We start from the raw sequence: 114930 nt of genomic DNA, 5'->3' as shown, positions 1-114930 counted from the left end.
TCTGTGAAGTTATGCCTGCGACCAGCAGGATACCGCCGGGGATCAGGACACCGATACCTTTCCGACCCGTTACAGAAAAATACAGCCAGTGGAAAAATAACCCTAGTGGTATAACGAATAAGCTTGGCCAGAAATACCCAAATAGATTGCCTGGACCGAAGGTAGTTCCTTTATTCAACAGTAAGTATGCACCAAGTAGAATTAAAACAGGACCAAAAATGGACCTTTTATTCATTGCGCTCATCTCCTTTAGGTACAGCATATCATGGCAATTTTGAGAAGTCCTCATTCTATAGGTCACAACTGGAACCCGACTAAAGTCCAGTGTTGTAAAAAATAAGTCGGTTTAGTCATAATCTCTCTAATTCCGACATTTTACACCTCTTGTTTAGTTCTATGAAAGCGCTACAATTAAGGTATAAGTTAATAGGAGGTGAGCAAGATGAGCCAAGAAGAAGAAGTAGTTCAAGCTGCGGAAGAATCCGTAGAAGAAGTGGAAGCAGCAGAAGAAGCTGCTGAAGAAATTGCTGAAGAAGTTGTAGCAGCTGCTGAAGAAGAAGCAGTTGAGGCAGCTGAAGAAGAAGCAGCGGTAGCTGAGGAAGAAGCTGCTGTTTCCGAAGAAGCAGAGGTTGATGCTGAAGAAGCATCCGATGACGAAGCAGAAGAACAATGATTACGGTCATTTTACAAATAAACGTTTAACCCAATAATCCCCTTCGCATGCGAAGGGGATTATTTTATTTTTAAGGATTTATACGTTATAGCAGGAAGAGATAGTATTTGCATGTAAGCTTGTCGCTTTGGTATGCTCATTATTACAACCATAAGAGGGAGAAGCATACATGATTATAATTAAAACTGAGGCGGAAATTAACCGCATGCATGAAGCCGGCAAAATTTTAGCCGAAATCCATAGACAAATTGCCAAGCTGATTGCACCTGGCATTACGACCCATGAAATTGATCAATTTGCTGAGAAGCTTATGAAGCAATACGGGGCAACGCCTGAGCAAAAAGGCTATAAAGGTTATCAATTCGCAACCTGTGCATCGATAAACGATGTGATCTGTCACGGGTTTCCGAAGAAAGAGAAGCTGAAGGACGGCGACATCGTAACGATTGATATGGTCGTTAACTTGAACGGCTGGCTTGCGGATTCCGCATGGTCGTATGCCGTTGGTAATGTTTCGGAAGAAGCGGATCGTCTGCTGCGGGTAACCAAAGAATCCATGTACAAGGGTATCGAGCAAGCGGTTGTCGGCAACCGGATCGGCGATGTGTCCCATGCGATTCAGGCTTATGCCGAAGCCGAAGGCTTCTCGGTCGTCCGTGACTTTATTGGCCATGGCATTGGTCAGGAGATGCATGAGGATCCGCAGGTGCCGCATTACGGGCCGCCAAGCAAAGGCCCGCGTATCAAAGAAGGTATGGTCTTCACCATCGAGCCTATGCTTAATGTAGGCACCTACCAAATGAAGATCGATTCGGACGGCTGGACAGCACGCACGAGAGATGGCAAGCTGTCTGCGCAGTATGAGCATACTATTGCGATTACAGCGAATGGTCCAATCATCTTGACGGAACAATAAGAGAAAAATAAGGGGATATTCGTCTGGACAGTTCGCACCGTCTATGCGGAAATCCCCTTTTTTCATGTTTTATTTTACATCTGTTCAACACCCTCTCTGAACGAATGAAAACCTTACATAATCAGTAATAAATTTACAAAATAATTGCGTGACAATTCAGAATTCTTCCCCTAAAATGAGGAAAATGATGCCGCCTTCTACCAATCGTTACATAACTATGTAAGGTGAGTATCGACAAATAGGGATAGAGAGGGAGGATTTTGTTTGTTGAAATTAAGAAAGAAAACATGGAAACGAACCCTTGCAACAGCGGTAACGGCTGGCCTAACCGTTATGCCTTTTTCTGCGATGGCGTCTGCTGCAGGAGACGGGGCAACGGTACAGCTTCGGATATTGGAGACGACAGACCTGCACGTGAACATCGTCAACTATGATTATTTTGCGGACAAGCCTACGGATGAGTATGGTTTTGCCAAGACAGCAACGCTGATCAAGCAGGCGCGGGAAGATGCGGCGAACAGCCTCTTGTTCGACAATGGTGACTTGATTCAAGGCAATCCGCTGGGAGACTATGTTGCGACGGTAGATCCGCTGCAGCAAGGGGAGACTCATCCGGTCTACAAAGCGCTTAATTTGCTTGATTATGATGCGGGCAATATCGGGAACCATGAGTTTAACTATGGACTCGACTTTTTGAAAAACTCGCTCGCCGGAGCTGATTTCCCTTATGTAAATGCCAATGTGTATGTGGATGACGGCGATAAAGATGAATCCAACGATAAGAACTTATTTACTCCTTATCTTATTCTCGACAAAGAAGTGAAGGACGAGAGCGGCGCGGTCCATAAGCTGAAGGTGGGGGTAATCGGCTTCGTGCCGCCGCAAATCCTCCAGTGGGATAAAGCGAAGCTCGAAGGTAAGGTTATCACAAAAGATATCGTGAAGACGGCAGAGAAATACGTGCCAGAGATGAAAGCAAAAGGGGCCGACATTATTGTCGCCATCCCGCATTCCGGCTTTGAGGATATTGCTCAGACGGAGCTGATGGAGAACTCGGTGCTTTATTTGAGCAAAGTGAAAGATATTAATGCTATCCTGTTCGGGCATGCGCATAAGGTATTCCCAGACAAATCATTCGAGGGTAAGACAGGCATTGATCTGGAGAAGGGTACCATTAACGGGGTACCGGCGGTGGAGCCAGGCTTCTGGGGTAATAACCTCGGGGTTATTGATCTGACCCTGCAGCTGACGGATGGCAAATGGACCGTTGCCAATTCGAAGACGGCTGTGAAGCCGATCTACGATACAGTGAATAAGAAGCCGCTTGTGGATGCCGACCAAGAAGTGCTGGATGCGGTAGCAGAAGATCATCAGCATACACTTGATTATGTACGTGGTCCGGTAGGGACAACAACAGCACCAATCAACAGCTTCTTCGCACTGGTGCAGGATGACCCATCTATCCAGATTGTGACGAATGCGCAGAAATGGTATGTCGAGCAGCAGCTGCAAGGCACCGATTACGAAGGTATACCGGTCTTGTCGGCGGGTGCACCGTTCAAGGCAGGCGGACGTCAAGGTCCGGGCTACTACACCAACATTCCTACAGGCAGCATCGCCATTAAGAACGTAGCCGACCTTTACCTGTATTCAAATACGGTTAATGCTGTACTCGTAACGGGTGCAGAGCTGAAGGAGTGGCTGGAGTGGTCGGCAGGACAGTTTAATACGATTGACCCGGCAGCTACGGCGAAACAGGAACTGATCAACTATGACTTCCCAACGTATAACTTTGATGTTATCGATGGCGTAACGTACCAGATTGATGTATCGAAGCCGGCAAAATATACAGGTACCGGAGATGTGTTGAATGCGAGCTCCAGCCGGATCGTAAACTTGCAATTCAAAGGGAAACCAATTGATCCAGCTCAAAAGTTTGTTGTTGCATCGAACAACTATCGTGCATCATCAAGTAAATTCGCCAATCCGGACGGAAAACGAATCATACTGGCTTCGCCGGATGAGAACCGTCAGGTTATCATCGACTACATTCGTTCGTTCAAGACGATCGACCCTGCAGCCGACGGCAACTGGTCGCTTGCGCCGATCAACGATAAAGTGAATGTATCCTTTAAGACATCGCCAGATGCGAAGAGTGCTGCGGAGTCTATCAAGTCGCTTGCTTATGTAGGGGCTACGGAAGATGGTTATGCAGAGTTTAAGCTGAGCTTTGCCGCACCAGCGACAACCGTTCCACAGCCGCCAACAAAACCAGATCCGAAACCACCGGTGAAGCCAGATCCTAAGCCGGAACCAAAACCAGAGCCTAAGCCGGAGGCTCCAGCGGATATCGTCTATATCGTGAAGCAGGGCGACACGCTATGGGCAATCGCGAACAAATACGGCACGACATGGCAGAAGGTTGCGAAATATAACAAGCTGAAAAATCCGAATCGGATTTACGTCGGTCAAAAGATTCTAATTCCAGCAAGTAAATAGAAGTGTGGCAAAAGGATGATTCCTGACATGATCAGGAGTCATCCTTTTTTTGCTGGGGCAGTTTTTTTGTTAGGATTGACGCTTTCCCCAGCCGGGTTTACGCTAGTCGTAAGAACAGGCTGCCGGGCAGCGGCGGCAAGAATAGGAGAACCAGAACCGATGACGGGAAAGGGCGGCGCCAAACGGCGCAATGTAGGCATCTTCGCACATGTGGATGCGGGAAAAACAACAACAACGGAGCATATGCTGTTTGCGAGTGGACGAACACGTGCGCTGGGCAGTGTAGATGCAGGAACGACGCTTACGGATTGGCTGGATGTTGAGAGGGAGCGCGGCATTTCTGTACGTGCAGCAACGACCTCTTTTGTATGGCGGGATACGGATATTAATTTGGTGGATACGCCAGGGCATGTCGATTTTTTGTCAGAGGTAGAGCGTTCGTTGCGTGTTATGGATGGCGCCGTGCTTATTCTATCAGCGGTGGAAGGCGTGCAGGCACAGACAGAGATGATCTGGAGCGCGCTGCATAAGCTCCGTATTCCAACGATTATTTATATGAATAAAATGGACCGGATCGGGGCCGACCGTGAGCTGGTACTGCGTGATATTCGCAGCTATCTGTCGCCTGATCTTATAGAGGTACAACAGCCGCTTGGTAATGAGCAGCAATTCAAAGGCTCCGTAGACTTATGGGGGCAGGAAGCTGATGAGGCAGCCTCAACTGCTTTAGTGGAAGCGGTTGCGGAGCGTGAGGAAGAGCTGCTCCAGCGTTATATCAGCGGCGAAACGGAAGATTGGAAGAATCGTGCCGCGGAGATGACGAAGCGTGCGGAGCTTTTTCCTGTGTTATATGGCGCTTCGGGCAAGGGCATTGGAGTAACCGAGCTGATGGACGCCATCATCGATTACTTGCCTGAGCCTGGTGGTGAAGCGAGTGCACCGTTGTCAGGAATTGTATTCAAGATCGAGCGGGATAAGACGATGGGCAGGATGGCATATGTCCGACTGTATGAAGGGACGATGCGCAACCGTGACGTCATAAGGAACTATACGCAGAATATGGAGGAAAAGGTTACACAGATCCGCAAGGTCGAAGGCAGCCGCTCGGAGGATCTTGGCGTGCTGGAGGCGGGCGATATCGCGGCTGTATGCGGGATGTCGCATGTGCGGATCGGGGATATCATCGGTGTTCCTGATGCTGTGCCGGAGGAAGTACGGCTTGCTGTGCCGCTGCTCACGGTACAGGCCCATTGGACAGATCAGCAGCAATATCCAGCTATGGTACGAGCTCTTCAAGAGTTGTCCGACGAGGATCCGCTGCTGGATGTACAGTGGCTGCAGGAGGAGCGGGAGCTGCATGTGAAGGTGATGGGTCCGATTCAGCTTGAGATTCTGACGAGTGTGCTGGAGAATCGGTATGGTCTGCAGGTACAGTTCGGACAGCCGTCTGTTATTTATAAAGAGACGCCAAGTCAGGCTGGGGAAGGTTATGTTGCGTATTTAATGCCGAAGCCTTGCTGGGCGATATTGCGGTTCCGTATTGAGCCTGGAGAACGTGGAAGCGGCTTGCAATACGAAGCATTCGTTCGTTCGGAAGATCTGCTTCCGCAATATCAGAATGAGGTAGCTAGACGTGTGCCCGAAGCACTGCAGCAAGGGCTGAGGGGCTGGGAGGTCGTCGATCTGAAGGTAACGCTGATCGAAGGCCAGCATCATGTGTGGCATACGCATCCGCTTGATTTTGCGGTGGCCACGCCAATGGGGATTATGAACGGGCTTAATTCAGTTGGCACGAAGCTGCTGGAACCGGTGCTGCAGTTCCGGATTGTCGTACCGGAGGAGAATGGCGGGCGCGTCATGAATGATCTTGTTTTGATGCGCGGTTCATTTGATGCGCCAACGCTTCAGGGCGACCGGCTGATTATTGAAGGGCGTGTGCCTGCGGCTACTTCGCTTGAATACCCGATGGAGCTGAATTCGCTGACAAAGGGACGAGGAACGATCGCTACCTTTTTCGACGGTTATGAAGAATGTCCACCGGATGTAACGGCAGAGCGTACAAGGCGCGGTGTTAATCCACTCGACCAATCAAAGTATATATTAAGCGTACGCAAGGCGCTGCAAGGTTAATTTAGTAGACATACTGGATGAGGAGCAATGTTAGGGCAGATAGCAGAACCGTTGTGATGGCCATTGCCGCCAGGGGTCTCAGAGCCTTGGTGCACAAGGTGCGGAGGTCTACGTGAAGGCCAAGGCCAACCATCGCCATCGCAAGCAGGAAGGCCGGAGCCTGTTGTAGTATGGCCATCACATGGGCCGGTATCTCGAATGCTGTGCCGGGTGTCACACTTCCGAGCACACTCATCAGAACAAAGCCGATAAGGAACCAAGGGAAGGTAACGGTTGTTCCGGAGGTGATGTGGCCCCGGCGCTTCATGATCAAGAGCAGGATAAAGCTTACGGGTACTAATAACAGCACGCGGCTAAGCTTCGCCAAGAGACCTGTCTCTACGGCATCTGGACCGGCAGCACTTGCCGCAAGCGGAACATGTGCAATCTCATGCAGAGTGAGGCCGCTCCATACGCCATATTGGGCATCTGTCAGGGGCAGTACAGGAAGGAGAACGGTATATCCGATGGCCGCTAACGTGCCAATCAGGGCAATTAGCCCGGCACCAGCGGCTGTATCCTCCTCTTTTGCTTTCAAGATCGGCGAGACAGCGGCAATAGCAGCCGCCCCGCAAATGCCGGTGCCAATGCCCAGCAGGAGGGACAGCGAGTTATCTGCCTTTAGTCTGCGGGCAACCAGAAGTGTACATCCGATGGCGAACACCACCGTTACGGCTCCTTGCAGCAGAAGGATAGGTCCCTGATGGAGCAACGTGCCGAAATTGAGTTTAAGGCCACATAATATAATCGCAAGACGGAGCAGCTGTTTGGAAGCGAATTGTATACCCGCACGAAGCCGCTCCGGGTAACCGAAGAATTGGCGGGCAATGACCGTTCCTGTCAAAGCAATCGCCATCTGACCGATATGATCAAGGCCAGGTAGCCGGGCCAGCTCATAGGCTGCGAAAGCGATGGCAACGGTGAACATCAAGCCGCATAACCACTCGAGCAGCGGGATAAGGCGTTTATTTTTAGGTGTGAGAATATATTGGACTAGCGTGCTCATCTGTCATCACCTCGAAGATTATTATTTGCTGATGAGCTAAGTTTACTTGACGCCTTATAATAAGAAAAATAAATAGTTATAATAATCATGATAATCAGAAGCTTATGATTAAATTGAGGTGGATGGTATTGGATCAATCCTTGCTTGTCTTTATGACGGTAGCGGAGAAGCATAATTTCACTCGTGCCGCGGAGGCGCTTCATATGACCCAGCCAGCGGTAAGTCAGCACATTCAAGCACTTGAGAGCAGTATCGGCACGAAGCTGCTGGATCGCAGCAACAAATACGTCCGCTTGAATAAAGCGGGGGAGATCGTTTACAGGCATGGCAAGGAGATCGAGGGTCTGTATACGCGCATGCACCGGCTTGTTGATGATCTGATGCATACAGCAAGCGGCTCGCTGTCCATCGGCGCAAGCTATACGTTTGGCGAATATGTACTTCCGCATACGATTGCCTATTTACAGAAGCATTACCCGCTTATTAAGCCAACCATTACGATTGGCAATACAAAGGAAATCAGTACGCTGGTTTCCGAAGGAAGGCTGGATATTGGCATTGTTGAAGGGGAGCTTGAGCATGAGAAGCTGCATGCGGAGTCTTTTGCCAAGGATCAAATGTATGTCGTCGTAGCGGCCTCCTCGCATCCTTTTGGAGCGGCTTATGACATCGATTCCGCCAGTTTGCAGCAGGAGACATGGATTGTCCGGGAAGAGGGATCGGGCACACGTGAGGTGACGGAACGGATGTTTCTGGAGCAGGGCATTCAGCCGACTAACCGTATGGAATTTGGCAGTACGCAGATTATTAAAGAATCGGTAGAGGCTGGTCTTGGCATCTCGCTGCTCTCGCATTGGGCAGTGAGGAAAGAGATTGCGCTTGGCACTATATCCAAACTGACAGTTGGCGGCAGGCCGATTGAACGCGACTTCTCGCTGCTTACTGGGCTCCATCAGCAGCAGACGAAGGCGACGGAGCTGTTTATCGATATTTTACGAACGAAGAAGGGCCTGCCGGAGCAGGCGTAAATGCAATTAACACCAAAAACAGCGTGCCACTCAGGGTGGTACGCTGTTTTGATTATTTAATCCGTATTTTTGAAAGTGTGAGATTTACTCAGTGATTCGAGTGTAGGCTTCGCAACTCTGCCCGTCTCGGGATACGAGCCTTTCGTATCTTCTGCGTTAACGGTGGTTTCTCTCGAGGCTGCTGTATGAATGGCAATGGTCTCAAGAAGCTCGAGCGCTCTATCTATAGCTAGAAAAATGACACCTGCCAAAATTCCTGAAACCAGCCAAGTAATGGCAACATTCCATCGGAACGAGCCGTCATAGTAATTGTTGTTACGGAATGGTTATGACAGCCGGTACACGGCAAACGGTTCTCCGTTACGGAAGGACTGGCTTAATGCATCCAGTTCCTCTAATGCTGCGGCATCAAGTGGCAAGGTAACGCTGTCCAAATTATGCTCCAGCTGCTCTGTACTCGTAGCACCTACAATGACGGTGGAGACAGCAGGCTGCCTCATCAGCCAGGCAAGTGACAATACACTGGCGGAACAGCCAATCTTGTCTGCCAGTTCGCTGACCTGGCGGCCAAGTGCAAGGTTGTTTTCTGCAAAGAAGCGGGTGAACCCTGGATTTGTTTCCGCACGTGAGCCCGCAGGAGCTGCTTCACCAGCACGGTATTTGCCTGTCAGAATCCCGCCTGCAAGCGGGAAGTAGGGAATAATGCCAACTCCTTGGTCGAGACAGACGGGGACAAGCTCACGCTCCGGCGTCCGGTCTGCGAGCGAATAGCTTGTCTGCGTCGAGACAAACGGGCTGAGCCCAAGGCGGTCGCTGATGCCAAGAGCTTTCATGAGCTCCCATGCTGCATAATTGGATGCTCCAATGTAACGCACTTTGCCGGAGCGGACCATATCCTCAAGCGCACGCAGCGTTTCCTCGAGCGGCGTCTCAGAATCAAACGTATGAATCTGATATAGATCGACATAATCGGTCTTCAGCCGTGTCAGGCTTCCTTCCAGCTCCTGCATCAGGTGATAGCGGGAGGAGCCTTTTGCATTTGGACCATCACCTCTTACTAGGCCTGCTTTGGTTGCGAGCACAACTTCATGCCGTCTGCCTTCCAGTGCAGTACCGATAATGGATTCCGATGCAGTTGCGGAATAAATATTGGCAGTATCAATAAAGTTAATCCCGCGGTCGATCGCATGGTGGAGAATGCGGGCTGAGGTTGTTTCGTCAGCACGTGAGCCAAAAGAATTCGTGCCGAGTCCAAGTGCAGACACTTTAAGTCCACTTCCTCCAAGCCGGTTGTATAACATCGCTATCCCTCCGTTTAGGTTCAAGGTAAAATTCGTTGCAGTTAGTATAGCAAAACGAGCTTATGAGATGCTATATTTTTAGTAAGCTTGTCTTCTATATTTGGCATAAAAGTAAAGCGTTTACTTATACTAAATTAAGGGAGATTTAAGCTGTATAGATTATATTACTAGTAGGGTGCAATACTTTGTATCGGAGGGGATGGGGAAAATGACGCGTCTGCCGGTTGCCTATTCGATTATCGTTCCGGTCTGTAATGACGAGGAAGCGCTATTCGGCGCTTATAAGCGCCTCAAGCAAATCATGAAGCCTACCGCCGCTAGTTATGAATTTATATTTGTTGATAATCAAAGTACGGATCGTTCAGCCGAAATGCTGCGTGTATTTTGCGCGGCGGATGTTCGGGTAAGAGTCATCTATTTGTCCGATCGCTGCGGCCATGCAGCTGCTATTTCAGCTGGTGTTGACCATGCAGTGGGAACGAGAATTGCTATCATGGAAGTGAAGCCGATAGACCGGGGAGCTAGCCTAGTCTATCGGGCCAATCATCCTGACTATACAATCCGCGCGATGGAGGGTTTCACACATTCTCCGTTATGGGATGCGATACCTGCAGGACTATAGCTATAGCCAGGAAGCAAGGTGCTGCTGTAATTTTTCCGAGATGGAAGTAAGCGGCAGCCGGACTACGTCTGTGGCAATGATGCCTTGCTCCGCCAGCAGCCATTTCAGGGGAGCGGGATTTGGTTCTTCGAACAAGAGCCGGATTAGCGGCAGGAGTGTGAGAAAAGATTGCCTGCTTGCTTCCAGCTGGCCTTGGCGGAGCTGCTCATACACTTGTGCGAATGACGATGTACGGACATTCGCGGAAGCCAGTATGCCGCCAGCTGCTCCGCAACATAGCATGGTATGAAAATAAGCGTCTTCGCCGCATAAGACCGGCTTATGGCTGCCGCTGCGGGAAAGCTCAAGCATAAGCTCGACACCGCCGGAGCTGTCTTTGATTCCGATGACACCGTCAAGTTCAAGAATAGACCGGACTGTGTCTGGTGTAAGCCGAACACCGGTGCGGGACGGAATCTCATACGCGATGATGGGGACGCCGGTGCTTGCAGCCTGCCGATAGTGCTCGATTATGCCTTCCTGTGAAGGCTTGCTGTAATAAGGGACAACAACAAGCGCCGCATCGGCGCCAAGCTCCCCGGCGAGCGCTGTCCGCCGTACCGATGAGGCGGTATCGTTCGTACCTGTTCCAACGATTACCGGGCTGTTCTTGGTTTTACCGAGATCAATTGCGGATGTTACTAAGGAAATCCATTCTTCGACCGTTATGGTGGGTGCTTCACCCGTCGTTCCATTGACCACAATGCCATTCACTCTATCCCCAAGCAATTTCCCCACATAAAGCTCGAATGAAGCCAGATCCAATTCTCCATTTGCCAGAAACGGCGTCACAACAGGTACATAAATGCCTTGCAAATCTTGTTCCTTTAACATAAACAGCGCCTCCTTGTATGGAACTTCTGTCTTTACTGTAGCATGTCAGAAGTATTACAGTTATCTATAATGTTTCATGAGGTTCATCAATAATATGAATAATTGACAGCGATAGAGGTGTTGGTATGGAGCTGGCTTATTTGCAGACCTTTTGCGAGGTGGCGAGAAGGCGGAGTATTACACGGGCTGCAGAGGAGCTTGGGTATGCGCAGTCTAGTGTTACGATTCAAATTCAGAAGCTGGAAAAAGAGTACGGCGCACCGCTGCTGGAGCGGCATGGCAGGCAGATGCGCCTTACACCGCCTGGTGAGAAGCTGTTTGCGCTGGCGATTCAGATGCTAGAGTTATATGACCAATCTAAAGAGACGGTAGCTGGTTATGCAGGAGGCACGCTCGTTATTGGTGCGATTGACTCCCTCTCAGCCTATTTTCTACCGCCTTACTTGCAGCAGCTTCGTCAGCTTTTCCCGGAGTTGACCATCCAATTGCATCCGGATCAGGAGTCCAATATCGTGAGTAAAGTAAAAGATGGAGAGTATGATATTGGACTGCTGCTTGATGCTAAAAAAGCCGATTCGGTACTTCGCTGCGAGCCAATCCGGGAAGAGCCGCTTGTCTTGGTTGCGCTGAATAGTCATTCACTCGCCAATATGACCCATATGGAGCTTGATGATTTGAACGGCGCGGAATTGATTATGTCAGAGGAAAGCTGCATGTACCGCGGGATGTTCGAGAAGGTGCTGAAGGAAGGCGGCATTACTTTCACAGCTTTGTTCGAGCTTGGCAATCCGGAGGCCGTGAAGCAGTGTGTGATGAACGGTCTTGGTCTTGCGCTGCTCCCGCAAATGGTCGTTGCTGATGAACTTAGTCAAGGCAGACTCGTTGCGCTGCCGTTTAAACACCCGGACATCCGTTTTGATCTGCAATACATGATTCATCCCCGCAAATGGATGTCCCAGCCACTGGAGTCCTTTATTCAGCTTCTCGGCGGCAGATAATCAAAATATAAAGACGCTTAGATTCTCTAATCAGAGAGTCCAAGCGTTTTTTTTGTTTTTCGAATCCTGATGGGATTGGTACCAGAACGAGCCGGCCAGCTCGGCAACAAATCGATAGGTGTAAGTTTCTCCTGGCATCACCGCGGAAAATAGTACATCTGATTCCAAGAAGCTAACTTGTCTCGAATGTGATAATATAGTCATAGTTCAATGTAGCCCGGGTGGTCATCCGCCTTAGCTGTCTCAGGAAGGGACTCGAACTAGACTTTGGGCCGGCCGGGGGAAGAAACGTTTGCCGGCTGTCAGCCGTATAACATTAGCAAATTAATGACAAGGAGGTGAATGCATTGTTAGAGCTGCATGAGCTGCATGATTTAATCCCGTATATATTCTCGATTAGTATATTGTGCTCGATTGCCTACGCGGCGTATTTCGCTCATCATTCGATGGATACAGAATTCAGCACCATTCAGAAGCGCATCATATGGGAACCGATCGTTCCGATTGTGGTAGTGATCAACCGCTTGGGACGAATTCAGCATTGGCTTACGCGGCGAATTAAGAGAAAAGAAGCGCCGGATGGTGATTCAGCGGATTGTAACTCCTCGTTTGAGAATGCCGCACAGCATGTACACAAACGAGGAGGATTTTTATGGGAAAGAACAATGCATTCACCGCTTTTTCTAAAAAATATAGAATTCTAGCAGCAATCGCACTACTGGTTATCGTCAGCGGCTGCGGGGCAAAAGGAACGATTGATTCCGATACGCCGGGCTTTTTCAATCACTATGTCGTATTTCCGTTCTCGTATTTGATTCAGCATATCGCTTCGTTTTTCGGCGACAGTTACGGCATTGCGATCATTATTATGACGCTGCTCGTGCGAATTGTGCTGCTGCCGCTCATGCTCCGCCAATACAAAGGTCAGCAGACGATGAAGCAGAAGATGAGTGTTATGCAGCCAGAGCTTAACAAGCTGAAGGAGAAATACAAAGAGAAGACGCCGGAAAATCAAGCAAAGCTTCAAAAAGAAACGATGGCGCTGTACAGCCAGCATCAATTTAATCCGATGTCGATCGGCTGCTTGCCGATGCTTATCCAAATGCCGATTCTGACAGGCTTGTATTATGCGATCAAAATGACACCGGAGCTTGCGCAGCATACATTCCTGTGGTTCCAGCTTGGTACTGCGGATCATGTTCTGCCGTTCCTTGCCGGAGCTATCTATTATGTGCAGTTCCGTGTGTCGCAGATTGGCGCAGACCCTGCACAGCAAAAGCAAATGGCGATGCTTGGCCTTCTCTCGCCGGTTATGATGATGGTCTTCTCGTTCAGCGCTCCGGCAGCTGTGCCGTTGTACTGGGTAGTGGGGGGGACGTTCATGATTATTCAGACCCTGGTATCGAAGCGGATGTACCCTACATTAACGACAACCACGGATACAAAAATCGCTCAAGCGAAATAATAGGAGGACGCATTCCTTGTTATGTACAGGGGATGCGTCCTTTTTTTCTCAAAAACCCACGTTTATGGCGATATTCGTTATTGGGGGGCTGTTTCCCGCACTTTGTAGATGCTATACTTGAATTAGCTCCTTACCGCGAGCCGTCAGCTGGTCCGCTGGGAGGCGGAGCTGCTTTGCCCTTTTTCGGATATCTATCGATCAGCTTGCTTGTTGCGTCCGGCAAGACCATTTGTGGCATCTCCTCTGTAAACAAGCCGAATTTCGGATCGATATCTCTCTCCGTTACGAGATCATCCTTGTTGTCCATCGTCCATTCACACTCCTTCCAAGTCTGTCGTTAGGTTGCCCTTTACCTTTTCTCTCGAATACATAAGCAAGCCTTGGCATAGTATGCCTGTCCATCAACGGTTACAATAGAATAAGGGATATAGATCGGCACAATCGAATAAAAGGAGGAACTTTTTCGATGATGAAACTTTTTCCGGCCAGCGCTCGCCATGCCGTTGATTTGGGGTGGCTGCGCAGCGCGCAAAGCTTCTCGTTTGGGGAATATTTCGATCCTGACAACTCGAGCTTTGGTGTTATGCGTGTACTGAATGATGACCAGATTGCGCCAGGGCGCGGTTTTGGCGCTCACCCGCACAGCGAGATGGAGATCGTAACGATTCCTTTGACAGGAAGACTGAAACATGAAGATAACCTTGGCAATATTGAAGTGACGTCTGCTGGCGAAGTGCAGCGTATGTCTGCCGGTACTGGGATTATCCATGCTGAATATAACGATTCCGATACGGAGGAAGGCAGTTTTCTGCAGCTTTGGTTTATGCCAAAGGAGCGGGGGATTGCACCTTCATACGAGATGGCCAGTTATGATGAAGAGAAGCTTCAGAATGCTCTGGTGCCGGTTGTAACACCGGATGGAGCTGCAGGGACAGCGAGTATTAATCAGGATATGACGATATATTTGGGACGTCTTCAGCCGGGAAGAAGGATCTTTTTCCACCAGAAGACGGGTCGCCGTGCATTCGTGATGGTGCTGGAAGGAAAGCTCAATCTGAATGATATTGCGATGGGGCCTAAGGATTCGATCCGTGCAGAGTTTGAACCGGATTTTGTGCTGTCAGCCGAAGAGCCCGCTTTTGTTATGCTGATTGATCTGCCATAAGAACATGAAGTGAATAATGCTTACGAAGTAAGAATTATCACACATGGCCCTGATAGGCCATAATGGGTGGTAATTCTTTTCAGGAGGAACCCAAAATGAACGAAACACTACTGATTAAACACGCCGTTGGCGGAAGAACTTTTGTGGATTCGGCGAAGCAATCGGTCTCTTATGAGGTAGAGCATGCAGCTGATCAATGGCAGTTTACAGTACACACACCAAAGCATCCTGCGATCGAAGAAATCCTGAAATGGAAGCAAGAGCTGAACGTGTTTATTTTCCGGACATATGATGACGGCCGCCCAACGTTAAAGATCTGGTATTCGGTCGCGGCAGATACGGTTAGATATGATGCAGTCGGGCAAAAACTGATATTTTCAGCCGTTTCCTGCATTGAATATATACCAAATGAATTCGGATACAAAATGTAATGATTTAAAATAGTATTAAAATGAAAAATACTGATTTACTACTACTACTTTAGTCCCTAGTTCAAGCCAAATTTTAATTCTTGTACATATAAAGCTCCTTCGCTTCATACATGAAGTGGAGGGGCTTTTTTCGTCATTAGTTCGATATCGCATGTATGAAATCCGCGGTATAAGACACGATAAAGTGACGGGGTTTATGAAGACCGTACCATATTTCACATATGAAGGAGGCGTACCCATATGTACAATCGAAAAAAAATTCAAGAAGAAATTCCAGAGGCTGTCACCAAAATTTGGTCATGCACAAGTGATGACTGTAATGGCTGGATGCGCGACAACTTCTCATTCGATCAGACCCCAACCTGCTTGTTGTGCCATTCACCTATGATAAGTGGGGAAAAGATGCTTCCACTGATCGTTAATATGACGGATCAATGGAAGCTAAGCGCTGCCGTAACGACGGCAACGGCGGAATAGAATAGGTAATGGGGGATGCCTCTTAAGGAGGCGTCCTCTTTTTGTTGTCTTGACAGGGGGCGCGATCGTCATTAGAATTGTGGCGATAAAACGGTCGTTAGTTTGGAGTGTTGATTTTGATAAAAGGTACGGATTCTACACCCGCTGCAGCACCAAAAGCGGTACTATGGATGGCGCTATTGCTTGGCTCGCTGTCTGCATTTGCTCCACTCTCCATTGATATGTATTTGCCGGCGCTGCCGGAGCTGGCAGGTGATTTTCATGCAGGGACGTCGATGTCCCAACTCAGCTTAACGGCATGTCTGCTCGGTATTTCCCTTGGTCAGCTGTTTATTGGACCAATTAGTGATGTTCGGGGACGACGGAAGCCTTTGCTTATTGGACTTGTTGTATATATTGCAGCATCTATTCTTTGTGTAACAGCTCCGTCAATTGAGACCTTTGTGCTGCTGCGCTTTGTACAAGGATTTGGCGGCGCTGCGGGGATTGTTATCTCCCGTGCGGTTGTACGGGATTTGTTCGAAGGAGCAGGAATGACGAAGTTTTTCTCCATGCTTATGCTGGTGAACGGGGTCGCGCCAATTGCTGCTCCAATTGCCGGAGGACAAATCTTGAAGTGGACGGAATGGCGCGGTGTATTTATCGTGCTGACGGTGATTGGCATGGTCATGTTCATTGCTGTATGGTTCGGAATGAAAGAGTCCTTGCAGGAGAAGAACCGCTCGGAAGGCGGGATCGGCAATATGCTGCTGAAATTCCGAGGACTGCTGACAGACCGTATCTTTATGGGATATGCACTCACGCAGGGCTTTGTTGTAGCAGCGATGTTCGCTTATATCTCTGGTTCACCGTTCGTCATTCAGAATCTGTTTGGCGTATCGCCGCAGGGATACAGCATATGCTTTGCGATTAACGGTCTGGGTATTATCGCTGCAAGCCAAATTGCAGGGAGACTTGCCGGCAAGGTAAGTGCAACGGCACTGCTAAGGACAGGTCTTGGCCTCGCGTTTGCAGGTGGTCTTGTACTGCTGTTCTCGGTGATCGCCAGCTGGGGATTATTTGCGGTACTGGTGCCTTTATTCTTCGTAGTCTCGAGTGTCGGGATTGTGCAGACGGCCAGCTTCTCGCTCGCGATGCAGAACCAGCAGCAATCTGCCGGCAGCGCTTCGGCGCTGCTTGGTCTGTTGTCCTTTGTGTTCGGCGCCTGTATGGCGCCGCTTGTTGGGCTTGGCGGCAGCGAAGCCGCACAGCCGATGGGGATTGTTATTGCTGCAGCTGAAGCGGCGGCTGTGCTCAGCTACGTCTTTCTTGTTCGGCGGGGGCGTTAGAAACTCTCGTGGACGTACAACATGTATTTTACACTGTAAAAAAAAGAGCTTCTGACCGGCTTGATCAGCCGTCAGAAGCTCTTTTTCTTGTACAAAGTACATCGTAGGGGAGGGGGATGCGTCTCAAATTGGTGAATCAGGCACGAAGTAAACGTGCTTCATGTCACTTTACTTAACGCCGCCGATAGGGGCAGGCGCTTCTTCGCTAAGCAGGCTGCTGCGCCACTGTGTGTAACGCTCCCAAGCTGCTCCGCTGTCGAGCAAATCTTTGCATTGGTATATCGCTTCCTCAACCGAATCCGTGCGATCTGCAAGACGCAGCCGGACGGCCGCATTCAGCAGCACCTGGTTCACGTAACCGATATGGGCTTTCCCTTGCAGAACAGCTTCGACGGTCTCGATCTGCTCCGCAGCGGTCCATTCTACATGCTCTGGAAGTGTCGTTTCCAGACCATAGGTTTCCGGATCGATAACATGCAGCCTTGCTTCGCCGTTCTCGACGATATAGGTACGGGTTGGGCGCTCGATGAACAGATCTTCAGAGCCTTCTGCTCCCTGCACGATCAGGGCCCGGCGGTATTGCAGATCGGTGAGCAGCTTGCTCATGCGATCAAATACGGTATTGTGATAAACGCCAAATACCAAGTATGGCGAATGGGAGAAATCAATCAGCTTTTCTGCAGTGTTAAGTACCGTACGCATGCCAAGCTCCTCGCGGATGTCTCGCAGCTCCTTCAGCGGCGGGCACCATTCCTCGGTATCAACAAACAACACGCCAGTAGCTGCAGCGGTTGGTACAACGCGGTCACGCTTTAGCTGCTCCTTGCCAATCCCGAGCTCAGCGAGCATATCAAGCAGCGTTACGCCCCATTTCGGCGGCAGCGATTTCGCGCCATGAAGCGTAACGGGTAAGCCCGCTGAAGCAAGAAGGAAGGCTGTTGCAAACGAAGCGAAGAAGGTTTTGGTCCGCCCGTCATATGGCCCTGCACAATCCAATCCTTCTTGGATAGGAGCGCGGTAAGCAGCATCACGGCAAACGTTCACGAAAGCCTCGAGCTCCTCAACACTTTCCATCTTAATACGCTCGGCTATAAAGAAGGCGCCCATCTGGGCAGGAGTTGCTTTCTGGTTCATGATCCAGTCGGCCGCTTCCAGCGCTTCTTCATAAGTAAGATCTCGTGCGCCTCTTTTTCCGCGGGCGACTTCCTTTAAAAGTTTTGTAAACATAGTCAGCACCCCTCTATTTTTGCTCTTGCAGCAGTTGGTAGACTTTTACGATTGATGTGGCTACGTCAACAATTCGCTTCCGCTCGTTCATTGCCTGTTTACGCAGCAGGTCGTAAGCTTCCGCTTCGGACACCTGTTTTATTTTACATAAGATACCCTTTGCCATGTCAATCCATTTCCGCTCTTCTAACCGTGCCTCCAGCTGCTTGCGCTCATTCAGCCATTGCTGTCTTTCGAAGCAGGTTTTCGAGCCGAAATGAAGCGCCCAATGCATCTCCTGTTCACTCATCGATGGTGTCAGAACACCATCAATAGGCAGGTCATCCTCGCAAAAGGCTGCTGACGAGGCTGCTGTATCCGCACTGCACCACCATAGCATAGGTACTCTTTTGCGCTGAAGAAGCCGGCTTCCCCAAACCTTCACTTCCCCTAGCGCTAGGTGCAGAATAACGGCATCTGCTTTTGGCAGATGAGATTTGGCCATCTCATCGTTGCTTGCAAACAGAACCGAATAACCGTATTCCTCAAGTGTTTGTTCTATAGATAGCACATTTTCCCTGGGATTGTCGATTACTAACAGAGAACGCATGTAACCCTCCTCTTCCCCTACGCACAATTTATCTTTTGTCATTATATATAACATAGAAAACGTAAAACTGTCGATACGCACATTTATTCATTTTATATGTTAAGTATGTTGACATGAGTGAATATGCCGTTGTATAGTAACGGTACGACCACCGAGAAAGGTAAGGACGTCAGAGTCAAAGTATCTTATGTTGAACTCTTACCTTTAAGGTTTAAAATTTAAACTTTCATGAATACAATGGCGTATTCATCTGAAGCGGCAATGAAGCCTGACTTCGTCTTTTGCAAAGAACGCACTTTTGCGTCCACCTGCGAAATTCGAGGCCAGGCTTTTTCTATTTATAAATAGGCGGAGAGTTAGAGAGATGGAGAGGAGAATGACAATGGGGAATCGGAAAAAATTGGTGCTGGTTGGTAACGGAATGGCGGGGGTACGGGCAATTGAACATCTGATCAAGCTTGCTCCGGATGCTTATAGCATTACAATATTTGGCGCAGAGCCGCACCCGAACTATAACCGGATTATGTTGTCCTCGGTGCTTGCAGGCGGAACGGACATGAAGGATATCGTTATTAACGACTGGGACTGGTACGCGGACAATCATATTCAGCTGCATGCTGGACATACGGTAACGAAGATTGATACAAAGCGGAAAAAAGTGTACTCCCAGCAAGGGATTGAAGCGGATTACGATGTACTGATTATGGCGACAGGCTCGAATCCATTCATGCTGCCCCTGCCAGGCGCGAACAAAGAGGGAGTTATCGGCTTCCGTGATATCCGTGACACCGAGATCATGCAGGAAACTTCCCAGAAGTATAAGAAGGCAGCTGTAATCGGCGGTGGCCTGCTTGGACTCGAGGCAGCAAGAGGCCTACTTAATTTGGGGATGGACGTATCCGTTGTTCATATTAATGGAATTCTGATGAATCGCGAGCTGGATGAGCCGGCTGCACGGATGCTGCAACGTGAGCTTGAAGCGCAAGGAATGAAGTTCCTCCTCAGTAAGCAATCCGTAGCGATTACCGGCAGACGCCGCGCGAAAGCTTTACAGTTCGCGGACGGCAGCGAGGTAGAGGCTGATCTGATTGTGATGGCGGTTGGTATCCGCCCGAATGTTGAATTGGCGAAGCTAACAGGCATCGATGTTAATCGGGGAATCGTCGTAGATGACTTCATGCGGACGAATATCCCAGATGTATACGCGGTAGGCGAATGCGCTGAGCACCGGGGTATCGCCTATGGCCTGGTTGCTCCGCTGTATGAGCAAGGCGCGGTGCTGGCTAAGCTGCTGGCTGGTGTTGAGACGACAGGTTATGAGGGTTCGGTTACTTCTACCAAGCTGAAAGTATCAGGTGTTGATGTATTCTCGGCAGGTCAGTTTGGTGAAGGGCCGGGCACAAGAGCATTGCGTATTCAGGATGATCTAGCTGGTACGTATAAGAAAATTGTGATCAAGAACGGTAAATTGGTGGGTGCCGTGTTATTCGGTGATACATCAGACGGATCCGAGCTGTTCGCCATCATGAAAAAAGGCGAGTCGGTTGAGGGTAAGGAGAAGGAGCTGCTGCTTGGTTTCTCGCCTGCGGCAGGAGGAGCGTCATCCCCGGCAAGCCGTCTGGAAGCGATGGCGGATGATGAAATTGTATGCGGCTGTAACGGAGTATCAAAAGGGGATATCGCGGATGCGGTATTGAATAAAGGCTGCAACACCTTGGCCAGCATTAAAGGCTGCACGAAAGCTTCCGCATCCTGCGGCGGCTGTAAGCCTCAAGTAGAAGGGCTGCTGAAGCTGTACGCCGGCGATGCTGCAGGTGTGCCGGCGAAAGAAGGCATTTGCGGCTGCACCGAGCATTCCCGTGATGAGATTGTTGCAGCCATTAAAGAAATGCGCCTCATGACGGTTAAGGAAGTCATGAACGTGATGCAGTGGAAGAACGAAGAAGGCTGCACGAAATGCCGTCCGTCTCTGAACTACTACCTCGGCATGTTGTGGCCGGCAGAATACAAGGATCAGAAGGAATCACGCTTCACGAATGAGCGCTACCACGCGAACATCCAGAAGGATGGTACGTATTCGGTTGTTCCTCGTGTCTACGGCGGCGTGACCACGCCAGCAGATTTGATCAAGATTGCTACCGTTGCAGAGAAATTTGATGTTCCAATGGTGAAATTCACCGGCGGTCAACGGCTTGACCTCTTGGGCGTGAAGAAAGAAGATCTGCCGAAAATCTGGGAAGAGCTTGATATGCCTTCCGGTCATGCTTACGGTAAAACGCTCCGTACCGTCAAAACCTGTGTAGGCAACACCTTCTGCCGATTTGGCACGCAGGACTCAATTGCCATGGGAATTCGGATGGAAAAAGCATACGAGCGTATGACAGCTCCGGCGAAAGTGAAGCTTGCTGTATCCGGATGCCCGCGTAACTGCGCAGAAGCAACGATTAAGGATCTTGGCGTTGTGGCAATCGACGGAGCCTGGGAGCTTCATGTAGGCGGTAACGGCGGTATACATGTACGTGCGACTGAGCTGCTTTGCGTTGTGAAGACGGAAGACGAAGTAATGGAATGGTCGTCGGCCTACCTGCAATATTACCGTGAGAATGCGACATGGAATGAACGTACCGCACAGTGGATTGAACGTGTAGGACTTGATCATGTCAAGAAAGCTCTCGAGAATCGTGAAGACCGTCTGGCACTGGTAGAACGTCTTGAGAAGACACTCAGCTATACAAAGGATCCATGGAAAGAAATCGTAGAGAACAAAGAGCTGCGCAAAAACTTCGAGCAATTATCCGGTGCTCAGCCGGTGCAAGGATAGGGGGAGCTTCTATATGGTGACAAAGGTGCTTGTAGCAAAACTAACGGATATCGACGTATTAGGCTCTCGTACGGTGCAGATCGACAATACCGACATTGCGATTTTCCGCCTGACGGACGGCAGTGTGAAGGCAGTCGAGAATAAATGTCCGCATAAAGGCGGCAGGCTTTCGGAAGGAATGGTGTGCGGCACTAATATTCACTGCCCGCTGCATGACTGGAAGATCGATCTAAGGAGTGGACGGGTGCAAGAACCGGATGACGGCTGCATCAAAACATTCGAGACGGAGATCGACCCGGGCAGCGGCGAGATCTATATCACCCTATAGAGGGCTGTATGCTTACGAGGCAAGAATCTTCACGATCGGCATATAGTGGCCGATTGGGCGATTATTCTTTTTAGGAGGGATTGCAGATGGACTATGTGAAACCAGCTGAAGTACTAGAATCGATGGTAGAGGCAGGCAAGGCGAAGGCGGAGATGAGCTCATCGCAAATGCTAATGAGAGGGTTTCTTGGCGGCGGCATACTGGCCTTTGCTACAACACTAGCCTATACGGCTACAACTCAGACAACAATGCCCCTTGCAGGAGCAGTTATTTTCCCGATAGGCTTCGTCATCATCGTCCTTCTTGGACTTGAGCTTGTGACCGGCAGCTTTGCACTCATTCCTCTATCGGTATTTAAACGAGAAACAACCCTTTCCCGCATGATGGCCAACTACGGGCTTGTCATTATCGGCCACTTGATCGGCTGTGCGGTATATGCGGCTTTATACGGCATGGCGGTTACCAAGATGGGGACGGATATGGCTAATCCGCTCGCCCAAATGCTTATTCAAGTAAGTGAAACGAAGACACTTGGTTATCAAAAAATGGGCTTTGACGGTATCATTCTGGTCTTCATCAAGGCAATCCTGTGCAATTGGATGGTTACGCTGGGTGTTGTGATGGCGATGACCTCGAAATCTACGTTAGGTAAAATCGTAGCGATGTGGCTGCCGATCCTGATGTTCTTCGAGCAAGGCTTCGAGCATGCCGTTGTCAATATGTTCGTCATTCCGGCAGGCATGATGCTTGGTGCGGATGTAACGATCACCGACTGGTGGGTGTGGAATCAAATCCCGGTACTGCTTGGCAACTTTGTAGGCGGAGCGTTGTTTACAGGCTTTATGTTCTACTGGTCGCATAATAAGAAAAAAGATTCCGAGAGCCAGGCTTTGCAAGCAGGCTTACCAACTACACCGGCACTTGCTGCTGAGAAAAGCGGCCTGTAATGCGGGCGCCGGCAGGCAAGGTATACATTATTGGAGCGGGACCTGGAGATCCAGAGTTGATTACGGTAAAAGCAATTCGGCGACTGGGTCTGGCGGATGTTATTCTATACGACCGCCTTGTGAATAAGGAATTGCTCGCTTATGCCCGTCCAGGTACGGAGCTGGTCTACTGCGGTAAGGCGCCTAACGCGCATGCAATGCCGCAGGAACAGATTAATAAGACGCTTGTTGCCTTTGCGAAGGAAGGGAAAACGGTCGTCCGCCTAAAAGGGGGCGACCCCTTCGTCTTCGGGCGCGGTGGTGAGGAGGCGTTGGAGCTGGCGGAGAATGGGATTGAGTGGGAGATTATACCCGGCGTAACATCGGCGATTGGTGCTGCGGCATCGGCTGCGATTCCGTTGACGCATCGCGGGAAGGCAGCATCGTTTGCCTGCGTTACCGGCAATCGCTGTCACGGCGATCAAGAGCCGGTACGCTGGGATTTACTCGCTCATAGCGTGGATACATTAGCGATCTATATGGGGGTCAGCCAGCTGGGCGTGATCCGCGAGGAACTATTAAAGCATGGCAAAGCGGCGTCAACGCCAGTTGCTATTATTGAGCAGGGCACAACAAGCAAGCAGCGCGTGATTACGGGTACGCTGGCCGATATTCATAAGCTGGCATTATCGATGAAAGTGGTCAATCCAGCGCTTATTATTGTTGGTGAAGTGGTTAAGGTACGCGAGCAATTGCTGCTGGCGGAACAGCAGGCAGAAGCCTGGGTTATGTGATAAATGGTGAAAATAGGCGAAGATTTACAAAATAATGGATTGACAGTTATTTCATACGATGGTAAAGTGACAAATATATTTCACAAATCGAAAGGAGGATTACGACATGAATCCAATTGTATTCATTCAACAACATGTAGGATTTAACAATGTGCATACTAAATTTATGAACGTAATCCATCCGCGCGTCGAATCTCTTTGATGATTAGGGGTATCCCATTAAATCAAAGGCGCATGGTTACGTAACCGTAACCGTGCGCCTTTTTAATTGCAGCGGGCCTTATTGTGCCTACTGCTTTGTGAAGAAGCGTATCGTACATTTACGGTGCGCTTCTTTTTTTGCTTTTTTGGGGCGGATGATGCTTGGATGGATACGGGAGGTGTCAGGACAAATTATGTTTATCGTACTTAAGAAACTTCAATGGTTTTTCGCAATGAATTGGAAAAGATATACGCTTGCCTGTGTGCTGCTTATTATTACAGGCTTCTTGGATGTCATCCCGCCTTGGCTGATTGGCCATACGATTGACGGCATTCATCAAGGCAGGCTGGATGAGACCGGCTTTGTGCAGGTTGTCATCGGCTGGGTAGGCGTTACGGTGATCGGCTACGCGATTACTTACGTGTGGCATTATAAATTATTCGGTGGTGCCTTTGTGCTGGAGCGGCTGCTCCGGTCACGCCTTATGCGTCACTTTCTGAAGATGACGCCAACGTTCTACGAACGGAACCGGACGGGCGATTTGATGGCCCGTTCGACGAATGACCTGAATGCCGTAGCAACAACAGCCGGGTTTGGTATTCTGACGCTAATCGATTCGACCTTCTTCATGCTAACGATTCTTGGCGTGATGGCAGCGATGATCAGCATTAAGCTGACGCTTGCTGCGCTTCTGCCATTGCCGTTCATTGCGCTTGCGATGAAGCATTTTGGCGGGAAAATCCACGAGCGCTTTATGCAGTCGCAGGATGCGTTTGGTGAATTAAATGACCAAGTGCTGGAGTCGGTATCTGGTGTGCGTGTTATCCGTGCTTTTGTGCAGGAGGATGCAAACCAGGGGCAGTTTAAGAAGAAGACGGATGAAGTGTTTGAGAAAAACATCGCTGTGGCCAAGATTGATGCGCTCTTCGAGCCAACAATCAAGATTTTGGTTGGTCTCAGCTATCTGATTGGTCTTTGTTATGGTGGTTATCTGGTGTTTCACAGCGAGATTACACTTGGAGAACTCGTATCCTTTAACGTATATCTCGGGATGCTGATCTGGCCGATGTTCGCGATCGGTGAGCTGATCAACATTATGCAGCGGGGTAATGCTTCGCTTGACCGAGTAGAAGAAACGCTTGGCTATAAGCCGGATGTAGAAGATGCGGAGAATACGATCGATGTGACGGCACCGGCGACAATTGTGTTTGAAGATGTCACGTTCCGTTATCCCTCTTCTGTCGTTGATAACCTCAGCGAGGTTACGATCCGTCTGCGGCAAGGCCAGACGCTTGGTATTGTCGGCCGTACGGGCAGCGGCAAGACTACACTCTTGAAACAGCTGTTGAGAGAGTATCCGGTTGGTAAAGGCGAGATTGCAATTACCGGCCAGCCTCTTGAGAAGCTGTCGATGGAGCGCCTGCTTGGCTGGATCGGTTATGTACCACAGCAGCCCATTCTGTTCTCGAAGACGATACGCGAAAATATAATGTTCGGGAAAAAAGGCGAGTCGACAGAGGAAGATCTGCAGCGTGCACTCGCACGGGCATCCTTTGCGAAGGATATTCAATTCCTGCCGGATGGCCTCGAGACGATGGTTGGGGAGAAGGGGGTTGCACTCTCCGGCGGTCAGAAGCAGCGGGTCAGCATTGCGCGTGCACTTATTGCCGATCCTGAAATATTGATGCTGGACGATGCGCTTTCTGCTGTTGATGGACGGACGGAAGCTGAGATTATCGAGGGTATTCGGACCGAGCGTGCCGGCAAAACAACACTTATTACGACGCACCGGCTGTCTGCTGTACAGCATGCTGACCATATCGTTGTGCTTGATGAAGGGCGAATTGTTCAACAGGGCACTCATGATCATTTAGTAAAGCAGGATGGCTGGTACAAGGAACAATATGAGCGGCAGCAGCTTGAGTCGCTTATTGAATCATAGGAAAGAGAGGCGTTTACGAACAATGGGTCAAACAGGTAAACGATTGTTTCAATACGCCATGCTTTATAAAAAACCGATCATTGGAGCTCTGATTCTCCTCCTGCTCGCCGTTTGTGCGGAGCTGGCGGGACCGTTTATTGCCAAGCGGATGATTGATCAGAATATTCTCGGCATTGAGAAGAGCTGGTATGAGGTAGCGTCGGATGAACGCTATACGGTCTCTTATAAAGGTAAATGGTATAAACGCGAAGATCACTTCGCTCCGGGTGAAGTGAAAGGTGCGGAAGTGCATCTGCTTCAAGCCGGCAGAAAATTTTATTGGTATGAAGGTGCTCTTCCGATGGAGGGGGGCGCTCGTAAAGTAGCAGACGGCCAAATGACCGTTACAGATAAAACAACCAAAGAGACGGCATCCTTCCCGGTGTCGTTAATTACGGCGAAAGAGCTGTATCAGTTCTATAAGCCAGAAATCCCAAGCTTAATGAAGCTGGCAGGCTTGTATGTCGGACTGCTCCTGCTTGGTGCGGTGTTCACATACGGACAGCGGCTGCTGCTTCAGACATCCGCGAACCGGATCGTTCGGCGGATGCGTAACGATGTATTTGCTCATACACAGCGGCTTCCGGTGAATTACTTTGATACGCTTGCTGCAGGGCAGGTCGTCTCGCGGATTACGAATGATACGGAAGCGATTCGCGAGCTGTATGTCGCGGTGCTTGCGAACTTCTTCTCCGCGATTGTCTACATGACAGCGATCTATGGGGCACTTTTCCTGCTAGATCCGCGTCTTGCGCTGTTCGCACTGCCGCTTGTACCGATTCTGCTTGTCTGGATTAGTCTGTACCGGCGCTTTGCAGCCCGTTACAACCGAATTATCCGGACGAAGCTGAGCGAGATCAACGCGATGATTAATGAGTCCATCCAAGGGATGGCGATTATTCAAGCGTTCCGCCGTCAGAAAGAGACGTTTAAGGAATTCGACGAGCTGAACGAGCATTATTTTACGTATCAGAACAAGCTGCTTAGCTTGAACTCGATTACTTCTCATAACCTTGTGAACGTTGTCCGGAACATTATATTCCTCATTGTCATCTGGTTCTTCTGGGGAGACTGGTTCGGTGCTGCAATTGGGGTTGGCGTGCTGTATGCGTTCGTGGATCTGATGAACCGGATGTTCCAGCCGATTGTTGGTGTTGTTAACCAGCTGTCGAACCTGGAGACAGCAAGGGTATCCGCGGAGCGGGTATTTATACTGATGGATCAGCCGGGTGTTGAAGTGGAGCCTGGCACAATGGAACGTTACAAAGGTGAAGTGAAATTCGAAGATGTCTCGTTTGCATACAAGAAGGATGAGTATGTGCTGAAGAACATTACTTTCTCCGCCCGCCAAGGGGAGACGGTAGCGCTTGTTGGTCATACGGGTTCCGGTAAAAGCTCCATTATGAACCTTTTGTTCCGGTTTTATGATTCTAATGAGGGCAGCATCGTTATAGACGGCAACAATGTGCTCGATATACCAAAGCAGCATTTGCGCCAGCATATGGGGATCGTGTTACAGGATCCGTTCTTGTTCACCGGTACGATTGCTTCAAACATCAGCCTGGATAATCCGGCGATCAGCCGGGAGCGGGTGGAGCAGGCACTTCGCGATGTAGGTGCTTATGAGATGTTCTCACAGCTGCCCGGTGGCATTGATGCGGAAGTCATTGAGAAGGGCAGTACGCTGTCTGCGGGACAACGTCAGTTGATCTCATTTGCAAGGGCACTTGCGTATGATCCTGCGATCTTGATATTAGATGAAGCAACAGCAAGCATCGATACAGAAACAGAGGCCATTATACAAGAGGCGCTTGATGTGCTGAAAAAAGGCCGTACAACGTTTGTTATTGCCCATCGCTTATCGACGATCCGCCAGGCGGATCAAATTCTGGTGCTGGACCGCGGTCATATTGTGGAGCGCGGCGACCATGATCAACTGATGGAGCATCGCGGCAAATATTACGCGATGTACCAGCTGCAGCAGGGCAGCGCTGTAACAGCTTCCTAACAAATAAGCACGGCCCGGACGGGAGAAGGGTTCTCTCTAGTCCGGGCCGTGCTTTTTATTAAATATAAGAAAGTATAAATTTTTATTTTACTATGCTTATATTTCATTCGCGAAACATATGCTGCCCCTTTTAGCGGCGCAACTGTTTACGCTTGTAAAAACGGATTATTCCGTTTTGAAGGTGCCTACTGCTTTGTTTAAGCTATCCGCTAGACTACGGAGCTGTGCGGAGGAGCTTGCAACCTCCTGCATGGAAGCGAGCTGTTCCTCTGATGCTGCAGCTACCCGCTGCGACTGTACGGAGGAGGCTTCTGCAATATGCTCCAGCTGGTCAAGCGAAGCTGCGATTTGCTGGCTGCCTGCCGACATCTGCTCGGATGCAGCGGATACTTCCTGCACTTGGCTGGATACTTGACGGATCGCTTCCATAATGGAACGGAAGGACTCGCCGGCTTGGCGTGATACGGTAGAACCTTCACGTGCTCCCTCGGCGGCCTTTTCCAAAGAAGCGGCTGCTTCATCTGTACGTCCTTTAATTCCGCTTAGAATCGTAGAGATCTGCTCGGAGGATTCCTTCGAGCGTTCTGCAAGCTTGCGGATCTCATGAGCGACAACAGCAAAGCCTTTGCCATGCTCACCGGCACGTGCTGCTTCAATAGAAGCATTAAGGGCAAGCAGGTTGGTTTGATTCGCAACATCGCCGATCATATCAAGGATTGCACCGATCTGGCTGTTCATTTGCTCGAGCTCTTGCATAACGGCCGATGTTTCGGTCACATTCGTTTCAATCATTTGCATTTGCGATACCGTACGGCTGATAACTGTATCCCCAGAATTAGCAAGCTCCGATGCATCAACGGCAAGCTCCGATACATTGGAGGAAGACTCCGCAATACGTTGAATGCCAACGGTCATTTCATTCATCGCACGCTGACATTCCTGGAAGCTTTGCAGCTGTGTATCTGCACCTTCGGCTACGTCCTGAATCGCTTCAGATACTTCTTCCGTCGCCCTTGAGGTCTGCTCGGCGCTCTCTTGCATGGTGACAGAAGATCCTGCTACTTCACTTGCTGTTGTGCGAATTTGATAGGCAAGCTGTCTGAGGCTCAGGATCATATCATTAAAAGCGTTGGAAGCGCGTCCGATCTCATTATTGTTCGTAACGGGGAGTGTCACTGTTAAGTCGCCTTTGGCAGCTAATGCCGCTACTTCACTAAGACGTTTAAGTGGTCTTGTTACGATTCTGATCAGTAAGACGATAATTCCGATTGCTAATACTGTGAGTATTAGACCGATACCGATACTGGTCCATAACAAACGGTTAAGATCGTCTTGAACCATGCCGTAATCAAAGTCTATGCCAAACAGTCCGACTGTATTGTTGCTGCTGTCCTTGATGGCTACGAGATAGGTTTGCCATGATCCCATGCCATCTTTGTAGGGTTGCAGCTGAGCAAAGCCTTCTTTTTGCACAATGTCATAACCTTTGCTAAACGCATCTGTTAACTCATAGGGTGTGCCAGGCGTAAAGCCAGCCTCCGTGATGGAATAGCTGCCTTGCAGCATGGTGAGGTAGGTTTTTCCGTTTTTATCAATCTTATCAGGCAGCATGAGATATGTATTTTTGATGCTGGCGTTAGCATCCATGGACATCAATTGAATTTCCAGATCGGAAAACTCCTGCGAGCCTTCTACTTTATCGTCTTTGAGCTGTTCTGTAGCGGTTTGAATAAGGTCAGCCCTTGCATTGGTGACGAGGCCTAGTGTGCGTGCGGTTCCCGTCATATCTTCCAAATAGGCATTCTTCTGGGAGATGTACGAGTAGGTAGCCATAATAGCAACAATGATGATGAATAAAATGGCGAGTACAACTGAGCTCACGAGAGCCAGACTTTTTCTTTTGCTTAAAAATGACATCAATAATCCCTCGTTCTTAGTGGTAGTAGGCTGCGATAGCATCGTTGTATTCTCTGATTGCCACTATACCAGCAAAATATTAGATAAATTCGCAAACCTCTGTTAGAAAAGTATTTGGAGTTTTATTCGGTAGAAAGAGGGAGTTAGATTAGAATTATGAGATTATTCTAATCTTCTAAATATTGACAATGATGGTGATGTTCAAAGTGCGTTCATATAAAAGGCATACAATGGAAAAGCTTGGTGATTCCAGATTGGAAAGGCGGAGAAATGATGAAGAAGAAAAGCATATGGGTTGCTACGACGACTTTGGCGCTATCCCTTGCGATTGGGGGAAGCTTATGGGCAGACCCATCTGTTAATGCGGCATCGTCTACATCGGCTTCGAAAGCAAATGCGGCATTGGACTCAACGTCAACGGATAATGCAGAGCATGCTGGTAAGCAAGGCAAGCGGGGCTTTGGATTTGGGTTAGGTAAATTCGAGAGCCAGCTTGCGGAATATTTGAAGCTTTCTTCAGATGAATTGAAGGAGAAGCTGAAGACGGCGACATTAGCAGAAGTTGCTTCTGAGCAAGGGATTAGCCGTGATGAGTTGAAAGCAAAGCTGGTGGAATGGCTGGATGCTCAGGCTGCGGAGCTGCCAAGCGACAAGGCGGACAAGCTGGACAGTTCGGCGATTGCAGATAAGCTGCTTGATGCAAAAGGTGGAGCTTTTGGTGGTCGTGGCATGGGTGGCGGAGGCAAAGGAGAGTTTGTTGGACGCCTTGATAACACAGCGCTATTGGAGTTGTTTGGTCTGACAGCCGAAGAGTTGAAGGCGGATTTAAAGGATGGCCAGTCGTTAGCTGCTATTGCTGAGAAGCAAGGGGTAGACGTGCAGAAAGTCATTGATCTTGAGGTTAGTGCTGCCAGGGCGAAGCTGGATGAAGAGCTTTCGAGTGGTAAGCTGACACAGGAGCAGTATGATACGAAGCTTGCGAGTGTAGCTGATAGGGTGACGAAACAGGTGAACGGAACTTTTGAGTTCGCGAAAGAAACGCGCGGCGGCCATATGGGCGGCGGTCACCCCGGCAAAGGCAAAGGTGCTGACGCAGAGACGTCGTCAGAATCTAACGGGGCAAGCAGCACAACAGCTTAATTGGTGAGCGAATAAGAGGAAAAAACCGTACTGCAGAGGCAGTACAGTGCCGGCATGGCGCGTTGCTAGTACGCGACCATATGAAGTCTTAAAAAAGGACGGAGCAGAAATCTGCTCCGTCCTTTTTTACGCCAATTTACGCTTTCATCACGTCGTGATCAACGTAACGCTCGCCGTTCAGCTCGCTGATGATGTTGATGGCTGCTTTTGCCCCGTCGCCTGCTGTAATGACGGCATGCACGCTGACGCCTGCTACTGTGCCGGCTGCCCAGATGCCGGCAATATTCGTGCGGCCTGCTGGGTCTACGGCAACTACTGTCTTGATCCGCGGCTCAGTACCTGGTTTAGTTGTAACGCCGATGTGTTCTGCCAAATCTACCAAAGCGCCTGTTGCGAGCAGTACATGCTTCGCCTCATATGTACCTTGGTCTGTTACGACAGACAAGCCGTCTTCAATGACGGATACGCCTGTAACGGTCTCTTCTTTCAGTTCTGCACCTAGTCTAACCGCCTGCTTCTTCCCTGTATCGACAAGATCGGGCCCGCCGATCTCGGTAATGCCATAATAGTTCTCAAACCATGCCCGTTTCGTCATTCCTTTATTGTTCTCGAGCAGAAGGGTGTTCTTACCTGCTTTCGCTGTGAAAATCGCGGCGCTTGCGCCGGCTGGTCCTGCACCAATGATAATGATATCGTACATCATCCAAGCCTCCTAAGAAGGAAATGGTAAGTTCATCCATTATTATAAATCGAAAATAGCCGGACAGGCAAATAGTAGCGCGGCAGTCTCAAACTGGAGATTCATTAAATATTCACATTATTTCCCACTTATTCAGTTGACGTCATTTCTTGGCCTTTGGTATAGTTCTACTATTGAATAGTTCTATAGTGAAACTAAAATGACAAGCGAGAGGAATTTCGTGATGGCAATTGATAATGAACTGCTGGAATCGATCATAAGGCGGTATGAAGAGGCGCATTTCAGCGTGCATCGCAGGCTGACGGGCATGTTCCGGGGTCTGGTACCAGAGGAACTGACGATTGAGCAATACTCAACGCTCCGGCATTTGCGGACATCTGAAGTGTGTACATCAACGGAGCTGGCGGACATTTTCTGCGTGGGCAAAAGCTCGATTACCGCGATCATTACAAGGTTATTCGATAAGCAGTTAATTGAGCGGCTGCCAGATGAGAAGGACCGCAGGGTTACCCTACTGAAGCTTACCGAAGAAGGCAAGCGGGTAACCGATGTTGTGGAAGGCAAGATGCAGCAAATTATTGCAACATTTTTGCAGCATTTTGAAGAGAGAGAGGCGCTGGCCTTTATGGAGACCTTTGAGAAGCTGGCGCGGGTGATGTCACAGTCGTCTGGAGATGGAGAGGAGAGGTAGGTTAACAATGAAGACGGTTATTAAAGCTAGATGGATTATTCTGCTCGCTTGGCTTGTGCTGATGATTGGGCTTATGCTCAGTGCACCTAATATGCAGAATCTTGTTCGGGAAAAAGGGCAAATGAATGTGCCTGACGGTTACTCATCGACTATCGCTTCGCAGATGGCAAAGGAGATTGGCGCGAAGGATGGCGGAGGAGGCGGTGCATCTACTGTACTTGTCTTCCATAAGGACGGCGGCTTATCTGATGCTGACTTAACTAGTATTCAAGCCGGAATCGATAATCTGAAAGCACATAAAGAGGAGCTTCATATTGCATCGTTGACGACTCATTTTGACACTCCTGAGCTGGCGAAGCAGATGGTGGCGGAAGATGGTTCAACCGTGCTGGTGCTGGCTAATGTGAACCTGGATGGCGCAGAGCAGAAGGAGGTTCGCGATAACCTGTATGATGCGCTTAAGGATGTAAAGGTAGAGCATTATTACACGGGTAACTGGCTGATCTCCGAGGATGTGGTCACAAGCTCCCAGGAAGGGCTGAAGAAGACAGAGCTGTTTACAGTCGGCTTTATTCTAGTCATCCTGTTCCTCGTATTCCGCTCGGTTGTTGCACCAATTGTTCCACTTCTGACAGTGGGCTTCACTTATATGGTGACACAGTCGATCGTGGCGTTCCTGGTCAAATATCTCGATTTTCCGCTTTCGAATTTCACGCAAATATTCCTTGTTGCCGTACTATTCGGGATCGGGACGGACTATTGTATTCTTCTGATCAGCCGATTTAAGGAAGAGCTGACGCACAGGGGCGGCGACATTCGGGAGTCTATTGTAGCCACCTACCGTACCGCGGGAAAAACCGTTCTCTTCTCCGGTCTCGCTGTCTTAGTCGGATTTGCTTCCATTGGATTCTCGACCTTCGTGCTGTACCGTTCGGCGGTAGCGGTTGCTGTTGGCATCGCGGTGCTGCTGCTGGCGCTCTTCACGATCGTTCCGTTCTTTATGGCGGTGCTGGGCAAAAAGCTGTTCTGGCCGTCCAAAGGCTCGCTCGAGCATAAGCCAAGCGGATTGTGGGGAGCGGTTGGCAAGTTCTCGCTGAAACGTCCTGTCTGGGCGCTTCTGATCCTGGCGGTACTGATCGTTCCATTCCTGAGCGCCTATAAGGGATCGTTGTCGTTCAACTCGCTTGACGAGCTTGGCAATAAATACGATTCGGTAAAAGCTTTCAACATCATCGCCGATGGCTTCGGGCCAGGCGAGTCGCTGCCTTCTTCGGTCATTGTGAAATCCGATGAACCACTTGATACGCCTGAAGGTCTGGCGGCTCTCGAGCAGATCAGCCGTGAACTGAGCGGCGTACAGGATGTCAAAACGGTGCGCAGCGCAACTCGTCCAACAGGCGAAGCGATGAATGATTTTATGGTCTCCGATCAGGTTGGCACAGTGGAGGATGGTCTTGGCCAAAGCGGAGACGGCCTTGGCAAGATTGGCTCCGGTCTCTCTGATGCAAGCGCTGAGTTGAGTAAGAATGAGCCGAAGCTGAATGAAGCGGCGGCCGGTGCAGGCAAGCTGGTTGATGGTACGAACGAGCTGAAGACCGGTATTGTGCAGCTAGGTGATGGGCTCAAGCAAATTGAGCGTGGCCTTAAGGATGGCTCTGCCGGCGCGGAAGAGCTGACAAAAGGGCTTAAGCTGGCCAAAGCAAGCGCCGATCAGCTGGCTGCAGCAAGCAAGGAGCTGTTGAAAGGCTATCAGCAAGCGGGAGCGGGTGTAGGCCAGTTATCGCAGGCTAATCAATCCGTCGCTGCTGAACAGGCGAAGCTGGCGGAAGGCTTGTCGAGTCTAGAGCAGGGAATCTCTGGCCTGCAGGACACACATCCAGAGCTTGCGGATGACGCTGCTTATCAAGAGGCGCTTCGTTCTGTGAAGCAGCTTGGGCAGGATGCTGCAGGGATCAGCGGCCAAATGAACCAGCTGAATACACAGCTTGCCGCCGTGAACGGCGGGCTTGCGAAAGCCAATACCGGTTATGAGCAAGCAGCGGAAGGGCAAGCTGCATTAGCCGCGGGTCTTGGCAAGCTGGCAGATGGCATTGCGAAGCTTCAGACCGGCATCGAGCAGGCGGCGGACGGTCAAGGGCAGATCGTATCGAAGCTGCCGGGCGTAACCGATGGGCTTGATCAGCTGGCAAGCGGGCAGAAGGAGCTTCAATCTGGTTTCACAGAGTTGAACAGTCAGCTTGGGCAGTTAACTAGCGGCCTTGATCAAAGTGTAAGTGGTTTGACGCAAGTGACGGACGGCTTATCTTCGGCACAAGGTTACTTGAATGAGCTGTCGTCTTCCTCCAACAAACAGATGACAGGCTGGTTTATTCCAGCGGATGCGATAGCTAGCGCGGACTTCCAGCAGGCATTAAATGTGTATATGTCCGAGGATCGGAAATCTGCAAAATTTGATGTGGTGTTCAGCGGCAATCCGTATGAAGAAGAGACGATGTCGCAGATTGATGATCTCGAAGCAGCTGTAGAGCGCGGCGTGCAAGGCACGGCTTTTGACGGGCATGTCACGTATGCGGTTGGCGGCGTATCCAGTATGAACAATGACTTGAGCAACATTTCGAACGCGGACTATTCCCGTACGGTGATGCTTATGATTATTGGGATAGCGATTATTTTGATTATTTTGTTCCGTTCCATTGTCATGCCGCTCTACATGATCGCTTCCCTTCTTGTGACGTTCTATACGTCGATGGCGATTACGGAAGTGATCTTCGTCCGTATACTCGGGCATAGCGGTATCAGCTGGGCCGTTCCGTTCTTTGGCTTTGTTATGCTGGTGGCGCTCGGTATCGACTACAGTATCTTCCTGATGGATCGGTTCAAGGAATACCGTGATCAGCTGTCTCCTACCGAAGCGATTCTGGCTGCGATGAAAAATATGGGGACCGTCATTATGTCGGCTGCCTTGATTCTGGGTGGTACATTCGCGGCAATGCTGCCTTCGGGCGTCATGTCGCTTCTGCAGATCGCTACAATCGTATTATGCGGTTTGTTCTTATATGCACTTGTCATGCTGCCGCTGTTCATTCCGGTTATGGTCCGGATGTTCGGCAAAGCGAACTACTGGCCTTTCATGAAAGAAGACGGAGGGCGTCGTGCACCGGTATCTACGGGACATGAAGTTCATACCCATTCGACTGATTTGTAGGCAGCAAAAAGAACCTCTCGAACCACGGCGACCGTGGAGCGGGAGGTTTTTTTGGCTTATATATTGGCCAGCACTGTGCCGCCATACACAAAGGCGATGCAGATGACGATGGCAGGATGAATTTTCTTGCGCTCCATAAGCCAGTAAGCGACGGCTGCGATGCCAATCGTCTGCCACAGGTTGGTGGATCCGATGGATGTGTCGATCATCTGCCAGGTGAGCAGCACCATCATGATCGCAACGACCGGCTGAACGAGCAGCGTCATTCCTTTTACGATTGGCGATTGGCGATGCTTCTGCAGCAGCTTGAGCAGGAAGATAAGCGCAACTGCCGAGGGGATAATTGTTGCAGCCAGCGTGAGAATCATGCCGGGCCAGCCTGCTACGTCATAACCAACAAAAGCAGCAATTTTGGTCGCGATGGGACCAGGCAAGGCATTGCCAAGCGCCAATATATTCGAGAACTCCGTATCATTGGTCCAGCCATAATGCGTTACAATCTGGTTGTACATGAGCGGGATAGAGGCTGGTCCGCCGCCATAACCAAGGACATTGGCGACAAAAAAGCCGATAATCAGGTCAATCCAATCCATTACTCCCCGCCTCCCTCAGACCGCACACGCCGTTTGTTTTTCCACTTCATGAATAAGCCCTTCGCTTTGAAATGCACCGCTCCATAAGCTAAAAAGGCGACAATGACGATCGCATCCTGAATATTAATAATTTGCAGGAGGAGAAAGGCGACTGCGAACATTCCAAAGCCCATCCATTTGCCAAGTCCTTTGACGGCACGATTGGCAAATTCATAGGCCATAACGCCAAGCATAACGGCAATGACCGGAATAACGGCGGCAATCATACCTTGAATGACAGCCGAGTCGCTCAAATATTGCACGACAGACAGCAGGGCGATCATGGCGATGGCTGAAGGCAGAATATGCGATAAGACCGATACAATCGCACCAAGCCAGCCTTTGCGGCGGTAACCGAGGTAGGCGGCCATTTTAGTCGCGATTGGTCCGGGCAGAGCATTCGCAAGAGCGAGAATTTCGGCAAATTCATCATCTTCAATCCAGTGGTAGCGGGTAACAGCCTCATAGCGGATTAGCGGAATAACAGACGGTCCGCCGCCATAGCCTAATACACCGGTTTTGAGCATTGCCCAAGCAATCTGGCCGTAATCGTTTGTTCCTGTTGGTCTTCCGATCTGCGGCGGCTGGGCACCGGGTTCTAATGTCGTTGTTGTTTCCATCGTTTACAGCCTCATTCCCATCCGACTTTTGTATCGGTTAATAAGCACCTGACAATCGACACCCATAATGCCAGGCAGAGGATATAGCTTCTCCCGCATAAAGGTCTCCATCTCTTGATTGCTGGTGAACAAGCCATGCATATGCAGCTTACTTGGTCCGGTCATATGATAGAGGCTTGTCACAACGGGCTCATCGGCTAATCGGTCGGCTGCTTCATGGAGGTATTTCGGCTCCACTTCAACGTTGAAAAAAGCGCTGACCGTTATACCGATTTTCTCCGGATTAATAACAGCGGTGAACCGCTCGATGACGCCCTCTTCCATAAGAGTGTTAATACGTGCCTGCACCGCAACACGTGATAGACCGATATCTTTGGCTAAATCCGTGTAAGAGATTCTGCCATTTACATGCAGGGCGGATATGATTTTACGGTCGATATCATCAATTTGCCCGTTTTCTATAGGGCTGGAAGTTCGTTGATTCATACGTGGGACTCCTTTCAATATAGCAGAGTTCTATGCAAATGGTATGCGTATGAACTATTTTCATTACTATATGCATAAATATATATCGATTTTTGTTCATCATCAACAAAAATTGCGGAACCGGCTTTCTTTTTCATTGCCGGGTGCTGGGAGCCATGTTATTTTTAAAACATAGAATTAGATGTTAGTTAACCTGACTTATAAGGTGGCATGGGGATGGAGAAGCCGGTAACAGGAACAAAAGCGATGGTTGTAAGTCCACATCATTTGGCAACGGCAGCCGGAGCACGTGTATTGGAGCGGGGAGGCAATGCATTTGACGCGGCAATTGCCGTCAGTGCCTGCCTTGCGGTTGTTTATCCGCATATGACAGGTGTGGGAGGCGATGCCTTTTTCCTCTCCTACCATGCTGGTGATGGAGAAGTACGAGCTTATAATGCCAGCGGCCGATCCGGCAGCAAGGCAACCATAGATGTCTATGCCGATATGGAAGCTATTCCGACTAGAGGTCCTCGCAGCGCTGTTACAGTGCCTGGTATGGTGGACGGCTGGTATGCGGTGCAGAATCGATATGGCCGTCTTACGTTTGCGGAGGTGCTGGAGCCTGCAATTGCGTATGCAGCGGAAGGTTTCCCTATGTCCCCTGATCAATATGAACATACAAAGAAGCATGCTGTGATGCTCGCAGAGCAGCCAGTCACTGCTGGTATTTATATGCCAGAAGGCAGAATCGTGCCGGCAGGTGAACGGTTTGTTCAGCAGCAGCTGGCGGCAACACTAAATAAGATTGCCGAGCATGGAAGGGATGCCTTCTATAAAGGAACGGTGGCAGAAGAGATTGCCCGCTATTTGCAAGCGGAGGGTGGTTTTCTGACGGAGGAGGATTTTGCCTCTCACAGCGGGGAGTGGGTGTCGCCGATTCGTGGCTCTTATCGGGGATACGATATCTATCAGGTACCGCCGAATTCCCAGGGCTTCACCGGTATTATGGCTCTGCAAATCCTTGAACAGTTTGATCTTGCAGCGATGGGACATGGCTCTTACGCGTATTATCATGTGCTGGTAGAGGCGCTGAAGTTAAGCTTCCGCGACCGTAACCGTTATCTAACGGATCCGACTTTTTCGGCTGTTCCGCTCGATCGGCTTCTCAGCAAAGAGTATGCAGCAGAGCTTGCGGCATCTATTAATCAGAATGAAGCAGTAGACATTAACAGCCAGCCGGTGGGCAGTGATACTGCCTATGGGGCAGTTGTGGATGAGGAAGGCAATGCGGTTTCTTTTATCCAAAGCTTGTATTTCGAGTTTGGTTCAGGTGTTGTGGCGGGTGATACGGGGGTTCTGCTGCAAAACCGCGGCTCCTTCTTCTCGCTTAACCCGAATCATATTAACCGACTGGAGCCTGGTAAGCGGACCTTCCATACGCTTATGCCGGCAATGGCCTGCCTGAACGGCAAGCCAAGCTATTTGTACGGCACGCAGGGAGGAGAAGGGCAGCCTCAGACACAGACGCTTATGCTAACTCGGATGATTGATTTTGGTATGAACCCGCAGCAGGCCGTAAGTGAGCCGCGTTTCGTATGGGGCCGTACTTGGGGAACGCCTACGCAGGAGCTTAAGCTGGAAGGACGGATAACAGAGGAAACGGCTGATAAGCTTGCGGCAGCGGGACATCTTGTGCGGCGGCTCAATGACTATGAAGGTGTTATGGGGCATGCGCATGCCATTGCTATAAATAAAGATGGTCTATTAAGCGGCGGAGTCGATCCACGCTGTGATGGCTCGGTGATCGGCTGGTAGATTACTAATAATAGGCTTTTGATGCAATGAATAATCACAACTGGCCCTGAACATGGCTGCTTGATTGAAAATTCATTTTAGGAGGGATTGTCCATGATCGATACGTACAACGCGTTTGTGCAGACGGAGCTTGAGCTGCCGCCGATAGGAGAGGGAATGCTGAGCGGATTGGCATTTGCTGTAAAGGATGTATTCGCGATAAAAGGGTACACGAGCGGAGCCGGTAATCCGGATTGGCTGCGTACGCATTCGCCTTGGAACAAGACAGCCTCCTCCATTACAAGGCTGTTGGCATCAGGTGCAACTCTGACTGGTACAACCCATACGGATGAGCTAATGTACAGCATTAACGGCCAAAATGATCATTATGGTACACCAATTAACCCGAAGGCGCCGGATCGCATTCCGGGTGGCTCTTCCAGCGGCTCGGCTGTTGCCGTCGCAGCGGGAGCGGTCGACTTCGCGCTTGGTACAGACACGGGTGGCTCGGTTCGTGTCCCTTCTGCTTATTGCGGCATTTACGGGTTTCGGCCAACCCATAACCTTGTGCCGATTGATGGCGTAATTCCGCTTGCGCCGGCTTATGATACGGTCGGTTGGATGGCCAGGGATATTGAGCTGCTTCGGAAAATTGGTGAGGTCCTGCTTGCCGGGACTTTCTCGGAGGAGAAAGCGGAGGCATCGCCACCAAGCTTCCGCAGATTTATATTTGCTGAGGAAGCGTGGGATAAGACGGATGCCCCCTGTCGTAAAGGTCTAGAAGATTCCTGTCTGCAGCTTGTACAGGTGAAGGGGATGAGACAGGAATGGCGCTCCATTGCGCCAGAAGGTCTCGAAGCCTGGAGCCATGCCTTTCGGACGACGCAAGGCCGGGAAATCTGGCAGACACATGGCGAATGGATCGAGAAGGAGAAGCCGGTGTTTGGCGATAGTATCGGCGCAAGATTTGCTTCCGCAAGTACCATTACCGATGCAGAGGCAGAAAAGGATAAAGCTTTGCGACGTATCATCCGCGAACGTCTGCATGAACTGCTTGGCGAGGACGGGCTGCTGGTCATCCCGACTATACCGGGGACGGCACCAAGCCGTACGATTACTGGTTCGGCCAATGAAGAACGCAGATTTTGGACGATGCAGCTATCCTGCATTGCTGGTTTGTCCGGCCTGCCGCAGATAACTATACCTGCCGGAGAGGTAGATGGCGCACCTATTGGGCTGTCGCTCATTGCAGGAGCGAAGCAGGATCTGAAGCTGCTGCGCTGGGTTGAGCAATTCAAGAAGGAGGCGTCTAAGGGATGAAGCTGGCAACGATTATTCAAAGTGGAGTGGAACAGGGCTGTATCGCTGTGCCTGACGGTTACGTAACGCTTGCGGAACTGAACCGAGCTGAGCAGGCAAGCTGGCCAGTTGAGGTGTTCAGCTTGATTACAGCCGGTCAGCTTCAAGCTTTAACGGACTGGTATAACGAGGGCGGCCGAGAGAAGTTAACGGAGATGCCGAGCATTCCGGCTTCTGAAGCTGTTCCAGCGCCGCTCTACCGCCATCCCCGTAAAATTTGGGGAATCGGTATGAACTACACGGCTGATGCCAATGAGCAAGCCGTCCTTCGGAAGGAGGAACCCGTTAGCTTTATGAAGCCGGATACGTCAATCATCGGCGATGGCGAAGCTATCGTTCTGCCTGCCCAGTCAGAGCGGGTAACTGCTGAAGCGGAGCTGGCTATCATCCTTGGCCGAACTTGCAGGAATGTCACAGAGGAAGAAGCGCTTGATGCGGCTGCTGGTATTGCCGCAGCGATTGATACAACTGCCTCGGATATTCATGCCCGTCATATGCGGTATCTAACAAGAGCGAAGAGCTTCGATACCTTCTTCACCTTTGGTTCCGAGCTTATCACCATGGACGAGGCGGGAGATCTGTCACAGCTGCAGGTGGAAACCTGGCATAACGGAGAGAAAGCACATGCCAGCAAGCTTACTCATATGATTTTTCCGCCAGCCTATCTGATCGCTTTTCACTCGCAGGTCATGACGCTGCTGCCGGGTGATGTGATTTTAACAGGAACGCCGGGGTCGGTAGTAATTCGTAATGGTGATGTCATAGAGTGCCGTGTGAACGGATTGTCGCCGCTTCGGAGTAACGTGCGTTAGCGTATTAGCTTGCATGCTTCAAGCCCGGTTTAGTATGATTTATTGTGCATATGGAGACGACTGGAGAATAACCTATGCGAATTGCTAAACGGAGAGGGATGTACACATGAGCCAAATACTTGTCATGTTTACCGGAGGAACAATCGGCAGCAAGAATAATAACGGTGCGATTTCGGTGAATGAAGCAGGCTCTTATCATTTAATTGATGCTTATCAAGCAAGCCCCCTGAAGCGGGAAGTAGACCTTGAAACGGTTCAACCGATGAATATATTGAGTGAAAATATTGTACCGTCGGACTGGAATACATTGATTGCGGCGATTCGAGCTGTTGATCAATCCAAGTACGACGGTATTATTGTGACCCATGGCTCGGATACGCTCGCCTATTCGGCGGCTTTGCTCAGTTTTGTGTTATGCGATCTGACAATACCACTTGTCCTTGTGGCCAGCAATTATCCTCTTGGTGATGAGAGAGCAAATGGGCTGAGTAATTTTGCGGCAGCAGTGAATTTCATAACAGAAGATGCTGCACCAGGTGTATTCGTCATTTATCGGAATGACAAAGGGGAATCGATCGTTTATCTGGGCAGCCGCATTACCCAATGCGAGTCGTTTACTGATCAGTTCGACAGTCCCTACAACGTGCCTTATGGCGTCATGAACAGCGGGAGATTCCAAAGATATGATCATCCGTACAATCCTGCCCATGAGGAGCTTCGCCTGCGTCAGCCGGCAAGCAGCTCTTGGCTGGAGGATGGGGAAGGCATTCAATCTGGCATGCTCTATATCAAGCCGTTTCCAGGGCTGAACTATTCGTATTATGATTTCTCCACGCATAAGCCGAAGGCGGTTCTGCATGACCTGTTCCATTCCGGGACAGCGAATGCAAGCGTGGTGGACTCCCACTCTCTCCTGCAGTTTGCGGAGTATTGCGCAGAGCAGGGTGTGGATCTGTATCTATGTCCATTAAAAGACAGCACCGAGGCGATGTATGCTTCTTCGATCCGTTTGCTGGAGGCGGGAGCAGTCTTTATCGAGAATATGTCCGTTGAGGCGGCATTAATGAAGCTGACACTAGCCTATTCGCTGCCGCTGAGCAAAGAGGATATTCAAGCTTTTGTCATGGAGCAGCCGCTTTTCTACGAATTTGTGGCTAATCGTGGTAAACTTGGCGTGTAACGATCGATAAGAGGAGAGGTGTCCATTTATGACGCAAGGACAAGTACAAATTGGCCAAGCTGTGCCGGATTTCACACTGCCTGCTTCAACAGGCGGCAGCATTTTGCTTCAAGACTATAAAGGCAAGAAGCTCGTTATCTACTTCTACCCGAAGGATAATACACCGGGCTGTACAGTGGAATCCTGCGATTTCCGTGATTATAACGGTCAGTTCAAGGAGCAAAACACAGAGGTAATCGGTATCAGCCCTGACGATCTTGCTTCGCATGATACGTTTATCTCGGAATTCAGCCTTCCTTTCCCATTGCTGGCAGATACGGATCATACGGTATCGGAGCTGTTTGGTGTGTGGAAAGAACGTACCTGGGACGGCAAGACATTTATGGGCATCGAGCGTTCAACATTCCTGATCGACGAGAACGGTGTGCTTGTCCGCGAATGGCGCAGTGTATCCGTAGACGGCCACGTACAGGAAGTACTCGAAGCTGCAAAATAAACAAGTAATTAAAAGCCTCCAACTCCACGCTAGGTGGATTTGGAGGCTTTTGCGTATTAGCGCTGGAAGAACTCGATCCGCTCGCCTTCCGGTCCGCTGATGAAGAAATAACGGTAGCCATTTGGCAGAGTAATGATTTCTTCGTCGATAAACGTAACGGTTGTCTGCTTCAAACGTGCAAATTCCTCTTCTACATCATCTACATAAATCGCGAAGTGATGAACACGGCCTTCTACCGGCAGTTCGCCGTTATAATGTTGAACAAGTTCAATCTCTGTTTCATCAGAACCGCCGAATCCAAGGAAAGCCAGCTCAATAACGCCGTTCGTATGCGTCAGGCGGCCTTTCAGCTCAAGCCCTACGAACTCCTCGTAGAAACGGATTGTTGCTTCCATATCTCGTACCATAATTCCAACGTGATCGACTCGTTTACGTCCCATATGTATAGCTCCTTCTCCTCTAGATTGACAACATCATAGGCATTCAATCTTTCGTTGTCAAGCGAGATGGGGAAGAGTATAATGAAAATTATTCCAAGTAAAGTAATAGGTATTATGAGGTAAAAGGAGGTAGAAGGAATGGAGACAAGAAGACTTGGCAACAGTGAGCTGTATCCATCGGTTATTGGTTTCGGGGCATGGGCTGCCGGACGGAACGGGTGGGGCCAAGTAGAGGAGCGGGACATTAGGCTTGCGATCGACAAAGCTGTAGATCTGGGCATTACCTTTTTCGATACGGCTCCAGTATATGGATTTGGAGAATCGGAGAGAGTGCTTGGACAATCTCTTAAAGCTGTACGGGATAAAGTGCTCATTGCAACGAAGGTTGGGCTGGTATGGGATGACCGTTTCCAGGTAGATATCGACCTGTCGCGGGAAAGTATTATCGAAGAAGTCGATGCTAGTCTCCGTCGTCTGGATACCGACTATATCGATCTTTACCAGGTGCATTGGCCGGATCCGAAAGGAACGGTGCCAGTAGAAGAGACTTTCTCAATCTTAAATGAGCTTGTTCAAGCGGGTAAAATAAGAAGCATCGGGGTGTCCAATTTCTCTGTGCAGCAGCTTGTAGCGGCGCAATCGGTTGCTCCAATCATATCACTCCAATCGCCATATAATCTTTTTCAAAGACAGGTTGAGTATGCGGAGCTGCCTTACTCAGAGAAGCAGCAGCTTGGATTTATTCCCTACAGCCCGCTGGCGCAGGGACTGCTTACAGGTAAGTTCAATCCTCTCAGTACATTTTCAGATGATGATATTCGCTCTTATGGCAATCCCCTATACAAGCGCGATCATTTTGAAGGCAATGTCCTGAAGGTCGAGCTGCTTGAAGGAATTGCGAGAAATATCGGTAAGCCGCTCGGCCAAGTAGCAATCAACTGGCTCTTATACAATAAGGCAGTTACAACGGTTATACCTGGTGCCAAAACAGCTGTACAGGTCCAGGAGAATGCCGCTGCTTCCCGCTGGAAGCTTAGCCGTGAAGATTTCGAGCAGATCAGCCGTTTGTTCGAGCCAGATTCCTCCTATGTAATTTAGTTATAAAAAAAGAGGCTTGCGGTTATCCGCAAGCCTCTTCGTATTATTCTGCTTCACCAGAGAGATCTTCATCGTCGTAAAACGAGTAGATTTTCCAGCTGTTATCCGGCATTTTCTTCAGATAGTATACACCATCGTAAGACGATGGATTGGTAGACGATTCACCGTCTACTACTTCTGTCACATTATAGGTGCTGCCTGTAGATTGAACCACAGCAAAACGGTTCGATTTCGAAACAATTTCAAGTTTTTGTGGTGTTAGTTTCTCCATCTTAATCGAATAGCCTTCATCCAGATAGGATTCAATGTCTTCGTAGAGATATTGGTTAAAGGCCAGGGAATAGCCGGTCATGTACTTGGCCTGAACTTCGCCAAGCTTAGCGAAGTCTAGGGCATTGATAGCCGCTACTTCTTCCGTCTCGTCTGCCTCAATCACAGCTGTAAGAGCAGCATCCTCCGGCAAGTCACTGCTTTGCAGATCAAGTGCACGTTGAATCATAACAACTGCTTCTGCGCGGGTCGCGTTCGCATAAGGTTTGAACGTCGTTGCAGTAGCACCACGAACAATTCCTGCTTGGCTAGCTTGCTTGATAAACGGTGTTGCGAAGTATTCCGGTACGTCCGTGAATGCTTTCGCTTCACCTTCGAAAGTGACGGAAGCTGTGAAAGCACGAACGACCATTGTTGCAATCTCGCCGCGTTTAATCAGTTCATTAGGACCAAATGTTGTTTCGGTAAGGCCGTTCACGATGCCAAGGGAGCTGGCGATCTGAATCGGCTCGGAGTACCACTTGTCTGCTGGAACGTCAGCAAAGGTTTTGCCTGCCGCAGTGCTTGTCAGTCCAAGTGCGCGTACCAGAATGGATACGAACTCAGCACGGCTAATGGACAAGTCAGGCTTCAGCGTAACTTCGCCGTCTTGGCCAACATAGCCTTTAAGCAGATCTGCGCTTACGAAATTATCAAGCTCGTTAAAAGCCCAATGCTCATCAATATCGCCCGGGAAGTAAGTATTCATTGTATCCTCTGCAGACGCTGCGCTTACTTTAGAAGCTTGGAATGGGAATGCGATAAAGAGTGCTGCAAGGAAAAGAATAAGACTGTTGCGGTAAAAAGTTTTCATTTATAATACCTCTCTTGTTAAGTAGTGTGTTGCTAGACCCTTTCTGATACTAGCAGATGAGAGGTTTTAGTACTATAGAGAATTAGTAGATTTAGTGCCAAGATTAGCAAAATAAATCTTTGGAACTATATGGAATCCAGTATTTAGGAGAAGGCGAATGGGGTGGATTTAATCGAGGCATCCTATAAAAAAACGCCCGCCTAAGATTTAGGCGGGCGAACATTCGTTATTTCCATTCTGGAAGCTGACTGACGTAGCTGTCGGATAATCGCAGCAGCTCTAGCGAGCGGTTAAATTCATCTTCTGAATCAAGTGATGTTGTGCTGGCACCTGAGAGCGGGAGATGTGTGCCGTCCGCATAACCACTGCCGGACAGGAACAGCTCTTCACTGCTGAGGAACGAGCCGGTTGGCAAGTAGTAACGCTGCGGCAGCAAGTTAACCGATGTGTTGTTTAGAATATCCTGTCCGAAGTGAAGGTGATTGTCCAGCGAGAAGCCGAACAGATTCGCTACTGTAGGCAAGATATCTACTTGACCGCCAAGCTGGTTGAATACGGCCGGCTTCGTAATGCCAGGTGCTGTAATAATAAGCGGGATGTTGATCATATCGGCTGAGCCGTACTCATGACCGTATATTTCTTTCATTAGAGCTTTGTCATCGCGATCGAGGGAATAGATCGGCAGGCCAAGATGGTCGCCGTACAGCATAATCACACTGTTGTCCCATATACCGCGCTGCTTCAAATCGTCAATAAATAGTCCAAGTGCGTAGTCCGCATAATTCTGGGCTCGGATATAATCACCAACGAAGGTGTCCTCATATCGCGCTGGGAGCTCCATCTTATATTTGCGCTCCGGAATGGTAAATGGATGATGGGCAGTCATCGAGATCACATGCGCATAAAACGGTTTATCGCCTTGATCCATCTGTTCCAGCTCAGCCGCTGTCTTGGCATAAAGCACTTCATCGGAAGCTGCAAAGAAGACAGAATCTTCTTCTCCGAAAAACTTCTTATCATAGTAACGGTTGAACCCAAGCGCCTTATACAGCTCGCCGCGGTTCCAGAATTCCACGACATTCGTATGGAAAGTGGCAGTGTCGTAGCCGTGCTCTTGCATCAGTTTGGGCAGGCTTGGCAGTTCTTTCTTCGGATACACTTGCGTTGCCGCTCCGTTTGGCGGAATATAGAATGACGTATTGACAATAAATTCCGCATCGGATGTATTGCCTTGGCCAACGCCTTGATAGAAGTTATTGAAATAATAGCTTTCTTTCGCTAGTTTGTTCATATTAGGCGTAATTTCTTTGCCGTCGATCGTCAGATTAATGAGGAAGTTCTGGAATGACTCCATTTGGATGATGATCAGATTTTTACCGGAGGCTGCATTCCACTGCTGTGGTGATGCCGGCTTGTTAATCTGCTTTAGTTCATCAATCTTCGCCTGCGTAATTTCGGAAGGCTTAATAAGTTCCTGATTCTTATTAGAAAAGATCGTATAGGCTTCGTAGTTGAGGATCCCCATTTGCTCAGCTTTGACAATCTCGTTCATACTGGCGCGGTTTGGTACAATATTAAATAAGCAAAGCGCAAGCGAAATACCAAACAAGGCAGCTAGAACACGCCGACTGACCTGCTTCTGACTAGCTATCTTCCAATATTGGCCCTTCTTGCGGCGCATTAAATAATAGCTCATAACGACAATATCAATAAACACTAGCAAATAATAAGGGTCCATCAGGGAGAAGACGCTGTTGCTGACTGCCGTAACCTGATTCACTTGATGAAGGGCTACATACGTGACTATTACGCCATAATATTTGTAATACATGAGGACGGCAAATAGGATAGCGGTCATAAGCAGATTGGCGCTTAAATAATAGACCAGCTTTCGTTTTGTTGCAAACCATTCAATGAAGCAGAACACAATCAACGCAAAAGGTAATTCCTTGAGCAGGGTTGTCCAGTTCGGGCCACCAAAGACGACCATCCAGGTAAGAAAGCTCTTTAGAAGTACAATCAGCGAGAATGCGAGAATGGGTCGTTTGCTGAACAACCGTTTTGGTGCTAGATTTGACACGATTTTCGCCTGCCTCTCACAATAAAAACAGGCCTCCCTTAAGCTGCCTGTCATGTCTTGTCCTTACATTTATGATGTTATTGTCTTCATTATGCTTGGCTGGAAGAAGAATGTCAAAGGCGATACAAGTATGCCAATCATGGCAAAATGGCTCAAACAAATGTTACARCTTTTTAAGACATTATCTCGTCTATTCGTTTATAGTAGAGAGGACTAAAGGATCTACAATAAAGCAGCAGTAAGGAGACAACATGAGAAGAAATATAAGGAAACGCAGAAGACGTGGATTAGCATTTGTAGCGGTATGTGTGGTTGCTATTGCAGTCATTCTATTTATCCGCTATGAAAATTTAACGGCCCAAGCTCCAGAGGAGACGACGGCTAATAGCCAGACTTCGCAACCAGATCCTGCCGGAACGGATGAACCTATAACATCGGACGAGCCAACCAACTCGCCATCGGATGCTCCTTCAGAGGAACCATCTAATGAACCATCGGACAAGCCTTCCGATGAGCCATCCTCAACAGAGGAGCCTTCAAAGGCAGCAGTTGCAACAGCCGGTGAAGAGGACGGAATTCCGGTTGTTGCCCAGCCTGAGAGTGTAACCGTACTTGTAGATAAGCAATATAAGCTGCCGGATGGTTATGAACCTACGGATCTGGTGTATCCTGATGTTCGATTTACGTTTAATGACAAAATCGACAAACGCAAAATGCGCAAAGAAGCAGCAGGCGCACTGGAAGATCTCTTCGCTGGAGCTGAGAAGGACGGGATTTACTTAGCTGGTGTATCGGCTTACCGATCGCAAGCGACGCAAAAATCGCTGTTTAACCGTTATGTGGAGAAGGACGGAATGGAAAAAGCATTGACTTACAGTGCATTCCCTGGCACAAGCGAGCATCAAACCGGTCTTTCTATCGACGTATCAGGCAGTGACGGCAAATGTGCAGCAGAGGATTGCTTCGGTGGTACACCTGAGGCGGAATGGCTGGCAGCTCATGCACCGGAGTACGGGTTCATTATCCGTTATCCGGAAGGCAAGGACGCCATTACAGGCTACAAATATGAGCCATGGCATATCCGTTATGTAGGCAAAGAGTTAGCGCAAGAGCTCGAGGATAAGGGCTTGACCTTAGAAGAGTATTATAACGCGGTTCCGGTAACAAAATAACAGAGTCGAATGGGACGGCGCTCAGCTTCCGATGCGTGTGTGATACATGCTGGGGGCTGTGCGCCGTTGCCCATTCCTTTAGATCTTTGGCTCAAACGTTTTGCAATCCGTTTCATCGGAGTTGCTTGCTTGTTTCGAACGGTTGTTTACAACATAAATGGAAGACGCGGCGCAGTGATTGCCTGCTGCCCAATACTTACACGAGTTTACTTCACAAAGTACATCTTTAGCCATGGTGTTCACCTCCTGAAAAGAATGATCACACAAACAGCAAAAATGAGGCTGTTCGTGGTGATTCTTGCATCGTAAGCCTAAGCTTAATGAATATTCACCCAAGTGGCTTTTCTCAGGCCATTTATGAAAATTCATACTTCGAAAGCTTGGGCTCTAGCTATAGGATGGACAAACGCGATCATGTTTTATACTTATGAAGGGATGGAAGCGATAATGGGAAAAAAACTGTATTTTAATCACGATGCGGGGGTAGACGATCTAGTATCGTTGTTCCTTGTTCTGCAAATGAAGGATATTGAACTGATCGGGGTATCGGTCATTCCGGCCGACGGTTATTTGGAGCCGGGGATGGCTGCAAGCCGTAAAATTATTGACCGCTTCGGAGCGCCGGGCATGAGCGATAAGGTGGAGGTTGCACGTTCCAATTCCAGAGGACGAAATCCATTCCCTGCCGATTGGCGGATGCATACGTTTTTCGTAGATGCACTGCCCATCTTGAATGAACCGGGAACTATACATACACGTGAGGCAGGCTTGCCTGCTCACCAGCATATGATTCAGCAGCTGCAAAATGCCAGCGAACCGGTAACCTTACTCTTCACAGGTCCACTTACTGATCTCGCGAGGGCACTGGAAGTAGCACCGGGTATCGAGGAGAAGATCGAGAAGCTTGTCTGGATGGGCGGTACCTTTAATGAGAAAGGCAACGTTCAAGAGCCGGAGCATGACGGCACAGCGGAATGGAATGCCTTCTGGGATCCGGAAGCAGTTGAGACGGTTTGGAACAGCAGTATCAGGATCGAGCTAGTTGCGCTGGAGAGTACGAATAAAGTACCGCTCACCGTACCCATTAGAAACCGCTGGGCATCGCTTCGCAGGCATGCGGGTCTTGATTTTGTAGGTCAATGCTACGCGGCTTGTCCGCCGCTTGTCTATATGGAGACAAACTCCACGTACTACTTATGGGATGTTCTTACGACAGCAGTAGTCGGAGATCCAAGTCTTGTTCAAATGCAGACGGTCTATGGCACGGTTATTCCTGACGGTCCAAGCCAAGGGCGTACGGTCGAGACGGATGGCGGCCGTCCAATAAGCCTTGTCTACGATGTAGAACCAGATAAATTCTTCGACTATATTACGATGCTGTCGCAGAACGCGGAACTGAACCCTGCCTAAGGGTCAGTCCATTTCATAGATTGAACCGGATTTGCTTGCGTACAGTTCGGCGTAGACCTTCTCTGCATAAGCATCGGTCATGCCGGAAATATAATCCGCAATGAAGCGGGCCCAGCTCCAATTATGTTTGTGCTGCTCGAAGCTTGCTACCCAGTCTGTCGGCAGAATCAGGCGTCCTTGCTCAGGTACCTTGAAGCTGTCCCACAGGCGGCGGATCATAATTTCGCTGCGCATCTGCAGCCGCTGTACGCGGAAATCCTTAATCAGCGTTACCCAGGCTAATTTCTTCAAAATTTCCATCGTGCGCAGCAGATCGATATCCTGCTGTCCATCCAGCACGAAGGTTACCTTCTTCCAGCCCTTTGTCTGATCGTCTATAATGCCAACACGGCCAGCAAATACACTAACCCAGCGTGCTTTCATTTCTCTGCGCGTTCGGGAAGATTCATGGTCATACAGGGCGTAAAGCTCCTCCCACTGCTGCAAATAAGCCGCCAGCACTCGCTTCACCATTGCTGGTATGTCTACTTGATCCCAGCCCACATCCATATTTCCTTGATCTTCTACAATTTCTTGTACAAGGTTATCAATCAGCCGTTGATCCTCAAAGAAAGTCCGGTTCATTTGAATTTTGCCGGCACGGATGCCGTCTTCTATGTCATGGGTGGAATAAGCGATATCATCGCATAGGTCCATCAGCTGTGCTTCAAGCGTAGAACAGCCCGTTGGCATCGCCCAAGATTGGCGAATATGATCAATGGCATGCCACTCCGAGCTGTACAGCCCTTTCAGCCTTCCCGGTTCATCAATCGAGTAGGGGTATTTATTGGTTGCGAGCAGGACAGCTGCAGTGAGATCAAGGCCGCTGCCGCTGCCGGCGCGCTTCTCAAGGAACATGAGGATACGGAAGTTTTGGGCGTTCCCCTCATAAGCGAGGCCGTGTTCCTCCATTAATAAGCGGTTCAGTACTTCTTCGCCTTTGTGGCCAAATGGCGGATGTCCCAGATCATGGGCAAGTGCCGCAATTTCAACAACAGACGGATCCAGAATAAGGCCCGGATGTTCTTTTTGGGAGAGAAAAGCGTATTGTTTCCCTAAGCGCTTCGCCACTTCGCGGGAAATTTGCGATACTTCGAGGGAATGGGTTAACCTTGTCCGGTAATAATCACCTGATCCGGCACCAAATACTTGCGATTTGCCTTGCAGCCGCCGGAAAGCGGGAGATTGAATCAGCCGTGCATAATCCCGTTCATATTCATCGCGTTCCTCACTGAATGTGCTGAGCGCGGGTTCATCTAATCGGTATTTTCTTAAGTCCATGGTCCTGCCTCCTATGCCGCTCGCACTTAATATTTTCTGAAAATTGTAGCATAATTCATCAGTAATAAGAATGTTTGTGTAAGGTTTGAACATCTTTCGTGCATGAGGTATGCTTGCATTAACGTTTTTATCCATATATTGAGGTGCAGCTGTAGTATGAATGTCTTACAGGATATTTCTTCGATCTTTATTATCTTGAATATATTGCTGGCCCTTGCTGTCATCTTTCTGGAAAGAAAGGATGCAAGAGCGACTTGGGCTTGGCTGATGGTGCTTTATTTTCTGCCGGGTGTTGGGTTCGTCTTATATCTCATCATCGGGCAGCGGCTGCGCAAGCGGAAGCTGAATAAGATGCTAGTGGAAAGCCAGCGTATTATTGAAGATTCCATTGAAGCACAGAAGCTTCAATTAGAGGAGCGGCATATCGCATTTAACGATCCCGCTACCATCAACTATCAGACCATGATCCATATGAATCTGGTGGGCAGCTATTCCCTGTATACGCAGAATAATGCCGTACAGATATTCACAACCGGAAAGAGTAAGTTTGATACCCTGCTGCAGGATATTGAGTCTGCACAACATCATATTCACCTTGTCTATTACATTGTGCGTAATGATAAGCTTGGTAACCGTCTTATTCAGGCTCTGGTCGAAAAGGCGAAACAAGGGGTGCAAGTCCGATTCCTGTATGACCATATTGGCAGTAAGGGGCTTCCAAGAAAGTTCTTCAAGGAGCTGAGGGAGGCAGGCGGGCAGACTGCGGCATTTTTCCCGTCAAGAATTCCTTATCTGAATTTGAAGATCAACTTCCGGAATCATCGGAAGCTTGTCATTGTAGATGGACGGATTGGCTACATTGGAGGCTTCAATATCGGAGACGAGTATTTGGGGCGTAACAAATATTTCGGGGAATGGCGGGATACCCATCTGCGGCTGGAGGGAAGGGCTGTTCTGCAGATTCAGGCACAGTTCCTGATGGACTGGAACCTTGCCTCTTCAGGGATGGTAACGCTCGATTATCATTATTTTCCGCGGCATTTCCAGGCGGTTGGAACGATTGGCATGCAGGTTGTGGCGAGTGGGCCGGATTCGGATTATCAGCAAATTAAAGATGCCTATATCAAGATGATTTATTCCGCCAAAAGGAGTATCTGCCTTCAAACGCCGTATTTTGTGCCGGATGAAAGTCTTATGACCGCTCTCAAGATTGCTGCTATGTCCGGTGTTGAGGTGAAGGTTATGCTGCCAAGCAAGCCGGATCACTTCTTTGTCTATTGGGCGACCCATTCTTATCTGAATGAACTTCTAGCCGCTGGCGGCAAATGCTACATTTATGAACGTGGTTTCCTTCATGCGAAGACGCTTGTTATTGATGGTCAGGTTGCTTCTGTGGGAACAGCTAACATTGATAACCGCAGTTTTAAACTTAATTTCGAGATGAATGCCTTTATTTATGACAGCGCAACGGCCAGCGAACTGGAACGATTGTTTGGAATCGATCTGGAGGAGTGCACAGAGCTTACCTATGATATGTATCTTAAACGGCCGCTAATGGACAAATTCAAAGAATCAATCGCACGTTTGCTGTCGCCAATCCTATAATTACGCACGCAAAAAGGGATTCCGCTTATCAATGATAACCGGAATCCCTTTACCTTTCTGAATCACTATTATTCAATTTCGTAACGCTCCATTCTACAACTTGAGTTGCTTTAATATCGGGTAAGTATTTATCTCAGGCTTAAGTGACGAGTGTCGTTTGGATTCCCGCATGTCCGGTTAACCTTAGAGGATCTCCTTCCCGGAAATAGTAGAGACATGCTTCGCTAACCTACTTCAATGGTCTATCCCCTCTCGTTTGGTGTAGGTCTATCATAAACTATTATTTCAATTTTGTAAATATTCTGATAATTATTTTTTCGGATAGTTTGGCCGCTCTTCTAAAGTGTAATGAGGCATCATAAAGGAAGAGAATTTGAGTTGATCTCTTCCTCATTTAGATTTATACTTAGTCTAAATTAATCCGATTGAAGGACGGAACTAGCCATGACAAAGATCAATTTAACGATACAGCGAAAAACCATTCTTGAAGCGATCCAAGAGTCTCATGACCACCCAACAGCGGCAGATATTATTGAACGGCTGCGCGACAAAGGCGTTAGCTTTGCTTACGGAACGGTATATAACTCTCTTCGGTATTTGAGCGATGCAGGCCTTATTCGGGAACTGAAGCTTGGCGAGGCAGTCAGCCGTTATGATGCGCGAATGGACGATCATCACCATATTATGTGCAAGAAGTGCGGGCGGGTAGAGGAAGTGCTGACCGAACTGCCAGAGGAATGGCTTAAGAAAATCGCAGCGGAAACAAAATTTGCTGTCCAGGATGCTCATGTTGTATTAGAGGGGGTATGCGAGTTATGCGCCAGCCGGTAGAAGAGAATCGAATGGAAGCTGGCGCTGTCATCGGGCAGGAAGGCATGCCAGCAAGGGAGGCAATAATGGAGGGTAAAGCTTGTTCTTTAACGAAACGGATTATGACCGTCAGTCCTTTCCCGGAACGAATGAACAGTCTGCTGCACCTGCTTACAGCCGAATGCTTCGACTTGTTCTCTCTTCATGATCTGAACAAAGCGTTCGTCAGCAGTCTGCAGCCGGAGCTGATCATCTATGATGCAACGCCAAATCCACTTACTCCGGATGCTGTTGATGCGCTGCATGCCGCGATGACACAAACATCGCATATTAACGGCGCTTCACTGCTGTTCCTTGTCCATGAGGACGCCCGGGTTATGGCATCTTCCATTCCGCGTCATGCGGAATTGCTTGTGTGGCCTTCAAGTCCACAGGATGCACTGCACCAGGTGAACCGGATGCTCGGCGAATGGAAGGCACCCGATCAATCCGCTTACCACTTCAAGGACTTATCCGTTGATCTGAAGAAAATGGCCGTCTACCGCGGCAGTGAACGGATCGAACTGACGAAGACGGAATATGATCTACTGCTTATGTTCCTTACTTCTGATGGAGCTGTATTAACACGCGAGGCGATGTTTGATGCCGTATGGGGAAGCCAATATTTTGGCGGCAGCAATGTCGTTGATGTGCATATCAAGACGCTCCGCCGCAAATTGAAGGACAGCGCGGTTACACCGAGCTACATTGCAACTGTCCGTGGAGCTGGATACCGGCTCGTGGAGGAACGGAGCAACTAAAAGGAAACTCATTTTCATTTATTCTTCATCATGATTTCATCTAACGTTCATGACAAGATTGAGCCATAACCTTAATATAGGATTATAAGATTTAGATCAAGTCTAAATATAAATAATCCGGAGGTAATCCATATGGTCAATCATTTAACAACGAACCAAGGAACACCAGTTGGCGATAATCAAAATTCTAGAACCGCGGGTCAGCGCGGCCCGACTTTACTCGAAGACTATCATCTGCTCGAGAAAATAGCTCATTTCGACCGGGAGCGCATCCCTGAACGTGTTGTACATGCACGTGGAGCAGGTGCTTACGGGGTTTTCCGCGTCGCTAACAGCATGAGGGCGCATACGAAAGCTGCTTTCTTGCAAGAGGCTGACAAAGAGACGGATGTATTTGTTCGTTTCTCCACCGTGATTCATGGTACAGGGTCACCGGAAACGGCACGTGATCCACGGGGCTTTGCGGTGAAATTTTATACCGAGGAAGGCAACCTCGATATTGTCGGCAATCATCTGCCCGTTTTTTTCATCCGCGATGCGATCAAATTCCCGGATATGGTTCATTCCCTAAAGCCATCACCACGCACGAATATTCAGGAGCCGGGCCGTTATTGGGACTTCATGACACTGTCTCCGGAATCGACGCATATGCTCACTTGGGTATTCTCGGATGATGGAACACCTGCTTCTTACCGCGAGATGGACGGCTTCGGTGTTCATTCATTCAAATGGATAAATGAGCAGGGTAAAGTCACTTATGTGAAGTATCATTGGAAGTCGAAGCAAGGGGTGCGTAATTTCACAGCTGAAGAGGCTTCTGCGATGCAGGGGCGGGATTTCCATCACGCGACTCGGGACTTATACGATGCAATCGAACTTGGCAGTTATCCAGAATGGGATTTGCATGTGCAGCTGATGCCAGCTGAGCATCTGGACCGTTTTTCGTTTGATCCGCTGGATCCAACAAAGGTATGGCCGGAAGACTTGTATCCACTGCAGCTAGTTGGCACGATGGAGCTGAACCGAAATCCGGACAATTATTTTGCCGAAGTTGAGCAGTCTGCTTTTTCACCTAGCGCTCTTGTGCCGGGTATTGAGCCTTCGGAAGATAAGCTGCTGCAAGGACGTCTGTTCTCTTATCCAGATACACAGCGTTACCGTCTTGGCGCTAACTATTTGAATATTCCGGTTAACTGTCCATACGCGCCAGTCCGTAATCATCAGCGCGACGGTGCGATGACGATGAAGGCTGACCCTTCGGCGATTAACTTCGAGCCGAACAGCTCGTCGGAAAGTCCGCAGGAAGCTCCGGAGTATAAGGACAGCTATGTTCAGCTGCATGGCTCGGCAGGACGCCAGAAGATTGACAAGACGGATGATTTCGCACAAGCCGGCGAACGCTACTTGTCGCTGTCTCCAGAGCAGCGGAATAATCTCGTCAGCAATCTCGTGAATGACCTTAAACAAACCAATCAAGATATTCAACTGCGAGCTATCTGTAACTTCTTCCGAGCTAACGTGGAGTTTGGTATCCGCCTCTCGAAAGGGCTTGGCATAGATATCAGCGCATATATGCAGCAGCAAGTAATCATAGAGTAGTCCAACCTTGATAACAACGGCTGGAGCCGGTCGCGAGGGCGATTGGGCTTTGGCCGTTTTTTTGTTACACTATTCCAGTAACCGATTACATAAACGAGGTGAGAAGGATGCAATATCGTGGATTAGGTTCATCTGAGCTGAAGGTAAGTGAGATCAGCTTTGGTACTTGGGCAATCGGAGGCGCTTGGGGTAATGTGAACGATAAGGAATCGCTGCTGGCACTTGAAGCGGCCATGGATAAAGGTGTCAACTTCTTTGATACGGCTGATGTGTACGGCGACGGTCATAGCGAACGTTTGCTAGCACAAGCGACCAAAGGACGCGAGGATGAGATCCATATCGCGACCAAGTTCTGCCGGGCAGGAGACATTCATGATCCCGCTACTTATTCGGAAGCTTCGGTTCGCGCTTATTGCGAAGCAAGCTTAAAGCGCCTTGCTCGTGAGCGTATTGATTTGTACCAGATTCATTGTCCGCCGATGTCGATTCTGAAGGATGGCAGTGTGTTTGGCGTATTGGACAAGCTGCAGCAGGAAGGCAAGATCCGTCATTACGGCGTAAGCGTAGAGTCGGTGGAGGAGGGCATGTTCTGCCTGGAGCAGTCTAATGTCCGTGCGCTGCAGGTTATTTATAATATTTTCCGCCAAAAACCACTTGAGCTGTTGAACGAGGCTAATCGCCGAGGCGTAGGAATTCTTGTTCGTCTGCCGCTTGCCAGCGGTCTGCTTACAGGCAAATTCACGGCTGCTTCCACATTTGAGGCCGATGATCATCGCCGCTTCAATGAAAATGGCGAATCCTTTAACGTAGGTGAAACCTTCGCCGGACTGGGCTTTGCCAAAGGGGTTGAGCTGGCTGACCGTCTTCGCTGGATCGCAGAAGGCCGCGGCAACATGACACGTGCTTCGCTTCGCTGGCTGCTGGATCATGAAGCTGTAACTTGTGTGATTCCGGGCTTCCGCAACGTACGCCAGGTAGAAGACAACCTTGCTGCACTTGAAGTGCCGTCGTTCACAGAAGCGGAACGCCAGCGCCTTCATAAGTTCTACCAGGAGGAAGTTCATCCGTTTATCCGCGGTTCGTACTAATACCGTTATTTGTTGACAAACGATTGCTAGGGTTGGTTTGCACAGTTTTTTATTTTGCAGTACGATGGGAGTAGCCAACCATTGTTGAAATGAGGATAGATCACAATGCTATCTGCACATACACATCTCATTCAGACTGCGTCCATCGTGTTTTCCATTTGTGCCGGACTGATGCTTATTGTGCTCCGTATGCGGGCAGGCAAGCAGCCGACGAATTTGCGCAAGATTATTATACCGCCGCTTGGCATGTCGACCGGCTTTATGATGTTTGCTTTTCCGGTTATGCATATCCATTGGTTATGGGGAGTATCTGCTTTCGGCACGGGGATGTTAATTTTCTCGTTCCCGCTGATTGTCACGACTCGGCTTGAAAGGGTCGAATCGGATATATTCGTCCGCCGATCCAAGGCTTTTATCTTCATTATGCTTACGTTGTTGGCCATTCGGCTTGCTATGCACAGCGTGGTCGAGCAATACATGTCGATCCCACAGACCGGCGCGTTATTCTATCTGCTGGCATTCGGGATGATTCTCCCATGGCGCCTAGCCATGGTCAGCGACTACATGCGTTTGCAAAAAGTAGAAATGTAATAGGGAAACGGGGCGTGCCAGCAGCATGCCCCGTTTTAGTTTGTGGTGGCGTGTCGGACGACACCACCGGTTGCTGCTGGACCACACTCGACGCACTGTAGTACGGAAAAACCGACTTAATCGCACCTCCGCTGTAGTTGTGAGTACAATTAGCTAACTCGTTTGACACGGAGCAGCAGATTGTGATATAAATTGTATACAATTTAATTTAATAAAATCAATCATATTCGAGGAGGATGTCAACATGTCGGTATATTCATTTGAAGCAGAAACAATCAGAGGAGAACAAAAGAGCCTGGAGGATTATAAAGGAAAGGTTCTTATCATTGTAAATACTGCGAGCAAATGTGGTTTTACTCCGCAATACTCTGACCTGCAGAAGGTATATGAGCAGTATAAGGATCAAGGGCTTGAAATTTTGGGCTTCCCAAGCAATCAATTTGCTGAGCAAGAGCCTGGCTCGAACTCGGATGTGCAGGAGTTTTGCCAGATTAATTACGGTGTAACTTTCCCGTTGTTTGCTAAGACCGATGTTCGAGAAGAAACGGCGCATCCACTGTTTGGTTATTTGAGCGAGCAGGCACCATTCCATGGTTTTAATACCTCTAAGCCAAGTGGTAAAATGCTGCATTCCTTCCTGTCGGAGAAACTGCCTCATTACCTGGAGGGGAATGATGTGAAATGGAACTTCACGAAATTCCTTATCGACCGTGAAGGCCATGTAGTCAAACGTTTTGAATCCACGGACGAACCGCTAAATATGAAAGAAGATATCGAGAAGCTGCTGTAATCGCAGCACAAAAAGACAGCTCACGTAAGCCTTCAGTAGGCAGCGTGTGCTGTCTTTTTGCTTGTCTTAAACCTCAGGTACAGTAGCGATTTCGACAGGTACGGTCGCAGTGTCGGGCGGTACGGTTGCTCTATCTGGAGGAACAGTGGCGGTGTCCGGTGCAACGATCACGGGTGGAACGTTGGATGCTTTACTAGGAGCAACAATCACAGCCGGAACTCTCAATGCTTTGCTCGGAGCAACAATCACAGGCGAAACGCTTAATGCGTTACTAGGAGCAACGATCACAGCGGGAACGCTGACTGCAGTACTGGGTACAACGATCACAGCCGATACGGTTGCGGTATCTGGTGCTACAATCACAGGCGGAACGCTTAATGCAGTACTCGGGGCAACGATCACGGCAGGTACTTTAAATAGCGTAACATCCATTTCGCAAAAGAGCTTCCAAGAAACAGCTAACTTGAATAACCTAACAGCAGATGCATATACGGCTGTACCGATCATTACGACCAGCGTATTTGGGACTTATTCCTACTTCGTTTATAACAAAGGTCTGGGACGAATGCAGCGACTGCACGTGTTTAGATTAGCGCCAATGGAACGAACTGGTATACCGACGTGGAAAGTGTAACGGGAATCGCAGTAGGCTCGGTCGATGTACTTGTGCCGCAGCGTTTTCTGAAATATACGAGGCTGGCATATCGGTCGACAACGACCGGCAGCCCAACCACCGTTGACGTATACTTCAATGGCCAAGGCACGTAAGCGTATGCTAACGAAGTAGAATTATCGCAAAGAACGCGCTAATTCTTAGGCATATGCTTACGAAGTAGAATTACCGCAAAGAACGCGATAATTCTTTTAGGTGTATGCTTACGAAGTTAAGAATTATCGCAAAGAACGCGCTAATTCTTTTTAGGAGGGTTATACAATGCTGCTCGGTGTTCACATCATCGCACGCAATGAAGAGGATATGCTCTCGGAATGCTTAGACAGCATTCGGGATATAGCCGATGAGCTTATCGTTGTCGATACAGGGTCGACGGACGGAACGGTGGACATTGCATTGCGGTATGGAGCAAGAGTGATTAAGACGGAGTGGAAGGATGATTTCTCTTCCGCCCGCAATCTGGCATTAGAGCATGCGCGCACGATTTGGGTTCTTGTACTTGATGCAGACGAAAGGTTATCCGGTGATGTGCGGTCTTTGCGGCGTGAGCTGCGAAAGGCCGCTTCATCAGCTTACCGGGTTCGAATGGAGCATCTGCTGGATGAATCCAATACGAAGAGCATGATCAGCAGTGAAGCTGTTAGGCTTTTCCGAGGCGATCGCAGTTATCGTTATTTTGGAGAAATCCATGAGCAGCTTGTCCGTTCCCGAGACAATGAGGTTCTTGCGGATATCGACGGACCGTTGTACAACGGGGATTTACACATTGCTCATGTTGACTATATGCCGTCAGTCCTTAAGCGCAAGTCCAAAGCAGAACGGAATTTACGGGTCATTTCTAAGCAGCTGTCCCAGCGGCCAAATGACCCTTTTTGTCTTTATAATTACGGCGTTACGTTATGCCAGCAAGGAAAACCTGGGGAGGCAGCAGAAGCCTTCGGAAAAGCCATCAATTACACTCCCTTATCAGCCCCTTATCGGCCAACGCTGGTTAAAGATTATTCGACGACTTTACTGACACTTTCACGGGATGCTGAGGCTGCCGAGTTGCTGCGCGGCGAGACACTCCGTTATCCAGATTACCCGGACCTTTTCTTGCTGCAGGGTAATTGCTTGTGTGCATTAGGTCTATTATTGGAAGCAAAAGCTGCCTATGAGACTGCTATTGAAGCGGGATCGCGGGCACATTCTTATATCTCGGAAAAAGGGGCTGGCAGTTATTACGCGCAGCTCCGTCTTGCGGATGTTTTGCAGCATATGGGAGAGGTCGAAGCTGTGCAGCAGCAGTATGAGACTGTACTGCGGGAAATGCCCAGCTGGGAAGAGGCCTTATCCGCATGGGCAGCCTATCTTCATCAAATCGGGCTTACTGATCAAGAAATCCGTCAAAAGCTGACTGCTTACGCAGGGGAAGTCGAAGTCGAGCGGCATACATTACTGGCCCGGGTGCTCAGCCGGATTGGCGCATACAGCACGGCATTGCCGCTGTGGCGAGAGGTGATTCAGTCTTCGACCAATGAGGCGGAAAAAGCACGGATGCCGTTATCAGATATTCGATTGTTTGCGGATTGTTTGATAGGCACAGGTCAGTATGCGGAGGCAGCCGAGCAGATCCGAAGCTGGATGCAAACTTCTCAATCGGAATTATCACAAGAGCTAGGAATAGACTGGGCGTTATGCCGCTGGAATGAAGGGCAGCGCATCGGAAAGGAAGAGCTGGCCATTATTTTGGGAGACAATAGTCAGCTTGCCGGAGAGGCCGAGCAATTAAATAGCTGGCTTCCGATGACCCAGGAGGTGTTGAACAAAATCGCTAAGGAGCAGGAGCTTTCTTCCGCCGTCCGCTGGCTGGACACGGCAGTCAGCCGCGGCATGCTGCGCCTGGCGCATAAGCTGTCGGGTGGACTATACGGTCTGCGGAAGCATTTTGAGACTCTGCTATATGATCATGGGTACGTTGATGCAGCGGCAGAGCTGATGCTGGACCGTTTCGAGAAGGAAGGAAGGCTGACGGGAGAGCAGTCTTTTCGCTTAGGGGAACTGCTCTATCTGAAGAAGCTCCGCAGTGAGGCGCTGGCGTTGTTCGAGAGTGCAGCGGGTGGAGATGACACCAGTGAATATGCGGAGAGAGCAAAGCTTGGCGCATCGGCAGCATGTTTGCAATTGGCCATTGAAGCTTTGCAGCCGGATGAATACAGCGGGGGCCGCAACTGGGACGGCAGCTGGTCTGAGCCTGATAAGATGAAACTGCAAGAGGCTTTGCAGCGGGTTGAATGGATGGGCTGGCAAACGGATTGGAACGGACGGCAAAGGAGGCGCGTGAATGGCGGAGCAGCAGAAGCGGATTTCCTTATGCATGATCGTTAAGAACGAGGAAAAGTACTTGTCTGGCTGTCTGAACAGCGTGCAGGGCATTGCCGACGAAATCATTATTGTCGACACCGGTTCAACGGATGAGACGATAGCCATTGCCAAGCGGTACGGAGCGGTTGTGATCCAGAGCGAATGGGAGCATGATTTTGCAAAAGCCCGCAATCGTGGGGTAGAGCGTGCTTCCGGAGAATGGATCTTGTTCCTCGATGCCGATGAGCAGCTTGATGAAGCAACGAAGCCTCAATTACTTGAATATGTCCGCCATGCGGATATGTCTGCTTTGCTTCTTCAGATCCGTAACCAGATCGGACCGGAGCATGATCAAGGCTCAACCATTCATCCGGTGCTGCGGATGTTCCGTAATGACCCTGGGCACCGTTTTGAGGGGCGGATTCATGAACAGATTTCGTTCTCGATTTTGCGAACAAATCCGTCGGCCCGTTTTCATCTAACGGATGTCATCATCCATCATTATGGGTACCGGACCCAGGTCGTTGCGGAAAAAAACAAACTGCAGCGCAATATGGAATTGCTTGAGCTTGTGCTTGCGGAAGAACCGGATAATACATTCCACCGCTACAATATTGGAGTAGAGTATCTGCGCAACAATCGGGCGGCAGATGCGCTTGAAGCGTTTCGAATAGCGAAGCGATCCGCCGGGTTCGAGCAGCTGTCCTATGCTCATCTTGTTTTCAAATATGAATCGTTAAGTCTGCAGCTGCTAGGCAGATGGGATGAAGCGGGCGCTGCAGCTCGAGAAGGTGCCTCTATTTTCCCTGATTATACGGATTTACAGCATTATATGGCGTTTTGCTCCGCTTGTACGGGTCAGTACAAAGCGGCGATGGAAGCATCAGAGAAGGCGCTGGAGATGGGGGCCGCGCCTGCAAGGTACCATACGGAAGACGGGGTGGGAACTTACCGGACGGCCTATTTGCAGGGGCGGATCTATGAGGCGATGCATGACGAGCAGGGACTCATTCAATCGTATATCACGACTTTGCGGCATAAGCCGAGCCTCCTCCCGCCGCTGTTCCGGATTTGCAAATATATGCGTACGGCAGGGCGTGAGGGTCAGCTCGCAGCACTAATGGCTAGGTGGATATCCTGCCCGGATGAAGCTGCAATGCTGAAGCTCGCTGGTGTTATGGTCGCAAGCGGCTGTCCGGACAGTGCTATCGCCTATTTGGAATGGCAGGCTGAGCTTTATAAGGAACCAGTGCTCAGCCGCTCTCTCACTGCACATGCAAGTGCCATGCGAGATGGCGATTACAGCGGACTGCCGTTTGCAGGTCACCGTGGCAGGGAAGAGGCGGAAGATATGCTGTCGCCTTCGATCCACTGGCGGGTGCGTGCGGAGCATTATTTGGAGCAGGCTCAGCGTATGAAGGGTAAGACCATTGAGAAGCAGTCGATTCAAGCCGTCCGTTTATTACTGCCCGGCTTTGAGGGCTGGTAAGGAGGGGCGGGAGTGGAAGCAGCATTTTATGGTACGCTGCCGGTGTCGCTCTGCATGATCGTTCGGAACGAGGAGCGCTTTCTGCCGCAATGTCTGGCGTCGGCGGCTCCTTTTTGCTCGGAAATCATTATCGTTGACACTGGATCTACAGATCAAACAGCTGCGATTGCAGAAGCGTTCGGTGCCAAGGTGTTGACCATCTGCTGGCAGGATCATTTTGCTGAAGCACGTAATATTGCGCTCGAACAAGCATCCCAGCCCTGGATATTGGTCCTTGATGCGGATGAACGGCTTGTCCCGCTTCCAATTGCAACGTGGGAGCAGCTGCTCGCTGAAGAAAGCTGTTATGGCTATCTGGTTCAAATAAGAAGCAGAGTAGACGGGCGAAGCGGGGATGAGGAGATCTCGGATGCGGTATGCCGTTTGTTTCGGAATGATCCGCGTATTCGATTTACGGGGGCATTGCATGAAGAAGCTGCATCGGCGGTAGCTGCCTATGGTTCGGAGGCGCTTCGAGAGGCACCTGTTCAACTGCTTCATGAGGGTCACCGGAATGTGGTTATGATGCAACGCAGGAAAAAAGAACGGAATGAACGCATATTACTTGCAGCATTAAGCCGTGATCCGGATAATCCGGTGCTGCGTTATGCGATGGGAACGGAATATTTTACTTATGGCAGCTGGGAGCGGGCGGTATTATGGCTTGAGCCATTATTACGCGGAGTGGACGAGGAGGCGGAAGAGGGGCATATCTCTGATGTATATCTTAAGCTGATCCATGCTTTGCGGGCGCTAGGCAGACTGAAGGAAGCGGAGCAATGGGCGGTCTGCGGGCTGAGGAAGTTTGGTGATTTTCCCGATCTGCATGAAGCTTATGCGGCTGTACTGCTGGAAACGGACCGCACAGGAGAGGCTGAAGAAGCGCTGTATGTTGCATTAGCAGTGGGAAGTGCGCCTATGCACTATTCCTCGGCGCTTGGCTCTGGCACCTACCGAGCGTTGTTCATGACAGGTTATGTCTCCGAACGAAAGTATGATTGGCTGAAGGCGGCCGACTATTATGCGGCTGCGCTGGCGATCAAGCTTGATTATAGGCTGGGAGAGGCTGCTGATGCTCGGTACAATGGACGAGAGTTTAAGGGGGCATTGGCCGGCTGTTGTTGACCGTGTGGTTACGGATGGCAGACATAAGCTCTGCCGCTCCGTGCTGGAGCTGCTCGCTGACGCCGGACTGCAGCTTGAGCCGGCGTTAAGCAGGCAGCTGATTGCGGGATTGGCAGTTGGCGGAGATTTTTGGAGTGGCCTGCTGGCGGTTCAGCAGGGGGGATTAGTCGCTGGCCGGCAGCGCTGGGAGCAGCTGCCGGATGACTACCCAGGCAAGGGCGAGTATCTCGCCGCCCTTGCCTGGGTGGATGGCGGGCGGGCTTCGCCTCCGCCCGCTGCAAGGCTTGCGCACGCGCTTGCTCGCGTGCGTGCTTGGCCCGCGTGGCTGGCCGCGGGCGCGCTCGCGATCGCCGCGGCCGACACGGCCGCCGCGGCGGAGCATTTTGCGGCTGCGCGTGAAGCGGCGGCGCAGCCATGGGCTCTGCGAGCCGCCGCCTCGGGACTCGCGGCTGCTTTTGCGGCGCGAGCCCGCCGCGCCGCGCCGCAGGCAGCGCTCGCAGCGCCGCTGCTCTGCGAGCAAGAGCTGATGCTGCGCGTGACATCCGCGCTGCACGGCCTGTAACTCTTGCTCGCACTAACCCCACAAAGACAGTCTATCGTTCCTGCTCGCATGTACTTGTGAGGGAACTAACAACTTACTAGCTCTGGGCTGCGTTGTATTCCATACACTATAATCCGCTGAAATGTCTGGAACTGGTGGCTATGTTGCAGATGGATACAGCCTATTTCTTCGAAATGGACTCCCTAAGCTACGCTATCGAAACGCCTACGTATAGTGTACAAAGTGCAATGAAGCAGGAGAGGAGTTGTGTAGTTAAGCCACTCAACGCCTCTCCCGCTTCGCAAGCTGCGCCATTATAATCGTCTTCCACTCGGCGATCCACCGCTTCTGATCGAATGCGAGCGCAGCCCGCCGCGCGGCCACGCCCATCCTGCGGCGCAGCCGGGGCCGCTCGATCAGCTCGCTTACAGCAGGAGTAATGGCAGCAGCTGATGGCGGGGTAAGACGACCGTTAAAGCCGTCAAGATAAGGTCATTTAAACCGCCGACATTGGTGGCGACGACAGGAAGTCCGCAGCTCATAGCTTCCAGACAGGAGAGGGAGGTTCCCTCCGAGAACAAGGTCGGAATGACGGCGATGTCCGCCTTATGATAGGCATCCCGGATCGTCTCAAATGTATAGGTTTGGTGCTGAATACGGTCACGGTGCGGATGTGCCTCCAGCCATAAATGAAACACCGTATCCATCATTGTGCCGTTAATGAGCTCTCCTGCAAATTCCACGAATACATTCTCATAACGGCTGAGCAGCTCATCTGCCGAGAGCATCATCGTAATTAAACCACGCTCATAGCTCAGCCTTCTCGGATAAAGCACCCTAATCTCTCTCGAATGGGAATCAGTTTTGGGCTTAAACCAAACCGTATCTACCGGATTAGGCAGCAGAATGATTTTGGCAGGATCGTCATACTCGCATACCGCTCGGCAGAAGGTCTGGAAATGCGAATCGACCGAGACAACTTTGTCCAATTGCCTCAGTGCCTGATTAATATGCCTCCCGATCGTGGCTTTTGTCTCTGCTGCAAGGAAGGGAGTATCCCAATTGATGCCGTGGCAAATACCGATGCTGCCAGGGTGGTAGCCGATCGGGTGCCAGATACAGCTGGCATAGATTAGAAGGCCGTCCACTGCATCAGCCATCTGCTCGAATGCCTTCGTAATTTGGTTCGATTCGAATGACCAGCCGCGCACCCGTACGCCTTCATACACCGTGTTTGGTGAACAACGGGAATAAGACCAAGCTCCTTTACCGCTCGGCATAACAAATGTACATATCGCTCCAGGCCGCCTCCGAATATGCGCGAGTACTCCTGGCCGTACCCGTTCAAATAGCTGTGAGTTAATATCGTAACAGTCTGCGCCTTGGCCTTATTCATCCTGCCGCTCCCGCTCCTGCCAGCGGATCAGCTTGGGGTTTGGATGAAGGATAGAGGCATAATGCGCGAGACTTCCCCATTGGCCTAGCGGGTCGAGCTTCATATACCGGTCATATTTCGCCTGACGTTCTTCGCTGCTCCCCGCCCAGCCATAATGCTTGATTCGGAGGTCGGTATCGAGGCCAGGCAGTGCGCTGTACGTAAAAGGAAGCCGTGGTGCATGATGCGCCCGCTTCGGATAAGCATAGTGGTACCCGGGCAAATACCGGACAAGCGTCATCGTCTGCCGCTGATGAAGATTCCACCACTCGTCTTCGCGATAATGGGTGACTGAATCCCAGAAATCGTACATCCGAAAGGAAACCGTGTCGTATTCATCCTGATTGATCAGCTCCCGCATGGCCGCCTTCGTATAATCCTCGTAAAATTCATCTGCATCCACGGCAAGCAGCCAGTCAGGAGACGTCTCCGCCGCCGTCCGCCACAATTGTTCGCGGAGCAGCCATTCTTTATGAAACAATGATTCCTTATTCTGTACCAGCTTCACGACCTTCTCGAAGGATAAGGCGAGCTCGGGGGTCTCATCCGTACTCGCGTCATCCACGATCACAATCTCGTCTACAAAACCAGATAAATCCGCAAGTGCGGCTTCCAAATAACGACCCGCTTCATTGCGGACCTGCATGATGGCAGTCAGTTTATTGCCTGTCTTTTTCCTGCCGCCCTTTCCGAGACCGTTAACCATCCTCAATTGGCCTCCTTATTTCCTAGAGTCATCTCCCGTGCAGCGCCGTCCATAACGGCCAGCTCGATTATCCCGTTTAAATCTTCCTGTCTATTCTCGCCAGCCTGAAGAAAGCAGTGGATGGCCTCATGACGTTTGCCCTCGAGCAGCAGCGCCATCCCTTGCAGATGCAGCCATTGCCTGCGATCAGCATCAGCTTGCCGATGCTCTGGACGAATAAGAGCGCAGGCGCGTCTCAACTCTCCCATGAGCATGTAGGTTTCGATCAGCAGCTTCCGTGCATCCGCATCCTCCGTTAAGGGTTCTAACAGAACGGCCGCTTTGCGGTAATCATCATTTAAGCGATACAGCAGAGCTTTGGCTAAGTCACACTTTCTGCCTGCAAGCCACTCCGTCATTAGATCAAAATAGCGCCATTCCACCTCATTTTGTGCGGTATAACCGTAAGTTCGGACGGCATCATGTATACGTCCTTGTTCCAACTCGATCGCTGACAGGAAACGGTATACATTTGGAAGGGTCTGCTTACGCCCCTCCAGCAGCATACGTTCGAAAGAAGCTAATAATAGCTCGCGCGAACGATCAGCTTCTCCGGTTAGGTACCGATAGACCGAATGGAAAAAGAGTCCGTCTGCGTATCCCTGAGCTTCAGCATCAGTTGCATGCTCTTGCTTTTGCAGCAATCCCTCTCTCCAATTAGCCCGATGCCGCTGCTGCAGCCGAATGAGCGTGTCGGATTCAAATCCGTCGATGTGCCATTCGATGGCCTGCTTGGCAAACAGATCTGACGTTTCATCTAAACCATCCATCAGGAAGACACCGCTGCGGCGAAACGACTGCTCCAAATATTGCGCCTCAGAGCTGGCGACGACGAGTGTCCCGCTGGCGGACAGCCAGGAGCGGCATTGGCGCCACAGCTCTTCCTCCACCTGTTCCGACTCATGCAGCATGACAATCAGACAGCGGGGTTTGAACGGTACGATGATATGAACCCAAGCCGGATGCATGACAATAGCTGCGGCGTTGTTCCACTCAACCGAGTCCAGTTGATCGAAGAGAAGTGGTTCAACAGGGTTTGGAGCATCATCCGCAGCAGCGAAGAGTTTCCGTTTCTGTACAAGCCCCTCCAGCCAGCTTCGCTGATAGACAGGAATGCCCTGCCAGCCGCCGCAGGGGAAGATAACGATCGGTTGTGACGCCATGGACGTGATCACCATCCGTTCACTTCGTTCTTGTATGAGCGTATGAAAAATAGTACGATAAGCATTCCGGTTTTTTCTCGAACTGGAAGTAAATAATAGGCACATCATCAGGTGAAGACACAAGAGAGGTTGGTTGTAAAATGGTTGATCAGAACAAGGATACTGCCGCCCCATCCTTAACAGACGGGGGAGAGCGGTTCTCGAAGTCAGGCTTTATTTTCGCTGCAATCGGCAGTGCGGTAGGGCTCGGCAATATGTGGAAGTTTCCATATATTACGGGGAAATATGGCGGAGCGGCCTTTTTCCTCATGTTTATCATTTGCCTGCTTGCCGTAGGTTTGCCCGTTTTAATGGCGGAGCTTACAATAGGCCGCGGCGGACGCGGAAGTGTAGTGACTTCCTTCAGTCGCTTGAGCAAGCAGAAAGGCTGGGGCTGGCTCGGATTCCTTATGATTCTTGCTCCGTTCCTTATTTTATCGTTCTACTCGGTTGTTGCCGGTTGGACGATGTATTATGCCGTACAATCCTTTACTGGAAATCTATTCTCGGATTCCGATTATTCTGGTAAATTTGGTGCCTTCATTGGCAGCTGGCAGCCGGTATGGTGGCAGCTCCTTGCTTTGGTGCTGACAGCCGTGGTTATCCTAAAAGGGGTTTCCGCTGGGATCGAGAAATTCAATAAAATTTTAATTCCTGGTCTCGTTATTCTGCTTGTAACTTTAGTTATTCGTGCTTTAACGCTTGATGGTGCGGGAGAAGGCGTCTCGTTCTTCCTTAATCCTGACTTCAGCAAGCTCACACCGGAATCAGCGCTAGTCGCGCTTGGACATGCCTTCTTCTCCTTATCGCTTGGTATGGGGACGATGGTTACGTACGGTGCTTATGTAGACAAGAGACAATCACTTGGCGCAGGAACGCTTGCGATTGGTCTTGGTGACCTGCTATATGCCTTCCTTGCGGGGCTTATTATTTTTCCAACATCCTTTGCTTTTGATATTGCGCCAGGCCAAGGACCGGGGCTTGTATTCGTTGCCTTGCCTGCCGCTTTCGCAGCAATGCCGTTTGGCAGCCTATTCGGCGGCTTATTCTTTATTCTCCTAGCGTTTGCAGCGTTAACATCGACGGTTGGACTGCTTGAAGTCCCAGTAGCTTTCGTCCGTGAACGGTTCGGCTGGAGTCGTGGACTCTCCGTTATCGTTATTACACTGCTTCTGTTCCTAATCGGCATACCTTCGGCTATTTCGGTAGGCGGTGCTGTCGGAGGATTACAGTTCGGAGATAAAACCTTCTTCGATTGGATGGATTTCATCTGCTCCAACATTTTGCTGCCGCTTGGCGGCCTGCTTATCACAATCTTTGCTGGGCATGTATGGAAGAATGCTGAGGATGAAGCTGGCTTGTCGTCGCGATGGTACCGAATTTGGATCTTTATGGTGAAGTATGTTGCTCCAATTCTTGTCGTACTTGTTCTGCTTCACTCTACGGGCGCATTGGACTTCTTATTCTAGAAGACTGTCTCCACTGGCAGTTTCACAGTGTATTTTCTCGTAAATTTGTGTATGATAAGAAGATAATTATTTACGGGAAAGGTTGGTCGCCGTGGAAAACACAGTGGAGAACAAGGTATCATCCTCTAACTTTATTAAGAATATCGTCGTCGAAGATTTGAAGGAAGGCCACGTGCAGGAAATCGTGACCCGCTTTCCGCCGGAACCAAATGGATATTTGCATATTGGACACGCGAAATCGATCTGCCTGAACTTCGAGCTTGCCGATGAGTTCAAGGGTAAGACGAACCTTCGTTTCGATGATACGAATCCGGTTAAAGAAGATACGGAATATGTCGAGTCAATCAAAGAGGACGTGCGCTGGCTCGGCTTTGATTGGGATGATCTGCGCTTTGCATCCGACTATTTCGAAGAGTTATATAATCGTGCAGTCCTGCTGATCCGCAAAGGGAAAGCGTATGTGTGTGATCTGACTGCCGAGCAGATGCGCGAGATGCGCGGCACGCTGACACAGCCTGGACAAGATAGTCCATTCCGCAGCCGCAGCGTAGAAGAGAATCTTGACCTGTTCGCGAGAATGCGTGCAGGCGAGTTCAAGGACGGCGAGAAAGTACTGCGTGCGAAGATTGATATGGCTTCGCCTAATATCAACTTCCGTGACCCTGTACTGTACCGTATCGCTCATGCTCATCATCACCGGACTGGCGATGCATGGTGCATCTATCCGATGTACGACTACGCACATCCGATCAGTGATGCCATTGAAGGCATCACGCATTCGATCTGTACGCTAGAATTTGCTGACCACCGTCCGCTCTATGACTGGACAATTGCCGAATGCGAGATGGCAGACGTACCGAAGCAATATGAATTTGCTCGCCTGAACATTACCAATACGGTTATGAGCAAAAGAAAGCTGAAGCAGCTTGTTGACGAACGTATCGTTACCGCTTGGGATGACCCGCGTATGCCAACGATCAGCGGTCTTCGCCGCAAAGGCTATACGGCTGAAGCGATCCGCGCATTCTGCCGTGAGATTGGTGTTGCCAAAGCGAACAGCACCGTTGATGAACGGATGCTGGAGCATTTTATCCGCGAAGATCTGAAGATGAAGGCCCTTCGTACGATGGCCGTTCTGCAGCCGCTTAAGGTTGTTATTACGAACTATCCGGAAGGCCAAGTTGAGATGCTTGAAGCGGAAAACAACGCCGAGAACGAGGAAATGGGCACACGCCAAATTCCGTTCTCCCGTGAGATCTACATTGAACAAGACGATTTCATGGAAAATCCTGTAGCGAAATACTTCCGTCTGTTCCCTGGCAATGAAGTGCGTCTGAAGCATGCTTACTTTATTACTTGCCAAGAAGTGATCAAGGATGAAGCCGGCAATGTGATCGAGCTTCGCTGCACGTATGATCCAGCAACGAAGAGCGGCTCCGGCTTTAATGCCCGTAAGGTGAAAGGTACGATTCACTGGGTTGAAGCATCGCAAGCCGTTCCTGCAGACTTCCGCCTCTATGAGCCGCTTATTACAAGTGAAGCAGAAGAGGAAGGCAAGCCGTTCCTTGAATGCATCAATCCGAATAATGAGCAAGTGTTGAAAGGCTTCGTAGAGCCGAACATGAAGGATGCGAAGGGGCATGACAAGTTCCAATTCTTCCGCCATGGCTACTTCAATGTTGATCCGAAGGATTCGACAGAAGAGAACCTGGTGTTCAACCGGATTGTGTCGCTGAAGAGCTCGTTTGATCCATCGAAAGCTTAAATAGTAGTGCCGAATAGCGCCTGTAATGCCGGGTTGTCCAAAATGGGCAACCCGGCTTTTTTGTATACGAATCATATAAATTGGAAAATAAGGGAGGGGATTGTAGGAAAATGGCGAATTTTAAGCCATGGATGATAGTTGTAAATTTGTGACTCATAAGTAAAATTGGCACGTAATAGGTTAAGTAAAGAGAATGAAGGTTCGCAGGAACGGTTGTCGTTCATAATGATCGTAACTAATCAATGAACTAGGGAGGAACAACATGGATAATCATATGCGAGCCGGCTTTTGGAGACGGCTTGGTGCAGCAATCTTGGATGGATTAATTATCGGTATTCCGCTTGCCATTATTTCCTCGATCCTATTTGGCAAGGCAGACAGCGCGTTTTCGAATATTGTATCCTTCCTTTATTCCTTGCTGATCCCTATTGTATGGAACGGGTACACCATCGGGAAAAAGATCTGCAGCATTCAAATTAAACGACTGGATGGTATGCCAATCGGCATCGGTACGATGCTGTTGCGCCAATTGGTGGGCGGTTTAATCTATGCGGTTACCTTTGGCATCGGGGCAGTGGTCAGTGCTTTTATGGTAGGTCTGCGGGAAGACAAACGCGCAATCCATGACTTTATTGCGGGTACTGTCGTGGTTCATGATGGCAGTGAATAGGTGCACGGGAAAGTACAAGCCAACTCTCTTCACGGGGGTTGGCTTGTTTTTGTTTCCAACTGGTTAAATTATTTATACGTGCGGAAAAATTGCGCTCGCTGTACAATCATAAAAAAGGATACAAAGGTGTAAGGAGAGAATTAATAATGAACAGCAATTATACGATCCGAGATGCCGGACTGGCTGATCTGCCCCGCATCGTTGAAATATACAATTCTACTATTGCATCCCGCCAAGTGACGGCTGATCTTGAGCCGGTGACTGTGGAAAGCAGAATGAGATGGTATGACGAGCATTCACCGGATTTTCGTCCGTTATGGGTGCTTGAAGACGAGGGGAATATGATCGCCTGGCTGAGCTTTCAGTCTTTCTACGGACGCCCAGCTTACAATGCAACAGCTGAGGTCAGTATTTATATCGATCAGGAGCACCGTGCACGCGGCATTGGATCGTTCCTTATTCAGAAGGCACTGGAAGCTAGTCCAGGTCTTGGCCTTCGTACGCTGCTTGGATTTGTATTTGGCCATAATGAGCCAAGTCTCGCACTGCTTCGGAAATTCGGCTTTGAAGAATGGGCTAACCTGCCGAAGGTTGCAGAACTCGACGGGGTAGAGCGTGATTTGATTATTGTCGGCCGCAAGCTATAGGACAAGACACATGATTATCATTAAATGTAAGTCATAGCATGAAATAAAACCTGAGGGGAGAATGAACATTGAGTAAGTTTTGGAGTCCGCTCACAGCTTCTTTAGTTCCATATGTACCAGGGGAGCAGCCGAAGGACAAAAAATATATTAAGCTGAACACCAATGAAAACCCGTATCCGCCTTCACCAAAAGTATTGGAAGCGATTCGGGCTGTGACTAACGATGATTTACGGCTGTACCCTGATCCGGCCTGCGATACGCTTGTGCGGACAATCGCTGATTATTTCGAGGTTGCTCCATCGCAAGTCTTTGTAGGCAACGGTTCTGATGAAGTGCTTGCTTTCGCTTTTGCAGCGTTCTTTAACCCAGCGAAGCCGGTAGCCTTCGCTGATATTACATACAGCTTCTACAAGGTGTATGCAGAGTTTTATCAGCTTAAGGCTGACATAATCCCGCTGGATGAGCAGTTCAAGCTGCCGCTTGACGAATTCAGCCGCCGCGAATCCGGCGGTATTGTTATCCCGAATCCGAATGCACCTACTGCGATGCTGATCTCGCTTGATGACATTCGGAGTCTGCTCACCCAAAATCCGGATCAAGTGGTCCTTATTGATGAAGCTTATATTGATTTCGGCGGGGAATCTGCTGCGAAGCTTGTGAACGAATATCCGAACCTGCTCGTTGTGCAGACACTCTCTAAATCCCGCTCGCTTGCTGGCCTTCGTGTAGGCTGGGCACTTGGCAGTGAGGAACTGATTGATGGGCTTAACCGCGTCAAGAACTCGTTCAACTCTTATACGCTTGACCGCCTTGCGCTTGCAGGCTCCGTTGCTGCGATTAAAGATGAAGCGTATTTCCGTGAGATTACAGCGAAGGTCATTCATACACGCGATAAGGTAACGGCGGAGCTGAAGGAGATTGGCTTTAAGGTAACGGATTCCGCAGCAAACTTTGTATTCATTTCCCATCCCGATCATGCTGCAGAGCAATTGTTCCAACAGCTGCGTGAGCAGGGCGTACTTGTCCGCTATTTCAAACAGCCGCGTATTGATCAATATTTGCGTGTAACGATTGGAACGGATGAAGAAATGAAGTCCTTTATTGATGCTCTTAAAGGGATCATTAAGCGATAATGAAGCCGTCTGCGAGACCTGGGTTTAGCCGGGCAACACTTTTCGTTGTACTCGCAAGCGTTATTTACGCCGTAATCGGGAATACTTTTTTTCAACTGGCCTATCGCTATAGTGCCGCTATAGATGAGGCATACATCGTTTTTGCAGTAACATCGGCAGTATATGCGTTGCCTGTTATAGTGTGGTTCCGCCGTAAATATTGGTATTTTGCATTGTTTATCCCTGTTATTTGGGTGCCGATGCTGGTCGTTACCGGTTATCTGATGGGGCTTGTTTTTCCACTTCCTGAGGATGATTTGGGCGGCGGCGTACTGCTGCTATTCGTACATGGGCTTAATTTGGCAGCGGTAATCATAGGCGTGGCGCTTGGATTGTCCGTGAATGCGGCGATTGCGGCTTGGAGGAAATTCAGCAGGGACTAGCGAAAACGGATGCACCTTCATTAAGTAGCAGCATACGTTTCGTGAATGAAATATAAGCGTAGTATTGAGTTTTAAAAAGGCTTAACAGCCTATTTCCATTTTGTTATTTTTTCGTGCTATAATGGTGGCAAGTGACTGGTTCGGATTTTTAGTTTGAAGTATAACAATCGTCGCAGTCTTATAAAATAGGAGGATTATTTTTGAATAACCATAAAACGGATAAAAAACTAACCATTTTTGCCTTGGGCGGCGTAGGCGAAATTGGCAAGAACATGTACGCGGTACAATACGCAAACGACATTATTGTAATTGATTGCGGTTCCAAATTCCCGGATGAGGAACTTCTCGGCATCGACATCATCGTGCCGGATATCACGTACCTTATCGAGAATAAGGACAAGGTTAGAGCATTGCTCATTACGCACGGCCACGAGGACCACATTGGAGGCCTACCGTATATCTTGAAGCAGCTGAGCATGCCTGTCTACGCAAGTCGATTGACAATGGGATTGATCGAAGGGAAATTGAAGGAAGCTGGTCTTCTGGGATCGACGGAGCGCCACTTGATTAATTCGGATTCCGAGCTTAAGCTGGGCTCCATGACGGCGACATTCTTCAAGACAAACCACAGTATTCCGGATTCCCTTGGTGTCGTGCTTGATACACCGGAAGGTGTAGTCGTTCATACAGGCGACTTCAAGTTTGACCAAACGCCGGTTGGCGATCATGCGGATATTCATCGTATGGCCGAGATTGGCCGCAGAGGTGTACTTGCTCTGCTATCGGAAAGTACAAACGCTGAGCGCCCGGGCTTTACGCCTTCGGAACGTATCGTAGGAGCTAATTTCATCGATGCTTTCCGCAAAGCAGAGCGCCGTGTTATCGTCTCAACTTTCGCTTCGAACGTGTATCGTCTGCAGCAGGTCGTTGATGCAGCGGCAGTAACTGGACGGAAGCTCGCGATTATCGGACGCAGTATGGTCAACATGATTACCATTGCTTCGGAGCTTGGATATTTGGATATTCCGGACGGCATGCTGATTGAGACAAACGAAGTGAACCGTTATGCGGATAATCAAGTCGTTATTCTTTGTACAGGCAGCCAAGGGGAGCCAATGTCGGCATTGACTCGTATGGCTCGCTCGAACCATCGCCAGGTGGAAATTCTCGAAGGTGATACGGTTATTATCTCGGCAACGCCTATTCCGGGCAATGAGCGCAGTATCGGCCGTACAGTGGACGAGCTGTTCCGTCTTGGAGCGAACGTAATCTACGGTTCTGGTTCAACGACGGGTATGCACGTATCCGGCCACGGCAGCCAAGAAGAGCTGAAGCTGATGCTTCAATTGATGAAGCCGAAATATTTCATCCCTATTCACGGCGAATACCGGATGCAGCTCCATCATAAGAAGCTGGCAGAAGCAGTTGGCGTAGAGCAAGGTCATACTTTTATCGTCGATAACGGCGAAATCGTAGAAATCGTTAACGGCGATGCACGCAAATCCGGCAAAGTGCCGGCTGGCAATACGTATATCGACGGACTTGGTATCGGCGATGTCGGCAATATCGTGCTTCGCGACCGCAAGCATTTGTCCCAAGACGGCATTCTTGTCGTTGTTGTAACGATCAGCAAGCAAGACAAGACCATCAAATCGGGGCCGGATATTATCTCCCGCGGTTTCGTCTATGTACGCGAGTCGGAAGGACTGCTTGAGGAAGCAGGCAGAATTGTGACTAGAACGATTACGAAATCCATCAGCGATAACGTGAACCAATGGACAACGCTGAAATCAAACGTGAAAGACGCGCTTGGTCGATTCTTATATGAACAAACGAAAAGAAAGCCGATGATCCTTCCTATCATCATGGAAGTGTAATCGGCACCTAACCAGTCCACTTCTTTTTGTTTAGTGAGCCGATGAAATACACGAAGGGGCTGTCCCAAAGCCGAATGGCTAAGGGACAGCCCCTTACTGCGTTCTGGAGCGGAAACGTCTGCTCCTCCTAGGGAAGGTGCAGACGTTTCCGCTTAAGCGACAAGCTTGAGACCTATGACGGCTCCGATGATCAATGTGATAAAGAAGATGCGCAATGCATTTTTAGGCTCGCCGTATAGAACCATACCTAGGATGGCTCCGCCAGTAGCGCCAATACCCGTCCAGATCGCATAAGCGATACTCATATCGAGGCTTTGCATCGCATAGGAGAGACACACAAAGCTCATGCCAAAGCCAATAAGCAGGAGGGCGATGTTCTTAAAGCTTCGCTTTTCATTTACTTTGTTCATCATAACGACGCCCAGCATTTCGAACAAACCCGCGCAAATTAGGGATACCCAGTTCATGAGGAAGCTCCTTTCTTCTCGCCCGCATTTGTGTGCTCTGGTGTAACGAGTTTAAGGCCAATGATGCCAATTAGAAGAAGCGCAATAAACAATAATTTAGCCGCGTGAAGCGGATGACCAAAAAAGACGGATTCCGAGATGACGGTACCGGTCGTGCCAAGGCCAACGAAGACGGCATAGACGGTGCCAACAGGAAGCTCGCTGCTTGCTTTGATAAGCAGGACAAAGCTAAGAAGGATGGCAATAAAGGTGCCAGCCCAGCTCCAGCCATTGTCCGCATGCTTCAGCCCCGTTACCCACATCACTTCAAATACAGCGGCTACATAAACTTGAAGCCATTGCTTTTTCATGAAAAATATTCCCCCTTACACGTGATGTTAGATTTAAAAATGGCAAAATAAAACCTGGGAGTACACTGCTGGCGCAGGCGACTCCCAGGTTTTTATCCTTCCGTGATCACAGCTATTGCTGTGCGTTTTCCCTCGGACCAGACCTAAGCAACAAGGCTTAGCGGAACCCTAGAAAACCACTAACCTGTATTATACACATATCCCCTCGAAGATCAAGGCTTTGGATATTTCAAAAAATGGCGGCAACCGGACGAAGGCTTGCCTTCCGTCCAAGTTGTCGCCCTAAAAAGAAACTGCGGATTGCGGCTGAATCAAGCTTATTGAGAGTGCTCGGCGTCGAATGAAGCCGCGAGCTCCTTGGCGCGGTCCTCGTCCTTGCTGCGTACATGAATCCGTTTCAAGGAGCTGCCTTCCAGGGTGATTTTAGATTTCACACCATTTTCTTTGAAATGTGCCTGAAGCCTGTCAATCTCCTCTGCCCTGGAACCGCCCTCGGTTCGAAAGGCGACCCACCGATTCCACCACAGCGCCATTCCTACACACCTCCTTCGCCTGCTGATTCGCCATTCCGTACATATGTATTCGTGCATCTGCCATGAAGATGACAGCTTTGTTATGAACTTTTTACTAATAATTCTATAGCAGCTTAATTGTTCACCAGTAGGAATCAGTGGTAAAATAGTGTAGAAGTTGTCCTTAATAAGCAGAACCTTACAATAAGGGAGGAGCTTTGCTGTGAGTAACTTTACATCTATTACGCAATGTACGGAATTAAACAATGGGATCAAGATGCCTTGGCTGGGTCTTGGTGTGTACAAAACGCAAGAAGGTGCGCAGGTGGAGCAGGCAATAGCCGATGCTCTAGAAGCAGGATACCGCAGCATTGATACGGCGGCGGCCTACGGCAATGAGGAAGGTGTAGGCAGAGCGATCGCAGCGAGTGGAGTGAAGCGCGAAGAGCTGTTCATTACGACTAAGGTATGGAACAGCAATCAAGGCTATGAGAGCACGCTTAAGGCTTTCGAGGATAGCCGCAGAAAGCTGCAGCTTGATGTAATTGATTTGTATCTGGTTCACTGGCCTGTTGCCGGCAAATACAAAGATACATACCGCGCCTTGGAGAAGTTGTACAAGGATGGTCATGTCCGCGCAATTGGCGTCAGCAATTTTCTGATTCCTCACCTGGAAGATCTGCTTGGCAGCTGTGAAGTGGTGCCAGCCGTTAATCAGGTGGAGTTCCAGCCATTCCTGACTCAGCCGGAGCTGCAAAGCTACTGCAAGGACCGTAACATTCAGCTTGAGGCATGGAGTCCTTTGCTGCAGGGCCATTTGGACGTCCCACTCTTACAAGATATCGGACATAAGCATGGCAAATCAGCTGCTCAGGTTATTTTGCGCTGGGATTTGCAGAACGGAATTGTTACCATACCGAAGTCCGTAACGAAATGCCGGATTATCGAGAATGCAAATATTTTCAATTTTGAGTTAACAGCTGGCGAGATGGAAGCCATCAATGGCTTGAATGAGAACCGCCGTCTTGGTTCGGACCCCATGAATTTCAATTTCTAGCATAAGGCTTGACGAATAAGGGGGGTGCCGCCGTCGCACCCTATAGACTGTGGCGGAAATCGGGCGGCCTGCTATTGACAATGTTAACTGTAATTGATATTATTACAGTACTAAACAGGGAGGCCGTTCACATTGAACAGCGAATTTACGATTGCCGTACACAGTCTCGTTTATTTAGCCTATCTGCCCGAGCGGATGGCAAGCAGTGAGATGATCGCCGACAACGTAGGCACCCACTCCGCAAGAGTTCGTAAAGTCATGAGCGGTTTACGCAAAAGCGGCTTTGTCGATACGAGGGAAGGCGCAGGGGGCGGCTACAGGCTTACAATTGATCCAAATGTCGTTACACTTGGTGATGTATATCGCGTCATGGCGCAAGGCTCATTTATTCCGAGCTGGTGCTCGGGTGACCCGGGTATGGATTGCGTTGTTGGCTCGAATATGAACCAGGTTATGTTTGGAATCTTCTGTACAGCCGAGAAGCAGCTGGAAGGCTACTTTAGCGGCATCACGATTCAAGATGTACTGAAGCAAATTCATGCTTGTGGCTGTGATTAGGCGACAGTAACGGTACGTGGCGGAATTCCCTTAATCATAAACCAAATGGAGAGGATGATTGACAATGGCAGTAGCATTGACGAAAGAAAACTTTGCAACTAGCGTACAAAATGGCGTTTCTTTGGTAGATTTCTGGGCACCTTGGTGCGGACCTTGCAAAATGCAGCTTCCTATCGTGGAGGAGCTTGCAACTGAACTGGAAGGCCAAGCGGTAATCGCGAAAATCAACGTTGACGAAGAGCCAGAATTGGCTTCACAATTCGGCGTAATGAGCATCCCTACGCTGATTCTGTTCAAAGATGGTCAACCTGTTGACAAAATGGTTGGCGTACAACAAAAAGACGCTTTGAAAGCAAAAATTGCAGGTCAACTGTAAGATTTGGCTTGAAGTGATGAAAGACTGCTCTCTATGGTCAGCTGACCATGAAGAGCAGTCTTTTTTTATTCCATCAAATTTATGGACTAGGATGCAACTTTCTGGGCAACAGAAGCGTCTATTTAGCTGATTAACAAGAATGGAAAAGCATGGGAGGTTATTTATGGTGATGAATCATCGTAAGAAGCTCGTTACTCTTGCTGCAGCGGTTATGCTGACGAGCAGTATGCCTGCGGCGGCTTTTGCTGAAAGCGTTGACAAACCGGCTGTGTCTGCCGTGTCAGGAGATGCTGCTGTGCCCAATGTAGGCTCAGTTGCCCCTGTAGATGTGAAAGTGTCCAAAGAAAAAGCAGAGTCATTGGCTCGGCAATTGGTAAGCATCCCTAAAGACTATACCCTGCAAGGTGCCTCGTTATCGACAGATACGCTGGCAGGCGGCAAACGTAGTGTATGGGGAATGGATTTCGTCTACAAGGTGAATGGCAAAAGCAAGGGCAGCATCTACGTCCGGCTTAATGCCGATGACGGCCAGCTTCTTGATTACAGCGCCTATCTCGATAACCCAAGTGCTAAGCCTACGTATCCCTTAAAAGTAGAACGGGACAAAGCGCAGCAAATTGCTTATTCCTTCTTGTCTACTGTGGCGGCAAAGTATAAGGATCAAGTGAAATATAATCCGGAATATGGTGCTCAGACGCTGCCTCCGCTTTCTGGTGAGGTGCGGCATACTTTGCGATTTGACCGGATAGTAGGCGATATTCCGTACGTCGATAACTACATTGAACTGGATGTTGACAGCGAAGGGCATGTTCTTCGTTATTCCCTGCAGTGGGATGATACGATTAAATTCCCTAAGGTTGATGTAAAGCTGACGGCGGATGAAGCGAAGACAAAGCTCATCGAGCAGGCAAAGCCAGAGCTTAGATACATTATCCCTTACAATGTACAAGGACCACGTAATCCAGTGCTAAGCTATGATATGGGTGCCTTTGCGATTGATGCTGCAACGGGCAAGGAAGTGCAAAGCAGTTATGTGAATTCGGATCAAGTGTCGGAAACCCCGCTATCCGATAAATCGCTTGGCGATGCTCCTGCTGCTTCTAATATTACAGAGGACCAAGCGAAGAAAGCGGTATTGGCGGCTTTCACTCTTCCAGCAAATGCAGAATTCAGCAGCTCCAGCTATTCCGAGAATACGGATGAGTCTTCCGGTGTCGCTTCTGCGAACTGGCGTCTGGATTGGGAGCTGAAGAACGGCAAGGAAAGCATAGGCTCCGCTTCCGCAACGGTAGACAGCCGGACTGGTGTAGTCAGCAGCTTCTACTTCTATGAGTATAATAATAAGTCCACCAATGCAAAGCCGGCGCTGTCTTATGACCAAGCAGAGGCTAAGGCAATTGAAGCGGTGAAAAAACAGCTTCCTTGGGTAGCGGATGAGCTTTATATTGTGAAAAGGGATAAGTCGCAATATGACCCGGACAAAGTACAGAATATCGACTCTTATTACTTTAACTTTGTACACAAGGTAAATGGCGCAATAACAGATTATGACAATGTGAACATCACAATTGATGCGAATACCGGTGTTGTACGAAGCTATGATGCAAGCATCAATCCTTACAAATATTCGGAGACCGCTCCAAAAGTCATAACGCCAGCCCAGGCGATTGAGAAGTGGATGACATACTACCGGACGGAATTGACGTATTATTTGACGCAAAATTATGTCTATCAAGGACAGCCGATCCCGGTGCAAAAATATAATCTTATGGTTGCCTCAGGCGAAATCCAGCCATCTGATGTTGAATCCAATACCGCTGCGCAGCTCATCTACCGCCTTGTGCCGCGTCAGCTTGATGAATCCATCTTCCTGGACGCTGTATCCGGAGATTGGCGTAACCGCGAGACAGGCGACAAGACACAGCTGGAGAAGCCTAAGGCAACGGATATTGACGGTCACTGGGCACAACGTCAGTTGGAACTGATGGTTGCCTATAAGGCGCTTGATGTGAAGGACGGAAAGGTTCGTCCGAATGAGATTGTCACCCGCGGAGAGCTCATTAAGATGCTTGTGCTTGCTATGAACAGTGGAAGATCGCCAATTATGTACGAGAGTGCTGATTCTGCAACTAGTGCTTCATTTAATGATGTAGGCAAGCAAAGTCAGTACTACGTCTACATCGAAAGTGCTCTTCAGCAGAACTTGATCGATATCGGAGACGGCTCCTTTAAGCCGGATGGCAAGGTTGACCGCGAAGAAATGGCAGAACTGATCGTACGTGCCCTCGGATACAATTCGCTGGCGAACTACGATGAATTGTTCAACATTAACTTCAAGGATGCGGCCAAGTTTGAGAACAAAGGTCAGGCGGCTATTGTTGTTGGCTTGAAGATCATGACGCTGTCAAACGGCAGCTTCCTGCCGGAGAAGCAAGTATCCAGAGCAGAAGCATCTGTTGCCTTCTTCCGTTTCCTTCAAACGAGAGCGGAGCTGCAAGAAGCACCATTACGTAATTAGGTGATTACCTAAACGCTAAGAAGCCCCCGTTTGGCCCAGCGCCAAACGGGGGTTTTATGTTGTGCGATGCAGCCGAAATTAGTCCGTTTTTTTGTTCTTGGAGGAGAAGTTTGTGACGGACTTCGCATCCTCGATCGTATCATTGACAAATGCCATATCTTGATTCTTTGCCTTCATGGCCGTTGACCCTTTATAATTGCCTTTGTGGCTTTGATTTTCCATCGCTTTAGTTCCACCTCCTTGTTCCTTGTTAGTATGGGCGTGAGGAGGGATTGACATGCAATCGGGTTAGACAATATAAGGGGTGCAGAATATGGTTAAGAAGGCGGCAGTATACAAGTATGTAGTGTTCATCTTGTTTCTTTTGTTCACCATGCTTGTCGTTTATGCAAGTAATGAAGTGTTGTTCCGTAACGGTGATTCGGATATAACGACCAAATTCCTGTTTGTTTTATTTGCAATAACCTTTGGTTTTGGCGCAAGTCTCCACATGCTCCGCAACGGGGAATTTGGAATTCGTGTGAAGGATACGCAGTTTACGCTGCTTCTGTCGATTGTCATTGTCGTTTTGAATTATGTAGCGGCAGTCAATTACGGCAAGCTTTATACGAGTGCAGACGGCACGATCGAAGCGCTTATTCGTATTGTTTTGGATGATAAGAATGAAGCTATTATTAATGTTCTTGCAGGTTATTTGTTTGGGTTGTCTTTTGTGAAGAAATCGCAATAGATGCTTTTCGTGCAATAACGTCGTGACGCAGTAGGCTAACGTGCTATACGGTCCAGGCTCCTTCTACATATGCTGATGGCATGAACCTATGCCAAGCGGTGGAGAAATGGACGAGCGGTTAGTGACGAGTATCATTCTTGTAACTCGGGGCGGGCTTGATTATACACGATCATGCATAGAAAGCATCAGGCGGCATATAGCGGCAGGAAGCTACGAATTGATTCTTGTCGATAATGGATCAGATGACGGGACAGCTGCTTGGGCGAAAGAAGAGCCGAATATCCATGTCATCGAGAATAGTTATAATGCAGGTTTTCCAAAAGGCTGCAATCAAGGGGCGGCTGCCGCTTCAGGCGAGCTGATCCTGCTGTTAAACAACGATACCCTCGTTACACCGGGCTGGCTGGACGGTTTGAAGCGAGGGTTGTTTAGTGATTCTTCCGTTGGGGCAGCAGGGCCCGTGACGAATTCAGCCTATTACTGGACGCAAATTCCAAGCCATTATACTACTCTTGAGGAATTGGATCAGTTCTCGGAATCGGTTCGGCAGTCCGCCGACAGCAATCCTCTGGAAGAGCGACTGAAGCTGATTGGCTTTTGCATGCTGCTGCGGAGGGAAGCCTTTGAAGCGGCTGGCGGGCTGGATTAGTGGTTTGGAATCGGCAATTATGAGGATGATGATCTCTCGCTGCGCCTGCGGCTTATGGGGTATAAGCTGCTGCTGTGCAAGGATACGTTTATCCACCATTGCGGAAGCGTCAGCTTTAAGTCCGACACGACTTCGTATTTGCAACTGTTTGCCCGGAATGCGGCTGGCGGTGGACTTGGCGAGATGAAGCTTCTCGAGATCGGCTGTGGCTGCGGGAAAAGGTAGGTCTGCCGCTTGGCAGGGCGAGCCGGCATTTGGTTACGGCGAGTGGTCATGAACCACTTCCGCTTCATCTGTTCAAAAGCTGCGACCCGATGTACGTGATCGCGGTATGCCGCAAAAAGTCCAGCTGACGAAAAGCGGGAATAACAGCAAAGACCCATTTTTGGAAGATCGAACATCATTGTACAGGGCTTTTATTGTAGGCGGGCATCGGGTATAATGACGTGAGATTGTTACTTCGGAAAATGGGGTGTCTTAACGCATGGCTTTGAAAGCTGGTGTCGTGGGTCTGCCGAACGTAGGTAAGTCCACTTTATTTAATGCAATTACGCAAGCGGGCGCGGAGTCTGCTAACTATCCATTCTGTACAATCGACCCTAACGTAGGTGTCGTAGAAGTGCCAGACTACCGTCTGGACAAATTGACAGAATTGGTACAGCCGAACAAAACAGTTCCAACAGCATTCGAATTTGTTGATATTGCCGGCCTCGTAGCAGGCGCGAGCAAAGGCGAAGGCCTTGGCAACAAGTTCCTTGCTCATATCCGAGAGGTTGACGCGATTGTTCACGTTGTTCGCTGCTTCGAAGATGAGAACATTACGCATGTGAACGGTAAAATCGATCCGCTTGGCGATATCCAGACGATTAACCTGGAGCTCATTCTGGCGGATATCGACTCTGTTGAGAAAAAAATCGATCGTTCCCGTAAAAACCTGAAGGGCGGCGACAAAAAAATCGCGCTTGAGGTAGACGTACTGGAACGTGTCAAAGATGCGCTCTACAACGATCAGCCTGCTCGCAGTGTTGAACTGTCGGATGACGAAAAGCAGATTATCCGTGATCTTCATCTGCTCACGATGAAGCCAGTTTTGTATGCAGCAAACGTAGCTGAGTCGGAAGTTGCTGATACAGATAACAACAAATTTGTACAGATCGTTCGTGAATTCGCTGCTGCTGAAGGTGCACAAGTCGTGCCAATCAGCGCGAAGGTAGAAGAAGAGATCGCTGAGCTGGAAGGCGAAGACAAAGCGATGTTCCTCGAAGAGCTTGGCCTTCAGGAATCTGGCCTTAACCGTCTGATTAATGCAGCTTACAAACTGCTTGGTCTGTACACTTACTTCACAGCAGGCGTGCAAGAAGTTCGTGCATGGACGATCCGCAAAGGTATGAAAGCTCCGCAAGCTGCGGGCGTTATTCATACTGACTTTGAGCGCGGCTTCATTCGTGCTGAAGTTGTATCGTTCGAGGACTTGGCTGCTGCTGGTACAATGAACGTTGCAAAAGAAAGAGGCCAGCTGCGCCTCGAAGGCAAAGAGTATGTCGTGCAGGACGGCGACGTTATGCATTTCCGCTTCAACGTCTAATAGCAACAGAAAAGAACGGTATTGTTCTCTTTAGGAGAACAATACCGTTTTGCTCTGTTCATATGAATTCAGCCATCCTGCCTAGCTCTAATGAGTCATGCATGGAGTTTATCTTAGGCGTACAATGGAGGGAAGCTGAAGAATAGGAGTATGATCGGAATTATGAATACGAATCTACATACCTTACACAAACGTATAGGAGCGGCCTTTTTGCTGCTTGTCCTATTTGTCCTTGCGGGGGCGCCGCAGGCCTTCGCACATGCTACGCTGGAGAAAACGGTTCCTGCTGCTAATGCCAAGCTTGCGCAGTCTCCGCCCTTTGTTGAGCTTTCTTTTAACGAGGCGGTAGAGCTAGGAGCAGGATCTGTTGAGGTGGTCGACTCCCAGTCGAATAAAATAAAAACGGATGAACCAACGCTTGAGAATGACGGGACAACACTTAAGCTTCCGATGCCAACCCTTGCGGAAGGCGTCTATTCCGTCTCTTATCATATCATCTCAGAAGATGGGCATCCGGTCAGCGGCTCTTATGTGTTTGTTGTGGGCAATCCGCCGAACTGGAAGGACGCAGAGACTTTTGCCGCTAACAAGAATACGTCAAAAGGCATGCAGCAAAAATTGCTGTATGTGGTACGGGTTCTTTATTATGCAGCGCTGCTGATGGCAGCTGGCACGGCGTTATGGCAAGCTTTTATCCGTAAGCCAAGCGAGTCATTGCAGTCGGCTTTTAAGCGGTTGTCAGTGATCGGGCTGCGGGCACTTCTTGTGACCGTGCTATTGCATATTTTCCTGCAGGTCAATGAGCTGATGAAAGGGCAGCCTATCTCAGCGTGGGGTAAGATGTTTACGGATACGACAACTGGCCGGGCATGGCTGGAGCTTATTGTTCTGGCGCTTCTCGGATTTGTTGCACAGCGCTTTAATGAGCGGTTTGTTCGTCTGCTCTGGGTTGTCCTGCTGCTTGGCGTAGAAAGTTTGATCGGCCATCCGGCGGCAAATGATCCGAAGGCTCTTACGATCGCTTTCGACTTCATTCATTTGCTGGCATCCGCGGTGTGGGCAGGCGGCCTGGCTGTTCTCTTGTACGTCTGGTACACCGATCGGAAGGAAGCGGGCAGGTTTGGCGCAAGCTTTTCGCAGGGAGCATTAATCTCCCTTGCTGTGCTTGTGGTCAGCGGAGTTACGATGACTCTGCTCTTCCTGCCTAAGCTGTCATATTTGTGGCTCACGACTTGGGGAGGACTGCTGACAGTTAAAACGATCCTCGTTATCGCCGTACTTGTAACAGGCACCATGCTTCGTATTCGGATGAAGCGCAGCGGGTTCCCTGCAGGCACGCTTCTTAAGGCAGATCTGATTCTGATGACATGTATCGTAGCGATCGCTGCGGTGTTTACGTATATGAGCCCGCTGCCTGCCAATGAGCCGTATAACTATCATCAAATGGGCGACGATATGCATGTAACGTTCAACGTATCGCCTAACGTGCCGGGCAGCGACAATACGATAACCCTTCAAGTGTGGCTGCCGGAGAAATCCGGAGAGCCGAAGTCGGTTGTGTTAAGACTGCGCTCAGACAGCCGTGAGGATGCACCCATCGATGTGCCGCTGGAGCGTGTGGACGAAGATGCGTATGATTCGTTCCCTGGTTATAAGAGAGCTGCTTACCGTGCCGAAGGAACGTTCCTGCCTTATGCGGGGAAATGGACGGCTGAAATTCGCGTCATGGATCAAGAGGATAATGAAATCGTTAGAGAAACACAGTTCCGCAATTATTAGTCCATGCAGTCACATATTCGTCATATCCGGGTAGCCCTTTCGAGTCATGTCATTCTGCATGCAGGATCTTATACTGAGAAGCAAGCAGGGAACGAGACAGACAGACAAGACGAGGGAAATAGAGAGGGATGTGTGATGATGAATAAGATGAAAAAATGGATGATTGCAGCTTCGATGGCAGTTGGGCTGATGATGTTTGCTGGTATTGCAAGCGCCCATGTGACCGTCCAACCGCCGCAAGTGCCAGCGAATTCGTACCAGGTGTTCGCTGTTCGCGTACCAAGCGAAGAAAAAGGTGTGAATACCGTTAAGGTGCAAGTGAAGATTGCAGACGGCGCGGTTGTATCGCGGGTTGAGCCAAAGCCAGGCTGGACGAGTGAACTGGAGAAAAACGCGGATGGCGTTGTAACCAGCATTACTTGGACGGCAGAGGACAAGGGACTCAGCGAAACGGAGTTCACGGAATTCCGCATGAGCGGCAAGGTGAACGAGGATGCTACGCAATTGGTATGGAAAGCTTACCAAACTTACAGCGATAACAAGGTTGTAGAATGGGTTGGTGCTGATGGCTCCGATAAACCAGCTTCTGTAACGACTGTAACGGCAGCAACTGTTGATGGCGACGGCCACGGCGCTGCTGCAACAGCGGATGACACGAAGGACTCGGATTCCGATTCTGACTCGGCGCTTCCGCTGACATTGTCGATTATCGCAGTGGTGCTGGGCGCTGCCGCACTTGTTCTGGCAGCAAGAAAAAATAAGAAATAAAAAAGTAAAGGGGCTCCGTTTTCCTTAGGGATAGCGCGGAGTCCTTTTCTCACGACTTAGGCAAATACACCAGTCGAAAATACAGATTTAGTGTGCTATAATGTGTGTTACAAGATGAAACGGCTTCGCTGTCTTATGGCAGGTGCGCGTTTCATTCCGGAAAATTCAAGCCATTTTATAAGTTGAAACTTATAAACGATAGAATTTCAATATGGGAACTATAGAGGTGAATCATTGTGTTGGACCGTTTACAAGCGCTCGCAGACCGTTACGAGAAGTTAAGTGAACTGTTGTGCGATCCGGATGTAGCAAGTGATCCGAAGCGCCTGCGGGAGTATTCCAAGGAGCAATCGGATTTACAAGTGGCTTATGAAGCCTTCACAGAATATAAGCAAGTGTCGGAGCAGCTCGAGGATGCGAAAGTGATGCAAGGCGAGAAGCTCGACGACGAAATGCGCGAAATGGTGAAGATGGAGATTGATGAGCTTTCCACGCGCAAGGCTGAATTGGATGAGAAGATTCGTATCGTCCTTCTGCCGAAGGACCCTAACGATGACAAGAACGTTATTGTTGAGATCCGCGGCGCTGCAGGCGGCGACGAAGCTGCATTGTTCGCTTACGAGTTATATCGGATGTATACGAAGTTTGCAGATGCGCAAGGCTGGCGTTGTGAACTGATGGATTTGAACGAAAATGATCTGGGCGGCTTTAAAGAGGTAATCTTCATGATTACCGGCAAAGGCGCATATAGCAAAATGAAATATGAGAGCGGCGCACACCGTGTACAACGTATTCCGGTAACGGAATCCGGCGGCCGTATTCATACGTCGACTTCAACCGTATCGGTTATGCCGGAGGTTGAAGAAGTCGAAGTTGAAATTCTCGATAAAGATATTCGGGTTGATACCTTCTGCTCCAGTGGTGCAGGTGGTCAGTCTGTAAATACAACGAAATCCGCGGTTCGTGTCCTTCACGTGCCGACTGGTATCATGGCGACTTGCCAAGACGGCAAATCGCAAAATGAGAACAAAGCGAAGGCACTTCAAGTTCTTCGTGCCCGGATCTCTGATGTTCGCCGTCAAGAAGAAGAGGCGAAATATGCTGGTGAGCGGAAGCTTAAAGTTGGTACAGGTGACCGAAGCGAGCGTATCCGTACGTATAACTTCCCGCAAAGCCGCGTGACGGACCATCGTATTGGTCTTACTCTGCATAAGCTGGATTCTGTTATGAACGGTGATATGGAAGAGATCGTGTCTTCCCTTACGATTGCAGAACAAGCGGAATTGATGGAGAGAGAGCTGAACTAATAAAGGTCTGCGAGGATACTAATTTCGTCGGAGTACCTCATGAAGGGACGCTATAGAGATGAGTGATCATAAGAACGAACAGGCATTTTTTGCGCCGTCGTTTACAATTAGGGAAGCCTGCATGCAGGCTTCTTCGTTTTTGCAGAGGCTTGGTGTTATGGAGCCGCGCTCGAATGTGGAGCGGCTGCTTATGCATCTGCTTGGTCTCGAGCGGTCCAAGCTGCTGCTTGCTTGGGGCGAACCGTTCCCGGCTGAGCATGCCGAGGAATGGGTGAAGCTGATCCGCCGCAAGGCGGCTGGCGAGCCGGTGCAGTACATCATCGGCGAGGAATGGTTCTACGGCAGGCCGTTTGCGGTAACGCCGGCTACGCTTATTCCACGGCCTGAGACGGAGCTGCTCGTCGAGGCCGTGCTTGAGGCGGCTGATCATCTGTGGCCGCCTGATGGTGAAGCTGTGCCTACGGTCGTCGACGTCGGCACAGGCACTGGCGCCATCGGCGTGACGCTTGCTTCGCAGCGTCCGCGCTGGCGCGTCTGCGCGTCCGATCTGTCGCCGGACGCGCTTGCTGTCGCCCGCACGAATGCGGCCCGCCATGAGGCGGCGGGGCGCATGGCATTCGTGCAGGGCGACCTGCTGGCGCCGTTTGCGAAGCACGGCGCCGCAGGAGCACCCGATGCGGATGACATCCGCATCGATGTGCTCGTGTCCAATCCGCCGTATATCCCGGCGGATGATCTCGCGGGCCTCCAGCCCGAGGTGCGCGACTTTGAGCCGCGCCTCGCGCTGGATGGCGGGACGGACGGGCTGGATCCGTACCGCCGCATGGTGGAGCAGCTGCCGGCACTTGTGCAGCTGCCTCGTATTGTTGCCTTTGAGCTTGGCATGGGCCAGGCTCACGACGTCGCTGCGCTGCTGCGGAATGTCGGCGAATGGGATGATATCCGCATTATTACCGACTATGGCGGCATCGAACGCCATGTCATCGCCATTCGTACAAGCGGGGATTAGGTCAGCCCGCTTATTACTCAAACACGCTGCCCCTCGTCACATTGACAAGGGCAACGTGTTTTTTTGTTTGGTTTTCGGTCATTGCTCTGACCCACCTTTGACCGTTGTAGCAAATAAGACCCTCCGAAGGTCTTATTGCACCCGTTCGGTCTTATATGACAACCAATAAGACCCTGATAGGGTCTTATTCTGCCTTATATCCTGAATATCCGCCTGAATCTCTGGCCATTGTTGAAAATAAGACCCCCAGAGGGCTTTATTGCACCGGTTTGCTCTTGAATTAGCTCCAATAAGACCCTGCGAGGGTCTTATCTCCTCGAAACTAACCTCGCCGTAGCCAGAATCGCCACCCCACCATGCCATCACCGCAAAGTTAAGATCCCACGGGACCTTTAAAAGCCAAACTAGCTACTCATTTCACAAAGTTAAGGTCCCTCAGGGACCTTAACTCGCCCGCATCCCCCTGTGCATTCCCGCTCCTCCCATTCATGAAAACAAACTCTATCATTTTCATTTTCTCTACTAGGTTTATAGAGTGGGATTCACGGACATAATGACGGATAGATACGTTCCGGAACGCAAGCTGAGGCACTGACGGGTGCCATCGAGAGGAGCTTGTGTCATATGTCCCGCACTAATTCCCTATTTTATTTCCGTAAATCTTATGGTTTGTTGGTTATCGTATTATTTGTTCTGGTGATGAGCTGGGAGCAGCAACGTACAGATGCAGCAGTAGTAGATACTATTATTCCGCAAGAATCCATTCGTCTGCGTATTCTGGCAAATTCGGATGCACCTGCTGATCAAGCGGTGAAACGTGTTGTTCGTGATGCTGTTGTTAAGGCGATGGATAACTGGGTGACAGGTCCGCAAACAATTGAAGAAGCGCGCCAAACGGTGCATGATCATATGGGTGAAATTGAGGAGATTGTTGCAGATGTGCTGGCAAGCCGCGGGTTTGATTATTCGTATCATGCTGAGCTTGGCATGGTTCCGTTCCCTACCAAAATGTACAGCAATGAAGTATATCCTGCAGGTAACTATGAAGCTCTTCTGATTACACTTGGTGAAGGCCAAGGTCAGAACTGGTGGTGTGTATTGTTCCCGCCGCTTTGCTTCATCGACGCAGCAACAGGTGAAGCTGCAGCCGCTGATCCGGATGCTGACGCTGTGAAAGCAGGGACTGTCCAAACCGCATCAGCTGATCATAACCAAGACAGCAACGGGAAAGTTGAAAAAGCAGCTGACAGCAAAGCCGAAGTTTCTGCTCAGCAAGCAAAGGATGACCAAGGCCAAGGTAAAGCGCCTGAAGCAAAGTTTTTCCTGTGGGAAATGATTCAACAGTTCATCCACTGGCTGAAAAGCCTGTTCTCCTAGTCAGCAAAATGGCGGCCCTCCACTCAAGTATGCAAGTGCTGATGGAGGGCTGCTGCTCTGCAATTTAGAAGGCATATGCTATAATGGGGGCAGTAGATGAACTTTAATAGCAGGGATTGAAGGATAGAGATGACGACAACAAAGGTTTGGCAGGTAATGGGCCGGAGTAATCCGGAGATACTCGCCGAGCAATTAGCGGAAGCGGCGGCTCTTCTGCGCGAAGGCGAATTGGTTGCTTTTCCGACGGAAACGGTATACGGCCTTGGGGCCGATGCACGTAATTCCAAGGCAGTAGAGGCCATCTTCAAAGCGAAGGGACGCCCTTCGGATAATCCACTTATCGTGCATATTGCCGACGAACGGCAGCTCGATGAGCTGGTACTCCCATATCCAGAGCTTGCCGGAAGCCTGATGAAGCAGCTGTGGCCCGGGCCTTTGACGCTTGTTCTGCCGGTGCGTCCTGAAGCGGTGTCACCTCTTGTAACAGCAGGGCTTTCTACTGTTGGTGTACGAATGCCGGATCATCCGGCCGCGCTTGCGCTCATACAGCAGTCCGACTGTCCAGTTGCCGCACCAAGTGCCAATCGTTCGGGCCGCCCAAGTCCTACACTCGCAGAGCATGTGCTGGAGGATCTCGGTGGTAAAATAAGCGGAGTTGTAGATGGCGGAGCGACGGGGGTTGGACTGGAGTCAACAGTGATTGAGCTGCCGGATTCGAATACGATTCGTATCCTTCGTCCAGGCGGCATTACCGCAGAACAACTGCAGAGCGCTGCTCCGGAAGCAGTCATTGATGCTCCAGCTTCAACCAAGTCTGAAGTAACCGAAGCGCCGCGGTCGCCAGGTATGAAATATACGCATTATGCTCCGCAGGGTGATCTTGTGATCGTTCAGGGGGATCCAGCTAAGGCAGTACGTTACATTCAGCAGCAGCTAAATGAAGTAAGAACATCGCAACTCAAGACAGGTGTCCTTACTTTCGATGAAAGAACGGCTGCCTTTGATGCGGATCTCGTGTTGACTTACGGAAGCGAGCAGCGTTTGGAACAGGCGGCGCACCGGCTTTATGCCGCACTTCGCCAGTTTGATGCCGAAGGCGTGCAGCGTATTTGGGCGGAAGGCTGCTCTGAGGAAGGGATAGGCCTTGCTCTTATGAACCGTCTAGCGAAAGCTGCCGGGCATCAAATCGTCCGGTTATAGAGTAGTATGTTTGTCCCCTTGTCCGCATATCTTGGTTAAAGAATGGATGTGGACATGGGGGCGATAGCGTGACAGATGCAACTTTACATGCCGGACAATTCGCGACACTGCTCATAATGGCGGTTGCGCTAGGCATGGATGCATTTTCGTTAGGGATTGGAATTGGACTTAAAGGTATTCGTCTTCGTGATGTGCTGCGGCTAAGTGCGATCATTGCACTGTTCCATGTCATCATGCCGCTGGCAGGGATGTACGCCGGGCATTTCGTCAGTGGTCTGCTTGGCGATGTGGCTACAATGGCGGCAGGAGTTTTGTTGCTGCTTTTGGGCGGGCATATGATTTATAGTGCGCTTAGGGGAGAAGCTGTTCAATCGATCGACTACCGTTCCTCGATTGGAACGTTTTTATTCGCGTTTAGCGTTAGTATCGATTCCTTTTCTGTTGGTGTAACACTTGGTATGTTTGCGGCAGATATCGTGCTGACTGTACTGCTGTTTGGTTTTTTTGGCGGATTAATGTCCGTGTGTGGCCTCCTGCTTGGGCGCAGGGTGAGCCAAAACCTCGGTGGGTATGGCGAAGCGCTTGGCGGGGCGATCTTATTGATATTTGGATTGTTATTTATACTATAAAAATGAGACAGATTAGCGGCACAGAAAGGGGAATGCAGCATGACACGCATCTTGTTTGTTTGTACCGGCAATACATGCCGATCCCCGATGGCAGAAGCTATGCTGAGAGCAATGGCAAAGCAGCAGGGCATTCCGCTTGAGGTTCGTTCTGCGGGGGTGTCAACAATTGACGGACTGCCGATCTCGGCCCATGCGGCTACAACGCTGCGAGGCAAAGCAGTAGAGCCTCAGGGTTCTTCACGGGCGCTTAGCGGTGAGATTGTCGCTTGGTCTGACCTGATTCTGACCATGACATCGGGGCATAAACGAAATCTGATTAACTGGTTTCCTGAGGCGGTGGATAAAGCCTATACGCTGAAGGAATATGTCAATCAAGATACGGATGTACAGGCGGATATTGAGGAGCTTGAGCGTCTGTTTACTGAGATGCATATGAAGCAGGTGTTGGGCCAGCAGCTGTCTACTGCAGAGCGGACACGGCTCCTTGAGCTTGAACGCCGTATTCCTAGCTTCGATATTGCCGATCCTTTCGGTGGTACACTCAGCATGTATGAAAGCTGTGCTTCAGAGATTGAAGAGAGCCTGAAAACCCTGCTGAGGATGCTCAAAAAGGGATGAAATTCCATGCTGAAATTAGGCTGAAATTAGCCATTTAAGCGATTGATTTCTAACGATGAATCGGCTATCATGGAGGTAACAAAGACGGTTTCCGATGTAACTGGCGACGGAAGTGGGTAACCACGGTGGAGCATCGGAACATACGGCCGGTCGCCTGGGCAAAGAGCAGCATGCTATTAAGCATGTCATGCTCTTTTTTTCGTCTTTTCTGCGGAATTTAGGTATAATAAGTCCGTATGATTCGACAAACAGATACTTATTTTGCTAAGGATGCTGCAAAATAACAGGAGGGTTTACGTTGAAAATTGCAATTGGTGCAGATCATGCGGGTTACCGGTTGAAAGATGAAATCGTTCCGTTCCTTTTATCGCAAGGACATGAGATTGAAGATTTGGGCTGTGACTGCAATCAATCTGTGGATTATCCCGATTATGCACTGCCGGTAGCGGATAAAGTAGCAAGTGGTCAGGCTGACCGCGGCATTCTTATTTGCGGTACAGGCATTGGAATGTCGATTGCGGCTAATAAAGTGCCAGGTATCCGATGCGCTTTGGTGCATGACATGTTCTCGGCGCAGGCAACTCGCGAGCATAATGATACGAATGTACTTGCTATGGGCGAACGCATTATCGGCCCAGGCCTTGCACAGGAAATTGTCCGCATCTGGCTGGAAACGCCATTCTCCAATGGTGACCGTCATGCAGGACGTGTTCAGAAAGTGAAGCAAATCGAGCAGCAATATACTGTACATCCTTAAGATCGAAACGATATAGAAGGAGCGGTGCAGCATGAGCAATCACGAGGAATTAGCTTCAATTGCAAGTGATGTGGAGACGATTGTTCGGGAACTTGCTTCAGCCGGAGGGCTGAAGGCCGGACAACTGCTTGTTATCGGCACCAGTACAAGTGAAGTACTGGGCCACCGTATCGGTACATCCGGAACGCTGGCGACAGCCGCACAGATCTATGCGGGAGTTGAAGCGGTTCGGAGCGAGATTGGATTTTACCCTGTATATCAATGCTGTGAGCATTTGAATCGGGCACTTGTTCTATCTCGTGAGGCCGCAGACAAATTTGGTCTGGACGAGGTTGCGGCGATACCTGTTCGGAAAGCGGGCGGCTCGATGGCAGCCTATGCTTACCGACAATTGCCGGAAGCCTGCCTGGTTGAAACGGTGCAAGCACATGCCGGAATCGATATCGGTGACACCTTCATCGGCATGCATCTCCGCCGGGTTGCCGTGCCAGTCCGACCTTCGATCAGGTCGATTGGTGCAGCTCATGTGACGATGGCTTTTACAAGGCCTAAGCTCATTGGCGGAGCCCGTGCAGTGTACACTTTGGAAGACAGCGGCCTGGCGCCAGAGCAGACGTCAGGATCATGCGATTAAAATATTAGGAGGCTTTTCACAATGACAATGGAAAACTTACGTAACCAAGATCCTGAAGTATTAAAGGCAATGGGCCTTGAACTGCAGCGCCAACGCGATAACATCGAGCTGATCGCATCCGAGAACATCGTTAGCGAAGCGGTTATCGAAGCATTGGGTTCAGTACTGACGAATAAATATGCAGAAGGCTACCCAGGCAAACGTTTCTACGGCGGCTGCGAGCATGTTGACATTGTGGAAGATATCGCACGTGATCGTGCAAAAGAAATTTTCGGTGCTGAGCATGCGAACGTACAACCACACTCCGGCGCACAAGCAAACATGGCTGTATACCTGGCTGTTCTGAAGCCTGGTGATACGGTTCTTGGTATGAACCTGGCACATGGCGGCCACTTGACACACGGCAGCCCGGTTAACGCTTCCGGTCTTCTTTATAACTTTGTCGCTTATGGCGTTGACGAAGAAACATTCACAATCAACTATGATGAAGTACGTAAAGCGGCATTCAAACACCGTCCTCGCTTGATCGTAGCTGGCGCGAGCGCATACCCTCGTACAATCGACTTCGAGAAAATGGGTAAAATCGCTGAAGACGTAGGCGCATTGTTCATGGTTGATATGGCACATATCGCGGGTCTTGTTGCAGCTGGTTTGCATCCGAGCCCAGTGCCTCACGCACACTTCGTTACAACAACAACACACAAAACGCTTCGTGGTCCTCGCGGCGGTATGATTCTGTGTCGTCAACCTTGGGCAGCAGCAATCGATAAAGCGGTATTCCCTGGTTCGCAAGGCGGCCCTCTGATGCATGTTATTGCAGCTAAAGCTGTTGCATTCGGAGAAGTTCTTCAACCGTCGTGGAAAGAATATGCACAACAAGTTATTAACAACGCAAAAGTATTGTCCGAGACGCTGATCTCCGAAGGCATCAACATCGTATCCGGCGGTACTGACAACCACTTGATGCTGGTTGATACTCGCAGCCTTAACATCACAGGTAAAGCTGCTGAGCATGTACTTGATTCGATCGGTATTACAGCGAACAAGAACGCAATTCCATTTGATCCAACAAGCCCGTTCATTACAAGCGGTATCCGTCTTGGTACTCCAGCTGCAACTTCCCGCGGTATGGATGAGAAAGCAATGAAAATCATTGGCGAAGTGATCGCGATGACGCTGAAAAATCCTAATGACGAAGCCGTACTGGCGAAAGCGACTGGCATGGTTCGTGATTTGACAGCACAATACCCGCTTTACCCGAACATGAAATACTAATTTTATTTGTTTCTTCAAAGACTGCCCTTCAGGTCATCCTTGACCTGAAGGGCAGTCTTTTTTTTATGGTGAATTAACCCTTTGCGATTGCAGCATCCTATAGGAGGCAGGCATTACACTTCTACATGAATCGTCAATATTCGACAATTTACGAAATGTAATTTCTGGGGAGTGACAAAACATAAATAAATATTGTATATTTATCTACGGTATATTAAATTAACATTAATATTGTGCTAATTCGGCGTGAACATATGTAAACATGGCGGAATGAACAAACGTTCACTGATATTTATTCAGTTAAACGCATGAATTTTCAAATTGTTTAATTATGTAATGTCAAATTATTACAATATAAAAAGACAGGGTTTACATCAGGGGAGGAAAATTTATGTTGAAGAAGAAGCATGGCTTTACATTGATCTCCGTGTTGCTGGCACTGGCTCTCGTAGCTGTCGGCTGTACACCTAAGGAAGAGTCCGGAAGCAGCGAAGCACCTGTATTCCGCATGAACCTTGCAACTGAACCGCCGTCTCTTGACCCGGCACAAGTTCAAGACCAAGTATCTGCAACTGTTGTAAACGGTTTGTACGAAGGCCTTACTCGTAAAGACGAGAAGGGTGACGTTGTTCCTGGCATGGCTAAGGAATGGAAAATTTCCGATGACGGCAAAACGTATACCTTCACCATTCGCGACGATGCGAAATGGAGCAACGGTGACGCTGTAACAGCAGGCGACTTCGAGTACGCGTGGAAGCGCGCCCTTGATCCAAACCTGAAACCTGCAGCATCTGCCTATGCATACCAGCTGTACTACATCAAAAACGCGGAAGCTTACAACACTGGCGCTGACGGTGTAACGGCTGACGACGTAGCTGTAAAAGCAATTGACGAGCACACGCTGCAAGTAGAGCTGAACTCGCCAACTCCTTACTTCCTGGGCCTGATGTCCTTCACAGTCTTCTTCCCGGTTCACCAATCGGCGAAAGATAACGAAGCATGGGCAACTGATGTTTCGACTATGATTACTAACGGTTCGTTCAAAATGAGCGAGTGGAAAAAGAACAACTCCATTACACTCGTGAAAGACGACAACTACTATGCAAAAGACGATGTGAAGCTTACGAAAGTTGTCTTCTCTGAAGTTAACGATTCGAACACAGAGCTGAGCATGTACCAAACTGGCGAGCTTGACTTCGCTGGTATGCCTACTGGTCTGATCCCTAACGAACAATTCCCGACGCTGAAGAAAAACAACGCGGATGAGTTCAAAGTTCAAGGCAGTGCAAGCATTTACTACTACCTGTTCAATACAACGCTTAAACCATACAGCAATGTAAAAGTACGTGAAGCGCTTTCGATGGCGATCAACCGTCAAGATATCGTTGACAACGTAACAAAAGGCGGTCAAACGCCAGCATACGGTATCGTTCCTCCTGGTATTAAAGGCGAGAAAGACGATTTCCGTACGGAACATCCTGATTCTGCTTACTTCAAAGAAGACATTACAGAAGCGAAAAAATTGCTTGCTGAAGGTCTAGCAGAAGAAGGCCTGACTGCAATGCCTACTGTTAAGCTGACTTACAACACAAACGAACTGCACCAAGCGGTTGCAGAGGCAATTGCTGAAATGTGGAGCAAAAACCTCGGTATCAAAACCGAAGTTAGCAAGCAAGAATGGGGCGTCTTCCTCGACAACCGTAACCACCTGAACTATGATGTGGCACGCGGCGGTTGGGGCGCTGACTATAATGACCCTATGACGTTCATCGACCTGTTCTCGTCGAAGAGCGGCAACAACAATACAGGCTTTGCAAAACCTGAGTATGACGCTCTGATCAAAGAAGCATACAGCACAGACGATCAAGCTAAACGTATGGCTGCTATGTCCAAAGCGGAAGAAATGGTAGTTGGTACAGACCGTGCGATTATGCCGATCTACTACTACAGCACGGTTTACATGATTAAGCCTGGATTCAAAGGCATCTTTATCGACTACAAAGGCGACATTGATTATAATCGCGGAGATTACCAAGCGAAATAATTAACTGCTCGTTACGGAATGCGGGATATATGCGGCCATTGAGACTGCATATATCCCCTTTCACTTTTTACTTTCGTAAGTTAAAGGATTTTAATTTTTGAAAGCTTTGCTTACGTAGTAATGAATCATCACAATAGCTCTAAACATGGCTATTTGGGTGATCATTTATTTTAGGAGGTGCCATAGCGTTTGGTTCGTTACGTTCTTCAGAAACTGTTGTTCATGCTCGTTTCGATCTTCGTGCTGGCTTCGGCCACTTTTTTTCTGATGAAGGCCATTCCGGGCAACCCGTTTCAAAGTGAGAAAAATATTCCTGCTGCCATCCAAGAACGCTTGAATGAGGAATATGGACTTAATGATCCGCTGGGCGTTCAATATTTGCATTACATGAACAACCTGATTCACTTTGACCTTGGAACGTCCATGAAGCAACAGTATGTTACCGTTATTGATATTATTAAGACCGGATTTATTTACTCGCTTCAAATCGGGATATTCGCCATTATCGTGGCGGTTGCAGCAGGTGTGCTGTTTGGTTTGATTGCTGCGCTTAACCACCGCAAGTTTCTTGATGGCTTTACGATTTTGATTGCTGTAATTGGCGTATCGATTCCAAACTTTGTTGTTGCTACAGGCTTACAGTGGATATTTGGCGTCAAATTGCGTGTACTAGACGTAGCAGGCTTGAATGACCCGACCGACTTTATTATGCCGGTACTGGCATTGTCGTTCCTTCCGGCTGCATTTATCGCGCGACTTGTACGTTCAAGCATGCTCGAGGTGCTTAGTGCCGATTACATGAAGACAGCCCGTGCGAAAGGCTTGTCCGGCCGTGTTATCCTGGTTCGCCATGCCCTTCGTAATGCGATCCTGCCGGTAGTTACTTATATTGGTCCGATGACGGCGAACATTATTACAGGCTCTGTAGTAATCGAGCAAATTTTCGGTATCGGCGGCTTGGGTAAATTTTTCGTCAACAGTATTACGAACCGCGATTACACGCTCATTATGGGCCTGACGCTGTTCTATGCTGTAATCCTTATGCTGGCACGTTTCCTGACGGATATCGCTTACGGCTTTGTAGATCCACGTATTAAATTAAGTCGCGGGAAGGGGGCTAATAGATGAAGGAACAAACACTTACACCTAGTGATTTCGAGAAGCTGAGCCAAGATGAGAAGCAAGGCGAGGTCGTTGTCCGAGAGAGTATTTCTGCTTGGAAGGACGCTTGGCTGCGCCTGAAAACTAACCGTATGGCGATGATCAGCCTTTGGATATTAGCCTTTATCATCCTCGTGACGATCTTTGGCCAATTGATTGCAACACATGATTATAGGACGCAGGATCTTCAATCAACAAACATGGCTCCTTCCTCGGACCATTGGTTCGGAACGGATAGTCTTGGCCGTGATATGTTTTCAAGAACCTGGATGGGCTCGGGCATTTCCCTTCAAGTTGGTATTTATGCCGCTCTAGTTGACCTCGTTGTTGGTGTCATTATGGGCGGGATTATGGGTTATTTCGGTGGTAAAGTCGACGAAGTTCTGAACCGTTTCTGTGAAATTTTATACTCGATTCCAAGCTTGCTCGTCGTTATCCTGCTTATCGTTGTTATGGAACCGAGCATGTTTACCATTATCGTAGCTTTAAGTATTACCGGCTGGATTAATATGGCGTGGATCGTCCGCGGTCAAATTATGCAGCTGAAAAATCAAGAGTATGTCCTGGCGGCACGTTCCCTTGGTGCAGGCCCGTCACGTATTTTACTTAAACATTTGATCCCTAATGCGATGGGTCCGATTATCGTTACGATTACGATGACGGTGCCAAACGCAATTTTCGCGGAAGCATTCCTGAGCTTCCTTGGTCTTGGCGTTCAATCGCCGGCCGCGTCACTTGGTACTTTGATTAATGACGCCATTAAGGCGATGACTGTATATCCATGGCGTATGCTGTTCCCGGCAACGCTGATCAGCTTGACCATGCTTTGCTTTAATATTTTCGGTGATGGTCTGCGTGACGCACTTGATCCGAAGATGAAAAAGTAGGAGGTGCAACAATGGAACGTTTGCTCGAAGTGAATGATCTTCGTGTTAATTTCAAAGTTCGCGGCGGTACTGTACAAGCAGTACGCGGTGTTAACTTTCATATAAATAAAGGCGAAGCAGTAGCAATCGTTGGTGAGTCCGGCTGTGGTAAATCCGTAACAGCTCAAACGCTGATGCGCCTTATCCCAAGCCCGCCTGCCATGACAAGCGGTTCGATTATGTTCAAAGGACAAGAAATCTTGTCGAAGACGGCCAAAGAGATGGAGAACATCCGCGGTAAAGAGATGGGTATGATCTTCCAGGATCCAATGACTTCGCTTAACCCAACGCTTACAATTGGCCGTCAAATTACAGAAGGTCTTATCAAGCATCAAAACATGAGCGCTTCGGCTGCTCGTGCTCGTGCAATAGAAATGCTGAGTCTCGTTGGTATTCCAAACCCTGCAGCACGCTTTAACCAATACCCGCATGAGTTCTCCGGTGGTATGCGTCAGCGTGGCATGATTGCCATTGCGCTTGCATGTAATCCTTCGCTTCTTATTGCGGATGAGCCAACAACAGCGCTTGACGTTACGATTCAGGCGCAAATCCTGCGCGTGATGAAAGATCTGCAGGAGCGTATGGGCACATCGATTATCCTGATTACGCATGACCTTGGCGTAGTAGCGGATATTTGCGATCGCGTTATTGTTATGTATGCAGGTAAAGTTGTAGAGAGCGGCACGAAATGGGAGATCTTTAAAAATCCGAAGCATCCTTATACAAAAGGTCTGCTTCGTTCTGTGCCTCGTCTTGACCAGAGAAAAGATGAGCCGCTTATTCCGATCTTTGGTACACCGCCGGATCTGATCAAGCCGCCGGCTGGCTGCAGCTTCTGCGCGCGTTGTGATGAAGCGATGCGTGTCTGCATTGACAATGATCCGGAGCTTCTGCCGGTAGACGGCAATGAGTCACATACTTCGGCCTGCTGGATGGCACATCCATACGCGAAGCCTGCGAAACAGGAGGTATCCGTATGAGTGAGCCGTTAGTAAAGGTTAATAATCTGCGCAAGTTCTTTAACTTGGGCGGAGGCAATATTCTGAAGGCGGTCAACGAGATCGACTTCTCTATCGCAAAAGGCGAGACGGTTGGTGTCGTTGGCGAATCCGGCTGCGGCAAATCGACGGCAGGACGTACGATCTTGCGTTTGTACGAGCCAACCAGCGGCAGTGTCACGTTTAACGGTGAAGATATCTACAAACTGAAAGGCGCTAAGCTCAAGCAAATGCGCCGTGATATGCAGATGATTTTCCAGGACCCGTACGCATCGCTTAACCCACGGATGACGATTACCGATGTAATCGGCGAGGCGCTTGATATTCATGGTTTGGCAGCAAGCCGTGCAGAGCGTAAACGGAGAGTTGAGGACCTTCTTGATCTGGTAGGTCTAAATCCTGACCACGCTACCCGTTACCCTCATGAGTTCTCAGGCGGCCAGCGTCAGCGTATTGGTATTGCCCGCGCACTTGCGGTCGACCCGAAGTTTATTATCGCGGACGAGCCAATCTCGGCGCTTGACGTATCGATCCAAGCACAGGTCGTTAACCTGATGCAGGATTTGCAGCGCAAAATGGGCCTGACTTACTTGTTCATTGCTCATGACTTGTCGATGGTTAAGCATATCAGTGACCGTGTTGCAGTTATGTACTTGGGTAAAATCGTTGAGCTTGCGGAGAGCAGCGAGCTGTATGGCAGCCCAGCGCATCCGTATACACGCGCTCTGCTTTCGGCTAATCCGATTCCAGATCCAGAAATCGAAGCAACCCGGGAGCGAATTGTGCTGACCGGCGATTTGCCGAGCCCGATTAATCCGCCTTCAGGCTGTCAATTCCATACTCGCTGCCCGATGGCAACGGATAAATGTAAGACAGTTGAACCTAAGCTGGTAGAGGTGAAAAAGGGGCATTATGCTTCTTGTCACTACGCATCGGTATAATTTTACAGGACGAAGCAGAAGTTACTTCTGTTTCGTCCTTTTTTTTTGTGGTAAATCTGTCTTTATATAGCCATAAAACTCTGGATGCATCAGAGGGGGCAGAGTGATATAATTAACGGGATTGTGTCCAAGACTATAGGGATAACATTTTCAAACAGGAGGAATTACGCTCCATGAGCAAAGTGGTTATATGCGACCATCCATTGATTCAGCATAAGCTGACCTTTATTAGAAACAAAGATACCAATACGAAGGATTTTCGTGAACTGGTTGACGAAGTAGCCACCTTGATGGCTTATGAAATTACAAGAGATATACCCCTTGATACCATTACGGTTGAGACGCCAGTCGCAACTACGGAAGCAAAAGTCGTATCCGGTCGGATGCTTGGACTTATTCCGATCCTGCGAGCGGGACTTGGTATGGTGGAAGGGATGCTGAAGCTGATTCCGGCTGCAAAGGTTGGTCATATCGGCCTTGTCCGTGACCACGAAACACTTCAGCCTTTGGAATATTACATTAATTTGCCGACAGACGCAGCTAATCGCCAACTGATTGTTATCGATCCGATGCTTGCTACAGGCGGCTCTGCTATTGCAGCTATCAACTCGCTGAAGAAGCGCGGGTGTGATCAAATAAGGCTGATGTGCCTTATTGCAGCCCCGGAAGGTGTGAAAGCGGTACAGGATGCTCATCCTGACATTGATATTTATTTGGCCGCATTGGATGATGCCTTGAATGAAAAAGGCTACATCGTGCCAGGTCTCGGCGATGCCGGTGACCGATTGTTCGGCACGAATTAATATAAGCAAACAAAAATAGGCGTTGCTTACGAAGTATGAATTGTCGCAAATCGCTCGCTAAACGAGCTATTTAGGCAACTATTTGATGCTTACGAGGTATGAATTGTAACAAATTCGCTCTAAAAGAGCTCTTTAGGTCACCATTTAATGCTTTCGAAGTATGAATTGTCACAAATCGCTCTTTAAACGAGCTATTTAGGCAACTATTCATTTTAGGAGTGAGTCTTTTTGTCCAAACTGAAAGTAATGACGATTTTTGGTACCCGTCCGGAAGCTGTAAAGATGGCTCCGCTCGTGCTGGAATTAAACAAGCACTCTGATCAGATCGAGTCGATCGTATGTGTAACGGCACAGCACCGCCAAATGCTGGACCAAGTGCTTGATTTCTTTGAGATTCAGCCCAACTATGATCTGAATGTCATGAAAGACCGCCAGACACTGACAGAGACGACCGTCCGTGTTCTAGAAGGTCTTGATCCTGTGCTTACGGAAGCAAAGCCGGATATCGTGCTTGTGCATGGCGACACGCAGACGACATTTCTCGCCAGCTACGCTTCCTTCCTGAAGCAGATTCAAGTTGGTCATGTCGAAGCTGGTCTTCGCACATGGAATAAGCTCTCGCCATATCCGGAAGAGATGAACCGCCAGCTGGCAGGCGTGCTGTCGGATGTTCATTTTGCCCCTACGGAATGGTCGGCAGGCAATCTGCGCAAAGAGAACAAGTCAGAAGCTTCGATCTATGTGACTGGCAATACGGCAACTGACGTATTCCAATACACAGTAGATCCATCATTCTCTCATCCCGTTATTGAATGGGCGAAGGGCAAACGTATGATTCTGATGACAGCACATCGCCGGGAAGCGCTTGGCGAGCCTCATCGTAATATTTTCCGCGCCGTGAAACGAATTGCTGACGAGCATGAAGATGTAGCGATCGTGTACGCGGTTCATCCGAACCCTGCTGTTAGAGAACCAGCTAACGAAATTCTAGGCAATCATCCGCGTATTCAATTGATTGAGCCGCTTGATGTATTTGAATTCCATAACTTTTATCCTCATGCGTATATGATTTTGACGGATTCTGGCGGTTTGCAGGAAGAAGCACCGTCCTTTGGCGTGCCGACACTTGTGCTTCGTGATACAACAGAGCGTCCAGAAGGTATCGAGGCGGGAACACTTGAGCTGGTAGGTACGGATGAAGAGCAAGTATACAGCCGTGCACGTGCGCTCCTTAATGATGCTGCCTTGTACGAAAAAATGAGCAAATCTGCCAATCCTTACGGTGACGGACAAGCTTCCGTCCGCATTGTACAAGCGATTTTGCATCATTTTGGCAGAACTAGCGAGCGGCCTGAGACGTTCACACAACGTTCATAGTTTCACAAGCGGACAGCTGCTAGATAAGCAATATACAGCATACAGTGGTACTGTACGGTTTAGCGTTCGGAAAATCCTTTATTTACAAGGATTTTCGGGCCGCTGTTCACTAAATGTTTGAATTTAAATGAATTGACAAAAGTTTAACAGCTTCGATAAAATAAATGAGAGTTTTGGAGTGATTCTGCATGGATCCATCCAAAGAACAACCGTCTAAAGAGAATCAGAATAAGTCGGATCATGGCAGTTTCGGAGACGACCCTTGGAGAGCGATGGGATTGGTCGGCACTATTGGGGCCGATCTAGCCGCATGTCTGGGGCTTGGCTACTGGCTCGGTCATAAAGCCGATCTTGCAAACGGTACCGAATACTACTCCATTATTGGATTGGTCGCGGGACTTGCAATAGGCATCATTACGGTCATATTCCTGATTCGGACGTTTGCGGGAGGCAAAGCGAAATAATGGACGATTTGTCGGCCCACTTGAAAGCCGTTACAAGAGTTACTTTCTTATTCATGTCCCTATGCTGTATCGCTTGGGCGTTACTGCCCGACTATGAAAGCTGGTGGGGCGGGCTTATGATCGGAGGAGCGGCCAGTCTGGTGAATGCTAGACTGCTTGGCTGGAAGGTTACGAAGATCGGGGCGAATGCTGCTGTGCAAGGTACGAAAAGGATGAATATTGGCTTTTTCACCCGCGCATGCATCGCGTTATTGGCAGTTGTGATTGCGACACAAACATACACGTTTCAGCTTTCAGCGACTGTTGCCGGATTATTTGTCGCACAATTGGCAACACTCATACTGGGATTTTTGTCCAGACGAAAGTTGATGGCGTCAAATCCTACCGATGAAAGGGGTGAAAAATAACTAATGGATCATATTTCTCCTATCGTTCATGTAGCTGGAATTGAGTTTGATTTGGCCGTAATCGCTATGATTTTGATCACTAGCATCATTGTCTTTGTTCTCGCGAAGCTCGCAGTGAGAAACATCTCGGTTACGAATCCGACGAAACTTCAGAATTTCTTGGAGTGGGTTATCGAATTCGTTCAGAACATTATCGGTACGTCTATGGACCTCAAGAAAGGCCGTCCATACCTTATTCTCGGTCTTACCCTGATTATGTATATTTTTGTGGGTGATATGCTTGGCCTGCCGCTTGGTATTGTCACTGAAGCACATCACGGTGCAACTGTCTTCGGTATGAACTTGGATCTGGGCGGTGAGGAAGAAGCGCATATTGCATGGTGGAAATCACCAACTGCGGATGTTGCAGTAACAGGTGCTTTGACAATCATCGTAATCCTCTTGACGCATATCGAAGGTCTTCGACTTAACACGAAGCATTACCTGAAACACTATGTAGAACCGCATTGGCTCTTCCTGCCACTCGCATTGATCAAAGAAGTATCGAAACCGTTGTCGCTTGCTTTGCGTCTTTACGGTAACATCTTCGCAGGCGAGGTCATGATTGCCGTAATCCTCGGGATGGGTGTTTGGGGTATTCCAGCGCTTGTCGTGTGGCAAGGTTTCAGCGTATTCGTAGGTGCAATACAAGCATTCGTATTCTGTATGCTGACGATGGTTTATATGTCACAAGCAATTGTGCATGAAGAACATGGCGAACAGCATTAATGGCTTCAAACCGGCGGAATACCGGCGGTCAATATAAAAAAACTATTTTCACGAAAATTGAGGAGGATTTTTCTAATGGGAGCATTGGCATTAGTTGCAGCAGCAATTGTATTTGGTTTGGGCGCACTTGGCGCAGGTATTGGTAACGGTCTGATCGTAGGTCGTACAGTTGAGGGTATTTCCCGTCAACCAGAACTTCGTGGTACTCTTCAAACAACTATGTTTATCGGTGTCGCTCTGGTCGAAGCACTTCCAGTTATCACACTGGTACTTGCGTTCATCTTCTTGGGCAAATCCTAATAACAAGTTTAGACACATGGCGGGGAGTGGCTTTGCCTTCTCGCCTTCCTTTTTGTTCGGCCCTTTGAGCCGTTCATGTAATGAACCGACTTTTCGAACGAATTTGTTTTAAGCTATAGAAGGGAGTGACGTTTTTTGCATATCGTATGGTCGAGTCTTATCATTCAGTTGATCGCCTTCGGGATCCTTCTGTACTTGCTGAAACGCTACGCGTTTGGTCCTTTGCTGGGCATCATGGAACAGCGCAGGCAGTATGTCGCAGAGCAAATTGCTAATGCGGAGACTAGCAAGAAAGAAGCTGAGCAGCAACTGGAGCAACAGAAACAAGCACTTCAGGAAGCTCGTAAAGAAGCTTATGACATTATTGAGCAAGCTAGAGCTACAAGCTCGAAACAAGCCGATGACATTATTCAAGTTGCGAAATCCGAATCCACTCGTCTGAAAGACGAAGCGGTTAAAGATATCGAGAGCGAGAAAAACAAAGCGGTTGCTGCACTTCGCGAAGAGGTTGGCGGCATTTCTGTCAAAATCGCGTCGAAAATTATCGAAAAGCAAGTGGACGAGAAATCCCAAGAGCAATTGGTTAACCAATACCTTAAAGAGGTTGGAAGCAAATGAGCCGGGATACCGTCGTAGCGAAGCGCTACGCTAAAGCACTGTTTGAACTCGCTCAAGAGCAAGGCATCGTAACGGAAACGGAAGATCAGCTGAAACTGATCGTTCAAGGGTTGAAGAATGAACCCGAAGCACGTAAGTTCCTTGAACTTCCAAGCATCGAACCGAACAAAAAAATCGCTGTGCTGAAAAGTGCATTTGGCGATCATGTATCGGCGCTCGTCCTTCATACGCTTGAACTTATTCTTGTACGCGGACGCCAAGAGCTGATCTCTGATGTGTACACTGCGTATACAAAAATCGCCGGCGAATCGCTCGGTCAAGCACATGCGGTTGTGTACACAGCCCATAACTTGTCGGATGCAGAACTGGCTGAGGTAGAAGTAAGCTTTGGCAAGCTCAGCGGCAAGAAAATTGTTGCGGAACAAATCGTTAAACCAGATTTGCTTGGCGGCGTACAAGTACGCATCGGCGATCGTCTGTATGATGGCAGCCTGTCCGGCAAGCTGGAACGTTTACAAAAATCGTTTAAAATCTAATGCATGTAGATAGGGGTGAACGAATTGAGTATCAGACCTGATGAAATCAGCACGCTGATTAAACAACAGATCGAACAATATAAATCCGAAATTCAAGTCGTTGACGTCGGCACCGTAATCAATGTCGGTGACGGTATTGCCCGCGTACACGGCTTGGAAAATGCGATGCAGGGCGAACTGCTCGAATTCTCCAACGGCGTAGTAGGCATGGCGCTCAACTTGGAAGAAAGCAACGTTGGTGTCGTTATCCTGGGTCCTTACACGGACATTCGCGAAGGCGACCAAGTAAAACGTACGGGCCGCATCATGGAAGTACCAGTAGGCGAAGAGCTTCTGGGCCGCGTTGTAAACCCGCTGGGTCAGCCGCTTGACGGCAAAGGCCCAATCAACACTACTCAATTCCGTGCGATTGAATCCCCGGCTCCGGGCGTTATCGATCGTAAATCGGTACATGAGCCAATGCAAACAGGTATTAAAGCAATCGACGCAATGGTACCAGTTGGCCGTGGTCAACGTGAGCTGATCATCGGCGACCGTCAAACAGGTAAAACAGCGATTGCAATCGATGCAATCATCAACCAAAAAGGCAACGGCGTGAAATGTATCTACGTTGCAGTTGGTCAAAAACAATCCACTGTTGCTGGCGTTGTGGAAACACTTCGTAAACACGGTGCACTTGATTACACAATCATCGTAACAGCTGGCGCATCCGAACCAGCTCCATTGCTCTTCCTGGCTCCTTATGCAGGCTGCTCGATGGGTGAGTACTTCATGTACAAAGGCGAGCATGTTCTCGTTATCTATGATGACTTGTCGAAACAAGCGGCTGCATACCGCGAATTGTCCCTGTTGCTCCGCCGCCCACCGGGTCGGGAAGCATACCCAGGTGACGTATTCTACCTGCACTCCCGTTTGCTCGAGCGCGCTGCTAAACTTAGCGACGCACTTGGCGGCGGCTCGCTGACGGCTCTGCCGTTCATTGAGACTCAAGCATCTGACGTATCGGCTTACATTCCTACGAACGTAATCTCGATCACAGACGGTCAGATCTTCCTTGAAGCGGACCTGTTCTACTCCGGCCAACGTCCGGCAGTAAACGTAGGTATCTCGGTATCTCGTGTAGGTGGTTCCGCTCAAATTAAAGCAATGAAGAAGGTAGCCGGTACGCTCCGTCTGGACCTTGCAGCTTATCGTGAGCTTCAAGCGTTCTCGCAGTTCGGCTCCGATCTTGATAAATCGACACTTGCCCGTCTGAACCGCGGTGCTCGTACGATGGAAATTCTGAAGCAAGGCGTTAACCAGCCGATGCCGGTTGAGAAGCAAGTTATCTCGATCTACTCCGCAGTTAAAGGCCATCTGGATGACATTCCAGTTGCAGACATTCTGCGCTTCGAAAAAGAATTCCTGGCATTCCTGGATTCCAACCACCCAGAAATCGGCGAATCCATCCGTACAACAAAAGACCTCGTTGCTGACAACGAGAAAGCTCTTGTTGACTCGATCAACAAGTTCAAGAAAAGCTTTTCTGTAACGGCTTAATCGGCCTATCGAATAAATGCCTTGCGCCCGACTTCGTATGGGCGCAGGCGCTTACTCCTACCAACACCAGGCTTTGTATGTCCTTTTTTGTGAAATGTATCGAACGCGTGGCGTTTGTGAAAGGAACTGTATGAACCGCAGAGTTTACGTGCCGCTTTTGAATCTGTATCCTCACCGCTAGGTGATAGTTCTAAAGGATACAGATTCAATGGCGGCCAAGGTGAAATATAGATTCCTGGAACAAAGAGCCCTGCGAACGGTCCATTCGACAACTGAACAGCAAAGCAACAAAGGCGGGTGACAATGCAATGGCAAAAGGCATGCGCGACATTAAGCGCGAGATCAAAAGTAAACAAAACATGAAGCAAATCACGAAAGCGATGGAGATGGTTGCCGCTTCGAAGCTCAGAAGAGCACAAGAAGCATCAACGAAAGCCCGTCCTTATTCGGATAAGCTGAAGGAAGTTGTAGCTAGTATCGCAGCAGGCTCTAAAGGTGTGAAACACCCGATGCTGGAAACGCGTCCGGTGCAAAAAACGGGTTACCTCGTTATCACATCCGACCGTGGTCTTGCTGGTGGCTATAACGCCAACGTTCTTCGTAAAGTAACACAAACGATTCGCGAAAAGCATAAATCGAGTGATGAGTACGTATTGTTCGTCATCGGACGTAAAGGCCGGGATTACTTCCGCCGCCGCAATATGCCGATCATCGATGAGGTAATCGGTCTGTCCGATTCACCGACATTCGCTGACATCAAATCGGTCGCTTATAACGCAGTCAAAATGTTCTCTGAGGGCAAATACGATGAGCTGTACATCTGCTACAACCAATTCGTAAATGCAATTACTCAAATCCCTACAGAAACGCGTTTGCTTCCACTGCAGGAAGTAAGCGGCAACGGTCCGGTAACTTCGTACGAGTACGAGCCGTCCCCGGAAGGTGTTCTGGAGGTACTGCTGCCTAAATATGCGGAGACGCTTATTTACAGCGCGGTGCTTGACGGGAAAGCCAGTGAGCAGGGCGCTCGCATGACAGCCATGGGCAGTGCGACGAAGAATGCTAGCAAAATGATCAGTCAATTGACGCTGACCTATAACCGGGCACGTCAAGCGGCGATTACGCAAGAGATCTCGGAGATCGTTGCAGGTGCGAACGCACAGGCATAAGGCATATAGAAGTAAAAGAAAGTACCAGGAGGGAAAACCATGAAAAAAGGACGCGTAGTATCCGTCATGGGTCCAGTCGTTGACTTGGAGTTCGAACGCGGTAACCTGCCGGAAATCTTGAACGCCGTTAAAATCGTTCAAGATGCCCCAGCAGGCGGCATCAATATTAATTTGACGCTTGAAGTAGCAGTTCATCTGGGTGATAACCTGGTTCGTGCTGTTGCGATGAGCACAACTGACGGTCTGGTTCGCGGCATGGAAGCTGTAGACACAGGCGCGCCAATCACAATTCCAGTTGGTGCACCAACACTCGGCCGTGTATTTAACGTACTGGGCGAGCCTATCGACCAAGCAGGCGACGCAACTTCGGAAACTAATCTTCCGATTCACCGTCAAGCTCCTGCATTCGATGAATTGTCGACACAATCGGAAATTCTCGAAACAGGTATTAAAGTTATCGACTTGCTCGCTCCTTACGCTAAAGGCGGTAAAATTGGTCTGTTCGGCGGCGCGGGCGTAGGTAAAACGGTAACAATTCAAGAGCTGATCAACAACATCGCACAAGAGCATGGCGGTATCTCCGTATTTGCTGGCGTAGGCGAGCGTACTCGTGAAGGTAATGACCTTTACCACGAGATGAAAGATTCCGGCGTACTGAGCAAAACAGCGATGGTATTCGGACAAATGAACGAGCCTCCAGGCGCACGTCAACGTGTAGCTTTGACAGGTTTGACAATGGCTGAATACTTCCGTGATGCAGAAGGCAAAGACGTACTTCTGTTCGTCGATAACATCTTCCGCTTCACACAAGCAGGTTCCGAGGTTTCGGCCCTTCTTGGACGTATGCCATCCGCGGTAGGCTACCAGCCAACACTGGCAACTGAAATGGGTCAATTGCAAGAGCGTATCACGTCGACGAAAAAAGGCTCGGTTACTTCGATCCAAGCGATCTACGTACCTGCCGATGACTACACTGACCCGGCTCCTGCAACGACGTTTGCTCACTTGGACGCTACAACTAACCTTGAGCGTAAAATCTCCGAGATGGGTATCTTCCCAGCGGTAGATCCACTTGCTTCGTCGTCCCGTCTTCTTAACCCAGAAATTCTGGGCGAAGAGCATTATAACGTAGCTCAAGGCGTTAAGAAAATTCTTCAACGCTACAAAGAGCTTCAAGATATCATCGCAATCCTTGGTATGGACGAGTTGACGGAGGAAGATAAGCTGACTGTATCGCGTGCGCGCCGCATTCAATTGTTCCTGTCCCAACCGTTCCACGTTGCTGAACCGTTCACAGGTATCAAAGGTAAATACGTACCTGTTAAAGAATCTGTTCGCAGCTTTAAAGAAATTCTCGAGGGCAAACATGACGACCTTCCGGAAGAAGCTTTCCGATATGTAGGTGTGATTGAAGAGGCCGTGGAGAAAGCCAAAACGCTGTAATAGCGAAAGGCGGGAGGATTCCACATGAGTACTTTTCTAGTTGAAATCGTAACTCCGGAGCGCAAGGTTTATGCAGAAACGGCTAATATGGTCAGTGTTAAAGGTATCGCGGGTGAGCTCGGTATTTTGCCGAACCATATCCCACTCGTAACACCGCTGCGTATTGCACCGATCAGCATTAAGCGCGAAGGCAACAAAGTAGACGTTCTGGCTGTTGGCGGAGGTTTCATTGAAGTCCGTAAGGACAAAGTGGTTATCCTTGCTGAAAGCGCGGAGCTGGCTTCAGAAATTGATGTCAATCGTGCGCAAGCTGCGAAACAACGTGCTGAAGAGCGCCTGGCAGCTAAACGCGACGAGGTTGATTTCAAACGTGCAGAGCTTGCTCTGCAACGTGCATCGAACCGGATCAACGTTACAGAGCGTTAATAACAAGCGCCGTTCAGATCTCATCAGAGATCTGGACGGTGTTTTTTTAATTAATGAAATAATACATAAAGCCGACTTGTGTCTCATTGACTTCAATAGGACTATCTCTCACAATAGGGATAAATAACGGGTCGATTGGAAGGAGACACGAGGGACATGATTGATGTCCATACGCACATATTACCTGGAATCGACGATGGAGCAGCTGATTGGGAGTATTCCATCAAGCTAGCTCGCGCTGCGGCTGCGGAAGGCATAACTGGCATTGTCGCAACACCGCATCATTATGATGGCAAATACAGTAATGATGTTGAGACGGTCAAGGCATTGACCGAGGAGCTGAACGGGAAGTTGACTGAGCTGGATATCCCTGTTCGGATACTGCCTGGTCAAGAGATTCGGGCCCATAATGATTTTCTAACGAACTGGCAAAGCGGCAAGTTGCTGCCGATGGGGTTATCGTCATATGTGTTGATTGAGATGCCATCCTCTCAAATACCAAGGTCGATGGAACAAATCGTATATGAGTTGCGCTTGCTTGGCATTCGTACTGTAATCGCCCATCCAGAGCGTAATGCGGAAGTCGTACAGGAACCGAACCGTCTCGCTGAGTTGGTAGAGCTTGGGGCGTATGCACAGGTGACGACCCATTCCTTACTGGGAGGCTTCGGCAGGGGGATTGAGAAGGCTGCTTGGACATTATGCCGGCGTGGACTCATACATATTGTCTCTTCGGATGCTCATCATCTGGAGTGGCGTGGTTTCCGTATGAAAGAGGCATATGAACGAGTGGAACAAGAGCTTGGTCCAGCCTGGAGACGTTACTTCGAGCGTAATGCGCAGGCGATCTGGGATGCTAGAAGCTTAACCGACCAGCCTACCATTCTACAGGCAACAACCAAGACGGCCGGCTGGAATAAAATTAAGTCATTGTTCGGAAAATAGACAACTTTAAGCTGATTTATTTGGTAAAAATTAGAAACATATGATAGGGAGGCTGTCTCAAGGTTCGGTTTATGAGCCTGAAGACAGCCTTTTTTCGTGGAAAATAGTGCTTTTGTAACAAGAATGTTTAAGAAATTATACAAAACGACGAAAAATACCTTACATATCTATCAAATTTTCTCAAATCTTATGTTAGTATATATGACATAACTACTAGATGACCAGGATATGGGGGATGTATCATGTTCGACTGGCTTGGTGCGAAAAAAGGGCTGCCGCTTTGGGTGTCGTGGCGTTTGAATCGCGGGATGAAGAAAGATGTTGAACAGATTTTTGAAGGAATTGCAGAGACGCGCAAGGAGCTGTTAACTTCTTGGGCTCAAGAATATTGGGGGCATCTGGAGCGCCTTGCAGAGCAGGTGGAAGCTGTTGCAGCGCTGGGTCAACTGGGTCAACTGGGCCATCAGGAGGAACATGGACCACAGATTGGCAGATTACTAGAACGTACATACGCAAGGGGTAATGATTGGACGGAAATATTCCTCCTTGATGAGAACGGGCAGGTTGAAGTGTCGACTTATGATAAACATAGAGGGACGAGCTATAGCGACGGCAGTATTTTGGCTCCGGGACTTACCTATGTGAGAGCGGGCGGTGTTCCGCGTCCTTGCTTGTTTGGACCATTTGGCGATCCGGTTACGTTAAAGCTAGGCCCAAGATCGTCCTCTTTCCACGACAAAATGACGCTTCTGTTCATCTACCCGCTAGTCATCAATGGAAAGTATGCAGGAGCTCTATGCGGACGTGTGCCAAATGACGTGCTTGGTGATCTGATACAACGGGAATCGGGGCATGTCTACCCGGACTCGGGTGATAATTATCTGTTTATGGCGAAGCCGCATTTGAATCAGCAGATTGCGCTGGGTACAGCATTATCGCGCAGCCGCTTCGAGGACCGGACGTTTACGCATGGTGAGAACTTGAAGGACGGGGTCACAACAGACTGGGGCATTGTTTCCATTAAGGAGCATACGGAGCTTGAGATTGTGTTCACGGACCCTGCGACCGATGAGCTGCATCCAGGCGTTCGGAGTACGATCGACAATGGCAGTAATTTGTTTGTTGAATTTCCAGGTTACTCCGATTATCGGCATATCCCGGTTATCGGGAAAGGGCTTACCTTACAGCTTCCGCATTGCCCGGATGTATGGGGGATGATGTGTGAAGGTGACCTTGAAGAGGTATACCGGACTCGAAGCATCAGATGGCGTCTTAGCAGGCTGCAGTTGTGGCAGACCCTTGTACAAGCTGTGCTGACAACCGTGCTGGTAGCTGTGCTTGCGGGACAAGCTCCGGTCTGGGTCACCGCGGCGGCGGCAGGCGTATGGACACTAGTGTTTGGGCAGCTATTCGCAGGTGCGCTGCAGCGTAAGGAATCTCACCGGGTTGTCCGCAATTTGCGTCGTATTAATCGGTTCATTCGCATTAATGCCGAAGGTAAGGGCGATTTGACGCAGCGCCTGGAACCGGCCAAGTTCGATAATGACGAGACAAGGGAACTCGCGAAG

The 114930-nt window shown here is 49.3% G+C and carries 114 protein-coding genes and 2 riboswitches (2 of these 116 running past the window's edge); of the genes, 87 read left to right on the top strand and 27 right to left on the bottom strand.

From position 1 onward, the window contains the following. On the bottom strand, positions 1-235 hold the beginning of the coding sequence (locus AB4Y93_RS24225; RefSeq protein ID WP_441895795.1) for a hypothetical protein. It extends 269 nt beyond the left edge of the window; the window shows 235 of its 504 coding nt (coding positions 1-235); the start codon lies at positions 233-235; the stop codon falls past the left edge of the window. Between the two features lie 207 nt (positions 236-442). Here AB4Y93_RS24225 and AB4Y93_RS24220 point away from each other — a divergent pair, with 207 nt between their 5' ends. The 4 genes from AB4Y93_RS24220 (at position 443) to AB4Y93_RS24205 (ending at position 6218) form a co-directional block, all read left to right on the top strand. After that, a complete protein-coding gene (locus AB4Y93_RS24220) occupies positions 443-673 on the top strand; it encodes a hypothetical protein (protein WP_441895794.1) in 231 nt (76 codons plus the stop codon). Positions 674-842: 169 nt separating this feature from the next. Continuing rightward, entirely contained in the window at positions 843-1589 is a 747-nt protein-coding gene (gene map / locus AB4Y93_RS24215; protein WP_441895792.1) for a type I methionyl aminopeptidase, read from the top strand. A gap of 333 nt (positions 1590-1922) precedes the next feature. Then, on the top strand, positions 1923-4088 hold the full coding sequence (locus AB4Y93_RS24210) for a bifunctional 2',3'-cyclic-nucleotide 2'-phosphodiesterase/3'-nucleotidase (protein ID WP_441895868.1): 2166 nt from the start codon (positions 1923-1925) through the stop codon (positions 4086-4088). Between the two features lie 159 nt (positions 4089-4247). Beyond that, positions 4248-6218 carry a GTP-binding protein gene (locus AB4Y93_RS24205; protein WP_441895866.1) on the top strand — a complete coding sequence of 657 codons (1971 nt, stop codon included), beginning with the start codon at positions 4248-4250 and terminating at the stop codon, positions 6216-6218. A 1-nt stretch (position 6219) separates the two neighbouring features. Here the strand turns inward: AB4Y93_RS24205 and AB4Y93_RS24200 are convergent, their stop codons facing one another. Next, a complete protein-coding gene (locus tag AB4Y93_RS24200; protein ID WP_441895790.1) occupies positions 6220-7263 on the bottom strand; it encodes a YeiH family protein in 1044 nt (347 codons plus the stop codon). A gap of 128 nt (positions 7264-7391) precedes the next feature. Between AB4Y93_RS24200 and AB4Y93_RS24195 the strand changes: the two genes are divergently transcribed. Next, positions 7392-8291, top strand: coding sequence for a LysR family transcriptional regulator (locus AB4Y93_RS24195; protein WP_441895788.1), 900 nt, complete (start codon positions 7392-7394; stop codon positions 8289-8291). 56 nt (positions 8292-8347) lie between these two features. Here the strand turns inward: AB4Y93_RS24195 and AB4Y93_RS24190 are convergent, their stop codons facing one another. Beyond that, the gene (locus AB4Y93_RS24190; protein WP_441895787.1) at positions 8348-8542 is read right to left on the bottom strand and encodes a hypothetical protein; all 195 of its coding nucleotides are present in this window, start codon (positions 8540-8542) and stop codon (positions 8348-8350) included. Between the two features lie 75 nt (positions 8543-8617). Further along, positions 8618-9592 carry an aldo/keto reductase gene (locus AB4Y93_RS24185; protein WP_441895785.1) on the bottom strand — a complete coding sequence of 325 codons (975 nt, stop codon included), beginning with the start codon at positions 9590-9592 and terminating at the stop codon, positions 8618-8620. A gap of 199 nt (positions 9593-9791) precedes the next feature. Between AB4Y93_RS24185 and AB4Y93_RS24180 the strand changes: the two genes are divergently transcribed. Then, positions 9792-10214, top strand: a complete 423-nt coding sequence (locus AB4Y93_RS24180) for a glycosyltransferase (RefSeq protein WP_441895783.1) — start codon at positions 9792-9794, stop codon at positions 10212-10214. Here AB4Y93_RS24180 and dapA read toward each other — a convergent pair whose 3' ends face one another. Further along, a complete protein-coding gene (gene dapA, locus AB4Y93_RS24175; RefSeq protein ID WP_441895781.1) occupies positions 10215-11087 on the bottom strand; it encodes a 4-hydroxy-tetrahydrodipicolinate synthase in 873 nt (290 codons plus the stop codon). A gap of 125 nt (positions 11088-11212) precedes the next feature. On the opposite strand from dapA, the gene AB4Y93_RS24170 reads away from it, so the two are divergent. Continuing rightward, positions 11213-12085: a LysR family transcriptional regulator gene (locus AB4Y93_RS24170; RefSeq protein WP_441895779.1), complete on the top strand. Its 873-nt coding sequence runs from the start codon at positions 11213-11215 to the stop codon at positions 12083-12085. A 30-nt stretch (positions 12086-12115) separates the two neighbouring features. Here the strand turns inward: AB4Y93_RS24170 and AB4Y93_RS24165 are convergent, their stop codons facing one another. After that, positions 12116-12223, bottom strand: a complete 108-nt coding sequence (locus AB4Y93_RS24165) for a multicopper oxidase domain-containing protein (RefSeq protein WP_441895864.1) — start codon at positions 12221-12223, stop codon at positions 12116-12118. Between the two features lie 209 nt (positions 12224-12432). On the opposite strand from AB4Y93_RS24165, the gene AB4Y93_RS24160 reads away from it, so the two are divergent. Beyond that, positions 12433-12789: a hypothetical protein gene (locus AB4Y93_RS24160; protein ID WP_441895777.1), complete on the top strand. Its 357-nt coding sequence runs from the start codon at positions 12433-12435 to the stop codon at positions 12787-12789. After that, positions 12738-13550, top strand: coding sequence for a membrane protein insertase YidC (gene yidC / locus AB4Y93_RS24155; protein WP_441895776.1), 813 nt, complete (start codon positions 12738-12740; stop codon positions 13548-13550). Before AB4Y93_RS24160 ends, yidC begins: the two co-directional genes overlap by 52 nt. Positions 13551-13680: 130 nt before the next feature. Here yidC and AB4Y93_RS24150 read toward each other — a convergent pair whose 3' ends face one another. After that, positions 13681-13857 carry a hypothetical protein gene (locus AB4Y93_RS24150; RefSeq protein ID WP_167281080.1) on the bottom strand — a complete coding sequence of 59 codons (177 nt, stop codon included), beginning with the start codon at positions 13855-13857 and terminating at the stop codon, positions 13681-13683. A 159-nt stretch (positions 13858-14016) separates the two neighbouring features. On the opposite strand from AB4Y93_RS24150, the gene AB4Y93_RS24145 reads away from it, so the two are divergent. The 4 genes from AB4Y93_RS24145 (at position 14017) to AB4Y93_RS24130 (ending at position 16951) form a co-directional block, all read left to right on the top strand. Beyond that, complete coding sequence (locus AB4Y93_RS24145; RefSeq protein WP_441895774.1) at positions 14017-14715, top strand: pirin family protein; 699 nt, start codon at positions 14017-14019, stop codon at positions 14713-14715. A 95-nt stretch (positions 14716-14810) separates the two neighbouring features. Continuing rightward, on the top strand, positions 14811-15146 hold the full coding sequence (locus AB4Y93_RS24140) for a hypothetical protein (protein ID WP_441895772.1): 336 nt from the start codon (positions 14811-14813) through the stop codon (positions 15144-15146). 240 nt (positions 15147-15386) lie between these two features. Continuing rightward, complete coding sequence (locus tag AB4Y93_RS24135; RefSeq protein ID WP_167281077.1) at positions 15387-15623, top strand: cold-shock protein; 237 nt, start codon at positions 15387-15389, stop codon at positions 15621-15623. 170 nt (positions 15624-15793) lie between these two features. Beyond that, positions 15794-16951, top strand: coding sequence for a multidrug effflux MFS transporter (locus tag AB4Y93_RS24130; RefSeq protein ID WP_441895863.1), 1158 nt, complete (start codon positions 15794-15796; stop codon positions 16949-16951). A gap of 168 nt (positions 16952-17119) precedes the next feature. Here AB4Y93_RS24130 and AB4Y93_RS24125 read toward each other — a convergent pair whose 3' ends face one another. Continuing rightward, the gene (locus AB4Y93_RS24125) at positions 17120-18178 is read right to left on the bottom strand and encodes an anthranilate phosphoribosyltransferase (protein WP_441895771.1); all 1059 of its coding nucleotides are present in this window, start codon (positions 18176-18178) and stop codon (positions 17120-17122) included. Positions 18179-18191: 13 nt separating this feature from the next. Continuing rightward, positions 18192-18767 (bottom strand): ANTAR domain-containing response regulator, encoded by a 576-nt coding sequence (locus tag AB4Y93_RS24120; RefSeq protein ID WP_441895769.1) that lies wholly within the window; start codon positions 18765-18767, stop codon positions 18192-18194. 382 nt (positions 18768-19149) lie between these two features. Between AB4Y93_RS24120 and nirB the strand changes: the two genes are divergently transcribed. The 6 genes from nirB to AB4Y93_RS24090 all read left to right on the top strand — a co-directional run bounded on the left by nirB (position 19150) and on the right by AB4Y93_RS24090 (position 27827). Further along, positions 19150-21588, top strand: a complete 2439-nt coding sequence (nirB, locus tag AB4Y93_RS24115) for a nitrite reductase large subunit NirB (protein ID WP_441895767.1) — start codon at positions 19150-19152, stop codon at positions 21586-21588. Positions 21589-21601: 13 nt separating this feature from the next. Continuing rightward, positions 21602-21916 (top strand): nitrite reductase small subunit NirD, encoded by a 315-nt coding sequence (gene nirD, locus AB4Y93_RS24110; RefSeq protein ID WP_441895765.1) that lies wholly within the window; start codon positions 21602-21604, stop codon positions 21914-21916. 86 nt (positions 21917-22002) lie between these two features. Next, entirely contained in the window at positions 22003-22863 is an 861-nt protein-coding gene (locus tag AB4Y93_RS24105) for a formate/nitrite transporter family protein (protein ID WP_441895763.1), read from the top strand. Continuing rightward, positions 22863-23636 carry a uroporphyrinogen-III C-methyltransferase gene (gene cobA, locus AB4Y93_RS24100; RefSeq protein ID WP_441895761.1) on the top strand — a complete coding sequence of 258 codons (774 nt, stop codon included), beginning with the start codon at positions 22863-22865 and terminating at the stop codon, positions 23634-23636. The genes AB4Y93_RS24105 and cobA overlap by 1 nt, the downstream gene beginning before the upstream one ends. 395 nt (positions 23637-24031) lie before the next feature. Continuing rightward, positions 24032-25780 carry an ABC transporter ATP-binding protein gene (locus AB4Y93_RS24095; protein WP_441895759.1) on the top strand — a complete coding sequence of 583 codons (1749 nt, stop codon included), beginning with the start codon at positions 24032-24034 and terminating at the stop codon, positions 25778-25780. A 22-nt stretch (positions 25781-25802) separates the two neighbouring features. Beyond that, positions 25803-27827, top strand: a complete 2025-nt coding sequence (locus AB4Y93_RS24090) for an ABC transporter ATP-binding protein (protein WP_441895757.1) — start codon at positions 25803-25805, stop codon at positions 27825-27827. 165 nt (positions 27828-27992) lie between these two features. Here the strand turns inward: AB4Y93_RS24090 and AB4Y93_RS24085 are convergent, their stop codons facing one another. Further along, positions 27993-29744 carry a methyl-accepting chemotaxis protein gene (locus tag AB4Y93_RS24085; RefSeq protein WP_441895755.1) on the bottom strand — a complete coding sequence of 584 codons (1752 nt, stop codon included), beginning with the start codon at positions 29742-29744 and terminating at the stop codon, positions 27993-27995. 270 nt (positions 29745-30014) lie between these two features. On the opposite strand from AB4Y93_RS24085, the gene AB4Y93_RS24080 reads away from it, so the two are divergent. Next, positions 30015-30884, top strand: coding sequence for a hypothetical protein (locus AB4Y93_RS24080; protein WP_441895753.1), 870 nt, complete (start codon positions 30015-30017; stop codon positions 30882-30884). 136 nt (positions 30885-31020) lie between these two features. Here the strand turns inward: AB4Y93_RS24080 and AB4Y93_RS24075 are convergent, their stop codons facing one another. Further along, on the bottom strand, positions 31021-31584 hold the full coding sequence (locus tag AB4Y93_RS24075; protein ID WP_441895861.1) for an FAD-dependent oxidoreductase: 564 nt from the start codon (positions 31582-31584) through the stop codon (positions 31021-31023). Between the two features lie 223 nt (positions 31585-31807). Between AB4Y93_RS24075 and AB4Y93_RS24070 the strand changes: the two genes are divergently transcribed. Together AB4Y93_RS24070 and AB4Y93_RS24065 are read left to right on the top strand one after the other, a co-directional pair. After that, a complete protein-coding gene (locus AB4Y93_RS24070; RefSeq protein WP_441895752.1) occupies positions 31808-32275 on the top strand; it encodes a MarR family winged helix-turn-helix transcriptional regulator in 468 nt (155 codons plus the stop codon). A gap of 7 nt (positions 32276-32282) precedes the next feature. Then, entirely contained in the window at positions 32283-35480 is a 3198-nt protein-coding gene (locus AB4Y93_RS24065; RefSeq protein WP_441895750.1) for an MMPL family transporter, read from the top strand. A gap of 56 nt (positions 35481-35536) precedes the next feature. Here the strand turns inward: AB4Y93_RS24065 and AB4Y93_RS24060 are convergent, their stop codons facing one another. The 3 genes from AB4Y93_RS24060 to AB4Y93_RS24050 all read right to left on the bottom strand — a co-directional run bounded on the left by AB4Y93_RS24060 (position 35537) and on the right by AB4Y93_RS24050 (position 37218). Then, on the bottom strand, positions 35537-36073 hold the full coding sequence (locus AB4Y93_RS24060) for a chromate transporter (RefSeq protein ID WP_441895749.1): 537 nt from the start codon (positions 36071-36073) through the stop codon (positions 35537-35539). Beyond that, the gene (locus tag AB4Y93_RS24055; RefSeq protein WP_441895859.1) at positions 36073-36639 is read right to left on the bottom strand and encodes a chromate transporter; all 567 of its coding nucleotides are present in this window, start codon (positions 36637-36639) and stop codon (positions 36073-36075) included. Before AB4Y93_RS24055 ends, AB4Y93_RS24060 begins: the two co-directional genes overlap by 1 nt. Before the next feature lie 96 nt (positions 36640-36735). Next, a complete protein-coding gene (locus tag AB4Y93_RS24050; RefSeq protein ID WP_441895748.1) occupies positions 36736-37218 on the bottom strand; it encodes an Lrp/AsnC family transcriptional regulator in 483 nt (160 codons plus the stop codon). A 216-nt stretch (positions 37219-37434) separates the two neighbouring features. Here AB4Y93_RS24050 and ggt point away from each other — a divergent pair, with 216 nt between their 5' ends. The 5 genes from ggt (at position 37435) to bcp (ending at position 42841) form a co-directional block, all read left to right on the top strand. Beyond that, a complete protein-coding gene (gene ggt, locus AB4Y93_RS24045) occupies positions 37435-39015 on the top strand; it encodes a gamma-glutamyltransferase (RefSeq protein WP_441895746.1) in 1581 nt (526 codons plus the stop codon). Between the two features lie 93 nt (positions 39016-39108). Further along, positions 39109-40314, top strand: coding sequence for an amidase (locus AB4Y93_RS24040; protein WP_441895745.1), 1206 nt, complete (start codon positions 39109-39111; stop codon positions 40312-40314). Then, positions 40311-41165 (top strand): fumarylacetoacetate hydrolase family protein, encoded by an 855-nt coding sequence (locus tag AB4Y93_RS24035; RefSeq protein ID WP_441895744.1) that lies wholly within the window; start codon positions 40311-40313, stop codon positions 41163-41165. The genes AB4Y93_RS24040 and AB4Y93_RS24035 overlap by 4 nt, the downstream gene beginning before the upstream one ends. Before the next feature lie 106 nt (positions 41166-41271). After that, the gene (locus tag AB4Y93_RS24030) at positions 41272-42345 is read left to right on the top strand and encodes an asparaginase (protein WP_441895742.1); all 1074 of its coding nucleotides are present in this window, start codon (positions 41272-41274) and stop codon (positions 42343-42345) included. Between the two features lie 28 nt (positions 42346-42373). Continuing rightward, positions 42374-42841 carry a thioredoxin-dependent thiol peroxidase gene (bcp, locus tag AB4Y93_RS24025; RefSeq protein WP_441895741.1) on the top strand — a complete coding sequence of 156 codons (468 nt, stop codon included), beginning with the start codon at positions 42374-42376 and terminating at the stop codon, positions 42839-42841. Between the two features lie 56 nt (positions 42842-42897). Here the strand turns inward: bcp and AB4Y93_RS24020 are convergent, their stop codons facing one another. Next, the gene (locus AB4Y93_RS24020) at positions 42898-43281 is read right to left on the bottom strand and encodes a VOC family protein (RefSeq protein WP_441895740.1); all 384 of its coding nucleotides are present in this window, start codon (positions 43279-43281) and stop codon (positions 42898-42900) included. A gap of 138 nt (positions 43282-43419) precedes the next feature. Here AB4Y93_RS24020 and AB4Y93_RS24015 point away from each other — a divergent pair, with 138 nt between their 5' ends. Continuing rightward, positions 43420-44379 (top strand): aldo/keto reductase, encoded by a 960-nt coding sequence (locus AB4Y93_RS24015; RefSeq protein WP_441895739.1) that lies wholly within the window; start codon positions 43420-43422, stop codon positions 44377-44379. A gap of 43 nt (positions 44380-44422) precedes the next feature. Here AB4Y93_RS24015 and AB4Y93_RS24010 read toward each other — a convergent pair whose 3' ends face one another. Together AB4Y93_RS24010 and AB4Y93_RS24005 are read right to left on the bottom strand one after the other, a co-directional pair. Beyond that, positions 44423-45502 carry an S-layer homology domain-containing protein gene (locus tag AB4Y93_RS24010; protein ID WP_441895737.1) on the bottom strand — a complete coding sequence of 360 codons (1080 nt, stop codon included), beginning with the start codon at positions 45500-45502 and terminating at the stop codon, positions 44423-44425. Positions 45503-45728: 226 nt separating this feature from the next. Further along, positions 45729-47582, bottom strand: a complete 1854-nt coding sequence (locus AB4Y93_RS24005) for an LTA synthase family protein (protein ID WP_441895736.1) — start codon at positions 47580-47582, stop codon at positions 45729-45731. 251 nt (positions 47583-47833) lie between these two features. Here AB4Y93_RS24005 and AB4Y93_RS24000 point away from each other — a divergent pair, with 251 nt between their 5' ends. Continuing rightward, a complete protein-coding gene (locus tag AB4Y93_RS24000) occupies positions 47834-48754 on the top strand; it encodes a D-alanyl-D-alanine carboxypeptidase family protein (RefSeq protein WP_441895734.1) in 921 nt (306 codons plus the stop codon). A gap of 78 nt (positions 48755-48832) precedes the next feature. Here AB4Y93_RS24000 and AB4Y93_RS23995 read toward each other — a convergent pair whose 3' ends face one another. Continuing rightward, positions 48833-48988: a DUF1540 domain-containing protein gene (locus tag AB4Y93_RS23995; protein ID WP_167281054.1), complete on the bottom strand. Its 156-nt coding sequence runs from the start codon at positions 48986-48988 to the stop codon at positions 48833-48835. A 213-nt stretch (positions 48989-49201) separates the two neighbouring features. Between AB4Y93_RS23995 and AB4Y93_RS23990 the strand changes: the two genes are divergently transcribed. Further along, positions 49202-50164: a nucleoside hydrolase gene (locus AB4Y93_RS23990; RefSeq protein ID WP_441895732.1), complete on the top strand. Its 963-nt coding sequence runs from the start codon at positions 49202-49204 to the stop codon at positions 50162-50164. Positions 50165-50167: 3 nt separating this feature from the next. Here AB4Y93_RS23990 and AB4Y93_RS23985 read toward each other — a convergent pair whose 3' ends face one another. Continuing rightward, positions 50168-51484 (bottom strand): deoxyguanosinetriphosphate triphosphohydrolase family protein, encoded by a 1317-nt coding sequence (locus AB4Y93_RS23985; protein ID WP_441895730.1) that lies wholly within the window; start codon positions 51482-51484, stop codon positions 50168-50170. 156 nt (positions 51485-51640) lie between these two features. On the opposite strand from AB4Y93_RS23985, the gene cls reads away from it, so the two are divergent. The 13 genes from cls (at position 51641) to AB4Y93_RS23920 (ending at position 64998) form a co-directional block, all read left to right on the top strand. Further along, on the top strand, positions 51641-53089 hold the full coding sequence (gene cls, locus AB4Y93_RS23980) for a cardiolipin synthase (RefSeq protein ID WP_441895729.1): 1449 nt from the start codon (positions 51641-51643) through the stop codon (positions 53087-53089). Positions 53090-53533: 444 nt separating this feature from the next. After that, the gene (locus AB4Y93_RS23975; RefSeq protein ID WP_441895727.1) at positions 53534-53920 is read left to right on the top strand and encodes a Fur family transcriptional regulator; all 387 of its coding nucleotides are present in this window, start codon (positions 53534-53536) and stop codon (positions 53918-53920) included. Then, a complete protein-coding gene (locus AB4Y93_RS23970) occupies positions 53905-54699 on the top strand; it encodes a winged helix-turn-helix domain-containing protein (RefSeq protein WP_441895725.1) in 795 nt (264 codons plus the stop codon). The genes AB4Y93_RS23975 and AB4Y93_RS23970 overlap by 16 nt, the downstream gene beginning before the upstream one ends. A 132-nt stretch (positions 54700-54831) precedes the next feature. After that, positions 54832-56298: a catalase gene (locus tag AB4Y93_RS23965; RefSeq protein ID WP_441895723.1), complete on the top strand. Its 1467-nt coding sequence runs from the start codon at positions 54832-54834 to the stop codon at positions 56296-56298. A 107-nt stretch (positions 56299-56405) separates the two neighbouring features. Further along, a complete protein-coding gene (locus tag AB4Y93_RS23960; RefSeq protein ID WP_441895721.1) occupies positions 56406-57386 on the top strand; it encodes an aldo/keto reductase in 981 nt (326 codons plus the stop codon). Between the two features lie 105 nt (positions 57387-57491). Further along, a complete protein-coding gene (locus AB4Y93_RS23955; protein ID WP_441895719.1) occupies positions 57492-57977 on the top strand; it encodes a CcdC family protein in 486 nt (161 codons plus the stop codon). A gap of 244 nt (positions 57978-58221) precedes the next feature. Then, complete coding sequence (locus AB4Y93_RS23950) at positions 58222-58767, top strand: glutathione peroxidase (protein WP_441895717.1); 546 nt, start codon at positions 58222-58224, stop codon at positions 58765-58767. Positions 58768-58876: 109 nt separating this feature from the next. Then, on the top strand, positions 58877-59401 hold the full coding sequence (locus AB4Y93_RS23945; RefSeq protein ID WP_441895716.1) for a hypothetical protein: 525 nt from the start codon (positions 58877-58879) through the stop codon (positions 59399-59401). Next, entirely contained in the window at positions 59389-59535 is a 147-nt protein-coding gene (locus AB4Y93_RS23940; RefSeq protein ID WP_441895714.1) for a DUF6385 domain-containing protein, read from the top strand. The genes AB4Y93_RS23945 and AB4Y93_RS23940 overlap by 13 nt, the downstream gene beginning before the upstream one ends. Before the next feature lie 166 nt (positions 59536-59701). Then, on the top strand, positions 59702-61807 hold the full coding sequence (locus tag AB4Y93_RS23935; protein WP_441895712.1) for a glycosyltransferase: 2106 nt from the start codon (positions 59702-59704) through the stop codon (positions 61805-61807). Beyond that, positions 61764-63272: a tetratricopeptide repeat-containing glycosyltransferase family 2 protein gene (locus tag AB4Y93_RS23930; protein WP_441895710.1), complete on the top strand. Its 1509-nt coding sequence runs from the start codon at positions 61764-61766 to the stop codon at positions 63270-63272. The genes AB4Y93_RS23935 and AB4Y93_RS23930 overlap by 44 nt, the downstream gene beginning before the upstream one ends. Before the next feature lie 12 nt (positions 63273-63284). Then, on the top strand, positions 63285-64436 hold the full coding sequence (locus AB4Y93_RS23925; protein ID WP_441895708.1) for a glycosyltransferase: 1152 nt from the start codon (positions 63285-63287) through the stop codon (positions 64434-64436). Continuing rightward, entirely contained in the window at positions 64384-64998 is a 615-nt protein-coding gene (locus AB4Y93_RS23920; RefSeq protein WP_441895706.1) for a hypothetical protein, read from the top strand. Before AB4Y93_RS23925 ends, AB4Y93_RS23920 begins: the two co-directional genes overlap by 53 nt. 404 nt (positions 64999-65402) lie before the next feature. Here AB4Y93_RS23920 and AB4Y93_RS23915 read toward each other — a convergent pair whose 3' ends face one another. The 3 genes from AB4Y93_RS23915 to AB4Y93_RS23905 all read right to left on the bottom strand — a co-directional run bounded on the left by AB4Y93_RS23915 (position 65403) and on the right by AB4Y93_RS23905 (position 68320). Then, positions 65403-66257, bottom strand: coding sequence for a glycosyltransferase family 4 protein (locus AB4Y93_RS23915; protein ID WP_441895704.1), 855 nt, complete (start codon positions 66255-66257; stop codon positions 65403-65405). A 108-nt stretch (positions 66258-66365) separates the two neighbouring features. Next, entirely contained in the window at positions 66366-67118 is a 753-nt protein-coding gene (locus AB4Y93_RS23910; protein ID WP_441895702.1) for a glycosyltransferase, read from the bottom strand. A 2-nt stretch (positions 67119-67120) separates the two neighbouring features. Then, positions 67121-68320 carry a hypothetical protein gene (locus AB4Y93_RS23905; RefSeq protein WP_441895700.1) on the bottom strand — a complete coding sequence of 400 codons (1200 nt, stop codon included), beginning with the start codon at positions 68318-68320 and terminating at the stop codon, positions 67121-67123. Positions 68321-68460: 140 nt separating this feature from the next. Here AB4Y93_RS23905 and AB4Y93_RS23900 point away from each other — a divergent pair, with 140 nt between their 5' ends. From AB4Y93_RS23900 to AB4Y93_RS23870, 7 genes are all read left to right on the top strand, one after another. Next, positions 68461-69828: a sodium-dependent transporter gene (locus tag AB4Y93_RS23900; RefSeq protein ID WP_441895698.1), complete on the top strand. Its 1368-nt coding sequence runs from the start codon at positions 68461-68463 to the stop codon at positions 69826-69828. Between the two features lie 103 nt (positions 69829-69931). Further along, positions 69932-71593: a glutamine--tRNA ligase/YqeY domain fusion protein gene (locus AB4Y93_RS23895; RefSeq protein ID WP_441895857.1), complete on the top strand. Its 1662-nt coding sequence runs from the start codon at positions 69932-69934 to the stop codon at positions 71591-71593. 262 nt (positions 71594-71855) lie between these two features. Continuing rightward, positions 71856-72263: an RDD family protein gene (locus tag AB4Y93_RS23890; RefSeq protein ID WP_441895696.1), complete on the top strand. Its 408-nt coding sequence runs from the start codon at positions 71856-71858 to the stop codon at positions 72261-72263. Positions 72264-72409: 146 nt separating this feature from the next. Further along, positions 72410-72910, top strand: a complete 501-nt coding sequence (locus AB4Y93_RS23885; RefSeq protein WP_441895694.1) for a GNAT family N-acetyltransferase — start codon at positions 72410-72412, stop codon at positions 72908-72910. Positions 72911-72978: 68 nt separating this feature from the next. After that, complete coding sequence (gene hisC / locus AB4Y93_RS23880; RefSeq protein WP_441895692.1) at positions 72979-74043, top strand: histidinol-phosphate transaminase; 1065 nt, start codon at positions 72979-72981, stop codon at positions 74041-74043. Next, positions 74043-74465 (top strand): hypothetical protein, encoded by a 423-nt coding sequence (locus AB4Y93_RS23875; protein ID WP_441895690.1) that lies wholly within the window; start codon positions 74043-74045, stop codon positions 74463-74465. Before hisC ends, AB4Y93_RS23875 begins: the two co-directional genes overlap by 1 nt. Positions 74466-74665: 200 nt before the next feature. Beyond that, positions 74666-76342 carry a ribonuclease J gene (locus AB4Y93_RS23870; protein WP_441895689.1) on the top strand — a complete coding sequence of 559 codons (1677 nt, stop codon included), beginning with the start codon at positions 74666-74668 and terminating at the stop codon, positions 76340-76342. A 152-nt stretch (positions 76343-76494) separates the two neighbouring features. On the opposite strand, the gene AB4Y93_RS23865 is transcribed toward AB4Y93_RS23870, so the two are convergent. The 3 genes from AB4Y93_RS23865 to AB4Y93_RS23855 all read right to left on the bottom strand — a co-directional run bounded on the left by AB4Y93_RS23865 (position 76495) and on the right by AB4Y93_RS23855 (position 77692). Then, a complete protein-coding gene (locus AB4Y93_RS23865; protein ID WP_441895688.1) occupies positions 76495-76809 on the bottom strand; it encodes a DMT family transporter in 315 nt (104 codons plus the stop codon). Continuing rightward, a complete protein-coding gene (locus AB4Y93_RS23860) occupies positions 76806-77159 on the bottom strand; it encodes a DMT family transporter (RefSeq protein WP_441895687.1) in 354 nt (117 codons plus the stop codon). The genes AB4Y93_RS23865 and AB4Y93_RS23860 overlap by 4 nt, the downstream gene beginning before the upstream one ends. Positions 77160-77238: 79 nt before the next feature. Continuing rightward, positions 77239-77342, bottom strand: a riboswitch (guanidine-I (ykkC/yxkD leader). A 134-nt stretch (positions 77343-77476) separates the two neighbouring features. Next, a complete protein-coding gene (locus tag AB4Y93_RS23855; RefSeq protein WP_441895686.1) occupies positions 77477-77692 on the bottom strand; it encodes a hypothetical protein in 216 nt (71 codons plus the stop codon). A 256-nt stretch (positions 77693-77948) separates the two neighbouring features. Between AB4Y93_RS23855 and AB4Y93_RS23850 the strand changes: the two genes are divergently transcribed. The 4 genes from AB4Y93_RS23850 to AB4Y93_RS23835 all read left to right on the top strand — a co-directional run bounded on the left by AB4Y93_RS23850 (position 77949) and on the right by AB4Y93_RS23835 (position 82180). Then, entirely contained in the window at positions 77949-78728 is a 780-nt protein-coding gene (locus tag AB4Y93_RS23850) for an aldo/keto reductase (protein WP_441895856.1), read from the top strand. A gap of 132 nt (positions 78729-78860) precedes the next feature. Continuing rightward, positions 78861-79286 carry an RrF2 family transcriptional regulator gene (locus AB4Y93_RS23845; RefSeq protein WP_167281027.1) on the top strand — a complete coding sequence of 142 codons (426 nt, stop codon included), beginning with the start codon at positions 78861-78863 and terminating at the stop codon, positions 79284-79286. A gap of 64 nt (positions 79287-79350) precedes the next feature. Beyond that, the gene (gene trxA / locus AB4Y93_RS23840) at positions 79351-79662 is read left to right on the top strand and encodes a thioredoxin (protein WP_167281026.1); all 312 of its coding nucleotides are present in this window, start codon (positions 79351-79353) and stop codon (positions 79660-79662) included. A 163-nt stretch (positions 79663-79825) separates the two neighbouring features. Further along, positions 79826-82180, top strand: a complete 2355-nt coding sequence (locus tag AB4Y93_RS23835; protein ID WP_441895684.1) for an S-layer homology domain-containing protein — start codon at positions 79826-79828, stop codon at positions 82178-82180. A 78-nt stretch (positions 82181-82258) separates the two neighbouring features. On the opposite strand, the gene AB4Y93_RS23830 is transcribed toward AB4Y93_RS23835, so the two are convergent. Then, positions 82259-82402: a hypothetical protein gene (locus tag AB4Y93_RS23830; RefSeq protein WP_441895682.1), complete on the bottom strand. Its 144-nt coding sequence runs from the start codon at positions 82400-82402 to the stop codon at positions 82259-82261. Between the two features lie 91 nt (positions 82403-82493). On the opposite strand from AB4Y93_RS23830, the gene AB4Y93_RS23825 reads away from it, so the two are divergent. Both AB4Y93_RS23825 and AB4Y93_RS23820 read left to right on the top strand, forming a co-directional pair. Then, on the top strand, positions 82494-82910 hold the full coding sequence (locus AB4Y93_RS23825) for a hypothetical protein (RefSeq protein ID WP_441895680.1): 417 nt from the start codon (positions 82494-82496) through the stop codon (positions 82908-82910). A gap of 106 nt (positions 82911-83016) precedes the next feature. Then, positions 83017-83559, top strand: a complete 543-nt coding sequence (locus AB4Y93_RS23820) for a glycosyltransferase family 2 protein (RefSeq protein WP_441895678.1) — start codon at positions 83017-83019, stop codon at positions 83557-83559. 17 nt (positions 83560-83576) lie between these two features. Here AB4Y93_RS23820 and AB4Y93_RS23815 read toward each other — a convergent pair whose 3' ends face one another. Beyond that, positions 83577-83963: a hypothetical protein gene (locus AB4Y93_RS23815; protein WP_441895676.1), complete on the bottom strand. Its 387-nt coding sequence runs from the start codon at positions 83961-83963 to the stop codon at positions 83577-83579. A gap of 80 nt (positions 83964-84043) precedes the next feature. Here AB4Y93_RS23815 and ychF point away from each other — a divergent pair, with 80 nt between their 5' ends. The 31 genes from ychF to AB4Y93_RS23660 all read left to right on the top strand — a co-directional run. Further along, a complete protein-coding gene (gene ychF, locus AB4Y93_RS23810; protein WP_167281016.1) occupies positions 84044-85144 on the top strand; it encodes a redox-regulated ATPase YchF in 1101 nt (366 codons plus the stop codon). 162 nt (positions 85145-85306) lie between these two features. Next, a complete protein-coding gene (locus AB4Y93_RS23805; RefSeq protein WP_441895675.1) occupies positions 85307-86923 on the top strand; it encodes a copper resistance CopC/CopD family protein in 1617 nt (538 codons plus the stop codon). A gap of 135 nt (positions 86924-87058) precedes the next feature. Then, positions 87059-87691 (top strand): YcnI family copper-binding membrane protein, encoded by a 633-nt coding sequence (locus AB4Y93_RS23800; protein ID WP_441895673.1) that lies wholly within the window; start codon positions 87059-87061, stop codon positions 87689-87691. A 236-nt stretch (positions 87692-87927) separates the two neighbouring features. Beyond that, positions 87928-88998: a peptide chain release factor 1 gene (prfA, locus tag AB4Y93_RS23795; protein WP_167281014.1), complete on the top strand. Its 1071-nt coding sequence runs from the start codon at positions 87928-87930 to the stop codon at positions 88996-88998. A 58-nt stretch (positions 88999-89056) separates the two neighbouring features. Then, positions 89057-90007 carry a peptide chain release factor N(5)-glutamine methyltransferase gene (prmC, locus tag AB4Y93_RS23790; protein ID WP_441895671.1) on the top strand — a complete coding sequence of 317 codons (951 nt, stop codon included), beginning with the start codon at positions 89057-89059 and terminating at the stop codon, positions 90005-90007. 624 nt (positions 90008-90631) lie between these two features. Next, a complete protein-coding gene (gene spoIIR, locus AB4Y93_RS23785; RefSeq protein ID WP_441895670.1) occupies positions 90632-91384 on the top strand; it encodes a stage II sporulation protein R in 753 nt (250 codons plus the stop codon). Between the two features lie 129 nt (positions 91385-91513). Then, positions 91514-92584, top strand: a complete 1071-nt coding sequence (locus tag AB4Y93_RS23780; protein ID WP_441895668.1) for an L-threonylcarbamoyladenylate synthase — start codon at positions 91514-91516, stop codon at positions 92582-92584. A 116-nt stretch (positions 92585-92700) separates the two neighbouring features. After that, positions 92701-93213, top strand: a complete 513-nt coding sequence (locus AB4Y93_RS23775; RefSeq protein ID WP_208420555.1) for a manganese efflux pump MntP — start codon at positions 92701-92703, stop codon at positions 93211-93213. 39 nt (positions 93214-93252) lie between these two features. After that, positions 93253-93831, top strand: coding sequence for a low molecular weight protein arginine phosphatase (locus AB4Y93_RS23770; protein WP_441895667.1), 579 nt, complete (start codon positions 93253-93255; stop codon positions 93829-93831). An 86-nt stretch (positions 93832-93917) separates the two neighbouring features. Further along, a riboswitch (ZMP/ZTP riboswitch) is annotated at positions 93918-93998 on the top strand. Positions 93999-94129: 131 nt separating this feature from the next. Further along, positions 94130-94588 carry a ribose 5-phosphate isomerase B gene (gene rpiB / locus AB4Y93_RS23765; protein ID WP_441895665.1) on the top strand — a complete coding sequence of 153 codons (459 nt, stop codon included), beginning with the start codon at positions 94130-94132 and terminating at the stop codon, positions 94586-94588. 31 nt (positions 94589-94619) lie between these two features. Further along, entirely contained in the window at positions 94620-95222 is a 603-nt protein-coding gene (locus AB4Y93_RS23760; RefSeq protein WP_441895663.1) for a TIGR01440 family protein, read from the top strand. 27 nt (positions 95223-95249) lie between these two features. Further along, entirely contained in the window at positions 95250-96497 is a 1248-nt protein-coding gene (gene glyA / locus AB4Y93_RS23755; RefSeq protein WP_441895853.1) for a serine hydroxymethyltransferase, read from the top strand. 391 nt (positions 96498-96888) lie between these two features. Next, positions 96889-98541, top strand: a complete 1653-nt coding sequence (locus AB4Y93_RS23750) for a peptide ABC transporter substrate-binding protein (protein ID WP_441895662.1) — start codon at positions 96889-96891, stop codon at positions 98539-98541. Between the two features lie 189 nt (positions 98542-98730). Beyond that, a complete protein-coding gene (locus AB4Y93_RS23745; RefSeq protein WP_441895660.1) occupies positions 98731-99669 on the top strand; it encodes an ABC transporter permease in 939 nt (312 codons plus the stop codon). Beyond that, the gene (locus tag AB4Y93_RS23740; RefSeq protein WP_441895659.1) at positions 99666-100589 is read left to right on the top strand and encodes an ABC transporter permease; all 924 of its coding nucleotides are present in this window, start codon (positions 99666-99668) and stop codon (positions 100587-100589) included. Before AB4Y93_RS23745 ends, AB4Y93_RS23740 begins: the two co-directional genes overlap by 4 nt. An 11-nt stretch (positions 100590-100600) precedes the next feature. Next, positions 100601-101608, top strand: a complete 1008-nt coding sequence (locus tag AB4Y93_RS23735; protein ID WP_167281003.1) for an ABC transporter ATP-binding protein — start codon at positions 100601-100603, stop codon at positions 101606-101608. Next, on the top strand, positions 101605-102567 hold the full coding sequence (locus AB4Y93_RS23730; protein WP_208420530.1) for an ABC transporter ATP-binding protein: 963 nt from the start codon (positions 101605-101607) through the stop codon (positions 102565-102567). Before AB4Y93_RS23735 ends, AB4Y93_RS23730 begins: the two co-directional genes overlap by 4 nt. A gap of 173 nt (positions 102568-102740) precedes the next feature. Next, positions 102741-103370 (top strand): uracil phosphoribosyltransferase, encoded by a 630-nt coding sequence (upp, locus tag AB4Y93_RS23725; RefSeq protein ID WP_167281002.1) that lies wholly within the window; start codon positions 102741-102743, stop codon positions 103368-103370. 228 nt (positions 103371-103598) lie between these two features. After that, positions 103599-104747 (top strand): non-hydrolyzing UDP-N-acetylglucosamine 2-epimerase, encoded by a 1149-nt coding sequence (gene wecB / locus AB4Y93_RS23720; protein ID WP_441895657.1) that lies wholly within the window; start codon positions 103599-103601, stop codon positions 104745-104747. A gap of 188 nt (positions 104748-104935) precedes the next feature. Beyond that, positions 104936-105211, top strand: coding sequence for an AtpZ/AtpI family protein (locus AB4Y93_RS23715; RefSeq protein ID WP_015847367.1), 276 nt, complete (start codon positions 104936-104938; stop codon positions 105209-105211). Next, positions 105211-105618 (top strand): ATP synthase subunit I, encoded by a 408-nt coding sequence (locus AB4Y93_RS23710; protein WP_167280999.1) that lies wholly within the window; start codon positions 105211-105213, stop codon positions 105616-105618. The genes AB4Y93_RS23715 and AB4Y93_RS23710 overlap by 1 nt, the downstream gene beginning before the upstream one ends. 3 nt (positions 105619-105621) lie before the next feature. Next, on the top strand, positions 105622-106386 hold the full coding sequence (atpB, locus tag AB4Y93_RS23705; RefSeq protein ID WP_441895655.1) for a F0F1 ATP synthase subunit A: 765 nt from the start codon (positions 105622-105624) through the stop codon (positions 106384-106386). Positions 106387-106461: 75 nt separating this feature from the next. Continuing rightward, the gene (gene atpE / locus AB4Y93_RS23700; RefSeq protein WP_015847364.1) at positions 106462-106686 is read left to right on the top strand and encodes a F0F1 ATP synthase subunit C; all 225 of its coding nucleotides are present in this window, start codon (positions 106462-106464) and stop codon (positions 106684-106686) included. Between the two features lie 135 nt (positions 106687-106821). Continuing rightward, positions 106822-107304 (top strand): F0F1 ATP synthase subunit B, encoded by a 483-nt coding sequence (gene atpF / locus AB4Y93_RS23695; RefSeq protein ID WP_441895653.1) that lies wholly within the window; start codon positions 106822-106824, stop codon positions 107302-107304. Beyond that, a complete protein-coding gene (locus AB4Y93_RS23690) occupies positions 107301-107840 on the top strand; it encodes a F0F1 ATP synthase subunit delta (RefSeq protein ID WP_441895652.1) in 540 nt (179 codons plus the stop codon). Before atpF ends, AB4Y93_RS23690 begins: the two co-directional genes overlap by 4 nt. Positions 107841-107864: 24 nt before the next feature. Further along, positions 107865-109379, top strand: coding sequence for a F0F1 ATP synthase subunit alpha (atpA, locus tag AB4Y93_RS23685; protein WP_441895650.1), 1515 nt, complete (start codon positions 107865-107867; stop codon positions 109377-109379). Positions 109380-109687: 308 nt separating this feature from the next. Continuing rightward, positions 109688-110548: an ATP synthase F1 subunit gamma gene (gene atpG / locus AB4Y93_RS23680; RefSeq protein ID WP_441895649.1), complete on the top strand. Its 861-nt coding sequence runs from the start codon at positions 109688-109690 to the stop codon at positions 110546-110548. 39 nt (positions 110549-110587) lie between these two features. Continuing rightward, entirely contained in the window at positions 110588-111991 is a 1404-nt protein-coding gene (atpD, locus tag AB4Y93_RS23675) for a F0F1 ATP synthase subunit beta (RefSeq protein ID WP_167280993.1), read from the top strand. A gap of 24 nt (positions 111992-112015) precedes the next feature. Then, positions 112016-112417 (top strand): F0F1 ATP synthase subunit epsilon, encoded by a 402-nt coding sequence (locus AB4Y93_RS23670; RefSeq protein WP_441895647.1) that lies wholly within the window; start codon positions 112016-112018, stop codon positions 112415-112417. Between the two features lie 156 nt (positions 112418-112573). Continuing rightward, a complete protein-coding gene (locus AB4Y93_RS23665; protein ID WP_441895646.1) occupies positions 112574-113362 on the top strand; it encodes a tyrosine-protein phosphatase in 789 nt (262 codons plus the stop codon). Between the two features lie 242 nt (positions 113363-113604). Continuing rightward, positions 113605-114930 carry the 5' portion of a methyl-accepting chemotaxis protein gene (locus tag AB4Y93_RS23660; RefSeq protein WP_441895645.1) on the top strand. Its footprint extends 906 nt past the window's final position, so only the first 1326 of its 2232 coding nucleotides appear in the window; the start codon lies at positions 113605-113607; its stop codon lies beyond the right edge, outside the window.

Source organism: Paenibacillus sp. YAF4_2 (genome assembly GCF_052113225.1).
In the GTDB taxonomy this organism is placed as follows: Bacteria; Bacillota; Bacilli; order Paenibacillales; family Paenibacillaceae; genus Pristimantibacillus.
Note: the sequence above shows the minus strand (reverse complement) of the source record. Positions and strands in the feature narration are given on the sequence as shown.

Excerpts from the sequence above, each read along its gene's own strand:
- AB4Y93_RS24220 (WP_441895794.1), top strand. The coding sequence starts at position 443 with ATGAGCCAAGAAGAAGAAGTAGTTCAAGCTGCGGAAGAATCCGTAGAA.
- map (WP_441895792.1), top strand. The coding sequence starts at position 843 with ATGATTATAATTAAAACTGAGGCGGAAATTAACCGCATGCATGAAGCC.
- AB4Y93_RS24210 (WP_441895868.1), top strand. The coding sequence starts at position 1,923 with ATGCCTTTTTCTGCGATGGCGTCTGCTGCAGGAGACGGGGCAACGGTA.
- AB4Y93_RS24205 (WP_441895866.1), top strand. The coding sequence starts at position 4,248 with ATGACGGGAAAGGGCGGCGCCAAACGGCGCAATGTAGGCATCTTCGCA.
- AB4Y93_RS24200 (WP_441895790.1), bottom strand. The coding sequence starts at position 7,263 with ATGAGCACGCTAGTCCAATATATTCTCACACCTAAAAATAAACGCCTT.
- AB4Y93_RS24185 (WP_441895785.1), bottom strand. The coding sequence starts at position 9,592 with ATGTTATACAACCGGCTTGGAGGAAGTGGACTTAAAGTGTCTGCACTT.
- AB4Y93_RS24180 (WP_441895783.1), top strand. The coding sequence starts at position 9,792 with ATGGGGAAAATGACGCGTCTGCCGGTTGCCTATTCGATTATCGTTCCG.
- dapA (WP_441895781.1), bottom strand. The coding sequence starts at position 11,087 with ATGTTAAAGGAACAAGATTTGCAAGGCATTTATGTACCTGTTGTGACG.
- AB4Y93_RS24170 (WP_441895779.1), top strand. The coding sequence starts at position 11,213 with ATGGAGCTGGCTTATTTGCAGACCTTTTGCGAGGTGGCGAGAAGGCGG.
- AB4Y93_RS24165 (WP_441895864.1), bottom strand. The coding sequence starts at position 12,223 with ATGCCAGGAGAAACTTACACCTATCGATTTGTTGCCGAGCTGGCCGGC.
- yidC (WP_441895776.1), top strand. The coding sequence starts at position 12,738 with ATGGGAAAGAACAATGCATTCACCGCTTTTTCTAAAAAATATAGAATT.
- AB4Y93_RS24150 (WP_167281080.1), bottom strand. The coding sequence starts at position 13,857 with ATGGACAACAAGGATGATCTCGTAACGGAGAGAGATATCGATCCGAAA.
- AB4Y93_RS24145 (WP_441895774.1), top strand. The coding sequence starts at position 14,017 with ATGATGAAACTTTTTCCGGCCAGCGCTCGCCATGCCGTTGATTTGGGG.
- AB4Y93_RS24140 (WP_441895772.1), top strand. The coding sequence starts at position 14,811 with ATGAACGAAACACTACTGATTAAACACGCCGTTGGCGGAAGAACTTTT.
- AB4Y93_RS24135 (WP_167281077.1), top strand. The coding sequence starts at position 15,387 with ATGTACAATCGAAAAAAAATTCAAGAAGAAATTCCAGAGGCTGTCACC.
- AB4Y93_RS24130 (WP_441895863.1), top strand. The coding sequence starts at position 15,794 with ATGGCGCTATTGCTTGGCTCGCTGTCTGCATTTGCTCCACTCTCCATT.
- AB4Y93_RS24125 (WP_441895771.1), bottom strand. The coding sequence starts at position 18,178 with ATGTTTACAAAACTTTTAAAGGAAGTCGCCCGCGGAAAAAGAGGCGCA.
- AB4Y93_RS24120 (WP_441895769.1), bottom strand. The coding sequence starts at position 18,767 with ATGCGTTCTCTGTTAGTAATCGACAATCCCAGGGAAAATGTGCTATCT.
- nirB (WP_441895767.1), top strand. The coding sequence starts at position 19,150 with ATGGGGAATCGGAAAAAATTGGTGCTGGTTGGTAACGGAATGGCGGGG.
- nirD (WP_441895765.1), top strand. The coding sequence starts at position 21,602 with ATGGTGACAAAGGTGCTTGTAGCAAAACTAACGGATATCGACGTATTA.
- AB4Y93_RS24105 (WP_441895763.1), top strand. The coding sequence starts at position 22,003 with ATGGACTATGTGAAACCAGCTGAAGTACTAGAATCGATGGTAGAGGCA.
- cobA (WP_441895761.1), top strand. The coding sequence starts at position 22,863 with ATGCGGGCGCCGGCAGGCAAGGTATACATTATTGGAGCGGGACCTGGA.
- AB4Y93_RS24095 (WP_441895759.1), top strand. The coding sequence starts at position 24,032 with ATGTTTATCGTACTTAAGAAACTTCAATGGTTTTTCGCAATGAATTGG.
- AB4Y93_RS24090 (WP_441895757.1), top strand. The coding sequence starts at position 25,803 with ATGGGTCAAACAGGTAAACGATTGTTTCAATACGCCATGCTTTATAAA.
- AB4Y93_RS24085 (WP_441895755.1), bottom strand. The coding sequence starts at position 29,744 with ATGTCATTTTTAAGCAAAAGAAAAAGTCTGGCTCTCGTGAGCTCAGTT.
- AB4Y93_RS24080 (WP_441895753.1), top strand. The coding sequence starts at position 30,015 with ATGATGAAGAAGAAAAGCATATGGGTTGCTACGACGACTTTGGCGCTA.
- AB4Y93_RS24075 (WP_441895861.1), bottom strand. The coding sequence starts at position 31,584 with ATGTACGATATCATTATCATTGGTGCAGGACCAGCCGGCGCAAGCGCC.
- AB4Y93_RS24070 (WP_441895752.1), top strand. The coding sequence starts at position 31,808 with ATGGCAATTGATAATGAACTGCTGGAATCGATCATAAGGCGGTATGAA.
- AB4Y93_RS24065 (WP_441895750.1), top strand. The coding sequence starts at position 32,283 with ATGAAGACGGTTATTAAAGCTAGATGGATTATTCTGCTCGCTTGGCTT.
- AB4Y93_RS24060 (WP_441895749.1), bottom strand. The coding sequence starts at position 36,073 with ATGGATTGGATTGACCTGATTATCGGCTTTTTTGTCGCCAATGTCCTT.
- AB4Y93_RS24055 (WP_441895859.1), bottom strand. The coding sequence starts at position 36,639 with ATGCTCAAAACCGGTGTATTAGGCTATGGCGGCGGACCGTCTGTTATT.
- AB4Y93_RS24050 (WP_441895748.1), bottom strand. The coding sequence starts at position 37,218 with ATGAATCAACGAACTTCCAGCCCTATAGAAAACGGGCAAATTGATGAT.
- ggt (WP_441895746.1), top strand. The coding sequence starts at position 37,435 with ATGGAGAAGCCGGTAACAGGAACAAAAGCGATGGTTGTAAGTCCACAT.
- AB4Y93_RS24040 (WP_441895745.1), top strand. The coding sequence starts at position 39,109 with ATGATCGATACGTACAACGCGTTTGTGCAGACGGAGCTTGAGCTGCCG.
- AB4Y93_RS24035 (WP_441895744.1), top strand. The coding sequence starts at position 40,311 with ATGAAGCTGGCAACGATTATTCAAAGTGGAGTGGAACAGGGCTGTATC.
- AB4Y93_RS24030 (WP_441895742.1), top strand. The coding sequence starts at position 41,272 with ATGAGCCAAATACTTGTCATGTTTACCGGAGGAACAATCGGCAGCAAG.
- bcp (WP_441895741.1), top strand. The coding sequence starts at position 42,374 with ATGACGCAAGGACAAGTACAAATTGGCCAAGCTGTGCCGGATTTCACA.
- AB4Y93_RS24020 (WP_441895740.1), bottom strand. The coding sequence starts at position 43,281 with ATGGGACGTAAACGAGTCGATCACGTTGGAATTATGGTACGAGATATG.
- AB4Y93_RS24015 (WP_441895739.1), top strand. The coding sequence starts at position 43,420 with ATGGAGACAAGAAGACTTGGCAACAGTGAGCTGTATCCATCGGTTATT.
- AB4Y93_RS24010 (WP_441895737.1), bottom strand. The coding sequence starts at position 45,502 with ATGAAAACTTTTTACCGCAACAGTCTTATTCTTTTCCTTGCAGCACTC.
- AB4Y93_RS24000 (WP_441895734.1), top strand. The coding sequence starts at position 47,834 with ATGAGAAGAAATATAAGGAAACGCAGAAGACGTGGATTAGCATTTGTA.
- AB4Y93_RS23995 (WP_167281054.1), bottom strand. The coding sequence starts at position 48,988 with ATGGCTAAAGATGTACTTTGTGAAGTAAACTCGTGTAAGTATTGGGCA.
- AB4Y93_RS23990 (WP_441895732.1), top strand. The coding sequence starts at position 49,202 with ATGGGAAAAAAACTGTATTTTAATCACGATGCGGGGGTAGACGATCTA.
- AB4Y93_RS23985 (WP_441895730.1), bottom strand. The coding sequence starts at position 51,484 with ATGGACTTAAGAAAATACCGATTAGATGAACCCGCGCTCAGCACATTC.
- cls (WP_441895729.1), top strand. The coding sequence starts at position 51,641 with ATGAATGTCTTACAGGATATTTCTTCGATCTTTATTATCTTGAATATA.
- AB4Y93_RS23975 (WP_441895727.1), top strand. The coding sequence starts at position 53,534 with ATGACAAAGATCAATTTAACGATACAGCGAAAAACCATTCTTGAAGCG.
- AB4Y93_RS23970 (WP_441895725.1), top strand. The coding sequence starts at position 53,905 with ATGCGCCAGCCGGTAGAAGAGAATCGAATGGAAGCTGGCGCTGTCATC.
- AB4Y93_RS23965 (WP_441895723.1), top strand. The coding sequence starts at position 54,832 with ATGGTCAATCATTTAACAACGAACCAAGGAACACCAGTTGGCGATAAT.
- AB4Y93_RS23960 (WP_441895721.1), top strand. The coding sequence starts at position 56,406 with ATGCAATATCGTGGATTAGGTTCATCTGAGCTGAAGGTAAGTGAGATC.
- AB4Y93_RS23955 (WP_441895719.1), top strand. The coding sequence starts at position 57,492 with ATGCTATCTGCACATACACATCTCATTCAGACTGCGTCCATCGTGTTT.
- AB4Y93_RS23950 (WP_441895717.1), top strand. The coding sequence starts at position 58,222 with ATGTCGGTATATTCATTTGAAGCAGAAACAATCAGAGGAGAACAAAAG.
- AB4Y93_RS23935 (WP_441895712.1), top strand. The coding sequence starts at position 59,702 with ATGCTGCTCGGTGTTCACATCATCGCACGCAATGAAGAGGATATGCTC.
- AB4Y93_RS23930 (WP_441895710.1), top strand. The coding sequence starts at position 61,764 with ATGGCGGAGCAGCAGAAGCGGATTTCCTTATGCATGATCGTTAAGAAC.
- AB4Y93_RS23920 (WP_441895706.1), top strand. The coding sequence starts at position 64,384 with ATGCTCGGTACAATGGACGAGAGTTTAAGGGGGCATTGGCCGGCTGTT.
- AB4Y93_RS23915 (WP_441895704.1), bottom strand. The coding sequence starts at position 66,257 with ATGCCGAGCGGTAAAGGAGCTTGGTCTTATTCCCGTTGTTCACCAAAC.
- AB4Y93_RS23910 (WP_441895702.1), bottom strand. The coding sequence starts at position 67,118 with ATGGTTAACGGTCTCGGAAAGGGCGGCAGGAAAAAGACAGGCAATAAA.
- AB4Y93_RS23905 (WP_441895700.1), bottom strand. The coding sequence starts at position 68,320 with ATGGCGTCACAACCGATCGTTATCTTCCCCTGCGGCGGCTGGCAGGGC.
- AB4Y93_RS23900 (WP_441895698.1), top strand. The coding sequence starts at position 68,461 with ATGGTTGATCAGAACAAGGATACTGCCGCCCCATCCTTAACAGACGGG.
- AB4Y93_RS23890 (WP_441895696.1), top strand. The coding sequence starts at position 71,856 with ATGGATAATCATATGCGAGCCGGCTTTTGGAGACGGCTTGGTGCAGCA.
- AB4Y93_RS23885 (WP_441895694.1), top strand. The coding sequence starts at position 72,410 with ATGAACAGCAATTATACGATCCGAGATGCCGGACTGGCTGATCTGCCC.
- AB4Y93_RS23875 (WP_441895690.1), top strand. The coding sequence starts at position 74,043 with ATGAAGCCGTCTGCGAGACCTGGGTTTAGCCGGGCAACACTTTTCGTT.
- AB4Y93_RS23865 (WP_441895688.1), bottom strand. The coding sequence starts at position 76,809 with ATGAACTGGGTATCCCTAATTTGCGCGGGTTTGTTCGAAATGCTGGGC.
- AB4Y93_RS23860 (WP_441895687.1), bottom strand. The coding sequence starts at position 77,159 with ATGAAAAAGCAATGGCTTCAAGTTTATGTAGCCGCTGTATTTGAAGTG.
- AB4Y93_RS23855 (WP_441895686.1), bottom strand. The coding sequence starts at position 77,692 with ATGGCGCTGTGGTGGAATCGGTGGGTCGCCTTTCGAACCGAGGGCGGT.
- AB4Y93_RS23850 (WP_441895856.1), top strand. The coding sequence starts at position 77,949 with ATGCCTTGGCTGGGTCTTGGTGTGTACAAAACGCAAGAAGGTGCGCAG.
- trxA (WP_167281026.1), top strand. The coding sequence starts at position 79,351 with ATGGCAGTAGCATTGACGAAAGAAAACTTTGCAACTAGCGTACAAAAT.
- AB4Y93_RS23835 (WP_441895684.1), top strand. The coding sequence starts at position 79,826 with ATGGTGATGAATCATCGTAAGAAGCTCGTTACTCTTGCTGCAGCGGTT.
- AB4Y93_RS23830 (WP_441895682.1), bottom strand. The coding sequence starts at position 82,402 with ATGGAAAATCAAAGCCACAAAGGCAATTATAAAGGGTCAACGGCCATG.
- AB4Y93_RS23825 (WP_441895680.1), top strand. The coding sequence starts at position 82,494 with ATGGTTAAGAAGGCGGCAGTATACAAGTATGTAGTGTTCATCTTGTTT.
- AB4Y93_RS23820 (WP_441895678.1), top strand. The coding sequence starts at position 83,017 with ATGGACGAGCGGTTAGTGACGAGTATCATTCTTGTAACTCGGGGCGGG.
- AB4Y93_RS23815 (WP_441895676.1), bottom strand. The coding sequence starts at position 83,963 with ATGATGTTCGATCTTCCAAAAATGGGTCTTTGCTGTTATTCCCGCTTT.
- ychF (WP_167281016.1), top strand. The coding sequence starts at position 84,044 with ATGGCTTTGAAAGCTGGTGTCGTGGGTCTGCCGAACGTAGGTAAGTCC.
- AB4Y93_RS23805 (WP_441895675.1), top strand. The coding sequence starts at position 85,307 with ATGAATACGAATCTACATACCTTACACAAACGTATAGGAGCGGCCTTT.
- AB4Y93_RS23800 (WP_441895673.1), top strand. The coding sequence starts at position 87,059 with ATGATGAATAAGATGAAAAAATGGATGATTGCAGCTTCGATGGCAGTT.
- prmC (WP_441895671.1), top strand. The coding sequence starts at position 89,057 with ATGAGTGATCATAAGAACGAACAGGCATTTTTTGCGCCGTCGTTTACA.
- spoIIR (WP_441895670.1), top strand. The coding sequence starts at position 90,632 with ATGTCCCGCACTAATTCCCTATTTTATTTCCGTAAATCTTATGGTTTG.
- AB4Y93_RS23780 (WP_441895668.1), top strand. The coding sequence starts at position 91,514 with ATGACGACAACAAAGGTTTGGCAGGTAATGGGCCGGAGTAATCCGGAG.
- AB4Y93_RS23775 (WP_208420555.1), top strand. The coding sequence starts at position 92,701 with ATGGCGGTTGCGCTAGGCATGGATGCATTTTCGTTAGGGATTGGAATT.
- AB4Y93_RS23770 (WP_441895667.1), top strand. The coding sequence starts at position 93,253 with ATGACACGCATCTTGTTTGTTTGTACCGGCAATACATGCCGATCCCCG.
- AB4Y93_RS23760 (WP_441895663.1), top strand. The coding sequence starts at position 94,620 with ATGAGCAATCACGAGGAATTAGCTTCAATTGCAAGTGATGTGGAGACG.
- glyA (WP_441895853.1), top strand. The coding sequence starts at position 95,250 with ATGGAAAACTTACGTAACCAAGATCCTGAAGTATTAAAGGCAATGGGC.
- AB4Y93_RS23750 (WP_441895662.1), top strand. The coding sequence starts at position 96,889 with ATGTTGAAGAAGAAGCATGGCTTTACATTGATCTCCGTGTTGCTGGCA.
- AB4Y93_RS23740 (WP_441895659.1), top strand. The coding sequence starts at position 99,666 with ATGAAGGAACAAACACTTACACCTAGTGATTTCGAGAAGCTGAGCCAA.
- AB4Y93_RS23735 (WP_167281003.1), top strand. The coding sequence starts at position 100,601 with ATGGAACGTTTGCTCGAAGTGAATGATCTTCGTGTTAATTTCAAAGTT.
- AB4Y93_RS23730 (WP_208420530.1), top strand. The coding sequence starts at position 101,605 with ATGAGTGAGCCGTTAGTAAAGGTTAATAATCTGCGCAAGTTCTTTAAC.
- upp (WP_167281002.1), top strand. The coding sequence starts at position 102,741 with ATGAGCAAAGTGGTTATATGCGACCATCCATTGATTCAGCATAAGCTG.
- AB4Y93_RS23715 (WP_015847367.1), top strand. The coding sequence starts at position 104,936 with ATGGATCCATCCAAAGAACAACCGTCTAAAGAGAATCAGAATAAGTCG.
- AB4Y93_RS23710 (WP_167280999.1), top strand. The coding sequence starts at position 105,211 with ATGGACGATTTGTCGGCCCACTTGAAAGCCGTTACAAGAGTTACTTTC.
- atpB (WP_441895655.1), top strand. The coding sequence starts at position 105,622 with ATGGATCATATTTCTCCTATCGTTCATGTAGCTGGAATTGAGTTTGAT.
- atpE (WP_015847364.1), top strand. The coding sequence starts at position 106,462 with ATGGGAGCATTGGCATTAGTTGCAGCAGCAATTGTATTTGGTTTGGGC.
- AB4Y93_RS23690 (WP_441895652.1), top strand. The coding sequence starts at position 107,301 with ATGAGCCGGGATACCGTCGTAGCGAAGCGCTACGCTAAAGCACTGTTT.
- atpG (WP_441895649.1), top strand. The coding sequence starts at position 109,688 with ATGGCAAAAGGCATGCGCGACATTAAGCGCGAGATCAAAAGTAAACAA.
- atpD (WP_167280993.1), top strand. The coding sequence starts at position 110,588 with ATGAAAAAAGGACGCGTAGTATCCGTCATGGGTCCAGTCGTTGACTTG.
- AB4Y93_RS23670 (WP_441895647.1), top strand. The coding sequence starts at position 112,016 with ATGAGTACTTTTCTAGTTGAAATCGTAACTCCGGAGCGCAAGGTTTAT.
- AB4Y93_RS23665 (WP_441895646.1), top strand. The coding sequence starts at position 112,574 with ATGATTGATGTCCATACGCACATATTACCTGGAATCGACGATGGAGCA.